115 protein-coding genes and 1 pseudogene (2 of these 116 only partly in view) are annotated in these 111,973 nt (G+C 70.5%); 33 read left to right on the top strand and 83 right to left on the bottom strand.

Features of this window, described 5'->3' with window-relative positions; translation table 11 throughout:
* The 3 genes in view from AB0K11_RS17240 to thyX are tightly spaced (at most 25 nt apart) and all read right to left on the bottom strand, a layout consistent with a single transcriptional unit that may run on beyond the window.
* On the bottom strand, positions 1-1,255 hold the 5' portion of the coding sequence (locus AB0K11_RS17240) for a ribonuclease J (RefSeq protein ID WP_364979028.1). Its footprint begins 425 nt before the window's first position; 1,255 of the gene's 1,680 nt are visible here — the first part of the coding sequence; the start codon lies at positions 1,253-1,255; the stop codon falls past the left edge of the window.
* A gap of 22 nt (positions 1,256-1,277) precedes the next feature.
* The gene (gene dapA, locus AB0K11_RS17235; RefSeq protein WP_364979025.1) at positions 1,278-2,180 is read right to left on the bottom strand and encodes a 4-hydroxy-tetrahydrodipicolinate synthase; all 903 of its coding nucleotides are present in this window, start codon (positions 2,178-2,180) and stop codon (positions 1,278-1,280) included.
* A 25-nt stretch (positions 2,181-2,205) separates the two neighbouring features.
* Positions 2,206-2,970 carry an FAD-dependent thymidylate synthase gene (thyX, locus tag AB0K11_RS17230; RefSeq protein WP_364979022.1) on the bottom strand — a complete coding sequence of 255 codons (765 nt, stop codon included), beginning with the start codon at positions 2,968-2,970 and terminating at the stop codon, positions 2,206-2,208.
* A gap of 75 nt (positions 2,971-3,045) precedes the next feature.
* Between thyX and AB0K11_RS17225 the strand changes: the two genes are divergently transcribed.
* The 4 genes from AB0K11_RS17225 (at position 3,046) to AB0K11_RS17210 (ending at position 4,670) form a co-directional block, all read left to right on the top strand.
* Complete coding sequence (locus tag AB0K11_RS17225; protein WP_364979019.1) at positions 3,046-3,426, top strand: hypothetical protein; 381 nt, start codon at positions 3,046-3,048, stop codon at positions 3,424-3,426.
* Complete coding sequence (locus AB0K11_RS17220) at positions 3,423-3,956, top strand: DUF4926 domain-containing protein (protein WP_364979016.1); 534 nt, start codon at positions 3,423-3,425, stop codon at positions 3,954-3,956. Before AB0K11_RS17225 ends, AB0K11_RS17220 begins: the two co-directional genes overlap by 4 nt.
* Positions 3,953-4,216, top strand: a complete 264-nt coding sequence (locus tag AB0K11_RS17215; RefSeq protein ID WP_364979013.1) for a hypothetical protein — start codon at positions 3,953-3,955, stop codon at positions 4,214-4,216. The genes AB0K11_RS17220 and AB0K11_RS17215 overlap by 4 nt, the downstream gene beginning before the upstream one ends.
* A gap of 76 nt (positions 4,217-4,292) precedes the next feature.
* A complete protein-coding gene (locus AB0K11_RS17210; RefSeq protein ID WP_364979010.1) occupies positions 4,293-4,670 on the top strand; it encodes a DUF6188 family protein in 378 nt (125 codons plus the stop codon).
* A 1-nt stretch (position 4,671) separates the two neighbouring features.
* On the opposite strand, the gene AB0K11_RS17205 is transcribed toward AB0K11_RS17210, so the two are convergent.
* From AB0K11_RS17205 to AB0K11_RS17180, 6 genes are all read right to left on the bottom strand, one after another.
* Positions 4,672-5,901, bottom strand: a complete 1,230-nt coding sequence (locus AB0K11_RS17205) for a crosslink repair DNA glycosylase YcaQ family protein (RefSeq protein WP_364979007.1) — start codon at positions 5,899-5,901, stop codon at positions 4,672-4,674.
* Positions 5,902-5,935: 34 nt separating this feature from the next.
* Positions 5,936-6,664: a dienelactone hydrolase family protein gene (locus AB0K11_RS17200; RefSeq protein ID WP_364979004.1), complete on the bottom strand. Its 729-nt coding sequence runs from the start codon at positions 6,662-6,664 to the stop codon at positions 5,936-5,938.
* Positions 6,665-6,728: 64 nt separating this feature from the next.
* Positions 6,729-7,307, bottom strand: coding sequence for a TetR family transcriptional regulator C-terminal domain-containing protein (locus AB0K11_RS17195; protein ID WP_364979001.1), 579 nt, complete (start codon positions 7,305-7,307; stop codon positions 6,729-6,731).
* Positions 7,308-7,310: 3 nt separating this feature from the next.
* Positions 7,311-8,039, bottom strand: a complete 729-nt coding sequence (locus AB0K11_RS17190; RefSeq protein WP_364978998.1) for a hypothetical protein — start codon at positions 8,037-8,039, stop codon at positions 7,311-7,313.
* A gap of 118 nt (positions 8,040-8,157) precedes the next feature.
* Positions 8,158-8,643, bottom strand: a complete 486-nt coding sequence (locus tag AB0K11_RS17185; RefSeq protein WP_364978995.1) for a dihydrofolate reductase — start codon at positions 8,641-8,643, stop codon at positions 8,158-8,160.
* Complete coding sequence (locus tag AB0K11_RS17180) at positions 8,640-9,440, bottom strand: thymidylate synthase (protein WP_364978992.1); 801 nt, start codon at positions 9,438-9,440, stop codon at positions 8,640-8,642. The genes AB0K11_RS17185 and AB0K11_RS17180 overlap by 4 nt, the downstream gene beginning before the upstream one ends.
* A 43-nt stretch (positions 9,441-9,483) precedes the next feature.
* Here AB0K11_RS17180 and AB0K11_RS17175 point away from each other — a divergent pair, with 43 nt between their 5' ends.
* Both AB0K11_RS17175 and AB0K11_RS17170 read left to right on the top strand, forming a co-directional pair.
* Positions 9,484-10,227: a dienelactone hydrolase family protein gene (locus AB0K11_RS17175; RefSeq protein ID WP_364978989.1), complete on the top strand. Its 744-nt coding sequence runs from the start codon at positions 9,484-9,486 to the stop codon at positions 10,225-10,227.
* Positions 10,224-11,327: a winged helix DNA-binding domain-containing protein gene (locus AB0K11_RS17170; protein WP_364978986.1), complete on the top strand. Its 1,104-nt coding sequence runs from the start codon at positions 10,224-10,226 to the stop codon at positions 11,325-11,327. Before AB0K11_RS17175 ends, AB0K11_RS17170 begins: the two co-directional genes overlap by 4 nt.
* On the opposite strand, the gene AB0K11_RS17165 is transcribed toward AB0K11_RS17170, so the two are convergent.
* The 4 genes from AB0K11_RS17165 to dapB are packed head-to-tail and all read right to left on the bottom strand — an operon-like array spanning position 11,299 to position 13,425.
* Positions 11,299-11,751 (bottom strand): hypothetical protein, encoded by a 453-nt coding sequence (locus AB0K11_RS17165; RefSeq protein WP_364978983.1) that lies wholly within the window; start codon positions 11,749-11,751, stop codon positions 11,299-11,301. The two genes, AB0K11_RS17170 and AB0K11_RS17165, sit on opposite strands and share 29 nt — an antisense overlap.
* A gap of 26 nt (positions 11,752-11,777) precedes the next feature.
* Entirely contained in the window at positions 11,778-12,233 is a 456-nt protein-coding gene (locus AB0K11_RS17160) for an NAD(P)H-dependent oxidoreductase (protein WP_364978980.1), read from the bottom strand.
* Positions 12,230-12,694, bottom strand: coding sequence for a hypothetical protein (locus AB0K11_RS17155; RefSeq protein ID WP_364978977.1), 465 nt, complete (start codon positions 12,692-12,694; stop codon positions 12,230-12,232). Before AB0K11_RS17155 ends, AB0K11_RS17160 begins: the two co-directional genes overlap by 4 nt.
* Entirely contained in the window at positions 12,691-13,425 is a 735-nt protein-coding gene (dapB, locus tag AB0K11_RS17150) for a 4-hydroxy-tetrahydrodipicolinate reductase (protein WP_364978974.1), read from the bottom strand. The genes AB0K11_RS17155 and dapB overlap by 4 nt, the downstream gene beginning before the upstream one ends.
* A 244-nt stretch (positions 13,426-13,669) precedes the next feature.
* On the opposite strand from dapB, the gene AB0K11_RS17145 reads away from it, so the two are divergent.
* Positions 13,670-15,049: an HNH endonuclease signature motif containing protein gene (locus tag AB0K11_RS17145; RefSeq protein WP_364978971.1), complete on the top strand. Its 1,380-nt coding sequence runs from the start codon at positions 13,670-13,672 to the stop codon at positions 15,047-15,049.
* A gap of 18 nt (positions 15,050-15,067) precedes the next feature.
* Here AB0K11_RS17145 and AB0K11_RS17140 read toward each other — a convergent pair whose 3' ends face one another.
* Both AB0K11_RS17140 and AB0K11_RS17135 read right to left on the bottom strand, forming a co-directional pair.
* On the bottom strand, positions 15,068-15,721 hold the full coding sequence (locus tag AB0K11_RS17140; RefSeq protein ID WP_364978969.1) for an MOSC domain-containing protein: 654 nt from the start codon (positions 15,719-15,721) through the stop codon (positions 15,068-15,070).
* Positions 15,722-15,764: 43 nt separating this feature from the next.
* Positions 15,765-16,280, bottom strand: a complete 516-nt coding sequence (locus AB0K11_RS17135; RefSeq protein WP_364978966.1) for an Lrp/AsnC family transcriptional regulator — start codon at positions 16,278-16,280, stop codon at positions 15,765-15,767.
* A gap of 92 nt (positions 16,281-16,372) precedes the next feature.
* On the opposite strand from AB0K11_RS17135, the gene ald reads away from it, so the two are divergent.
* The gene (ald, locus tag AB0K11_RS17130; protein WP_364978963.1) at positions 16,373-17,488 is read left to right on the top strand and encodes an alanine dehydrogenase; all 1,116 of its coding nucleotides are present in this window, start codon (positions 16,373-16,375) and stop codon (positions 17,486-17,488) included.
* Position 17,489: 1 nt separating this feature from the next.
* Here ald and AB0K11_RS17125 read toward each other — a convergent pair whose 3' ends face one another.
* A complete protein-coding gene (locus AB0K11_RS17125; protein WP_364978960.1) occupies positions 17,490-17,879 on the bottom strand; it encodes a YchJ family metal-binding protein in 390 nt (129 codons plus the stop codon).
* Positions 17,880-17,936: 57 nt separating this feature from the next.
* Here AB0K11_RS17125 and AB0K11_RS17120 point away from each other — a divergent pair, with 57 nt between their 5' ends.
* Entirely contained in the window at positions 17,937-18,491 is a 555-nt protein-coding gene (locus AB0K11_RS17120) for a DUF4334 domain-containing protein (protein WP_364978956.1), read from the top strand.
* 12 nt (positions 18,492-18,503) lie between these two features.
* Here the strand turns inward: AB0K11_RS17120 and AB0K11_RS17115 are convergent, their stop codons facing one another.
* From AB0K11_RS17115 to AB0K11_RS17095, 5 genes are all read right to left on the bottom strand, one after another.
* Positions 18,504-19,853 carry a pitrilysin family protein gene (locus AB0K11_RS17115; RefSeq protein WP_364978953.1) on the bottom strand — a complete coding sequence of 450 codons (1,350 nt, stop codon included), beginning with the start codon at positions 19,851-19,853 and terminating at the stop codon, positions 18,504-18,506.
* The gene (locus AB0K11_RS17110) at positions 19,831-22,101 is read right to left on the bottom strand and encodes a polyribonucleotide nucleotidyltransferase (RefSeq protein ID WP_364978951.1); all 2,271 of its coding nucleotides are present in this window, start codon (positions 22,099-22,101) and stop codon (positions 19,831-19,833) included. Before AB0K11_RS17110 ends, AB0K11_RS17115 begins: the two co-directional genes overlap by 23 nt.
* A gap of 309 nt (positions 22,102-22,410) precedes the next feature.
* Positions 22,411-22,890, bottom strand: coding sequence for a hypothetical protein (locus tag AB0K11_RS17105; protein ID WP_364980413.1), 480 nt, complete (start codon positions 22,888-22,890; stop codon positions 22,411-22,413).
* Positions 22,891-22,924: 34 nt separating this feature from the next.
* Positions 22,925-23,194, bottom strand: a complete 270-nt coding sequence (rpsO, locus tag AB0K11_RS17100) for a 30S ribosomal protein S15 (RefSeq protein WP_364978948.1) — start codon at positions 23,192-23,194, stop codon at positions 22,925-22,927.
* A gap of 120 nt (positions 23,195-23,314) precedes the next feature.
* Positions 23,315-24,292 (bottom strand): bifunctional riboflavin kinase/FAD synthetase, encoded by a 978-nt coding sequence (locus tag AB0K11_RS17095; RefSeq protein ID WP_364978945.1) that lies wholly within the window; start codon positions 24,290-24,292, stop codon positions 23,315-23,317.
* A gap of 113 nt (positions 24,293-24,405) precedes the next feature.
* On the opposite strand from AB0K11_RS17095, the gene mntR reads away from it, so the two are divergent.
* Entirely contained in the window at positions 24,406-25,083 is a 678-nt protein-coding gene (gene mntR, locus AB0K11_RS17090) for a manganese-binding transcriptional regulator MntR (protein WP_364980410.1), read from the top strand.
* Between the two features lie 143 nt (positions 25,084-25,226).
* On the opposite strand, the gene AB0K11_RS17085 is transcribed toward mntR, so the two are convergent.
* The 4 genes from AB0K11_RS17085 to AB0K11_RS17070 all read right to left on the bottom strand — a co-directional run bounded on the left by AB0K11_RS17085 (position 25,227) and on the right by AB0K11_RS17070 (position 28,461).
* Positions 25,227-25,814: a TetR/AcrR family transcriptional regulator gene (locus tag AB0K11_RS17085; protein ID WP_364980407.1), complete on the bottom strand. Its 588-nt coding sequence runs from the start codon at positions 25,812-25,814 to the stop codon at positions 25,227-25,229.
* 132 nt (positions 25,815-25,946) lie between these two features.
* On the bottom strand, positions 25,947-26,843 hold the full coding sequence (gene truB / locus AB0K11_RS17080; RefSeq protein ID WP_364978942.1) for a tRNA pseudouridine(55) synthase TruB: 897 nt from the start codon (positions 26,841-26,843) through the stop codon (positions 25,947-25,949).
* Positions 26,840-27,478 (bottom strand): 4'-phosphopantetheinyl transferase, encoded by a 639-nt coding sequence (locus tag AB0K11_RS17075; RefSeq protein ID WP_364980404.1) that lies wholly within the window; start codon positions 27,476-27,478, stop codon positions 26,840-26,842. Before AB0K11_RS17075 ends, truB begins: the two co-directional genes overlap by 4 nt.
* Before the next feature lie 17 nt (positions 27,479-27,495).
* Positions 27,496-28,461, bottom strand: a complete 966-nt coding sequence (locus tag AB0K11_RS17070) for a metallophosphoesterase (protein ID WP_364978940.1) — start codon at positions 28,459-28,461, stop codon at positions 27,496-27,498.
* 140 nt (positions 28,462-28,601) lie between these two features.
* Between AB0K11_RS17070 and AB0K11_RS17065 the strand changes: the two genes are divergently transcribed.
* Positions 28,602-29,183, top strand: coding sequence for a DUF3558 domain-containing protein (locus AB0K11_RS17065; protein WP_364978938.1), 582 nt, complete (start codon positions 28,602-28,604; stop codon positions 29,181-29,183).
* Between the two features lie 53 nt (positions 29,184-29,236).
* Positions 29,237-30,913: a CocE/NonD family hydrolase gene (locus AB0K11_RS17060; protein ID WP_364978935.1), complete on the top strand. Its 1,677-nt coding sequence runs from the start codon at positions 29,237-29,239 to the stop codon at positions 30,911-30,913.
* Here the strand turns inward: AB0K11_RS17060 and AB0K11_RS17055 are convergent.
* Together AB0K11_RS17055 and AB0K11_RS17050 are read right to left on the bottom strand one after the other, a co-directional pair.
* The gene (locus AB0K11_RS17055) at positions 30,902-31,462 is read right to left on the bottom strand and encodes a DUF1802 family protein (protein ID WP_364978932.1); all 561 of its coding nucleotides are present in this window, start codon (positions 31,460-31,462) and stop codon (positions 30,902-30,904) included. The two genes, AB0K11_RS17060 and AB0K11_RS17055, sit on opposite strands and share 12 nt — an antisense overlap.
* Complete coding sequence (locus AB0K11_RS17050; RefSeq protein ID WP_364978930.1) at positions 31,459-31,743, bottom strand: DUF2277 domain-containing protein; 285 nt, start codon at positions 31,741-31,743, stop codon at positions 31,459-31,461. Before AB0K11_RS17050 ends, AB0K11_RS17055 begins: the two co-directional genes overlap by 4 nt.
* A 37-nt stretch (positions 31,744-31,780) precedes the next feature.
* Here AB0K11_RS17050 and AB0K11_RS17045 point away from each other — a divergent pair, with 37 nt between their 5' ends.
* Positions 31,781-32,542 (top strand): enoyl-CoA hydratase, encoded by a 762-nt coding sequence (locus tag AB0K11_RS17045; RefSeq protein WP_364978927.1) that lies wholly within the window; start codon positions 31,781-31,783, stop codon positions 32,540-32,542.
* Between the two features lie 9 nt (positions 32,543-32,551).
* Here the strand turns inward: AB0K11_RS17045 and AB0K11_RS17040 are convergent, their stop codons facing one another.
* The 7 genes from AB0K11_RS17040 to rimP all read right to left on the bottom strand — a co-directional run bounded on the left by AB0K11_RS17040 (position 32,552) and on the right by rimP (position 40,253).
* A complete protein-coding gene (locus AB0K11_RS17040) occupies positions 32,552-33,883 on the bottom strand; it encodes an MATE family efflux transporter (protein ID WP_364980401.1) in 1,332 nt (443 codons plus the stop codon).
* Between the two features lie 16 nt (positions 33,884-33,899).
* On the bottom strand, positions 33,900-34,910 hold the full coding sequence (locus AB0K11_RS17035) for a bifunctional oligoribonuclease/PAP phosphatase NrnA (RefSeq protein ID WP_364978924.1): 1,011 nt from the start codon (positions 34,908-34,910) through the stop codon (positions 33,900-33,902).
* Positions 34,885-35,403, bottom strand: a complete 519-nt coding sequence (gene rbfA, locus AB0K11_RS17030) for a 30S ribosome-binding factor RbfA (RefSeq protein WP_364978921.1) — start codon at positions 35,401-35,403, stop codon at positions 34,885-34,887. The genes AB0K11_RS17035 and rbfA overlap by 26 nt, the downstream gene beginning before the upstream one ends.
* Positions 35,403-38,135 (bottom strand): translation initiation factor IF-2, encoded by a 2,733-nt coding sequence (infB, locus tag AB0K11_RS17025; RefSeq protein ID WP_364978918.1) that lies wholly within the window; start codon positions 38,133-38,135, stop codon positions 35,403-35,405. Before infB ends, rbfA begins: the two co-directional genes overlap by 1 nt.
* Positions 38,136-38,213: 78 nt before the next feature.
* Positions 38,214-38,585 carry a YlxR family protein gene (locus AB0K11_RS17020; protein ID WP_364978915.1) on the bottom strand — a complete coding sequence of 124 codons (372 nt, stop codon included), beginning with the start codon at positions 38,583-38,585 and terminating at the stop codon, positions 38,214-38,216.
* 67 nt (positions 38,586-38,652) lie between these two features.
* Positions 38,653-39,696 (bottom strand): transcription termination factor NusA, encoded by a 1,044-nt coding sequence (gene nusA, locus AB0K11_RS17015; RefSeq protein ID WP_364978912.1) that lies wholly within the window; start codon positions 39,694-39,696, stop codon positions 38,653-38,655.
* Entirely contained in the window at positions 39,693-40,253 is a 561-nt protein-coding gene (rimP, locus tag AB0K11_RS17010) for a ribosome maturation factor RimP (RefSeq protein WP_364978909.1), read from the bottom strand. The genes nusA and rimP overlap by 4 nt, the downstream gene beginning before the upstream one ends.
* 211 nt (positions 40,254-40,464) lie before the next feature.
* On the opposite strand from rimP, the gene AB0K11_RS17005 reads away from it, so the two are divergent.
* Together AB0K11_RS17005 and AB0K11_RS17000 are read left to right on the top strand one after the other, a co-directional pair.
* Positions 40,465-40,980 carry a hypothetical protein gene (locus tag AB0K11_RS17005; protein WP_364978906.1) on the top strand — a complete coding sequence of 172 codons (516 nt, stop codon included), beginning with the start codon at positions 40,465-40,467 and terminating at the stop codon, positions 40,978-40,980.
* Positions 40,977-41,447 carry a ferritin-like domain-containing protein gene (locus tag AB0K11_RS17000; protein WP_364978903.1) on the top strand — a complete coding sequence of 157 codons (471 nt, stop codon included), beginning with the start codon at positions 40,977-40,979 and terminating at the stop codon, positions 41,445-41,447. Before AB0K11_RS17005 ends, AB0K11_RS17000 begins: the two co-directional genes overlap by 4 nt.
* A gap of 6 nt (positions 41,448-41,453) precedes the next feature.
* Here the strand turns inward: AB0K11_RS17000 and AB0K11_RS16995 are convergent, their stop codons facing one another.
* From AB0K11_RS16995 to AB0K11_RS16985, 3 genes are all read right to left on the bottom strand, one after another.
* A complete protein-coding gene (locus AB0K11_RS16995) occupies positions 41,454-43,211 on the bottom strand; it encodes a proline--tRNA ligase (protein ID WP_364978900.1) in 1,758 nt (585 codons plus the stop codon).
* A 24-nt stretch (positions 43,212-43,235) separates the two neighbouring features.
* A complete protein-coding gene (locus tag AB0K11_RS16990; RefSeq protein ID WP_364978897.1) occupies positions 43,236-44,723 on the bottom strand; it encodes an MFS transporter in 1,488 nt (495 codons plus the stop codon).
* Positions 44,724-44,795: 72 nt separating this feature from the next.
* Positions 44,796-45,608: an SDR family oxidoreductase gene (locus tag AB0K11_RS16985; RefSeq protein ID WP_364978894.1), complete on the bottom strand. Its 813-nt coding sequence runs from the start codon at positions 45,606-45,608 to the stop codon at positions 44,796-44,798.
* 131 nt (positions 45,609-45,739) lie between these two features.
* Here AB0K11_RS16985 and AB0K11_RS16980 point away from each other — a divergent pair, with 131 nt between their 5' ends.
* Positions 45,740-46,633 carry a LysR family transcriptional regulator gene (locus tag AB0K11_RS16980; RefSeq protein WP_364980398.1) on the top strand — a complete coding sequence of 298 codons (894 nt, stop codon included), beginning with the start codon at positions 45,740-45,742 and terminating at the stop codon, positions 46,631-46,633.
* On the opposite strand, the gene AB0K11_RS16975 is transcribed toward AB0K11_RS16980, so the two are convergent.
* From AB0K11_RS16975 to mqo, 7 genes are all read right to left on the bottom strand, one after another.
* Positions 46,630-48,207: an MFS transporter gene (locus AB0K11_RS16975; RefSeq protein ID WP_364978891.1), complete on the bottom strand. Its 1,578-nt coding sequence runs from the start codon at positions 48,205-48,207 to the stop codon at positions 46,630-46,632. The genes AB0K11_RS16980 and AB0K11_RS16975 overlap by 4 nt on opposite strands.
* A 33-nt stretch (positions 48,208-48,240) precedes the next feature.
* Positions 48,241-49,437, bottom strand: coding sequence for a uroporphyrinogen-III C-methyltransferase (gene cobA, locus AB0K11_RS16970; protein WP_364978888.1), 1,197 nt, complete (start codon positions 49,435-49,437; stop codon positions 48,241-48,243).
* A 9-nt stretch (positions 49,438-49,446) separates the two neighbouring features.
* The gene (locus AB0K11_RS16965; RefSeq protein WP_364978885.1) at positions 49,447-50,805 is read right to left on the bottom strand and encodes a cobyrinate a,c-diamide synthase; all 1,359 of its coding nucleotides are present in this window, start codon (positions 50,803-50,805) and stop codon (positions 49,447-49,449) included.
* A gap of 118 nt (positions 50,806-50,923) precedes the next feature.
* Complete coding sequence (cobO, locus tag AB0K11_RS16960; protein WP_364978882.1) at positions 50,924-51,538, bottom strand: cob(I)yrinic acid a,c-diamide adenosyltransferase; 615 nt, start codon at positions 51,536-51,538, stop codon at positions 50,924-50,926.
* A 19-nt stretch (positions 51,539-51,557) separates the two neighbouring features.
* Positions 51,558-53,420 carry a magnesium chelatase subunit D family protein gene (locus AB0K11_RS16955; RefSeq protein WP_364978879.1) on the bottom strand — a complete coding sequence of 621 codons (1,863 nt, stop codon included), beginning with the start codon at positions 53,418-53,420 and terminating at the stop codon, positions 51,558-51,560.
* Positions 53,417-53,881, bottom strand: coding sequence for a GNAT family N-acetyltransferase (locus AB0K11_RS16950; protein WP_364978876.1), 465 nt, complete (start codon positions 53,879-53,881; stop codon positions 53,417-53,419). Before AB0K11_RS16950 ends, AB0K11_RS16955 begins: the two co-directional genes overlap by 4 nt.
* Positions 53,882-53,893: 12 nt before the next feature.
* Positions 53,894-55,456, bottom strand: coding sequence for a malate dehydrogenase (quinone) (gene mqo / locus AB0K11_RS16945; protein ID WP_364978873.1), 1,563 nt, complete (start codon positions 55,454-55,456; stop codon positions 53,894-53,896).
* A 136-nt stretch (positions 55,457-55,592) separates the two neighbouring features.
* On the opposite strand from mqo, the gene AB0K11_RS16940 reads away from it, so the two are divergent.
* Positions 55,593-56,621 (top strand): alpha/beta hydrolase, encoded by a 1,029-nt coding sequence (locus AB0K11_RS16940; RefSeq protein ID WP_364978870.1) that lies wholly within the window; start codon positions 55,593-55,595, stop codon positions 56,619-56,621.
* Between the two features lie 5 nt (positions 56,622-56,626).
* Positions 56,627-58,042 carry a mycothione reductase gene (mtr, locus tag AB0K11_RS16935; protein WP_364980395.1) on the top strand — a complete coding sequence of 472 codons (1,416 nt, stop codon included), beginning with the start codon at positions 56,627-56,629 and terminating at the stop codon, positions 58,040-58,042.
* 85 nt (positions 58,043-58,127) lie between these two features.
* Here the strand turns inward: mtr and AB0K11_RS16930 are convergent, their stop codons facing one another.
* From AB0K11_RS16930 to AB0K11_RS16875, 12 genes are all read right to left on the bottom strand, one after another.
* Positions 58,128-58,868, bottom strand: a complete 741-nt coding sequence (locus tag AB0K11_RS16930) for an ABC transporter ATP-binding protein (protein WP_364978867.1) — start codon at positions 58,866-58,868, stop codon at positions 58,128-58,130.
* Positions 58,865-59,638 (bottom strand): cobalt ECF transporter T component CbiQ, encoded by a 774-nt coding sequence (gene cbiQ / locus AB0K11_RS16925; protein ID WP_364978864.1) that lies wholly within the window; start codon positions 59,636-59,638, stop codon positions 58,865-58,867. Before cbiQ ends, AB0K11_RS16930 begins: the two co-directional genes overlap by 4 nt.
* 3 nt (positions 59,639-59,641) lie before the next feature.
* Complete coding sequence (locus tag AB0K11_RS16920; RefSeq protein ID WP_364978861.1) at positions 59,642-59,974, bottom strand: PDGLE domain-containing protein; 333 nt, start codon at positions 59,972-59,974, stop codon at positions 59,642-59,644.
* Positions 59,971-60,669 carry an energy-coupling factor ABC transporter permease gene (locus AB0K11_RS16915; protein ID WP_364978859.1) on the bottom strand — a complete coding sequence of 233 codons (699 nt, stop codon included), beginning with the start codon at positions 60,667-60,669 and terminating at the stop codon, positions 59,971-59,973. Before AB0K11_RS16915 ends, AB0K11_RS16920 begins: the two co-directional genes overlap by 4 nt.
* 55 nt (positions 60,670-60,724) lie before the next feature.
* Positions 60,725-61,567 (bottom strand): class I SAM-dependent methyltransferase, encoded by an 843-nt coding sequence (locus AB0K11_RS16910; protein ID WP_364978856.1) that lies wholly within the window; start codon positions 61,565-61,567, stop codon positions 60,725-60,727.
* Between the two features lie 80 nt (positions 61,568-61,647).
* Positions 61,648-64,506 carry a BTAD domain-containing putative transcriptional regulator gene (locus tag AB0K11_RS16905; RefSeq protein WP_364978853.1) on the bottom strand — a complete coding sequence of 953 codons (2,859 nt, stop codon included), beginning with the start codon at positions 64,504-64,506 and terminating at the stop codon, positions 61,648-61,650.
* Positions 64,507-64,562: 56 nt separating this feature from the next.
* Positions 64,563-64,901, bottom strand: a complete 339-nt coding sequence (locus AB0K11_RS16900) for a metalloregulator ArsR/SmtB family transcription factor (protein WP_364978850.1) — start codon at positions 64,899-64,901, stop codon at positions 64,563-64,565.
* Positions 64,902-64,938: 37 nt separating this feature from the next.
* On the bottom strand, positions 64,939-65,670 hold the full coding sequence (locus AB0K11_RS16895) for a GntR family transcriptional regulator (protein ID WP_364978847.1): 732 nt from the start codon (positions 65,668-65,670) through the stop codon (positions 64,939-64,941).
* Positions 65,671-65,680: 10 nt separating this feature from the next.
* Positions 65,681-66,454 (bottom strand): 3-oxoacyl-ACP reductase, encoded by a 774-nt coding sequence (locus AB0K11_RS16890; RefSeq protein WP_364978844.1) that lies wholly within the window; start codon positions 66,452-66,454, stop codon positions 65,681-65,683.
* A gap of 26 nt (positions 66,455-66,480) precedes the next feature.
* Positions 66,481-67,851 carry an aldehyde dehydrogenase family protein gene (locus tag AB0K11_RS16885; RefSeq protein WP_364978841.1) on the bottom strand — a complete coding sequence of 457 codons (1,371 nt, stop codon included), beginning with the start codon at positions 67,849-67,851 and terminating at the stop codon, positions 66,481-66,483.
* Positions 67,832-68,569, bottom strand: coding sequence for a gamma-glutamyl-gamma-aminobutyrate hydrolase family protein (locus AB0K11_RS16880; protein ID WP_364978838.1), 738 nt, complete (start codon positions 68,567-68,569; stop codon positions 67,832-67,834). Before AB0K11_RS16880 ends, AB0K11_RS16885 begins: the two co-directional genes overlap by 20 nt.
* 34 nt (positions 68,570-68,603) lie before the next feature.
* A complete protein-coding gene (locus tag AB0K11_RS16875) occupies positions 68,604-69,971 on the bottom strand; it encodes a glutamine synthetase family protein (protein ID WP_364978835.1) in 1,368 nt (455 codons plus the stop codon).
* Positions 69,972-70,161: 190 nt separating this feature from the next.
* On the opposite strand from AB0K11_RS16875, the gene AB0K11_RS16870 reads away from it, so the two are divergent.
* The 3 genes from AB0K11_RS16870 to ngg all read left to right on the top strand — a co-directional run bounded on the left by AB0K11_RS16870 (position 70,162) and on the right by ngg (position 75,353).
* Positions 70,162-71,703, top strand: a complete 1,542-nt coding sequence (locus tag AB0K11_RS16870; RefSeq protein ID WP_364978832.1) for an amino acid permease — start codon at positions 70,162-70,164, stop codon at positions 71,701-71,703.
* Between the two features lie 66 nt (positions 71,704-71,769).
* Entirely contained in the window at positions 71,770-73,575 is a 1,806-nt protein-coding gene (locus AB0K11_RS16865; RefSeq protein ID WP_364978829.1) for an N-acetylglutaminylglutamine amidotransferase, read from the top strand.
* Positions 73,576-73,628: 53 nt separating this feature from the next.
* Entirely contained in the window at positions 73,629-75,353 is a 1,725-nt protein-coding gene (gene ngg, locus AB0K11_RS16860) for an N-acetylglutaminylglutamine synthetase (RefSeq protein ID WP_364980392.1), read from the top strand.
* 4 nt (positions 75,354-75,357) lie between these two features.
* Here ngg and AB0K11_RS16855 read toward each other — a convergent pair whose 3' ends face one another.
* The 4 genes from AB0K11_RS16855 to map form a co-directional block, all read right to left on the bottom strand.
* Positions 75,358-75,921 carry an alpha/beta hydrolase gene (locus tag AB0K11_RS16855; RefSeq protein WP_364978826.1) on the bottom strand — a complete coding sequence of 188 codons (564 nt, stop codon included), beginning with the start codon at positions 75,919-75,921 and terminating at the stop codon, positions 75,358-75,360.
* Between the two features lie 61 nt (positions 75,922-75,982).
* Entirely contained in the window at positions 75,983-76,642 is a 660-nt protein-coding gene (locus AB0K11_RS16850; RefSeq protein WP_364978823.1) for a hypothetical protein, read from the bottom strand.
* 19 nt (positions 76,643-76,661) lie between these two features.
* A complete protein-coding gene (locus AB0K11_RS16845; protein WP_364978820.1) occupies positions 76,662-78,167 on the bottom strand; it encodes a cobyric acid synthase in 1,506 nt (501 codons plus the stop codon).
* A gap of 25 nt (positions 78,168-78,192) precedes the next feature.
* Positions 78,193-79,050, bottom strand: a complete 858-nt coding sequence (gene map, locus AB0K11_RS16840; RefSeq protein WP_364978817.1) for a type I methionyl aminopeptidase — start codon at positions 79,048-79,050, stop codon at positions 78,193-78,195.
* A 97-nt stretch (positions 79,051-79,147) separates the two neighbouring features.
* Here map and AB0K11_RS16835 point away from each other — a divergent pair, with 97 nt between their 5' ends.
* Positions 79,148-79,534 (top strand): PaaI family thioesterase, encoded by a 387-nt coding sequence (locus tag AB0K11_RS16835; RefSeq protein WP_364980389.1) that lies wholly within the window; start codon positions 79,148-79,150, stop codon positions 79,532-79,534.
* A gap of 1 nt (position 79,535) precedes the next feature.
* On the opposite strand, the gene AB0K11_RS16830 is transcribed toward AB0K11_RS16835, so the two are convergent.
* A complete protein-coding gene (locus AB0K11_RS16830) occupies positions 79,536-80,123 on the bottom strand; it encodes a DUF1707 domain-containing protein (protein ID WP_364978814.1) in 588 nt (195 codons plus the stop codon).
* A gap of 30 nt (positions 80,124-80,153) precedes the next feature.
* Positions 80,154-81,974: a penicillin-binding transpeptidase domain-containing protein gene (locus AB0K11_RS16825; RefSeq protein WP_364978811.1), complete on the bottom strand. Its 1,821-nt coding sequence runs from the start codon at positions 81,972-81,974 to the stop codon at positions 80,154-80,156.
* 158 nt (positions 81,975-82,132) lie between these two features.
* Between AB0K11_RS16825 and AB0K11_RS16820 the strand changes: the two genes are divergently transcribed.
* Entirely contained in the window at positions 82,133-83,017 is an 885-nt protein-coding gene (locus AB0K11_RS16820; protein WP_364978808.1) for a cyclopropane mycolic acid synthase family methyltransferase, read from the top strand.
* Between the two features lies 1 nt (position 83,018).
* Here AB0K11_RS16820 and AB0K11_RS16815 read toward each other — a convergent pair whose 3' ends face one another.
* The 5 genes from AB0K11_RS16815 to dxr are packed head-to-tail and all read right to left on the bottom strand — an operon-like array spanning position 83,019 to position 88,203.
* Positions 83,019-83,681, bottom strand: a complete 663-nt coding sequence (locus tag AB0K11_RS16815) for a GNAT family N-acetyltransferase (RefSeq protein WP_364978805.1) — start codon at positions 83,679-83,681, stop codon at positions 83,019-83,021.
* Positions 83,682-83,729: 48 nt separating this feature from the next.
* Positions 83,730-84,584, bottom strand: coding sequence for a GNAT family N-acetyltransferase (locus tag AB0K11_RS16810; RefSeq protein ID WP_364978802.1), 855 nt, complete (start codon positions 84,582-84,584; stop codon positions 83,730-83,732).
* A 49-nt stretch (positions 84,585-84,633) separates the two neighbouring features.
* Positions 84,634-85,773 (bottom strand): flavodoxin-dependent (E)-4-hydroxy-3-methylbut-2-enyl-diphosphate synthase, encoded by a 1,140-nt coding sequence (ispG, locus tag AB0K11_RS16805; protein WP_364980386.1) that lies wholly within the window; start codon positions 85,771-85,773, stop codon positions 84,634-84,636.
* A 46-nt stretch (positions 85,774-85,819) separates the two neighbouring features.
* Positions 85,820-87,037, bottom strand: coding sequence for a M50 family metallopeptidase (locus AB0K11_RS16800; protein WP_364978799.1), 1,218 nt, complete (start codon positions 87,035-87,037; stop codon positions 85,820-85,822).
* Positions 87,034-88,203 carry a 1-deoxy-D-xylulose-5-phosphate reductoisomerase gene (gene dxr / locus AB0K11_RS16795; RefSeq protein ID WP_364978797.1) on the bottom strand — a complete coding sequence of 390 codons (1,170 nt, stop codon included), beginning with the start codon at positions 88,201-88,203 and terminating at the stop codon, positions 87,034-87,036. The genes AB0K11_RS16800 and dxr overlap by 4 nt, the downstream gene beginning before the upstream one ends.
* A 176-nt stretch (positions 88,204-88,379) precedes the next feature.
* Here dxr and AB0K11_RS16790 point away from each other — a divergent pair, with 176 nt between their 5' ends.
* Positions 88,380-89,075 (top strand): fasciclin domain-containing protein, encoded by a 696-nt coding sequence (locus tag AB0K11_RS16790; protein ID WP_364978794.1) that lies wholly within the window; start codon positions 88,380-88,382, stop codon positions 89,073-89,075.
* A 190-nt stretch (positions 89,076-89,265) separates the two neighbouring features.
* Positions 89,266-89,859: a fasciclin domain-containing protein gene (locus AB0K11_RS16785; protein ID WP_364978791.1), complete on the top strand. Its 594-nt coding sequence runs from the start codon at positions 89,266-89,268 to the stop codon at positions 89,857-89,859.
* A 112-nt stretch (positions 89,860-89,971) separates the two neighbouring features.
* Here AB0K11_RS16785 and AB0K11_RS16780 read toward each other — a convergent pair whose 3' ends face one another.
* Genes AB0K11_RS16780 through AB0K11_RS16765 form a run of 4 tightly spaced genes read right to left on the bottom strand, consistent with a single transcriptional unit; the run spans position 89,972 to position 93,128 of the window.
* Positions 89,972-90,775, bottom strand: coding sequence for a DUF4097 family beta strand repeat-containing protein (locus AB0K11_RS16780; protein WP_364978788.1), 804 nt, complete (start codon positions 90,773-90,775; stop codon positions 89,972-89,974).
* Between the two features lie 20 nt (positions 90,776-90,795).
* Positions 90,796-91,272: a histidine kinase gene (locus AB0K11_RS16775; protein WP_364978785.1), complete on the bottom strand. Its 477-nt coding sequence runs from the start codon at positions 91,270-91,272 to the stop codon at positions 90,796-90,798.
* A 37-nt stretch (positions 91,273-91,309) separates the two neighbouring features.
* Entirely contained in the window at positions 91,310-92,218 is a 909-nt protein-coding gene (gene puuE, locus AB0K11_RS16770; RefSeq protein WP_364978782.1) for an allantoinase PuuE, read from the bottom strand.
* Between the two features lie 31 nt (positions 92,219-92,249).
* On the bottom strand, positions 92,250-93,128 hold the full coding sequence (locus AB0K11_RS16765) for a TIGR03619 family F420-dependent LLM class oxidoreductase (RefSeq protein ID WP_364978779.1): 879 nt from the start codon (positions 93,126-93,128) through the stop codon (positions 92,250-92,252).
* Between the two features lie 63 nt (positions 93,129-93,191).
* Here AB0K11_RS16765 and AB0K11_RS16760 point away from each other — a divergent pair, with 63 nt between their 5' ends.
* Together AB0K11_RS16760 and AB0K11_RS16755 are read left to right on the top strand one after the other, a co-directional pair.
* The gene (locus AB0K11_RS16760) at positions 93,192-94,541 is read left to right on the top strand and encodes a deoxyribodipyrimidine photo-lyase (protein WP_364978776.1); all 1,350 of its coding nucleotides are present in this window, start codon (positions 93,192-93,194) and stop codon (positions 94,539-94,541) included.
* 102 nt (positions 94,542-94,643) lie between these two features.
* Positions 94,644-94,898: a DUF2631 domain-containing protein gene (locus AB0K11_RS16755; protein WP_364978773.1), complete on the top strand. Its 255-nt coding sequence runs from the start codon at positions 94,644-94,646 to the stop codon at positions 94,896-94,898.
* Between the two features lies 1 nt (position 94,899).
* Here AB0K11_RS16755 and AB0K11_RS16750 read toward each other — a convergent pair whose 3' ends face one another.
* A complete protein-coding gene (locus AB0K11_RS16750) occupies positions 94,900-95,478 on the bottom strand; it encodes a hypothetical protein (RefSeq protein ID WP_364978770.1) in 579 nt (192 codons plus the stop codon).
* 134 nt (positions 95,479-95,612) lie between these two features.
* On the bottom strand, positions 95,613-97,046 hold the full coding sequence (locus AB0K11_RS16745; RefSeq protein WP_364978767.1) for a wax ester/triacylglycerol synthase family O-acyltransferase: 1,434 nt from the start codon (positions 97,044-97,046) through the stop codon (positions 95,613-95,615).
* Between the two features lie 117 nt (positions 97,047-97,163).
* Between AB0K11_RS16745 and AB0K11_RS16740 the strand changes: the two genes are divergently transcribed.
* A complete protein-coding gene (locus tag AB0K11_RS16740) occupies positions 97,164-97,862 on the top strand; it encodes a DUF427 domain-containing protein (protein WP_364978764.1) in 699 nt (232 codons plus the stop codon).
* Here AB0K11_RS16740 and AB0K11_RS16735 read toward each other — a convergent pair.
* On the bottom strand, positions 97,859-98,779 hold the full coding sequence (locus tag AB0K11_RS16735; protein WP_364978761.1) for an LLM class F420-dependent oxidoreductase: 921 nt from the start codon (positions 98,777-98,779) through the stop codon (positions 97,859-97,861). The two genes, AB0K11_RS16740 and AB0K11_RS16735, sit on opposite strands and share 4 nt — an antisense overlap.
* A 107-nt stretch (positions 98,780-98,886) precedes the next feature.
* Here AB0K11_RS16735 and AB0K11_RS16730 point away from each other — a divergent pair, with 107 nt between their 5' ends.
* Positions 98,887-99,819 (top strand): LLM class flavin-dependent oxidoreductase, encoded by a 933-nt coding sequence (locus AB0K11_RS16730; protein WP_364978758.1) that lies wholly within the window; start codon positions 98,887-98,889, stop codon positions 99,817-99,819.
* On the opposite strand, the gene AB0K11_RS16725 is transcribed toward AB0K11_RS16730, so the two are convergent.
* Together AB0K11_RS16725 and AB0K11_RS16720 are read right to left on the bottom strand one after the other, a co-directional pair.
* Positions 99,814-100,992 (bottom strand): acyl-CoA dehydrogenase family protein, encoded by a 1,179-nt coding sequence (locus AB0K11_RS16725; protein ID WP_364978755.1) that lies wholly within the window; start codon positions 100,990-100,992, stop codon positions 99,814-99,816. The two genes, AB0K11_RS16730 and AB0K11_RS16725, sit on opposite strands and share 6 nt — an antisense overlap.
* A 69-nt stretch (positions 100,993-101,061) precedes the next feature.
* The gene (locus AB0K11_RS16720) at positions 101,062-101,640 is read right to left on the bottom strand and encodes a TetR/AcrR family transcriptional regulator (protein WP_364978752.1); all 579 of its coding nucleotides are present in this window, start codon (positions 101,638-101,640) and stop codon (positions 101,062-101,064) included.
* Between the two features lie 91 nt (positions 101,641-101,731).
* On the opposite strand from AB0K11_RS16720, the gene AB0K11_RS16715 reads away from it, so the two are divergent.
* The 3 genes and pseudogenes from AB0K11_RS16715 to AB0K11_RS16705 form a co-directional block, all read left to right on the top strand.
* Positions 101,732-102,517: an SDR family NAD(P)-dependent oxidoreductase gene (locus AB0K11_RS16715; protein WP_364980383.1), complete on the top strand. Its 786-nt coding sequence runs from the start codon at positions 101,732-101,734 to the stop codon at positions 102,515-102,517.
* Between the two features lie 31 nt (positions 102,518-102,548).
* Entirely contained in the window at positions 102,549-103,439 is an 891-nt protein-coding gene (locus AB0K11_RS16710; protein ID WP_364978749.1) for an SDR family NAD(P)-dependent oxidoreductase, read from the top strand.
* 272 nt (positions 103,440-103,711) lie between these two features.
* Positions 103,712-103,840: pseudogene (locus tag AB0K11_RS16705) on the top strand (SRPBCC family protein); the annotation flags it as partial.
* Here AB0K11_RS16705 and AB0K11_RS16700 read toward each other — a convergent pair.
* The 3 genes from AB0K11_RS16700 to AB0K11_RS16690 all read right to left on the bottom strand — a co-directional run bounded on the left by AB0K11_RS16700 (position 103,837) and on the right by AB0K11_RS16690 (position 107,283).
* Positions 103,837-105,402, bottom strand: coding sequence for a GMC family oxidoreductase N-terminal domain-containing protein (locus tag AB0K11_RS16700; RefSeq protein WP_364978746.1), 1,566 nt, complete (start codon positions 105,400-105,402; stop codon positions 103,837-103,839). The pseudogene AB0K11_RS16705 and the gene AB0K11_RS16700 overlap by 4 nt on opposite strands.
* Before the next feature lie 41 nt (positions 105,403-105,443).
* The gene (locus AB0K11_RS16695; protein WP_364978743.1) at positions 105,444-106,286 is read right to left on the bottom strand and encodes an alpha/beta hydrolase; all 843 of its coding nucleotides are present in this window, start codon (positions 106,284-106,286) and stop codon (positions 105,444-105,446) included.
* Between the two features lie 331 nt (positions 106,287-106,617).
* The gene (locus tag AB0K11_RS16690; RefSeq protein WP_364978740.1) at positions 106,618-107,283 is read right to left on the bottom strand and encodes a GntR family transcriptional regulator; all 666 of its coding nucleotides are present in this window, start codon (positions 107,281-107,283) and stop codon (positions 106,618-106,620) included.
* A gap of 79 nt (positions 107,284-107,362) precedes the next feature.
* On the opposite strand from AB0K11_RS16690, the gene AB0K11_RS16685 reads away from it, so the two are divergent.
* A complete protein-coding gene (locus tag AB0K11_RS16685) occupies positions 107,363-108,367 on the top strand; it encodes a 1-aminocyclopropane-1-carboxylate deaminase (protein WP_364978737.1) in 1,005 nt (334 codons plus the stop codon).
* On the opposite strand, the gene AB0K11_RS16680 is transcribed toward AB0K11_RS16685, so the two are convergent.
* The 4 genes in view from AB0K11_RS16680 to AB0K11_RS16665 are tightly spaced (at most 8 nt apart) and all read right to left on the bottom strand, a layout consistent with a single transcriptional unit that may run on beyond the window.
* Positions 108,349-109,305, bottom strand: coding sequence for an alpha/beta hydrolase (locus tag AB0K11_RS16680; RefSeq protein ID WP_364978734.1), 957 nt, complete (start codon positions 109,303-109,305; stop codon positions 108,349-108,351). The genes AB0K11_RS16685 and AB0K11_RS16680 overlap by 19 nt on opposite strands.
* Before the next feature lie 5 nt (positions 109,306-109,310).
* Positions 109,311-110,807: an NAD(P)-binding protein gene (locus AB0K11_RS16675; RefSeq protein ID WP_364978731.1), complete on the bottom strand. Its 1,497-nt coding sequence runs from the start codon at positions 110,805-110,807 to the stop codon at positions 109,311-109,313.
* An 8-nt stretch (positions 110,808-110,815) separates the two neighbouring features.
* Complete coding sequence (locus AB0K11_RS16670) at positions 110,816-111,547, bottom strand: SDR family oxidoreductase (RefSeq protein ID WP_364978728.1); 732 nt, start codon at positions 111,545-111,547, stop codon at positions 110,816-110,818.
* On the bottom strand, positions 111,544-111,973 hold the 3' portion of the coding sequence (locus AB0K11_RS16665) for an aldolase/citrate lyase family protein (RefSeq protein ID WP_364978725.1). It continues 353 nt past the right edge of the window; 430 of the gene's 783 nt are visible here — the last part of the coding sequence; its start codon lies beyond the right edge, outside the window — the gene reads right to left on this strand; its stop codon occupies positions 111,544-111,546. Before AB0K11_RS16665 ends, AB0K11_RS16670 begins: the two co-directional genes overlap by 4 nt.

The following is a 111,973-nucleotide window of genomic DNA, read 5'->3' as shown; positions in this document are numbered from 1 at the left end:
CCTCCGGCACGCCGCTCGTCGTCGCCAGCTTCGCATTGGCCCGCAGGTGCCGCCAGGTGCCGTGCACCGGCATCACGTTGCGCGGTCGCACGCCGTTGTAGAGGAACATGAGCTCGCCGGCGTAGGCGTGACCCGTGACGTGCACGCGCGCCTGGGCATTGGTGACCACCCGGGCGCCGATCTTCGCCAGCGCGTCGATGACCCCGTAGACGGCTTCCTCGTTGCCGGGGATGAGCGACGACGACAGGATGATCAGGTCACCGTCTGTGAGGGTGATGCTGCGATGCTCGCCGCGTGACATCCGGGACAGCGCGGCCATCGGTTCGCCCTGGGTACCGGTGGTGATCAGCACCACCCGGTCCGGCGGCATCATCTCGGCGGCGCCGATGTCGAGCACGTCGTCGGTGCCGACGTTCAGGTATCCGAGTTCCCGCGCGATGCCCATGTTGCGCACCATCGACCGGCCGACGAACGACACCCGACGGCCCAGTGCCACCGCGGCGTCGATGATCTGCTGCACGCGGTCGACGTTCGAGGCGAAGCACGCGACGATCACCCGCCCCTCGGCACCGCGGATCAGCCGGTGCATCGTGGGGCCGATCTCGCTCTCCGACGGGCTGACGCCCGGGTGTTCGGCGTTGGTCGAATCGCACAGGAACAGGTCGACACCGGCGTCGCCCAGCCGCGACATCCCCGGCAGGTCGGTCGGCACGCCGTCGAGCGGCATCTGGTCCAGCTTGATGTCACCGGTGTGCAGGACGGTTCCGGCGCCGGTGTGCAGCGCCACCGCCAGGCACCCGGGGATGGAGTGGTTGACGGTGAAGTACTGGCATTCGAAGACGCCGTGGGTGCTGCGCCCGCCCGCCTGGACCTCCACGAACTTCGGCTTGAGGCGGTGTTCGCGGCACTTCTCCGCCACCAGCGCCAGCGTGAACTTCGAACCCACCACCGGGATGTCCGGACGCAGCTTGAGCAGGAACGGGATGGCGCCGATGTGATCCTCGTGCGCGTGGGTGAGCACCAGGGCCTCGACGTCGTCGAGCCGTCCCTCGACGTGCCGCAGGTCCGGCAGGATGAGATCGACGCCGGGCTCGTCGTGGGTGGGGAAGAGCACCCCGCAGTCGATGATCAGCAGCCGGCCGAGGTGCTCGAAGACCGTCATGTTGCGGCCGATCTCGCTGATGCCGCCGAGTGCGGTGACCCGCAGGCCACCCGGTGCCAGTGGACGCGGTGGCGTCAGCTCGGGAGTCTCCATCACCGTGCCGTCCGGGCGGTGGTCATTTCAGTACCGCCGCAGCGCGCATGTCCCGGGCCAGTTCCTCGACCTCGGCGGGGGTCGCCGCGAGCTGCGGCAGCCGCGGATCACCGGTCTCGAAGCCCTGCAGGCGCAGCCCCTCCTTCGACATGGTGACCCCTCCCAGGCGGGCCTGGGCGTCCGCCAGCGGCGCCAGGGTGCCGTTGATCTTGCGTGCGGTCGCGACGTCACCGGAGTGGAACGCGGACAGCATGTCGCGGATCTGCCCGGCGGCCAGGTGGCCCCATACGCTGACGACCCCGACGGCACCCACGGCCAGCCACGGCAGGTTCAGCGCATCGTCGCCCGAGTAGTAGGCCAGGCCGGTCTCGGCGATGATCCGCCCGCCGCCGTGCAGATCACCCTTGGCGTCCTTGATCGCTACGACGTTCGGGTGTTCGGCCAGCGTGCGCATGGTCGGCCATTCGATGGGGATGACCGAGCGCGGTGGGATGTCGTAGAGGATCAGCGGCAGCGGGGTCGCGTCGGCGATCGCGGTGAAGTGCGCGAGCAGGCCGGACTGCGAGGGCCGCGAGTAGTACGGCGTCACCACCAGCAGCCCGTGGGCGCCCTCCGCATGGCAGGCCCTGGCCAGGTTCATGCTGTGGGCGGTGTCGTACGTGCCCGCGCCGGCGATCACCCGGGCCCGGTCTCCGACGGCTTCGAGCACGGCGCTCAGGAGCGTCAGCTTCTCGCCGTCGGTGGTGGTGGGCGACTCGCCGGTGGTCCCGGAGAGCACCAGCCCGTCGCAGCCCGCGTCGACCAGGTGGGTGGCCAACCGGGCGGCGGTGGCGGTGTCCAGGGAGCCGTCCGGCTTGAACGGGGTGACCATCGCGGTCAGCACGGTGCCCAGTCGGGCCGTCACGTCGAATCCGCCGGTGCTCACGGACACCAAGATTACCCGCTGGTGTTCACGCTTCCGTAGCCAGCGGCGAGGTGGCCACCTCGGTGCCGTCGGCGAGCGTCGCGATGTCGAAGTCGCCGAACACCGCGGGGGCGACGTCGACGAGCTGGCGCAGGCACGCGATGGCGAGCCTGCGGATCTCGACGTCGGCGTGCTCGCTGGCCCGCATCGCGATGAAGTGCCGCCAGGCGCGGTAGTTGCCGGTGACGACGATGCGGGTCTCGGTCGCGTTGGGCAGCACCGCACGGGCGGCCTGGCGGGCCTGCTTGCGGCGCAGCACGGCCGACCGGTCACCGGACTGGTCGCCGATGAGCTTGCCTTCCAGCCGGGCCAGCAACTCGGTGTAGGTGGCCCGGTTGGCGTCGGCGGCCTCGGTGAAGATCCGGACCAGCTCCGGGTCATCCTCCATGCCGGGCGGGATCACCACCTGCGAATCATGTTCGGGGACATACCGCTGTGACAGCTGCGAATAGGAGAAATGGCGGTGCCGGATCAGCTCGTGGGTGCACGACCGGGAGATGCCGCTGATGTAGAACGACACCGAGGCGTGCTCCAGCACCGAGAAGTGCCCGACGTCGATGATGTGCCGCAGGTAGGTGGCGTTGGTGGCGGTGCGGGGATTGGGCTTGGACCAGCTCTGGTAACACGCCCGGCCGGCGAACTCGACCAGCGCCTCGCCGCCGTCGGCGTCCGTGCTCCACGGGACGTCCGGCGGCGCCACGAAGTCGGTCTTCGCGATCAGTTGCACGCGCAGCGGCGCGGTCTCGGCCACGCGCTCACCTTAGTGCGACGGCCGCCGGATTCGTGACCGGTGGCCCGCCGGAGCCGCCTTACGCTGGACGGACCGATGACCGACTACGCCGAGCTGCCCGGATTGCGTGACCTCTACCTCGAGGACAGCTATGTGCTGGCCATCGTCGAAAGGGCCGGACGACTGACGTTCTCGATGTCGGCCGTTCTCACCCCCGAGCATCCCGCGTACCGCGATCCGCTTCCCGGGGAGCAGTACTGCTACGCCGACGGTGCGCTGGTGTTCTCGGACGTGGCGCACATCGATTGGCTGCAGCGCTCGACGCAGCGCTACGTCGACGCGACCGGTGAGATCGATCTGGGCAACATCGACAGCCTGACGTCGGCCGCCGGCGGGTACGAGGTCGCGGGTGACTGGGGACGGGTTCGGATCCGGTGCGCCGGCCCGCCGCGGTTCGTCATGCGGGACGCGCCGTGACGCCGAAGGAGTACGACGTCGTCCGGCTGCGCAGGGCGTTGCCGGAGCACGGTGTCGAGGCCGGCCGCGAGGGGACGGTGGTGATCGATCACGGTCGCGGTCCGTCCGGCGCGCCCGCCTTCGAGGTGGAGTTCTGCGACGGGCTCGAGAGCGTCGTGGTGACGCTCGTCGCCGACGACGTGGACGTCGTGTGGCGGCAGATGTCCGATGACGAGATGGCGGTGATGACGGCCGTCGTCGCGGCCCAGCCCTCGTTCTCCGGGTTGCTCGACGGGCTCGCCGGGGCGTTCGTCCGCCATTCGACCGACTGGATACTCGACATCCGTACCCCGGGTGACTCGCCGAGTGCCGACGTACCGGACGGTCCCCTGCCGGTGCGGGCATTCGTGCCGAATGCGGATGAGTACCGGGGTGAGATCCTCATCTGGGTCCAGGGTGGGCGGCTGTCCGGGCTCGAATACGCCTGGGTGACCGACGAAGTGCCCAGTCGGTGGCCGCGCCCGGACGAGATCGAGGTCATCAGCTGTTGAACGGCGAATTCGAGTTCCTCACCCGCGATCAGGCCGGGTTGCTCGTCGAGATCTTGGCCCGTCGCGCACCCGAACTGGCCGACCGGATCCGCACGGCGCCTACGCTGTCGCGACCGGATGCCGTGGAGTTCGTGAACACCCTCGGCGAGGAGTTGGTCGATCATCTCGACCGGGACTGGGAGCCGACGGAATACGGGCGAACGGTCAGCGAGATCCTCTCTCGCGTCAACGCGGAACAGATCGCGGAATGGCCGCAGTAATGCGATATCCCGAGATGAGACGCGAGGTCGTCAACGCGTTGACGTCATTATCAGATCCACACGACGGACATTCACAATGACGACGGATCTCCGATTGTGCGGCAGAACGGTCACGTCCGTTCACGTCGAGTACACCCTGCAGGTGCGGCTGTCGGACACGTACAACGTGACGGTGGAATCGCCGTTCCGCTTTCACTTGTCGGACCGCAGCGTCGAACTGTCGCCGGAGGCCGACCCGGACAAGGTACGTGCGCGGCTGAGTCGTCTCGTCGGGCACCGCATCGTCGATGCCCGGGTGTCCGAAGCAGGGGCGCTGACGATCGGTTTCGACGACTCGACCCGGCTGACTGTCGAGCCGGACCCAAACTATGAAGCGTGGAACGTCAGCGGTCCGGCCGGCTTTCTAGTTGTGTGTGTGCCCGGCGGCGAACTCGCGATCTGGACCGGCTCCTGACTCATCCCGATACCGGTGCGCGGACAGCGGCGCGTAACGCGCCGGCCAGGTCCCCGCGCTCCCCGATCACCACGTCGGCCAGTCCCAGCCAGTCCGCCATCCGGCGCAGCTCGACGGACAGCGCGGCGGCCACTTCCGCGGGCCGCTCCCCTGGCTCGGTGAACGCCCCTAGCACGTGCAGCGCATCGGCCGCTCGTTCGGCCTTCAGGTCCACCCGGCCCACCAGGCGGCCGTCGAGCAGGAACGGCCACACGTAGTAGCCGAACTGTCTTTTGGGTTGTGGCACATAGATTTCGATGCGGTAGTGGAACCCGAACAGGCGCTCCACCCGCGGCCTGAAGAAGATCAGCGGATCGAACGGGCACAGCAGCGCAGTGCCCCGGTCCCGGCGCGGCACGGTCTGGCCGGATCGCAGATACGCCGGAGCGGCCCACCCGTCGACCTCGACGGCCTCCAGCAGTCCCGCGTCGAGGAGATCGGCGAGCGCCGGCTTGATCTGTCTGGCCGACAGCCGGAAGTAGTCGCGGATGTCGGCCTCGGTGGCCACCCCTAGCGCCGTCGCCGCACGCAGCGCCAGTTCGCGGATCGCCTCGTCGTCGTCGACCTGCCGCGCCAGCACCTCCGGCGGCAGCACCCGCTCGGCCAGGTCGTAGTGCCGGGCGAAGCCCACCCGGGTGGCCGTGGTCAGCACGCCGGAGGACCACAGCGCCTCGGCCACCCACTTGGTCTCGCTGCGGTCCCACCACGGACCCTTGCGGCCCCGCGGCTCCGCCTCCAGGTGGGCCTCGATCTGACCTGCCGTGGACGGACCGAGTTCGGCCACCGCCGCCACGACGTCCTCGGCGAGCTTCGGGTTGTTCCGGACGATCTCGGTGCCCCAGCGGCCGTGGACGTACTCCCGCATCCGCCACCGCATCAGCGGCCAGTCGTCGACGGCCATCAGCGCCGCCTCGTGCGCCCAGTACTCGACCAGCAGCCTGGGCGAGCGCGCACTGTGCCGCCAGGCCGCCGCGTCGAGCACGTCCCGGTCGTACCCGCCGAGACGGCTGAACACAGGCGCGTAGTGCGCGCGCACCGTCACCGATACCGAGTCGAGCTGCAGCACCTGTATCCGGCCGATCAGCCGCCGCAGGTGCGCGCGGGTGACGGGACCCGAGGGTCTCACCTCCGCGAAACCCTGGGCGGACACAGCAACGCGGCGGGCCGCATCGGCCGTCAGCCTCGACACCATCCGGTCATCGTGCCCGACGCCACCGACAGCCCGTCTACGGCACCGGCACTCCCCTGTCGGCGGCCGCCAGGAACGCCGTCGCCTGCGCCCAGGACAGGTGGTCGAGGAACGGGTCGTAGACCGCTCCGTCGACGCCATGCGCGGCGATGTCGGACATGGCGAACGCGTGGTAACCCTGGCCGTACACGGTCATCTGCCAGTCCACGTCGGCGTCGGCCATCTCCCGCTGGAACACCGCCACGTCCTCTGCCGGAACGAAGGGGTCCTTGGCACCGCTGATACTGAGCACTTTCGCGGTGACCTCGCCCGGGCACGCCGGGTTCGCCGTCCGGAGCAGTCCGTGGAAACTGACCGCCGCACGTATCGCGGCGCCGCTGCGGGCCAGCTCGAGCGCGCACTGCCCGCCGAAGCAGAATCCGAGCGCAGACACCCGCGCCGGGTCGACCCCGGCGACGGCGCGTACTACGTCGAAGGCCGCCACCACCCGTGCGCGCAGCAGCTCGGGGTCGGTCTGCAGTTCGACGAAGGACCGGCCCATCTGTTCGCGGTCGAGATCGCGCCCCTTGCCGTACATGTCCGCGGCCAGTGCGACATATCCCAGGGCCGCGAGATCAGCGGCGCGCCGGCAGGCGTCGTCGTCGATCCCGAGGGCGGAGTGCAGGACGAGGACGGCCGGGTGCGGTCCGGGCCCATCCGGAGATGCGAGGTGCCCGTTCAGGCGTAACCCGTCGTGGTCGTATCCGAAATCGTGCAACCGCACCATGCCGCACCCCCGCGTCGAGGGTACGACTCGAGATCGGCGGTAGCCGAAGAATCGGCACCTCGCCCTAACGCACCGACAGGATGCGATCGAAGATCAGCGCGGTCACGTTGTCGACCGGTGTGCTCTCGCCGGAGCTCTTCGCCCGCAGCGCCGCGCCCTCCCACGCGTCGACGATCAGCTCAGCCGCAGCACCGGCGTCGATGTCCGGAGCGAATTCCCCGGACTGCTGCCCGTCGCGGATCGCGGCGGCCAGCACGCTGCGCCATCTCCCCAGCGCAGCGACCGCGGCGGCGGTGACCGCAGGCGCGTCCGCGGGCGCCTCGGCGGCGAAGTTCCCGTACATGCAGCCGCGCCGGTAGCCGTACGCGGCGAGGTCGTCCCTCAGGTGTTCGAGGTGGTTGCGGACGCGTTGCGCTGCAGGCACCCCGAGCTGCTCGAGCAGTGAGAGCCGACGCTGTTCGCCGTACCGGGCGAGCACCTCGAGGGCGAGCGCTTCCTTGCTCGGGAAGTGGTTGTAGAACGATCCTTTCGGCGCGTGTGCGGCTGCCGCGATCGTCGCCACGCCGGTGGCGGTGTACCCACCGGCGTGCAACGCCGCGAAGCCGGCGTCCAGGAGAGCCTCGCGAAGACTGGGCTTGGGCACGGCCTACCTCCAGACGGTCCGCACATCGTCGATGTCGATGGACACCGTGACGGTGTCCTCGACCGGCCTGCCGTCGTCGCCGCGCGGGTGGACGATGCGCGTGACCGGCAGCACGATGCCGTCGAATTCGCGGTAGTCGTCCATGTAGTGCGCCGCGGGGGATCCGCCGGCGATGTCGACCTGGTAGTCGCGCCGGCGCAACAGTCCGTCGGCGTCGACATAGAGAACCTGATCGGAGCTGTGGGTGGCGATGTCGTCGGGATACCGGACGGCCAAACGTCGCCAGGTCTCACCGCGCTCCTGCCAGGTGCCGAGCTCCTCGGTCTGCACGCCGGGAAGGGTCAGGTGATAGGGCTCGGTCAGATATGTCCACATGGCGTATCCCGAGAAGTACGCGAGTTGCGCTGGTGACCAGGGCGTCTCGAGAGTGTGACCCGTGAAGGACGAGCGAGGGTCGCGCAGCACCTCAACCTGCTGGTGCTCCTCGTCATCGTGCTCGATCACCACCTGGCCCGGGGTGAAGTGCGACCGAAATCCCGGCGCCGGCAGCGGTCGGTGCCAGGTGTGCTGCTCCTGCACACGGATGTCGACCGTCGAGTCGTCGAGGATGCCGCCGACGCCCTTCAGCGGCCACAGCACGCCGCCGACGATCTGGTGGATCCCAAGTGTGTCGAGCTGCTGCCACCGGTCGATTCCGCCGTGAGCGGCGAGGACCTCGTCGAGAAGCTTCATTGCAGTCTCCCTTCATCGCTGTGACCGCCAATACGACCGGTCGTCTTACCCAACGCGACGGTGTGGCGCGGCATTCCTACCGTGAGATGCGCTCAGTGCGCGGCCGGGACGGTACGACTCAGGATCGGCGGTAGCTGAAGAACCGGTACCTCAGGCCGGCGGCACTGGTCAGCCACTCCCCCTCGGTCCCCACCCAGTCGCCGTTGAGGACCGGTGCCACCGCGTCGGCGTCCTCCCGCGGCAGGTCGATCTCCACCTCGGTGACCTCGCACCGCGTCGCCAACGGCATCGCGAGCGTGTAGATCTGGGCGCCGCCGATCACCCAGGTGTCGTCGTCTCCGGAGATCGCCTCGTCGAGCTCGCCGACCACGGTGGCGCCGTCGGCGGAGTAGTCCGCCTGCCTGGTGATGACGACGTTCCCGCGTCCCGGCAGTGGACGCACCTTGGCGGGCAGCGACTCCCAGGTCAGCCTGCCCATCACCACGGTGTGACCCATGGTGAGTTCCTTGAATCGGGCCTGGTCCTCGGGCAGCCGCCACGGGATGCCGCCGTCACGGCCGATGATCCCCGAGGTGGACTGCGCCCAGATGAGGCCCAGGGTCATACCGCGACCGGGGCCTTGATGCCCGGGTGCGGGTCGTAGTTCAGGATCGAGATGTCGTCGTAGGTGTAGTCGAAGATCGAGTCGCGGTGCGCCAGCTGTAGCTGCGGGTACGGCCGGGGTTCGCGGCTCAGCTGCAGCGTCACCTGCTCGACGTGGTTGTCGTAGATGTGGCAGTCACCGCCGGTCCAGACGAACTCTCCGACGCCGAGCCCGGCCTGGGCCGCCATCATGTGCGTCAGCAGCGCGTAGCTCGCGATGTTGAACGGCACGCCGAGGAACAGGTCGGCGCTGCGCTGGTAGAGCTGGCACGACAGCCGCCCGTCGGCGACGTAGAACTGGAAGAACGCGTGGCACGGCGGCAGCGCCATCTGCGGGATCTCCCCGACGTTCCAGGCCGAGACGATGATGCGCCGCGAATCCGGGTCGGAACGCAGCAGGTCGAGCGCCGCGGTGATCTGGTCGATGTGCTCACCCGACGGCGTCGGCCACGACCGCCACTGGACACCGTAGACCGGGCCCAGATCGCCTGTCGGCGAAGCCCATTCGTCCCAGATCGTGACGCCGCGCTCCTGCAGCCATCTCACGTTGGAGTCGCCGCGCAGGAACCACAGCAACTCGTAGACGATCGACTTGGTGTGCACCTTCTTGGTGGTGATCAGGGGGAATCCGGCAGTCAGGTCGTAGCGCAGCTGATGGCCGAACAGGCTGCGGGTGCCGGTGCCGGTGCGGTCGGATTTCGGCGTCCCCTCCGAGAGCACCAGACGCAGCAGATCCTCGTACGGCGTCTCGATCGGCACGCCGCCCAGCTTACGTCCACCCCCGGCGAGTAGAAACGAAGCCATGCCGAGTATCAACGCCACGATCGACACACCCGACGGCGCCTGCCCCGTCACGCTGCACACTCCGAACGGCACCGGCCCATGGTCGGGTGTGGTGATGTTCCCCGACGCAGGCGGCGTGCGCCCGACGTTCCAGGAGATGGCCGCCAGGCTGGCCGGCTTCGGCCACGCCGTGCTGCTGCCCGACGTCTACTACCGCGACGGCGACTGGGCTCCGTTCGACATGGGCACGGTGTTCACCGACGAGGCGGAACGCAAGCGGCTCTTCGGCATGATCAGTTCCTTGACGCCTGAGCGGGTCGCCGGCGACGCCAACGCCTTCTTCGACTTCCTCGCCGCTCGCCCCGAGGTGCGCGGCGACCGGTTCGGCGTCTGCGGCTACTGCATGGGCGGGCGCATCTCGGTGACGCTGGCCGGGCTGCTGCCCGACCGCGTCGGCGCGGCCGGTTCCTTCCACGGCGGCGGCCTGGTGGTCGACGGCGACGACGCCAGCCCGCACCTGCTCGCCGACCGGATGACCGCGACGATCTACGTCGCGGGCGCCGAGAACGACAGGTCCTTCACCACCGAGGACGCCGAGACGCTGGAGAAGGCGCTCACCGCGGCCGGCGTCACGCACACCGTGGAGATCTATCCCGCCGGGCACGGATTCGCCGTTCCGGACAACGTGCCCTACGACGAGGAAGCCGCCGAGCGGCACTGGATCGCCCTGCAGGAGCTGTTCGAGAGCGCACTGCCCAGTTGACCCCGCTGTCGGACCGGGCGCTGAACCGGGCCACCCTGGCCCGCCAGCTGCTTCTGCAGCGCTCGTCGATGAGCGCTCTCGACGCCCTCGAACATCTCGTCGGCATGCAGGCCCAGGCCCCGTTCCCGCCCTACTACGGACTCTGGAGTCGGCTCGAGCACTTCACCGCCGACGAGCTGTCCGGGCTGCTGCTCGACCGCCGGGCTGTGCGAATCGTGCTGATGCGCGGCACGATTCACCTCGTGAGTGCGGCCGACGCCCACCGGTTGCGTCCGCTGGTACAGCCTCTGCTGGACCGGATGTTGCGCGCGATGCACGGTGCCGCCCTCGGCGACGTCGACGTGGACGCCGTCGCCGCCACGGCCGCCGAGATCCTGGACATCGAGGCGCTCACACCGGCCGAGTTGGGTGCCCGGCTGGCCGAGCGGTGGCCGGACTGCCCTCTGCGGGCGCTCACCGAGATCGGTCGCAGCCTGGTGCCGCTGGTTCAGGTGCCGCCGCGGGCGCTGTGGCAGCGCAGCGGGCAGGTTCGGTTGACCACTGCGGCGGGCTGGCTCGGCCCGTCGACCGAGACGCTGTCGGTGGACGACCTCGTTCTGCGCTACCTCGGCGCCTTCGGGCCGGCCTCGGTGGCCGACATGCAGACGTGGAGCGGTCTCACCCGGCTCGGCGAGGTGTTCGACCGGCTCTCCGACCGGCTGATCCGGCTGCAGACCGACAGCGGCCGGCGGGTCTACGATCTGCCCGACGCACCACGGCCGGATCCCGACCACCCTGCGCCGGTGCGCCTCGTCGCAGCGTTCGACAACCTGGTGCTCTCGCATGCCGACCGCACGCGGGTGCTCAGCGACGCGCACCGCAAGCGGCTGTTCGCCGGCGGCAACGGCGTGTTCCCCGGCACCGTGCTGGTCGACGGATTCGTTGCGGGCACCTGGGAACTCGAGGGTCGCGCGGCCGCCACCGTGCTGCGAGTGACGCCCTACACCGAGCTCGCGGACGCCGCGTCAGCCGAGATCGAGGCCGAGGGAATTCGGTTGCTGCGCAGCGCTTTCGACGTCGAGGATCCCGTGGTCAGCTTTTCCCTTGACGACGACGCCTGAACACCGCACGCAGCAGGCCGCGCGCGGCGTAGATGCCGGCGGCGATGGACAGGATGATCATCGCGACGAACATCACCAGCCAGTTCGGACGGTCGTGCTTGACGTTCCACCAGATGATCGTGAACAGGACTGCGCAGATGAAGACGAAGATGTCACGCCAGTCGCCCTGATACGACATCGCCGCCGTTCGCATCTCCCGGCTGCGGTCGTTCGCGGCGACCAAGTCCGCGATGCGCTGGTCGATGCTGCGCTTGAGTCCGGCTCGAAGTTCAGGCTGGTCGTCCGGGATCCGCTCGAGCAGGTCGAAGTCCTTGATGATCAGGCCCCGAACGTCGGGTCCCTTGATGTTGCCCGCTACCACGCCGAGCAGGGCGCCTCCCGCCAGCGGCGCCGCACCGAGCGCGAGTTCGGCGATTCCCGGCATGGGTCCTCCTCGTCGTGGGGTGAACGTCAGTTCATCAGGGTGGCTGCCAATGTGCCACCGAGTTCGTACGCGCGTTCGCGAACGCGGGAATCGACCGGCCCGGTGACCTCGAGCACGTCGGCGACCTTGGCCAGCGCCAGACCCGTCGCCAGTTTCTCCACCGCGGCGGCGGCGCCGACGGTGTCGTTGTTGCCGTGCACCCACAACCCGTATGGGCGGCCTGCGACGTGGTCGAGGCTCGGGTAGTACACCGTGTCGAAGAAGTGTTTGAGCGCCCCGGACATGTAGCCGAAGTTGGCGGTGGTGCCGAACAGGTAGCCGTCGGCGTCCAGCATGTCGGGAAGGGTGGCGGCGAGCGCCGGCCGGAGCTCGACGTCGACACCCTCGACGTCCGGGTCGCGTGTGCCCTCGAGCACCGCCTCCAGCAGCTCCCGGGTCGCCGGTGACGGGGTGTGGTGCACGACGAGCAGCGTCCTGCTCACGTCCGCTCCTCCAGTTCGACGGCCTTGCGCATGGTTTCGCGGGCCCGGCTGCGGTCGCCGGCATAGTCGTAGGCCCGGGCCAGTCGGTACCAGCGCACCCAATTGTCCGGCTCGGCTTCCACTTCCGCGCGCACGGTCTGGAACAGCGCGTCGGCCGCGTCACGTTCGATGCGTCCAGACGCCATCCGCGGCAGTGCGTCGACGTCGAGTTCCATCCCGCGCTCGCGTGCCGTCCGGGCCAGCCGCTGGTGCGCCAGGCCGGCACGCAGCGTGCTCACCATGACCCAGATGCCGATCAGCGGCAACGCCAGCAGCGCCACCCCGAGGCCGATGGCCGCCGCCTCGCCAGAAGTGATGAAGGCCATGGCGATGCGGCCGAGCAGGATGAAGTAGACGACGAGCGCCACGCACATGAAGCCGATGAGCACCTGGATGCGCAGCGCGCGCCCGCCTTCGGTCATAGGTCGAGCAGTGGTTCGATGCCGATGGTCAGCCCCGGCCGCTCCGACACCTTCCGCACCGCGAGCAGCACTCCCGGCACGAACGACGTGCGGTCGATGCTGTCGTGACGGATGGTGAGCGTCTCACCCTCGGTGCCGAAGAGCACCTCCTGGTGCGCGACGAGGCCGGCCAGCCGGATCGAGTGCACCGGGACGCCGTCGACGTCGGCGCCGCGGGCACCGTCCAGGCCGGTACTGGTGGCATCGGGGTTGGGCGGCAGGTCTTTTCGCGCTTCGGCGATGAGCCTCGCGGTGCGCGTCGCCGTTCCCGACGGCGCGTCGGCCTTGTGCGGGTGATGCAGTTCGATGACCTCGACGGAGTCGAAGAACCGCGCCGCCTGCTGTGCGAAGTGCATGGACAGCACGGCGCCGATCGCGAAGTTCGGGGCGATGAGCACCGCGGTGTCAGGCTTCGCCGACAGCCAGTCCCGCACCTGGGCCAGCCGCTGGTCAGTGAAGCCCGTGGTCCCCACGACGGCGTGGATGCCGTTGTCGATGAGGAACTTCAGGTTGTCCATCACCACATCGGGGTGGGTGAAGTCGATGACCACGGCGGTGTCGTTGTCGACGAAGAGGCTCAGCGGGTCGCCGGCGTCGACGGCCGCCGAGAGGGTCAGATCGTCGGCCGCCTCGACACCCGACACCATCGCCGCGCCGACCTTGCCCTTCGCACCCAGCACCCCTACTCGCATGCCTGGGAGCCTAGTCGGCGCCTTCATCTGCGCGAGAGTGCCGGGGGCACCGCCCGCTTGCGGGGGCACCTCCCGCGAGCGTTCCGAGGGCACGTTCCGCGAGGGTGCGTGTCTGCTCGTCGACACGCCGTCGCGGGCGGCGTTTCGCGCACGCACGCAAGGTGTCCAAATCCCTTCTGTCACTTCTGCTCCGCCGGCCACATCGCGGCCATTCTTGTCGGATGTTCGAACTAGTGTTCGATACATGGAGAGCTTGTCGGTGCGGATCAAGGCGATGGCCGCCGAGTTCGACGCTCTGCGCGACGAACTGGCCGCAGGCAACGCCTCACCCCGCGAGCTGATCGCCGCTGCCGAAGACTGGGAGGTGTTGCAGCGGCGCCATGCCACGTTCAGCCACGAGCTCCTCACCATCCTCGCGCGTGACGCCGACGCGGCCGACCTGGGTGGCTCCTCCCTCAAAGACCTGCTGGTGCACCGGTTGAGGATCAGCAGCACCGAAGCCGGCCGGCGCATCACCGACGCCGAGCAACTGGGGCCGCGACGGACGCTCACCGGCCAGCCACTGCCACCGCTGTTGGCCAACACCGCCGCCGCCCAGGCCGAGGGCCGCATCGGCGACGAACACATCCAGATCATCTACAGGACGCTGAACAAGAAGCTGCCTTCCTGGGTCGACGGCATCACCCGCGATCAGGCCGAACAGACCCTGGCCTCCATCGCCGCCACCCTGGATCCCGAACAACTCCAGGCCGCCGCCGACCGGCTCGTCATGCTGCTCGACCCCGACGGCCCCGAACCCACCGAACGCCAGGCCCGAAAACGGCACCTCACCCTGGGCCGCCAAGACGCGGATGGCATGAGCCGCCTCACCGGAGTCATCGACCCGCAATGCCGCGCCACCCTGGAACCGCTACTGGCGAAGCTGGCCGCGCCGGGCATGTGCAACCCCGACGACGACACCCCGACCGTCGACGGCGCACCCGATTCCGACGCCGCCCGCCGGGATCTGCGCTCCCCCGGCCAGCGCCGCCACGACGCACTCACCGCGATCGGTCGCACGGTGCTGGCCTCCGGGAAGCTCGGACAACACCACGGGTTGCCGGTCAGCGTCATCGCCTCCACCACAGTGCAGGAATTGCAGCGCGGCGCCGGGGTCGCGGTCACCGGAGGCGGGTCACTGCTGCCGATGGCCGACCTGATCCGGATGGCATCGCACGCCTACCACTACCTGGCAGTGTTCGACGAACACACCCAACTGCCCCTCTACCTCGGCCGCGCCCGGCGCATCGCCTCCGCCGCTCAACGGATCGTGCCGCACGCCATGGATCGCGGGTGCACCCGGCCCGGTTGCACCGTCCCGGGCTACTGGTGCCAGGTCGACCACCTGAACCGGTGGGCCGACGGCGGAGCCACCGACATCACCGACCTCGGCCTGGCATGCGGACCCGACAACCGGATGAAGGAGAAAGGCTGGACCACCCGCCGCATCAACGGACGCGTGCACTGGATTCCACCCGAACATCTCGACACCGGCCAACCCCGGACCAACCGCTACCACCATCCTCAGGAATACCTCGCCGAGCCAACAGCCGACGATGAGGGCGAAAGACCCGGCGCCGCATGACCTGCGGCGTGGTCCGGGTCAGGCCGAGCGCTCTGCGCGGCGACGTGCTTTGCGCTTGATGTCCTCCGGCAGCGCGTCGATGTGCTGCAACCCGTCGAGCAGCGACGGGTCGCTCAACAGCGCGCGGAAGACGGTCTGCACGGTGACGCCGTGGTCGGGCCGGTCAGTCACGGTGATCGAGTCGCCGGCCCGGACATGCCCGGGAGAAATCACCCGAAAGTACGCACCCGGAAGGGCAGCCGCAGTGAACGTCTTGATCAGGCCGGGGATCTCGAGCCACGCGGCGAACGTCTTGCACGGCGTGCGGGGCGACGTGACCTCCAGCACGAGTCCATCCGAACCGACCGTCCAGCGTTCACCGATGACTGCGCTGGTGACGTCGATACCCGAAGTCGTGAGGTTCTCGCCGAACATGCCGCTGCTGATCTGCCGGTCCAGCCGGCCGGACCACTGGTCGAGGTCCTCCTGGGCGTACGCGTACACCGCCTGGTCGTCTCCACCGTGCAGCTTGGAGTTGCCGATGGTGTCGTGGGCCAGGCCGGGACCTTTGGGTCCCGGTGCCCGCACCAGAACCGCGTCGTCGGTGGGCGCCTTGTCGATGCCGGTGGTCGTGGACGGCTTCGCGGGATTCGCCCGTGGACGAGCGACATTGACCGACAGCACCTGTGACATGTCGCCCACATTAAGTGGGAGCCGGCGCGACGGCGCGGCGAGGTCACACCGGCGACGCGCCGCGGAGATGTTCGAAGATCAGCGACGTCTGCGTCCCGGCGACGTCGGCGTCGGCGTTGAGGTTCTCCACCACGAACGAGCGCAGGTCGTCGGTGTCGCGGGCGGCGACGTGCAGGATGAAGTCGTCGCCGCCGGCGAGGAAGTACACATCCATCACCTGCGGGCGCCGCCGGATCTGCTGGATGAAGCTGCGGATCTTGCCTCGGGCGTGCGACTGCAGCGTCACCGCGATCATCGCCTGCAGGGACAGTCCGATGGCGACCGGATCGATGTCGGCGTAGAAGCCGCGGATGACACCGGCCTCCTGCAGCCGTCGCACCCGGCCGTGGCACGTCGACGCGGCGATGCCGACGAGGTCGGCGAGTGCGCTGTTCGACATCCGCGCATCGGCGTGCAACGCGGCCAGGATGCGGCGATCCGTCTCATCGAGCGGCACGGCTCGAACATCCTTCGGCTCGACCGGCTTCGGATACGCACCGATCGTCGGATCGTCGTTCATAGGGCCACTCTAGCGAATCTTTCGCAGACATATTGCGGCCACGTCGAATGTTCTTCACAATTGATGCAGCCCACAACCACCGAGGAGCGATCATGCGTGTCGGAATCCCGACCGAGATCAAGAACAACGAATACCGTGTCGCCATCACCCCCGCCGGGGTGGCGGAACTGACCCGTCGCGGTCACGAGGTGCTGGTCCAGGCCGGCGCCGGCGAGGGCTCGGCGATCGCCGACAACGACTACAAGGCCGTCGGCGCGCAGATCATCGACACCGCCGACGCGGTGTGGGCGGAGGCCGACCTCCTGCTGAAGGTCAAGGAGCCGATCGAGGCGGAGTACGGCCGCATGCGCACGGGCCAGACGCTCTTCACCTATCTGCACCTCGCGGCGTCCAGGCCGTGCACCGACGCGCTGATGGCGTCCGGCACGACGTCCATCGCGTACGAGACCGTGCAGACCGCCGACGGCGCACTCCCACTGTTGGCGCCGATGAGCGAGGTGGCGGGTCGCCTCGCCGCGCAGGTCGGGGCCTACCACCTGATGCGCACCCACGGCGGTCGCGGCGTCCTCATGGGCGGCGTTCCCGGCGTCGCGCCCGCCAATGTCGTGGTGATCGGCGGCGGTATGGCCGGCGACAACGCCGCCGCCGTCGCCAAGGGGATGGGCGCACGCGTCACCGTCTTCGACCTGAACATCAACACGCTGCGCAAGATCGACGCCGAGTACGGCGGCGGTATCGAGACCCGATACTCGTCGAGCCTCGATCTCGAGGACGCGGTCAAGCAGGCCGACCTGGTGATCGGTGCGGTGCTCGTCCCCGGCGCCAGGGCACCCAAGCTCGTCACCAACTCGACTGTGGCGCACATGAAGTCGGGCGCCGTGCTCGTCGACATCGCGATCGACCAGGGCGGCTGCTTCGAGGATTCCCGGCCCACCACCCACGACGACCCGACCTTCGCGGTGCACGACACCGTCTTCTACTGCGTGGCGAACATGCCGGGCGCCGTGCCACGCACCTCGACGTACGCGCTGACCAACGCGACCATGCCCTACGTGCTCAAGCTCGCCGACAAGGGTTGGCAGGCCGCATGTTCCGCCGACGCCGCACTGGCCAAGGGCTTGTCGACGCACGAGGGCGCGCTGCTCAACGAGCACGTCGCCGCAGACCTGGACCTGCCCTTCACCGACCCGGCAAGCATCCTGGCCTGACCTACTCGAACAACGCCCCGTCGACGTAGAACCACCGGCGGGCTCTGACCGCGAAGCGGGACCGCTCATGAAGCGTCCCGCTTCGTCGGTTCTGCACGTAGTGCGCGCGGAACTCCACCTCGCCGTGGTCGTCGTCGGCACCACCGGCGACCACGTCGAGGATGTCGAGGGCGGTCCACTCCAGTGCGGCGTCCGGCGTCAGCGTGTCAGGCCGGGTGCGGGGATGCCATGTCCGCCATATGTAATCGAGGTCGCCGACGGCGTATGCGCTGAACCGCGACCGCATCAGGTACTCCGCCGTCTCGGCGGACCGCTCACCGTGGTGGAGCGGACCACAGCAGCCGCCGTAGGGGGCACCGCTGCCGCACGGACAGGCATCGGTCGGGCGCACGGTCCCCAGTGTGCCGTCCCGGCCCGTCGTTGACACCTGTCAAGTATTGTGGGGCCCATGCAGCTCGCCGACGTCCTGCCCCATCCTCCGACCACTACCGCCGATGCCCTCGCGCTGTACGACGGCTGCCCCGCCGTGCCGACGGAGTCGATGATCGGCACCTGGCATGGCGCCGAACTGCCCACCGGCCACCCGCTCGACGGGATGCTGGCCGCCAGCGGCTGGTGGGGCAAGCAGTTCGTCGACGGCGAGACCGTGCACCCGCTGCTGTTCCCGACGGCCGGCGGCGACGCGCTGTGGCCGCTCAACCCCGTGCTGGCGTTCGGCGGCCTCGGGCTGGCCACCAGAATCCCCGCACTCAAGCGCCAGAACTTCACCAGACCGATCGCGGCGCTCAAGCCCGCGCTGCGTGCGCGCGGACCGAAGGCCCGGCTGCGCACCACCCGCTACCGCGACGTGGACACCGCCACGATGGTCTACGACCAGTTGCCCATCAACGACGTGTTCCGCCGGCTCGACGACGACACCGTGCTCGGCGCGATGGATCTGCGCGGCATCAGGACGCCGTACTTCTTCGTGTTGCGCCGCGACCACTCACTGCAGGTGCGGTAGCGGCCCGACGAATCAGCCGGCCAGCACCCGCAACCGCTCGGGCAGCGTCTTCTCCACATGCGGCCCGAGCACCGCTGCGCCGTACGACCGCTTCAGCAGTTGCGTGGCGACCGCGTTGACCTCGTCGAGCGTCACCGCGTCGATCAGGTCCAGCGTCGCCTCGATGCTGCGGTGCTCGCCGTAGTTCAGCTCGCTGCGCCCGATGCGGTGCATCCGCGACCCGGAGTCCTCCAGACCCAGCACCAGACCGCCGCGCAGCGATCCCTTGGCTATCCGGCACTCCGCCTCGGTGATCCCGTCGCGCGCCACCCCGTCGAGCACGTCGGTGGTCACCCGGACCACCTCGTCGAACCGCTCGGGCAGACAGGCTGCGTACACCGAGAGGGCTCCGCTGTCGGAGAAGGTGTCCACGGTCGAGTACACCGAGTAGGCCAGGCCGCGGGTCTCGCGCACCTGTTGGAACAACCGGGAGCTCAGCCCGCCACCCAGCGCGCTGTTCAGCACGGTCAGTGCCCAGCGGTGATCCCAATGCCTGCCGGGCGTGCGCACTCCCAGCGACAGGTGGGTCTGCTCACCGTCGCGGTCGACGATCTGCAGTGACGGGCGTCCGCCGATCCGGCCGGTGCCCTTACGCGGCGGAATCGCATTGCGGCCGCGCACGAGTCGCTCGCCGAAGTGCTCCCGCGCCAGGCGGACGACCTCGTCGTGGTCGACGTTTCCCGCGACCGCCAGCACCATGCGCTCCGGCACGTAGCGGCGGACGTGAAACGAGTGCAGCTGCGCCCGGGTCATACCCTCGATCGACTCGACGCTGCCGATCACCGGACGGCCCACCGGATGCGAGCCGAACATGGCGGTGAGGAACACGTCGCCGAGGGTGTCCTCCGGATCGTCGTCGCGCATGGCGATCTCTTCGAGCACCACGTCACGCTCGACGTCGACGTCACCGGTCGCACACCGGCCGCGCAGCACCACGTCGGCCACCAGGTCGACGGCCAGGTCCAGATCCGTGTGCAGCACGTGCGCGTAGTAGCAGGTGTGCTCGCGCGCGGTGAACGCGTTCAGCTCACCGCCGACGGCGTCGACGGCCTGGGCGATCTCGACCGCGGACCGCGTCGGCGTCGACTTGAACAGCAGGTGCTCGAGGAAGTGCGCGGCCCCGGCCACGCTGTGGCCCTCGTCGCGGGAGCCGACACCGACCCACAGCCCGACCGACGCCGAATGCACCGACGGGATGAACTCGGTGACCACCCGCAGACCGCCGGGCAGCGTGCTGCGGCGGAACCGCGACTCCGAGGTGGAGTCGCGGTGACCGCGCCGCAGCGCCGCTGCTCCGGACCTAGCTGCTGCTGGTCGCGGCATCGACAGGCGTTGCGCCCGAATCGGCGGTGGCAGTGCCGTTGCCGCCCTCGGCGGCCTCTTCGGCCACCAGGACCAACGAGATCTTGCCGCGGTTGTCGATGTCGGCGATCTCCACGCGGAGCTTGTCACCGACCTTCGCCACGTCCTCGACCTTGTTGATGCGCTTGCCGCGGCCCAGCTTGGAGATGTGGACCAGACCGTCACGACCCGGCAGCAGCGAGACGAACGCGCCGAAATCGGTGGTCTTGACCACGGTTCCGAGGAACCGCTCACCGATCTTGGGCAGCTGCGGGTTGGCGATGGCGTTGATCTTGTCGATCGCGGCCTGCGCGGCCTCGCCGTTGGAGGCGCCGACGAACACGGTGCCGTCGTCCTCGATGGAGATCGACGCGCCGGTCTCCTCGGTGATCGAGTTGATCATCTTGCCCTTGGGCCCGATGACCTCGCCGATCTTGTCGATCGGCACCTTGATCGTGGTGATGCGCGGCGCGTACGGGCTCATCTCGTCGGGCTCGTCGATGGCCTCGGCCATCACCTCGAGGATGGTGATGCGCGCGTCCTTGGCCTGAGCCAGCGCCCCGGCCAGCACCTGCGAGGGGATGCCGTCGAGCTTGGTGTCGAGCTGCAGCGCGGTGACGAAGTCCTTGGTGCCTGCGCACTTGAAGTCCATGTCACCGAACGCGTCCTCGGCGCCCAGGATGTCGGTCAGCGTCACGAAGCGGCGCTCGGTCTTGCCGTCGACCTCCACGTCGTCGGAGACCAGGCCCATCGCGATACCCGCGACCGGGGCCTTCAGCGGCACACCGGCGTTGAGCAGCGACAGGGTGGACGCACACACCGAACCCATCGACGTCGAGCCGTTGGAGCTCAACGCCTCCGACACCTGACGGATCGCGTACGGGAACTCCTCGATGCTCGGCAGTACCGGCATCAGGGCCCGCTCGGCCAGCGCACCGTGGCCGATCTCGCGACGCTTCGGCGAACCGACGCGGCCGGTCTCACCGGTCGAGTACGGCGGGAAGTTGTAGTGGTGCATGTAGCGCTTGGACGTCTCCGGCCCCAGCGAGTCGATCTGCTGGGCCATCTTGACCATGTCCAGCGTGGTGACGCCCAGGATCTGGGTCTCGCCGCGCTCGAACAACGCGCTGCCGTGTGCCCGCGGCACGATGGCCACCTCGGCACTCAGCGCCCGGATGTCGGTGACGCCACGGCCGTCGATGCGGAAGTGGTCGGTCAGGATGCGCTGCCGGACGAGCTTCTTGGTCAGCGACCGGAACGCGGCGCCGATCTCCTTCTCGCGGCCGGCGAACTGGTCGGCGAGCCGGCCGAGCACCTCGACCTTGATCTCGTCGGTGCGGTCGTTGCGCTCTTCCTTGCCGGCGATCGTCAGCGCCTTGGACAGCTCGTCGGTGGCCACCGCGGCCACCGCGTCGAACACATCGTCCTGGTACTCCGGGAACAGCGGGTATTCCGCCGTCTCCTTGCCCGCACTCCCGGCCAGCTCCTGCTGGGCGGTGCACAGTGCCGCGATGAACGGCTTGGCGGCCTCGAGGCCCTCGGCCACGACACTCTCGGTCGGCGCACCCGCTCCGCCGGCGACCAGGTCGATCACGTTGTCGGTGGCCTCGGCCTCGACCATCATGATCGCGACATCATCGTCGGTCTTACGGCCGGCGACGACCATGTCGAACACCGCCCGCTCGAGCTGCTCGACGGTCGGGAACGCGACCCACTGGCCGTCGATCAGAGCGACGCGCACGCCGCCGACGGGGCCGGCGAAGGGCAGTCCGGAGATCTGCGTGGACGCCGAGGCGGCGTTGATCGCCAGCACGTCGTACAGGTCCTTGGGATCGAGGCTCATCACGGTGACGACGACCTGGATCTCGTTGCGCAGGCCGGAGACGAACGTCGGCCGCAGCGGGCGGTCGATCAGCCGGCAGGTGAGGATCGCGTCGGTGGACGGGCGGCCCTCACGGCGGAAGAACGACCCCGGGATGCGGCCCGCGGCGTACATCCGCTCCTCGACGTCGATCGTCAAGGGGAAGAAGTCGAAGTGGTCCTTGGGGTTCTTGCTGGCTGTCGTGGCCGACAGCAGCATGGTCTCGTCGTCGAGGTAGGCGACGACGGAACCCGCGGCCTGCTGGGCCAGCCGGCCCGCCTCGAAGCGGATGGTGCGGGTGCCGAAGCTCCCGTTGTCGATCACGGCGGTGGACTCGAACACGCCGTCTTCAATTTCAACTACAGACATAGGCGTCCGTATGGCCTCTCTGAACATCATTCAGCTGTTTCGCGTGGTCACCGTCGGACATGCCGGGCAGCCGTGACGGCGCCGGAGAACCACCAGCCTTGATGCGGCTACGGCCGTCGATCGAAGCTGCCGGATTCCTATCCGGCAGCCACTACCGAAGACCGTGCCATCAGGCGGGTCCCGATATGACACGCGGGGACGGCTTTCGCGGAACTGCGAAACCGCACCCGTTGTCCGCGGGTGAACGAAATCCGCGCGAACAGATCCATGGTACAACCCGGCAGGTCCGGACCCTAAAAAGCGGGTGGATCAGGACACGTCCTCGACGCACACGGTGAACCGGCGCTCGTCATAGGCGTAGCCGACGCCGGTGGTGCACTGGTCGACGTTGGCGACCTCGTCGAGGATCTGGGTGGCCCGCTGCCGGTGCGGCATCGTGCCGTCGTAGCAGTCCACCCGCACCGGGTCCCGCGAGTTCTCCGGGTCGATGCTCATGCAGTCGCCGACCACCCAGTCGATGTCCATGCACACCGTCTGGCCGCCGTCGCGGAACGCGCCGCGCATCGAGTAATACGAGTCGACGTCGGTGGGGCACTGCTCGCTGTCACCGGCCTCGCCGGAAAGCACAGCGACCACCTTGAAGTTCGACTCCGGGGTGCCGCACTCGACCTTCGTCGCCTCCGGACGGTCGAGGGTGCCGCCCATCCTCAGGCAGTCTCCCACCCCCATGTCGGCCGCGGCGGCCGACGAGCAGCCCGTCAGCCCCGCGGTCGCGAACAGCGCGGCCATGACGACCGCGCGCAGGGTCCGCACGTGAGCGGCGTCAGCGACGCAGGCCCAGCCGGTCGATCAGCGCGCGGTAGCGCTGCACGTCGATCTGCGCCACGTACTTCAGCAGCCGGCGACGACGGCCGACCAGCAGCAGCAGACCGCGCCGCGAGTGGTGGTCGTGCTTGTGCTGCTTGAGGTGCTCGGTCAGGTCGGCGATGCGCTTGGTCAGCAGTGCCACCTGCGCCTCGGGCGAACCGGTGTCGGTCGCGTGCAGGCCGTAGGAGCCCAGGATCTCTTTTTTCTGATCGGCGGTGAGCGCCACGAATTCACTCCATCTATTTCAGTCCGCGAACTGCGGGAGCCGGTCGGCTCCGAAAGGCACGGCCACCGCGAACTGCAGCAACGTGCCGGGTCGGCGCGAAGTCTAACAGCGCCGGGGCGTTCAGAAGGAATCGCGCAGGATGCTGCGGGCCCGTTCGGTGTCCCCGCCCATCGCGACGATCAGGTCGTCGACCGATGCGAACTTCTCCTGGCCGCGGATCCGGGCGACGAAGTCGACCGCGACGTGCTGGCCGTACAGGTCGGCGGTGTTGTCCAGGACGAACGCCTCGACCGTGCGGGTGCGCCCGGAGAACGTCGGGTTGGTGCCGACCGACACGGCGGCCTGGTACCGCTCGCCGGGCACGACGGTGCCCATCACCGGTCCGCGACCCAGCACGGTGAACCAGGCGGCGTAGACGCCGTCGGCCGGTATCGCCGAGTACATCGGCGGTGCGACGTTCGCCGTCGGATAGCCGAGGTCCTTGCCCCGGCCGTCGCCGCGCACCACCACACCCTCGACACGGTGCGGGCGTCCCAGTGCCTCGGCGGCGGCGACCACGTCGCCGGCGTCGACGCAGGACCGGATGTAGGTCGAGGAGAACGTCACCGACTGCTCGCGGTGGTGTTCGGCGACCAGCGACAGGCTCTCGACGGCGAACCCGAACCGTTCGCCTGCCCTGCGCAGCAGCTCGACGTTGCCCGCGGCCTTCTTGCCGAAGGTGAAGTTCTCCCCCACCACCACCTCGACGACGTGCAGGTTCTCCACCAGCAGCTCGTGGATGTAGCGCTCCGGGGTGAGTTTCATGAAGTCGGAGGTGAACGGCATGACCAGGAAGACGTCGATGCCCATCTCCTCGACCAGTTCGGCGCGCCGGGTCAGCGTGGTGAGTTGCGCGGGGTGGCTGCCCGGGAAGACGACCTCCATCGGGTGCGGGTCGAACGTCATCAGCACCGTGGGCACACCACGCGAGCGGCCGGCCTTCACGGCGTGGTTGATCAGTTCGGCATGCCCGCGGTGCACGCCGTCGAACACTCCGATGGTGACGACACATCGGCCCCAGTCGGTCGGGATTTCGTCCTGACCACGCCAGCGCAGCACACCGCCAGCCTACGGCCCGGGCCGCGCCGTGGGCGCGCTGGATGCCCGGATCAGGTGACGATTGCCTAAACTTGCTAGTTGTGAGTCCGGACAGCAACCCACCTGAGCTGACGATGGTTGCCCAGGACTATCTCAAGGTCATCTGGACGGCCCAGGAATGGTCGCTGGAGAAGGTGAGCACCAAGATGCTCGCCGAGCGGCTCGGTGTTTCGGCGAGCACCGCGTCGGAGTCCATCCGCAAGCTGGCCGACCAGGGGTTCGTCCACCACGAGAAGTACGGCGCGGTGACGCTCACCGACGCAGGCCGCCGCGCCGCGCTGGCGATGGTGCGCCGCCACCGGCTGATGGAGACCTTCCTGGTCCGCGAACTGGGGTACGGCTGGGACGAGGTGCACGACGAGGCCGAGATCCTCGAGCACGCGGTCTCAGACCGGATGCTCGACCGGATCGACGCCAAGCTCGGCCATCCCACCCGCGATCCGCACGGCGACCCGATTCCGGCCGCAGACGGTCAGGTGCCCACGCCCCCGGCCCGGCAGCTCTCGGTGTGCCAGGACGGCGACGCAGGCACCGTGGCCCGTATCTCCGACGCCGACCCGGAGATGCTGCGGTACTTCGACACCGTGGGTATCACCCTCGATTCGCGGGTGCGGGTACTCGCGCGCCGCGACTTCGCCGGGATGATCTCGGTGGCCGTGGAAAGCCCTGCGACGCCGGATGATTCGGAGACCACCAGTACCACCGTGGACCTCGGAAGCCCGGCCGCCGAAGCGATCTGGGTCGTGGCGTAGACACGGCAACGGCCGTGCGAAGCCCCATTGTTACGTCGGGGGCGCCACCGAAGTGACGCCCCCGACGCTCAGGCGGCTCCTCCCCCTGACGCCGCCGTGAATAAAGATACATTCCATTCGGAATGCAAACAACTCGGGGCGGCTCAGGCCGGTGGCTGCGCCTCGTCGAGTGCGGATCCGATGTCGCGGCGCAGCCGCGTCGCCGCCCGGTCCCAGCGCCGCCGCAGCCTGGCCGGGTCGCTGTCGGCGAAGCTGCCGACGAAGATCCCCCGCAGCGCGTCCATCGCGGTGTAGACGGCGTCCCGCAGTTCCTTCTGCGCGGCGGCCCGCTCCGGCAGCACCTGGGCGATCGCCGCCAGCACCGCACCGTTGACCACGGGCTCGACCCGCTGCACCTGCTCGGCCAGCACCGGGTCGGTCCGCGACGCGATCCACAGCTCGAACGTCGCGACGGTCAACGGCCCCTGGTGGATGTCCCACAGGAACTCGAGGATCGCGGTGGGCAGGTCGTCACTGCGCTCGATGCGGCCGAGCTCGCGGATGGCGGCCTCGGCGCGCTGGTGCGCCAGGTGTTCGATCGCCGCGATGACCAGGTCCTCCTTGGACCGGAAGTGGTGGATCTGAGCTCCGCGCGTCACCCCGGCGACCTCCGCGACGCGGTGGGTGGTGGTGCCGGCGTATCCGTGATCGACCAGGCAGTCGACGGTCGCGTCGAGCAGCCGGAGCCGCATCGCTGCGCTGCGCTCGGCCTGGGTGCGGCGCACCCGGCTGGCTGCGCCGTCGGCCACCGTCACGAGCGCAGCCTACCGACCGCAGCCCGCGCCGGCCGGGGTCTCATTCCTGCGGGTGGCTCAGCCGGTCGGTCACAGCGTCGCGGGCCGCACCACCACAACGCTTCTCGTGCGTTGCCCGTCGTCGGAGAGCAAGGCGATCACCCGGCCGTCGGGCGCCGTCGCGGCGTACACCCCGGCGATCCCCGCAGGTCGCAGTGCACGGCCGTGACGCGCCGACTCGGCCTCCTCGTCGGTCAGGTCGCGGCGCGGGAAGCCCTGCAGGCAGGCCTCGTCGAGCGAGTAGCTCAGCGACGGCTCCTCGGTCAGCGCGTCGAGCGTGCGCGCCTCGTCGAGGCCGAACCGGCCGACGCGGGTGCGTCGCAGCGCCGTGAGGTGGCCGCCCACCCGCAGCGCCGCGCCGACGTCGCGGGCCAGCGCTCGGATGTAGGTGCCGCTGGAACAGTCCACCACCACGTCGACGTCGACGAGGCCGGTGGCGTCGCGCCGGACGGCGATCACGTCGAACCGCGAGACGTGTACCGGGCGGGCCGGTAGTTCGACGGTGCGGCCCTCCCGCACCAGTTTGTAGGCGCGCTCCCCGCCGATCTTGACGGCGCTCACGGACGACGGCACCTGCTCGATGTCGCCGCGCAGCGCGGCCACCGCCGCGCCGATCTGGCCGTCCTCCACCCCCGCCGCCGAGACCGTCTGCAGCAGTTCGCCTTCGGCGTCCTCGGTGGTGGTGGTCTGTCCCAGCCGGATGGTCGCGGCATACGACTTGTCGGCGGCGGTCAGCAGACCCAGGATCTTCGTCGCCCGTTCGATGCCCACCACCAGCACGCCGGTCGCCATCGGGTCGAGGGTTCCTGCGTGGCCGACCTTGCGGGTGCCGAACGCGCGTCGGCAGCGCCCCACCACGTCATGGCTGGTCATTCCCGCCGGCTTGTCCACGACGACGATGCCGGCCGGGGGCGCCGGCCTGCTCACAGGGCGATCGCCGTCAGCGCGATCCCGTCGGCCACCGACCAGCGTCCGGCGAGCGTGCTCAGCGGCGGCCCGAACTCCGCGGCCGGGTCGATCAGGATGCGCGACTGGAATGTGCCCGCGGTGCCGGTGCCGTCGGCCGTGAAGGTGATGTGGGCGTCCTCGAAGCCCAGCCAGCGGTGCGTCAGCGGGTACCACGCCTTGTAGGTTGCCTCCTTGGCGCAGAACAGGATCCGGTCCCAGTGCAACTCGGCAGGCAACGCCGCCAACTCGTGCCGCTCCACCGGCAGGCTGATCGCGTCGAGCACGCCGTCCGGCAGCACGTCGTGCGGTTCGGCGTCGATGCCGAGGGACCGCACCTCCGAGCGCCGACCCACCACGGCGCCGCGGAACCCCTTGCAGTGCGTCAGGCTGCCCACGACCCCCTCGGGCCAGCACGGTTCGCCCTTGTCGCCCTTGAGGATCGGCACCGGCGGCAGGCCGAGCTGCGACATCGCCTGGCGCGCGCAGTACCGCACGGTGACGAACTCGTTGCGGCGCTTGGCCACCGCACGCGCGACCAGCGGCTCCTCCTCCGGCAGCGGCGAGAGCCCGGCGGGGTCGTCGTACAGTTCGGCCGTCGCCACCGCCGCAGGCATGACCGCGGGCAGCAGGCTCACCGGGACCGCCTCGCCTGCACCCGCTCCTGCATCTTGCGTGCGCCGTCCCGCATCTCGGTGGTGATCTCGAAGTGACCGCCGAACTCGTTGAGGTAACCGGGCGCGTACTTCGGGTCGGGCAGGATCTGCCGTAACCAGCGGTAGGGCTTGCGCCGCCGCCACTCCCGCGGATATCCCACCGACACCTCCTCGAACCGGACGTCGTCGTACCAGGTGGTGCGTGGGATGTGCAGGTGCCCGTACACCGAGCACACCGCGTTGTAGCGGGTGTGCCAGTCGGCCGTCGCGGTGGTGCCGCACCACAGCGAGAACTCGGGATAGAACATCGCGTCGCACGGTTCTCGCACCATCGGGAAGTGGTTGACCTGGACGGTCGGCATCATCCAGTCCAGCTCCTCGAGCCGCTTGCGGGTGGCGGTCACCCGCTCCCGGCACCAGGCGTCGCGGGTGGCGTACGGCTCACAGGACAGCAGGAATTCGTCGGTGCCCACGACGTTGCGTTCACGCGCGATGGCCAGTCCCTCGGCCTTCGTGGCGGCCCCCTCGGGCAGGAAGCTGTAGTCGTAGAGCAGGAACATCGGGACGATGGTCGCCGGGCCGCCCTCGGCGGTCCACACCGGATAGGGATGTTCCGGGGTGACGATGCCCATCTCGTCGCACATGGTGACCAGGTAGTCGTAGCGGGCCCGGCCGAAGATCTGCATCGGATCCTTGGTCGTGGTCCACAATTCGTGGTTCCCGGGGACCCAGATGACCTTGGCGAAGCGCTTGCGAAGCAGGTCGAGCGCCCACCGGATCTCGTCGGTGCGTTCGCCGACGTCGCCGGCGACGATCAGCCAGTCGTCCGGCGACGAGGGATACAGCGACTCGGTGATGGGCTTGTTGCCGTTGTGCCCGGTGTGCAGGTCGCTGATCGCCCACAACACCGGCCGCCGGTCTCGCGGCTGCTGGGGAGTGACCACAACCGATCAGCCTACTTGCGCGCCCGCGGTGACCCCCGCCACGGACTAGAACATGTTCTCGTTTACGGTGGCCGTTACGAGCCGTCGAGCCGCCGCGGACCGATACACTCCCGGCAGGGTCGGACCTGAGAGGGGGTGTGATGGTCGCCAGGATGCGCCTGCTCTCGGCGCTCGGTGCGCTGTTCGCGGCGGTGATCGTGGTGTGGCAGACGGCACCGTCGGCCGGCACCGGGGGTGGCGGCGTGGAGCTGCGATCCACCTTCCTGCCGCTGACCGCCTCGACGACGATCAAGTGGCCGGTGGTCGACATCGTCGATCCCAGCCCGTTCGCCCCGTGCACCGACATCCCGCTCGACGTCGTCCAGCGCATCGGGCTGGCCTTCACGCCGCCGCAGCCGGAGGAGGGCCTGCGGTGCAAGTTCGACGCGGGCAACTACCAGATGGCGATCGAACCGCTCGTGTGGCGCACCTACGAGGAGACCATCCCGCCGGATGCCGTCGAACTCGACATCGCCGGTCACCGCGCCGCCCAGTACTGGATCATGAAGCCGACCGACTGGAACAACCGGTGGTGGATCACCTGCATGATCGCGCTCGACACCAGTTACGGCGTGATCCAGCAGTCGGTGTTCTACTCGCCGATCTACTCCGAGCCGGATCCGGACTGCATGCAGACCAACCTGCAGCGCGCCCACGAGCTGGTGCCGTCGTACACGTTCTGAGAGACGGATCGCCCGCGACCTGCGGACCTTCCAGGCTTCTCTAACCTGGCCGCATGACCACCACCGACCAACGGCCCGGCACCTCGACCGGCCCGCTGCGCAGATTCGCCGGCCGTGCCGTCAGCCGGCTGCTGCGACTGCCGCCGCACACCAGCGACTTCCGGGTCGAGCGGGGACTGCGGGTCCCGATGCGCGACGGCGTCGACCTGATCGCCGACCACTACGTGCCCGACACCGATCGGCCCGCGGGCACCCTGCTGGTGCGCGGACCCTATGGCCGCGGCTTCCCGTTCTCGCTGCTGTTCGCGGCCGTGTACGCCGCACGCGGCTACCACGTGCTGGTGCAGAGCGTGCGGGGGACGTTCGGCTCCGGCGGGGACTTCACGCCGATGGTGCACGAGAAGGCCGACGGCGCCGACACCGCCGCCTGGCTGCGCGACCAGCCGTGGTTCACCGGGTCGTTCGCCACCGTCGGCCTGTCCTACCTCGGGTTCACGCAGTGGGCGATGCTCGAGGACCCGCCGCCCGAACTCGCCGCGGCCGTGATCGCCGTCGGGCCGCACGACTTCCGCGCATCGTCGTGGGGCACCGGGTCCTTCTCGCTCAACGACTTCCTCGGCTGGAGTCACATGGTGGCCCACCAGGAGGACCCGGGGCGGGTTGCGGCGCTGATCCGCCAGGTGCGCTCCCGCCGGGAGGTGGCCCGCGCCACCGCGGGGCTGCCGCTGGGCGAGTCGGCGCGCGACCTGCTGGGCAGCGGCGCGCCGTGGTTCGAGTCGTGGCTCGAGCACGAGGATGCCGACGACCCGTTCTGGGCGGCGCTGCGCGCCACCGACGCGCTGGACCGGGTCCAGGTCCCGGTGCTCGTGGTGAGCGGCTGGCAGGACCTGTTCCTCGATCAGTCCCTCGCCCAGTACCGGCATCTGCGCGACCGCGGGGTGCCGTGCGCGCTGACGGTCGGGCCGTGGACCCACTCGCAGCTGATGACCAAGGGCGCCGCCACGGTCGTCGGCGAGACGCTGGACTGGCTCGCAACCCATCTCGGTGGCGCACCGGCGGAGCGGCGCAGCCCGGTGCGGGCCTTCGTCAACGGTCACGGCTGGCTCGACCTCCCCGACTGGCCGCAGGCCATGCCCGAGCACGAGGTGTTCCTGCACCCCGGCCACCGGCTGGCCGGCGCCGCCCCGGATCCGGCCGCCCCGTCGTCGTCGTTCACCTACGACCCCACCGACGCGACGCCGACCGTCGGCGGTCGGCTGCTGTCCCCCGAGGCCGGCTACCGGGACGACTCGGGGCTCGCCCGCCGCGCGGACGTGCTGACCTTCACCGGTGAGCCGCTCGCCGAGGACCTCTACGTCGTCGGCACGCCGGTGATCGAACTGGCGCACTCCTGCGACAACCCGCACAACGACGTGTTCGTCCGCCTCGGCCACGTCGACGAGCGCGGCCGCTCCCGCAACGTCTCGGACGGTTATCTGCGGCCCGGCGGCGTCAGCGGGACGGTGCGCATCGAACTCGACGCGGTGGCGCACCGCTTCCCGGCCGGATCACGGCTGCGGGTGCTCGTCGCGGGTGGCTCGCATCCGCGGTTCGACCGCAACCTGGGCACCGGCGACGCACCGCTGCTCGGGAGCACGGTGGTGCCTGCGACCCACACCGTCCACCACGGCGCAGGTGGCGTGTCGCGACTGGTGCTGCCCGCCGGGCCCCGTCCGCCGTCAACCGACTAGCGCACGCACCCGCCCGGCCAGCTCTGCCAACACGGCCTCGTCAGAGACCGGCGCGCCCCACTGCGGGTCGACCGGCAGCTGCACCCAGCTGGTGCAGCCGCCGTACTCCGGGGCGCGGGTCAGCCGGACCGGCTCGAGGAGCGGACTGACCGCGACCACCAACACGGTCAGCCGGTGCTTCGGCCGGAAGTCCAGGCGATCCGAGCGGATCGAATCGGCGGTCCAGATGTGCAGCGGCGCAAGCTCGTCGATCGCCTCGGGCCTGCTCACCTCGATCGCCTCGACGACGCGGGCGCCGGCCCGCAGCACGACGGCGTCCTCGGTGCTGTCGGCCGCCGCCGGTGCGAGCAGGTCGTGGTGTTCGGGGCGCACCCGTTCGGCGTGGCTGTGCGCGACGGTGGGGAACAGCAGGAAGCGCGACGCGTCCACCCGGAAGCGCTTCTCACCAATCCCGCCCTTGCGCAACAGGATCGACTGCCTACCCGCGAGCATCGCGTGCACCGCGGCGCTCCACTCCTTGAGCGCCGGGCCGGTGGGCGCCTGCGTCACGCCGAGGTCTGTGCGGCCCTGGCGGCGATGCGGGCCCGCACCTCGGGGCGGCGCAGCGGCGGCACGGTCTTCGGCGGCTGCCGCCGCTCCGGCAGCGTCGACAGCAGCCGGGTGGTGGTGGCGGTGACCTCGGCGACCGCCAGTTCGAACGCCTCCTCGTTGGCCGTCGACGGCCGGGTGATGCCGCTGACCTTCCGGACGTACTGGCGCGCCGCGGCCTCGATCTCCTCGTCCGTCGCCCGCGGTTCCAGCCCACGCAGTTCAGTGATGTTTCGGCACATGACAACCACGATAGGCGCGGTCGCTAGCGTCTACCCCATGACCGACGCCGACGACATCCTGCTGATCGACACCACCGACCGGGTGCGCACCCTGACGCTGAACCGGCCGAAGGCCCGCAATGCGCTCTCGACGGCGCTGCGCGGCAAGCTGTTCGGCGCGCTGCGGGACGCCGAGACCGACGACGACGTCGACGTGCTGATCTTCACCGGCGCCGACCCCGTGTTCTGCGCAGGCCTGGATCTCAAGGAGCTCGGCGACCAGACCGAACTGCCCGACATCTCGCCGAAGTGGCCGCACCTGACCAAGCCGGTGATCGGCGCGATCAACGGCGCCGCCGTCACCGGCGGGCTGGAGATGGCGCTGTACTGCGACATCCTGATCGCCTCGGAGCAGGCCCGGTTCGCCGACACCCACGCCCGGGTCGGGCTGATGCCCACCTGGGGGCTGTCGGTCCGGCTGCCGCAGAAGGTCGGCGTGGGGCTGGCCCGCCGGATGAGCCTGACCGGCGACTACCTGTCGGCAGCCGACGCGCTGCGGGCCGGACTGGTCACCCAGGTCGTCGCGCACGACGACCTGCTGCCCACTGCGCGACAGGTGGCGGCCTCGATCGTCGGCAACAACCAGCGCGCGGTGCGGGCGCTGCTGGACTCCTACCACCGCATCGACGAGTCGCAGACCAATGCCGCCCTGTGGATCGAGGCGGACTCGGCGCGCCGCTGGATGGCGACCGCCACCGGCGACGACATCGCCGCCAACCGGGCCGCGGTGTTCGAGCGGGGCCGCGCCCAGGTGCGCTGACCGCCGACGTCAGCGCGTACCCGGCACCAGCCAGCGGCCGGACAGGGCGCGCCACCCGACGAACACCAGTCGCAGCACCATGAACGTGCTCAGCCCCGCCCAGATGCCGAGCAGTCCCCAGCCGAAGGCCAGCGACAGCCAGATCAGCGGCAGGAAGCCCAGCAGCGCCGCGGCAAGCGTGGCGTTGCGCATGAACGTGGCGTCGCCCGCACCGAGCAGCACCCCGTCGATCGCGAACACGATGCCCGCGATCGGCAGCTGCGCGACCAGGAACCACCACGGCACCGCGATCTCGTCGAGCACCGACCGGTCGCCGGTGAACACGCCCGGTAGCACCGACGCGCCCGCGGCGAACACCCCCGCCAGCGCCGCGGCGGCCGCCGTCGAGAACACCGTCACCCGCCATGCCACCGACTTGGCGTGCGCCAGGTGGCCGGCTCCGAGGGCGGCGCCGACCAGCGACTGCGCCGCGATGGCCAGCGAATCCAGCACCAGCGCAAGGAAACTCCACAGCTGCAGTACCACCTGGTGAGCGGCCACCGCGGCGGCACCGAACCGGGCGGCCACCGCGCCTGCGGACACGAAGCACGCCTGGAACGCCAGCGTGCGCAGCACCAGGTCCCGGCCCATCACCACCTGCGCGCGCAGCACCGCCGGCGCGGGCCGCAGCGCGACGCGCTCCACCAGCAGCGCCCACATGAACAGCAGGGCGGCGATCCACTGGCCGACCAGGTTGGCGATCGCCGAGCCCGGCAGGCCCAGTCGCGGCGCGCCGAGCAGGCCGTAGACCAGCACCGGGCACAGCACCGCCGAGACCGCGAAGCCGAACACCACGTAGCGCAGTGGCCGCATGGTGTCCTGCACGCCGCGCATCCAGCCGTTGCCCGCGGCGGCCACCAGGATGGCGGGCACCGCGAGGCTCGCGATCCGCACCCATGGCAGGGCGGCCTCGGCGACCTCGCCGCCACCGGACAGTGCGGACACCAGCGGCACCGCCGCGATCTGCACCGCCGCCACGATCGCCGTGCCGATGGCGAGCGCCAGCCAGGTGGCCTGCACCCCCTCACCGACCGCCGCGGTGCGGTCCCCGGCCCCGAAGAAGCGGGCCGACCGGGCCGTCGTGCCGTAGGACAGGAACGTCAGCTGGGAGCTGAGCACGCCCATGATCAGCGCGCCGATGGCCAGACCGGCGAGGCTGACGGCGCCCAGGCGGCCGATGACGGCCAGGTCGAACAGCAGGTAGACGGGCTCGGCGGCCAACACACCCAGCGCCGGGAACGCCAGTGCCGCGATGCGCCGGGAGGTGACCGGTTCCGGCCGTGCCGCGATCGGCTCGGGCAGTGCGCCGTCGGCTTGCTCAGCCAAGGGCGGAATGCAGCGCCGCGACGACGTCGTCGGCCGATCCGCTGGCGGAGTACCCGGCCGCCAGCCGGTGCCCGCCGCCGCCGAACGAACTGGCCACCGTGGCGAGGTCGAAGGACTTGGCGCGCATCGACACCGACCAGTGCAGCGGTTCGATCTCCTTGAACACCGCCGCCACCTCCGCCTGCGCGGTGGTGCGCACGATGTCGACGATGCTCTCCACCTCTTCGGGCCGCGCGGTGGACCATTCGTCGTGTGCCACAACGGCATACACCAGTCCGCGGCCGCCCGCGGCGTCGGGCACCAGGCGCGCCGACGCCAGCACCCGCGACAGCATCGGCAGCCACGCGAACGGATGGGTGTCCAGTAGCGTGCGGCTGATCGCGGCGTTGTCGACGCCGAGCTCGACCAGCCGGGCCGCCAGCCGGTGCGCGCGGGCACTGGCCCACCGGAACGACCCGGTGTCGGTGGTCAGCCCCGCGTACAGGCAGTGCGCCACCCCGGCGTCGATCGGCTTGCCCCAGGCGTCGAGCAGTTCGGCGACCAGCATGGTGGTCGAGTCCGCGGACGGATCCACGTAATTCGCACTGCCGAACAGCTGATTGGACGCGTGGTGGTCGATCACCAGCACGTCGCGGTCGGGGTCGACGTCGAAGTCGGCCAGGTCGCGCAACGCACCGAGGCGGTTCACGCTCGGGATGTCGACGGTGACCACCAGGTCAGCGTCGCGACGGATCGCGTCCGGCTGGACGAGCAGGTGCCCACCGGGCAGTGACTGCAGCGACTCCGGCAGGTCCTCTGGTGCGGCGAAGCTGACCTGCACGGCCTTGCCCGCCTGTTCGAGGATCAGGGCCAGAGCCAGCCCCGCGCCGATCGTGTCGGCGTCGGGATAGACGTGGCAGACGACGCTGACGCTTCCTGCCGCGGACAGCAGCCCTGCGGCCGTGTGCGCGTCGACGCGCGTGCCCGGCAGCGCGACGTCAGTCGCCTTGTCTGTCGTTGTCACCGGTGTCCTCAACATCGAGTCCGTTGCCTTGCCCGTACTCCGAGTCCCCGCCGGTTTCCTCCGCCCCCGTCACACGGTACGGGTCGGCGTCGCCGGCATGCCTGGCACCCTGCCGAACTCTCGCCAAATCCTCATCTGCGGCGCGCGCCCGCGCCAGCAGCGCCTCCATGTGCGCCGAGGTCTCGGGGACCTTGTCCAGCTCGAAAGCCAGTGTCGGGGTGAAGCGCACCCCGGTGGCAGCGCCGACCTTGCTGCGCAACGTGCCCTTGGCCCGCTCGAGCGCCGCTGCCGCCGCGGCGTAATCCGGTTCGTCCTGCAGCGTCTCGCCGCGCACCGTGTAGAACACGGTGGCGTCGTGCAGGTCACCCGTGACCTTCGTGTCCGTGACGGTCACGAAGGCCAACGGGGGATCCTTGATCTCGAACTCGATCGCCGACGCGACGACGGTGCCGATGCGCTTGGCCAGCCGGCGTGCCCGTGCCGGATCGGCCACTACGTCCTCGCTTTTTCGACGAGTTCGTACGCCTCGATGATGTCGCCTTCCTTGATGTCGGAGTACGTCAGCGTGAGACCGCATTCGTAACCCTCGCGCACCTCGGTGGCGTCGTCCTTCTCGCGCTTGAGCGACGAGATGGTGACGGTCTCGGCGACCACGACGTTGTCGCGCAGCAGGCGGGCCTTGGCGTTGCGCCGCATGACGCCCGACTGGACGAGGCAACCCGCGATGTTGCCGACCTTCGACGACCGGAAGATCGCGCGGATCTCGGCGCGGCCGAGCTCCTTCTCCTCGTAGACCGGCTTGAGCATGCCCTTGAGCGCGGCCTGGATCTCGTCGATGGCCTGGTAGATCACCGAGTAGTAGCGGATCTCGACGCCCTCGCGGTTGGCCAGCTCGGTGGCCTTGCCCTCCGCGCGGACGTTGAAGCCGATGATGATCGCATCCGAGGCCGACGCCAGGTTGACGTTGGTCTCGGTGACGCCACCGACACCGCGGTCGATGACGCGCAGTTCCACCTCGTCGTCGATCTCGATGCCCAGCAGGGCCTCCTCCAGCGCCTCGACGGTGCCGGAGTTGTCGCCCTTGAGGATCAGGTTCAGCTGGCTGGTCTCCTTCAGCGCCGAATCCAGGTCCTCCAGGCTGATCCGCTTGCGCGAGCGTGCCGCCAGCGCGTTGCGCTTGCGGGCGCTGCGCCGGTCGGCGATCTGCCGGGCGATGCGATCCTCGTCGACCACCAGCAGGTTGTCACCGGCACCTGGCACCGACGTGAAGCCGATGACCTGCACCGGCCGCGACGGCAGGGCGTCGTGGATGTCCTCGCCGTGTTCGTCGACCATGCGCCGCACGCGGCCGTAGGCGTCGCCCGCGACGATCGAGTCGCCGACCCGCAGCGTGCCGCGCTGGATCAGCACGGTCGCGACGGGGCCACGGCCACGGTCCAGGTGCGCCTCGATCGCCACTCCCTGGGCTTCCATGTCCGGGTTGGCCCGCAGGTCCAGCGCCGCGTCCGCGGTCAGCAGGACCGCTTCGAGCAGCGCGTCGATGTTGGTGCCCTGCTTGGCCGAGATGTCGACGAACATGGTCTCGCCACCGAAGTCCTCGGCGACCAGGCCGTACTCGGTGAGCTGACCGCGGATCTTGGCCGGGTCGGCGCCCTCCTTGTCGATCTTGTTGACCGCCACCACGATCGGCACGTCGGCCGCTTGCGCGTGATTGATCGCCTCGACTGTCTGCGGCATGACGCCGTCGTCGGCCGCGACCACCAGGATCGCGATGTCGGTGGCCTTCGCACCGCGGGCACGCATGGCGGTGAACGCCTCGTGACCGGGGGTGTCGATGAAGGTGATCGGCCGCTCGGTGCCGTCGTGCTCGACCGTGACCTGGTAGGCGCCGATGTGCTGGGTGATGCCGCCGGCCTCGCCCTCGCGGACCGTGGCGTTGCGGATCGTGTCCAGCAGCCGGGTCTTGCCGTGGTCGACGTGACCCATGACCGTGACCACCGGGGGCCGCTGCTCGAGGTCCTCTTCGCCGCCCTCGTCCTCGCCGTAGGTGAGGTCGAAGGATTCGAGCAGTTCGCGGTCCTCGTCCTCCGGGGACACGACCTGCACGACGTAGTTCATCTCGTTGCCGAGCAGCTCGAGGGTCTCGTCGCCCACCGACTGCGTGGCGGTGACCATCTCACCGAGGTTGAACAGCGCCTGCACCAGCGATGCCGGGTTGGCGTTGATCTTGTCGGCGAAATCGCTCAGCGACGCGCCGCGGGCCAGCCGGATGGTCTCGCCGTTGCCGTGCGGCAACCGCACGCCACCGACGACCGGCGCCTGCATGTTCTCGTATTCGGCGCGTTTCGCCCGCTTCGACTTACGGCCGCGCTTCGGCGCACCGCCGGGACGCCCGAAGGCACCGGCGGCTCCGCCGCGCTGACCTGGACGACCACCGCCGCCACCACCGGGGCGACCGCGGAAACCGCCGCCGGCACCGGCGGGTGCACCGCCGCCACCACCGGCGCCACCGCCGCGGTAGTTACCACCGCCACCGGGAGGGCCACCGGGACGACCGCCGCCGCCGCCGGGGCCACGGCCGCCGGGACCGGGGCGCGCACCGCCCGGACGGGCCGCGCCGGGGCGCGGCGCCGCGGGACGGGGCGGCATGTTGTTGGGCGACATGCCGGGACGCGGCGTGCCGGGCCGGGGGGCACCGGGACGCGGCTGCGGCGGCCGCGGGGCCGGCCGCTCCACCGGCTGCGCCGAGGAGAACGGGTTGTTGCCCACCCGCGGCGTGCGGGGGGCCGGCTTGGGAGCCGGGCCGGGCCGGGGGCCGGGCGTGGCGCCGGGCGCGGGGGCCGGACGCGCGGGTGCGGCGGGGGGTGCCGCGGACGCGGCAGCCGCGGGCGGCGCCACCGGAGCGGCGGGCGCGGGGGGCGGCGGCGGAGCCGGAGCCGGCGCAGGCAGCGGGGTCGGCGCGGCGGGCCTGGGGCCCGGCTTCACCGAAGAGCCTGCCGACGCGGAGGCCGGGCTGGCCACCTTGGCCGGAGCGCCGTTGCCGGCTGCCTTCTGCGGCGCGGACTGGGCGCCGAACGATTCGCGCAGGCGGCGCGCGACGGGTGCTTCGACGGTCGACGACGCCGACTTGACGAACTCGCCCTGGTCTTTCAGTTTTGCGAGGAGTTCCTTGCTGGTGACACCGAGTTCCTTCGCCAACTCGTGTACGCGGGCCTTACCTGCCACTACATCTCCATCTCTAGAGGCGATGGCGGTGGTAGGCGCCGCGCCTCGGGTTAGCTATGACGCATGGTCATCGGGACTTCACGGTGTGCTCATTTTTCTCGCTACCTGTTCTGTCGACCGGGCGTCCGAGTTCCTCGAGATGTCCTCGACGTACTCGGTCACCGCGGTGAGGTCCGGTGAACCGGTGATCCGCAACGCTCGCACGAACGCTCGCCGCCGGATTGCTGCGTGTAGGCATTGCGGGTCGGGATGCAGCCATGCACCCCGCCCAGGCAGATTACCCGCCGTATCGACGATCGCGGCGCACGCGCCGTTCGCGTCGACCGCGACCACTCGGAGCAGTTCGACAGCCAGCTCTCGCTTCCGGCACCCCACACAGGTCCGCACCGGCCCGACCGGTAGGTCGGCGGCGCGCCCCCGTTGGGACACCGGAGTCTCGCGCTGGATCACGGCTGAGTCTACCGCCACGGACCCGTTGCGCCGAAACCGTGGTCCAGGTGTGGGATTCTGCGACCGGTCAGGCGTCGCGCGCCGCGCCGTGTGGCGCATCGCGCCCGGACGGTGCAGGGCCGGTCGGCGCGGCGTCGCTGCGGATGTCGATACGCCAGCCGGTCAGGCGCGCCGCCAGGCGGGCGTTCTGGCCCTCCTTGCCGATCGCCAGCGACAGCTGGTAGTCGGGCACCACCACCCGCGCGGCTCGGGCGCCCTCGTCGATCACCGAGACCGACACCACCTTGGCGGGCGACAGCGCGTTCGCCACGAACCGGGCCGGGTCGTCGTCGTGATCGATGATGTCGATCTTCTCCCCCGACAGTTCGCTCATCACGTTGCGCACCCGCTGGCCCATCGGCCCGATGCACGCGCCCTTGGCGTTGAGGCCCGGTACCCGCGAGGCGACGGCGATCTTCGAGCGGTGGCCGGCCTCGCGGGCCACCGCGACGATCTCCACCGATCCGTCGTTGATCTCCGGCACCTCGAGGGAGAACAGCTTGCGCACCAGGTTCGGGTGGGTGCGCGACAGCGTGATCAGCGGCTCGCGGGCACCGCGCGAGACGCCCACGACGTAGCAGCGCAGCCGGTCGCCGTGTTCGTAGCTCTCGCCGGGCACCTGTTCGGCGGCCGGGATCACCCCTTCTGAGCCCTTGGTCTCGCTGCCCATCCGGACGACGACCAGCCCGCGTGCGTTGGCGCGGGCATCGCGCTGGATCACCCCGCCGACGATGTCGCCCTCGCGGGCGGAGAACTCGCCGTAGTTCTTCTCGTTCTCGGCGTCGCGGAGTCGCTGCAGGATCACCTGCCGTGCGGTCGTCGCGGCGATGCGGCCGAAACCCTCAGGGGTGTCGTCCCATTCGTGCACGACGTTGCCGTCGGCATCGGTCTGGCGGGCGATCACCTTGACCACACCGGTCTTGCGGTCGATGTCGATGTGGGCGTCGGGCTCATGCCCTTCGGTGTGCCGGTAGGCGGTGAGCAACGCCGACTTGATGGTGTCGACCACGACGTCGACCGTGATGCCCTTGTCCGCCTCGATGGCATGCAGGGCCGCCATGTCGATGTTCATTCCACACCCTCCTTCCGTGGTCGTCCTGCCAGCTCCAGCTCACGCGAATTGGGAGGCGAGAACTCTACTTGGACAACAGCTTTCGTGATTCCGTCAAGCGGCAGCTCACGGACCGACAGGGTGTGGCGCCCGCCTTCGCGGACGATCAGGCGGACCAGGCCGTCCGCACTCTCGCCGAGCCGGCCGGTCACCTGTGACCCGTCGGCCAGCGTGACCTCGACCTTGCGGCCCTGCGCGCGGCGGAAGTGCTTCTCGGTGACCAGGGGACGGTCCACCCCGCGCGAGGTGACCTCGAGCACGTAGCCGGCGTCGGCGCCCGGGCCGGTTCCCGGATCGAGACGGTCGAGCAGCTCGGAGGCGGTGCGCGACAGCTCGGCGATCGCGTCGAGGCTCACACCGCCGTCGGCGTCGGCGATCACGGTGATCCGCGGCGGCCGCGTCGCACCGTCGATCACCACGTCCTCGATCTCGTAACCGGCGCGCGCGAACTCGCCGTCGAGAACGGCGATCACCTGCTCCTGCGTCGGTAACCCGGACGATCGTGGGTCGGGCGCCACGGCGAGCTCCTCATCTTGAGTTGTCCGGACACGACTCCCTGGGTTCGGCCCCTTCGAGGCGTCGCCTCGAACCCCCGGAATCGACTATCCACGATACGCCAGGCCGCAGGGCGCACATCGGAAACGGCAGCGCACACGCCCCGCGGAGCTGCCGTCGACCGTCGGGCGCCCGGCTCGTCGGCGTCATCCGCCGGGCAACGGCAATGGCAGGATGTTGCTCGTGCCGAGCGTCAATCCCGTCGTCAGCAGGCGACGCGTGCTGGTGGCCGCGGCCACCCTCGCCCTGCTGGGCGCCGCCTCCTCCGCCTGCGGGACGCCGCCTCCGCCACCCGAGGTCGACGAGTTGATCGCGCAGATCGAGCGGGCGCGCAATGACGGCTCACTGGCCACCAGGGCGGCAGCGGCCGCCCGGCCGCCGGTGGCGCAGGCCCTGACCGAGGTGGCCGCCGAACGCGCCGAGCACGTCCGCGCACTCGAGGACGAGCTGACCCGCATCATCGCGGCCGCGGACGCGCCGACCACCACCACCACCTCGTCGTCGACCCCCGCGGAGCCGGTGAAACCGCCCACCGCCGCCGAGGTGGCCGGTGCGCTGCGGCAGTCCGCCGAGAGTGCGGCAGGCCTGGCGGCCGAGCTGTCCGGCTATCGCGCAGGTCTGCTCGGCTCGATCGCCGCGGCGTGCACGGCCGCCTCGCTGGTGGCCCTCGCGCCCGAGGAGTCGTCGTGACCTCACCCGAGCCGACCATGCCGACGCGGCCGCCGGGACCCGACGCCGGCGCCCTCTACGACGCCGTCGCCACCGAGCACGCCGTCATCTACGGCTACGGCCTGGTGTCCGCGCACTCGACGCCGGAACTCAACGCGTTGGTGTCGGGGTCGATGGCCGAGCATCGCGAACGGCGCGAGGCCGCGATCGCGATGCTCGACGGCCGGTCGGTGGCGGCGCCGCTGCCCGAACCCGGCTACCGGTTGCCGTCGCCGGTGAACAGCCCGACCGACGCCGCCGAGCTGGCTGCGCAGATGGAACGCGACGCCGCGACGGCGTGGCGGGCGGTGCTCGAGCAGGCCACCACCGCCGAGGACCGCACGTTCGCCGTGACGGCGTTGACGCAGTGCGCGGTCAGGATCGCCCGCTGGAACCGGGTGCTCGGTGTCTCGCCGGTGACCGTCGCGTTCCCCGGCGGCAACGAGTAGCGGGCGTCAGCCGGCGATCGCGCCGGATATCTCGGTGGCCGCCGCATCGACGGCGATCTCGCGCGCCTCACCGGTGAACCGGTTGCGCAGCTCGACCGTGCCGTCGGCCCAGCCGCGGCCCACCACCACGATCCACGGCACCCCGAGCAGCTCGGCGTCCTTGAACTTCACCCCGGGCGAGGCCTTCCGGTCGTCGAGCAGCACGTCGACACCCAGGCGGTCGAGGTCGGCGGCCAGCTCGGTCGCGCCGGCGCGGGCGGCCTCGTCCTTGTTCGCGATCACCAGGTGGGCGTCGAACGGCGACACCGACGAGGGCCAGCGCAGACCGATCTCGTCGTGCTGCTGCTCGGCGATCACGGCGACCAGCCGGGACACGCCGATGCCGTAGGAGCCCATCGTCAACCGCACCGGCTTGCCGTCCTCGCCGAGCACGTCGACGGTGAAGGCCTCGGTGTACTTGCGGCCGAGCTGGAAGATGTGGCCGATCTCGATGCCGCGCGCGCTCACCAGCGGACCCGCGCCGTCGGGCGACGGATCGCCGTCGCGGACGTCGGCGGCCTCGATGGTGCCGTCGGCGGTGAAGTCGCGTCCCGCCACCATGCCGACCACGTGCTTGTTCGGTGCGTCGGCGCCGGTGATCCAGGCCGTCCCATCGACGATCCGCGGATCGACCAGGAATCGGACACCGTTGTCCCCCAACGCCTTCGGACCGACATAGCCCTTGACCAGGAACGGGTACCGCGCGAAGTCGGCGTCGTCGAGCAGTGCGTACTCGGCGGGTTCCAGCGCGGCGCCGAGGCGCTTCTCGTCGACCTCGCGATCGCCGGGCACACCGATCGCCAGCAGTTCCCATTCCCCGCCGGGTTCGCGGACCTTGAGCAGCACGTTCTTCAGCGTGTCCGCGGCGGTGACGGTGCGGCCGGCGAAGCCGGGCAGGTCGGCGCTGTTGGCCCAGTCGACGAGCGTGGCGATGGTCGGGGCGTCGGGGGTGTCGTACACCGTCGCCTCGGGCAGTCCGTCGATCGGCAGCGACTCCGGCACCCGGGTGATCACCGCCTCCACGTTGGCGGCGTATCCCGACTCCAGGCAGCGGACGAAGGTGTCCTCGCCGATCTCACTCTCGGCCAGGAACTCCTCGGAGGCGCTGCCGCCCATCGCACCCGAGACCGCCGACACGATGACGTACTGGACGCCGAGGCGGGCGAAGATCCGTTGGTAGGCCTCGCGGTGCGCGTGATACGCCTTCTTCAGTCCGTCGTCGTCGACGTCGAAGCTGTAGGAGTCCTTCATCACGAACTCGCGTCCGCGCAGGATGCCCGCCCGCGGCCTTGCCTCGTCGCGGTACTTGTTCTGGATCTGGTAGAGCCGCAGCGGGAAGTCCTTGTAGGAGCTGTACTCCCCCTTCACGGTCAGCGCGAAGAGTTCCTCGTGGGTGGGGCCGAGCATGTAGTCGTTGCGGCGGCGGTCCTTGAGCCGGAACACGCTGTCGCCGTACTCGGTCCACCGATTCGTCGTCTCGTACGGTGCGCGGGGCACCAGCGCGGGCAGCAGGATCTCCTGACCGCCGATGTGCGCCATCTCGTCGCGGATGATGCCCTCGATCTTGCGCAGCACCCGCAGCCCGAGGGGCAGCCAGCTGTAGAGCCCCGGGCCCACCGGCCGGACGTAGCCGGCGCGGATGAGCAGCTTGTGGCTGGGCACCTCCGCGTCGGCCGGGTCGTCGCGGAGGGTGCGCAGGAACAGCTCGGACATACGGGTGATCACGAGCGACCACCTTAGCTTGACGCCTCAGAGCTCCCCGGCGTCGAACGCCTCGCGGGTGTGCTGGGCCACCGCGATCTGACGTGCCGAGAAGCCGATGAACAGAGCCGCCGCCCCGACCAGGATCGCGATGGCCGCCACCCACAGCAGGGCATATGTGTAGCCCTGGCCGAGCGCGTCGAGTTGCCCGTCCGTCATGTCCTTCACCGAGCCGGTGGTGCCGCCCAGGTACAGCGTGCGCGAGGTCTGCACCGCCTGGATCGCCACCAGCATCAGCGGACCGCCGAGATTGAACACCATCAGCGTGATCGACGAGACCGGACCGATCTCGCGCGGGCCGACCTCGGCGATGGCGCACAGCGGCAGCACCACCGAGATCACCCCGATGCCGAAGCCCGCGAACAGGATCGGCGCGAACAGGTCCGGGAAGTAGGCCACGGTCCGGGTCAGGGTGGAGCCGAACAGCATGGCGCCCAGCACGAAGACACCGGCGCCGATGACCACCCAGCGTGGCGCGATCCTCGGCGCCAGCCGGGCGGCGACCACGTTGCCGACCCCGAAGCCGACGGCGAACGGCAGGAACCCGATGCCCGCCTGCAGCGCCGAGTAGCCCATCACGTCCTGGATGTAGAGGCCCATCATCACCGAGATGGTCAGCATCACGCCGCCGGCGAGGAAGTACGCGGCGAGCGTCGCCACCCGGTTGCGGTTGTCGAACACCGAGAACGGGACGATCGGGTGCGCGGCCTTGCGCTCGACGAGCAGGAACGAGATGAAGAAGACGACCGCGGCGGCGCCCGCGGCGATGACGAACGGGTCGATCCAGCCGCGCGGCGGGCCCTGTGTGAAGACCAGCACCGCTGCCGTGCAGCCGAGCGTGGCCAGCAGCGCCCCCACCACGTCGAGCTTGAGCCGCTCGTGGTGGGTCTCGGTGATCCGGTAGACGGCCACGGCGATCACCGCGATGCCGATCGGCACGTTGATCAGGAACGCCAGCCGCCACGACACGACGGTGAAGGCGCCGCCGAGGATCAGGCCCAGCACCGATCCGGCGGCCTGCATCGCCGCCGACACCGCGAGCGCCCGGTTGCGGGGAGCGCCGATCGCGTAGGTGGTCGCGATCAGCGCCAGCCCCGTCGGCGCCGCCACCGCCGCCCCGGTGCCCTGCACCGCGCGGGCGATCACCAGCGTGAGGCCGTCGGTGGCCAGGCCGCAGACCAGCGACGCGAGGGTGAACACCCCGACGCCCGACAGGAACGCCCGCTTGTGCCCGACCGCGTCGCCGATCCGCCCGCCGAGCAGCAGCAGCCCGCCGAAGGCCAGCACATAGGCGGTGACGACCCAGCTCTTGGCGGCGTCGGACATGTCGAGGTCGGACTGGATGCGCGGCAGCGCGACGATCACGATGGTGCCGTCGAGCGTCGACATCAGCTGCATGCCGGTGATCGCCACGATCGCGACACCGAGCACCGACCTGGTCAGCGGCTGCGACCCGGAGGACCCCTGCGCCGACATGGCTCACGACCCTACCGTGGCGATTTCGGCGCGCCGCCGATGCTCGTGCGACGGTTTCCGCGCCGAAATCGCTCAGAAGTCGGCGGTCGCGGCGTTCTCGCGCTGGGCGGTGACGTCGTCCAGCCGGGCCCGCAACGCCCCGGTGATCAGCGTCCAGGCATCGGAGCCGAGCACCAGGCGGCGCGGCGGGTCGCCGGAGTCGGCGGCACGGATGATGGCCGCGACCGTGCGCTCGGGGTCATCGGTCATCTCCTCGACGGTGGTGGCGGGCGCGTCGGCGGGCCCGCCGCGGTAGGGCTCGCTGAGCGGAACCCGCGCGGCCGCCTCGAAGAAGCCGGTGCGCACCACACCCGGTGCGATCAGCGTGGTGCGGATGCCGAACGGTTCGACCTCGGCGGCGAGGGCGTCGTAGAACCCCTCGATGCCCCACTTGGTGACGTGGTAGAGCGAGAAGGCCGGGAACGTCATGTGCCCGCCCATGCTCGACATCTGCATCAGCAGGCCGCCGCCCTGGGCGCGAAGGTGCGGCAGCACCGCACGGGCGAGCTGGATGGACGCCGTGAGGTTGGTGGCGATCGTCTGGTCGATCTGCTCGTCGGTGAGGTCCTCCGCGACGCCGAACACCCCGTATCCCGCGTTGGAGACGACGACGTCGATGCGGCCGTGCGCGGCGAACGCCTCGGCGACGACCGCACGGACGGCGTCGGTGTCGGTGACGTCGAGCGCCGCCCGCCACAGCCGGTCACCGTGCCGCGCCGCCAGATCGTCGAGCTGTTCGGGTCGCCGCAGCGTCGCCGCGACGGTGTCACCGCGCGCCAATAGCTGCTCGACGAGTTCGCGGCCCATGCCGCGGGACGCGCCCGTGACGAACCAGGTCCTGGTCATGTCGAACTTCCTTCCTTCGGCTTCGCCATGACTCAACCGCGCGGACGCGGCCGATGTATCCATGCGGGCGATCAGCGATCCGACAAGGACCCATACGCTCTGCGCATGCCTAGGGTGGACAAGTGACCGAGATGACGCTCGAGGGGCTGCGGGTGTGTCGCGAGATCGCCCTACTGGGATCGTTCACCGCCGCCGCCCACTCCCTGGGGTACTCGCAGCCCGCGATCTCGCGGCAGGTCGCCGCGATGGAGGACGTGGCGGGCTACCGGTTGTTCTCCCGCGAGGTCCGCGGGGTGAGCCTCACCCCGGCGGGGGCGGTGGTGGTGGAACACGCCGCCCATGTCCTGGGCGCCGCGGCCGCACTGCGCCACGAACTCGACGGCCTCGGCGACCGGTTGGCGGGACGGGTGGCGGTGGGCGCCTTCCCCGCGGCCATGGCCGTGCTGGTGCCGCGGGCCGTTGCGCGGCTGGCGGTCGACCACCCGGGCCTGAGGGTGAGCCTGCGCGAGGCGGCCACTCCGGCGCTGCTGCGCGAGCTGCGCGCGGGCCGGCTGGGTGTCGCCGTCGTCGGCACGGGCGCGGGCCTGCCCGACTACGACGTCGACGGCCTCGCCGCGCGCCGCATCTACGCGGGCGACCTGTGTATCGCGGTGCCCGCCGGGCACCGGCTGGCGTCCGTAGGCCGGGTGGCGGTCCGCGAACTCGCCGACGAGGCGTGGATCGCCGGCACGGGTTCGGCGGGCGATCCGCAGTTCATGGCGTGGCCGACGCTGTCCGATCCGGTGATCCGGCACCGGGTGAGCGGATGGCCGGCGCGACTCGGGCTGGTGGCCGCAGGTCTGGGGATCTGCCTGATGCCGGAGCTGGCGGCGAGGTCGGTGCCCGACGGTGTCACCACCGTGGGCGTCGACGACCCGAACTGGCTGGGCCGCAGCACGGTGGCGCTCACCGCGGTGGACGCCGGTGACGAGGTCGGCGCGGTGGTGGCCGCGCTGCGCTCGGTCGCCGGGGAGATCTCGGGTTAGAGCTCGCCGGCGTCGATCGCGTCCTTGACCTCTTGCGCATGCGCGACCTGCTGGCTGGTGTAGCCGATGAGCAGTGCGGCGCCACCGACCAGGACTGCGACGGCGGCGACCCAGAGCAGGCCGTAGGTGTATCCGGCGTCGAGGGCGGCGAGCTGGGTGGTGTCCATGTTCTTCACCGGGCCGGTGGTGCCACCCAGGTACAGCGTCCGGGAGGTGATGACGGCCTGGATGATCGCGAGCACGATCGGCCCGCCGAGGTTCTGCATCATCAGGGTGATCGCCGAGACCGGACCGATCTGGTCGAACCCGACACCGGCGATGGCCGACAGCATCAGCGCGACGAAGATGATCCCGATGCCGATGCCGCCCACCACGAGCGGGATCACCAGGTTCGGGAAGTACGGGATGCCGCTGTTGAGCGTCGAGCCGTAGACCATCGCGCCGAGCACGAGCACCCCGCCGGCGATCACCAGGACCCGCGGCGGGAAGATCGACACCAGCTGCGAGGAGAGCGCCAGCCCGATGCCCATCGCGATGGCGAACGGGATGAAGCCGATCCCCGCCCGCAGCGGGCTGTAGCCGAGGATGTCCTGGACGTAGAGACCGATCAGCACCGACAGGGTGAACATCACGCCGCCTGCCAGGAAGACCGCCCCGAACGTGGCCAACCGGTTGCGGTCCTTGAAGAGGTCGAACGGGACCACCGGGTTCTCGGCGGTGCGCTCGACGATGATGAACGCGACGAGGCAGATCAGTGCGGCGATGCCCGAGCCGATGGTGATCGGTGAGATCCAGCCCTGTTCGGGACCCATGGAGAAGGCGAGCACCGCGGCCGTGCAGCCCAGCGTCGCCAGGAGCGCGCCGGTGGCGTCGAGCTTGAGCCGCTCCTTGTGGGTCTCCCGCAGCGCCGTGTGGGCCAGGTAGACGATCAGCAGCCCGATCGGGACGTTGACCAGGAACGCCAGCCGCCATGACACCTCGGTCAGCGCGCCGCCGACGACCAGTCCCATGACGGAACCGACACCGGTCATCGCGGCGAACACCGCGGTGGCGGCGTTGCGGGCCGGACCCTTCGCGAACGTCGTCGCGACGAGGGCCAGCGCGGTGGGCGAGGCGATCGCCGCGCCGACGCCCTGCAGCAGTCGCGCGATCACCAGCGTGGCCTCGTCCCAGGCGATCCCGCACAGGACCGAGGCGATGGTGAACAGCGCGACGCCGACGATGAACGTCCGCTTGCGGCCGATGGAGTCGCCGAGGCGCCCACCCAGCAGCATCAGCCCGCCGAACGTGAGCACATAGGCCGTGATGACCCAGCTGCGCCCGGCGTCGGAGAGATTGAGTGAGTCCTGGATCTTGGGGAGCGCGACGATGGCGATGGTGCCGTCCATCGTGGCCATCAGCTGCATGCCGGCGATGGCGATCACCGCGGCGAAGAACCGCCGCGACGGAACCCAGGCCGGAGCCTTGGCGGTACGTGCCTTGGCCGACTTGTCGCCCGACGGCACAGCCCGCCCGGTACCCCCGGCGGCATCGCTGAACATGGCTGCGCGCTCTGCGTCATTGAGAGCCGTCATAACGGGTTACCTTACAGTAATCTTAAGAACCCTTTAACCGCCGAAGGCCGCGACCGGCCCGATCACGATGATCGCGGGAGGTCGGATGCCCTCTTCGCGGATCCGCTGCGGCGCGTCGGCGAGGGTCGCCCGCAAACTCCGTTGCGCCGACGTGGTGCCGTGCTGAACCACCAGGACCGGGGTCTCCGCAGGTCGCCCGCCGTCCAGCAGCGCCTTGGCGAACAGTTCGATGCGTTCCACCGCCATCAGCAACACGATGGTGCCCGAGAGCGCGGCCAGTGCATCCCAATTCACTAACGATTCGGGATGGTCGGGTGCAACATGCCCGCTGACCACCACGAATTCATGCGTGACGTGGCGATGGGTGACCGGGACGCCGGCCAGCGCGGGCACCCCTATGGCACTGGTCACACCGGGCACCACGGTCACCGGAATCCCGGCCTCGGCGCACGCGATCACCTCTTCGTAGCCGCGTGCGAACACGAACGGGTCGCCGCCCTTGAGCCGCACCACGAACTTGCCCGCCCGCGCCCGGTCGACGAGCACCTCGTTGATCGCGTCCTGCGCCATCGCCCGGCCGTAGGGGATCTTGGCGGCGTCGATCACCTCGACGTGCGGGGCCAGCTCGGCGAGCAGCTCCGGCGGCGCCAGCCGGTCGGCGACCACCACGTCGGCCTGGGACAGCAGCCGCCGCCCGCGCACCGTGATCAGCTCGGGGTCGCCGGGCCCGCCGCCGACCAGCGCGACGCCGGCCTGCATCGTCTCGGAGCTGTCCGCGGCGATGAGACCCTGCTGCAGCGCCTCGTGGATCGCCGACCGGATCGCCGCCGATCGGCGGTGCTCGCCGGCGGCCAGCACCCCGACCGCCAGCCCCTCGTACTCGAACGACGCCGGGGTCACCGCCGTCCCGTCCCGGGCCACGTCGGCACGCACGCAGAAGATGCGCCTGCGCTCGGCCTCGGCGACGACGGCGGCGTTGACGCCGGGATCGTCGGTCGCGGCGATCGCGTACCAGGCGCCGTCGAGGTCGCCGTCGCGGAAGTCGCGCAGTTCCAGTGTGATCCCCGTCATGGCCTCCACGGCGGGCGTGGCGGCCCGCGCGATGACGTGCACGTCGGCCTCGTTGGCGATGAGCAGCGGCAGCCGGCGCTGCGCGACGCTCCCGCCCCCGACGACGACGACCTTCTTGCCGGCCAGCCGCAGTCCTACGAGGTAGGCGTTCTCGGTCACCCGCCGAGCTTAGAGCCGCGCCGCGGCGGCCACGAAACGGGTGACCGCCGCCGGCGCCGCGGCCGGATGGGTGTGCAGGTACGACGCGTGCACGTTGCGGTCGAGGGCGCCCTCCTGCGAGGACTGTGCACGGTCGCCGGAGAACCTCCACGCCGGGCTGTAGTCGCCGGTGAACTTCGTTGCGGTGCGGTGGAATTCGTGACCCGTGACGGCATCGCCCACCTGGTACATCACCGACTCACTGGTCGCGAGCGCGCTGCGGTAGCCCAGTGTGAGCCGCGGGGTGAACTCCGCCGAACCCGACAGCACGCCGCACATCGGGTGGCCGTCGAGTTCGTCGACCAGGTAGGTCAGGCCACCGCATTCGGCGTGCACCGGCGCACCGTCGGCCGCCAGCGTCCTGATCTGTTGACGCAGAATGTCATTGGCGGACAGTTCGGCTGCGTGCTGCTCGGGGAAGCCGCCCGGCAGCACCAGCGCGGCGGTCCGCGACGGCAGCGGATCGGTCAGCGGATCGAACTCGACCACCTCCGCCCCCGCGGCCCGCAGCATCTCGGCGTGCTCGGTGTAGCGGAAGTTGAAGGCGTTGCCCGCCGCGACGGCCACCGTGACACCGTTGGCCGCCGGTTCTCCGGTGCCGGGATCCCACGGGGCATCGGTGACACGACTGGTCGCGATCTCGCTGATCCCCATCAGATCCAGATGGCGGCCCACCACCTCGGTCATCGCCTCCACCGCGTCGCGGGCCTGCGCGCCGTGCTCGCCCGCGGTCACCAACCCGAGGTGACGTGACGGCACGGCCAGTGCCTCCGTGCGCGGGATCGCCCCGAACACCGGCAGCCCGACGTACTCGCAGGCCTGCCGCAGCACCTGCTCGTGTCGCGGTGAGCCGACGCGGTTGAGGATCACCCCGGCGATCCGCACGCCCGGGTCGAAGCTGACGAAGCCGTGCAGCAGGGCGGCGACGCTGTGGCTCTGGCCGCGGGCATCGATCACCAGCACCACCGGTGCACCCAGCAGCGCCGCCACCTGTGCGGTGGAGCCGCGGGCGGGCCCGGTGATCGGCTCGTCGCCGATGCGGCCGTCGAACAGACCCATCACACCTTCGACGACGGCGACGTCCGCGCCTGCGCTGCCGTGCCGGTAGAGCGGCCCGATCAGTGACTCGCCGACGAGCACGGGGTCGAGGTTGCGGCCCGGCCTGCGTGCCGCCAGCGCGTGGTAGCCCGGGTCGATGAAGTCCGGCCCCACCTTGAACGGCGCGACGGTGCGGCCCGCCCGGCGCAGCGCACCCATCAAACCCGTTGCGACGGTGGTCTTCCCGCTGCCCGAGGCGGGAGCGGCGATCACCACGGCCGGCACGCTCACGCGCTCACCACTCGCAGGCCCGTCTGTCGCGCCTCGCTGCGCTCACCACTCGCAGGCCCGTCGGTCGCGCCTCGCTGCGCTCACCACTCGCAGGCCCGTCGGTCGCGCCTCGCTGCGCTCACCACTCGATACCCTTCTGGCCCTTGCGGCCCACATCCATCGGGTGCTTGACCTTCGTCATCTCGGTGACCAGGTCGGCGGCGTCGAGCAGCGCCTGCGGCGCGTCGCGGCCGGTGATCACCACGTGCTGATTCCCGGGCCGGTCGGCCAGCGTGGCGACGACCTCGTCGACGTCGACCCACCCCCACTTGAGCGGATAGGTGAACTCGTCGAGCACGTAGAAGTCGTGCCGCTGCTCGGCCAGCCGGCGGGTGATCTCCGCCCACCCGTCAGCTGCGGCCGCCGCGTGGTCGTCGGCACTGCCCGCCTTGCGCGACCACGACCACCCGGAGCCCATCTTGTGCCATTCGACGGGCCCGCCGACGCCGTCGCGGTCGTGCAGGCGGCCCAGTTCGCGGAACGCCGCCTCCTCGCCCACCTTCCACTTCGCGCTCTTGACGAACTGGAACACCGCGATGTCGAAGCCCTGGTTCCACGCCCGCAGCGCCATCCCGAACGCCGCGGTCGACTTGCCCTTGCCCGGACCGGTGTGCACGGCGAGCAGCGGCGCGTTGCGGCGGGCGCGGGTGCTCAGCCCGTCGGCGGGGACGGTCAGCGGGCGGCCCTGGGGCATGGCGGTCCTCCTCGGTGGTTCAGGCCGCGGTGCGGTCGGCCCGGCTGACCACCCGGGTCAGCTCGTCGGCGTGCAGGTGCGCCAGCCGCACCGACGGCGCGCCGAGATGCGCGGCGAGGTCGTCGGCCAGACCCAGTCGCACGAACGACGTCTCACAGTCCACCACGACCGCCGCGGCGCCCTCGGCGACCAGCCGCGCGGCGGCCGCCCGCGCCCTGCCCACGGGGTCCGGGCCGCCGGTCGCCCGGCCGTCGGTGAGGACCACCACGAGCGCGCGGCGGGCCCGGTCGCGGGCCTTCTCCCGAACCACCACGTCGCGGGCGGTCAGCAGTCCCTGCGCGAGCGGGGTCCGGCCGCCGGTGTCGAAGCGGGCCAGCCGCCTGCTGGCGATGTACACCGACGACGTCGGGGGCAGCAGCACCCGCGCCCCGTCGCCGCGGAACGTGATCACCGCGACCTTGTCGCGCCGCTGGTAGGCGTCGCGCAGCAGTGACAGCGTCGCGCCGCCGACCGCGGCCATCCGGTCGCGGGCGGCCATCGACCCCGACGCGTCCACCACGAAGATCACCAGATTGCCCTCGCGGCCCACCCGCACCGCACGCCGCACGTCCTCGGGCCCGGGGCGCGGACGTCCCGCCGTGCGTTGCGAATTCGCGGCGGCCAGCAGGGTGCCGAAGATGTGCACACCGTGGCCCGCGCCGGGTTCGGCGGTCGCCGACACCACGGTGCCGGTCCGGTTCCTGGCCCTCGAACGGCGGCCGGGGGCGCCCTCCCCCACGCCGGGCACGGTCAGTGCCTTGGTGCGGAACACCCCCGACGGCGCCGCATTGGATCGCGTCGGGGGCGACGACTCTCGTTGTGCGCCGGTCAATTCCGCGGATCCGTCGGCCGACGCCCCGCCACCGGGCGGGTCGGGATCGGGCTCGTCGGGTCCGGAGTCGGCGTCGGTGCTCTGCGCACCGGCCTCCTCCATCGCCTCGTCGAGACGCTGCGGATCCAGGCCGGGGTCGTCGAACGGGTCGCGGCGGCGACGGTGCGGCAGCGCCAGTTCGGCGGCCACCCGGATGTCCTCTTCGGCGACCGTTTCGGCGCCCCGCCAGGCGGCGTGCGCGACCGCAGTGCGTGCCACCACCAGGTCGGCGCGCATGCCGTCGACGTCGAACGCCGCACACAGCGCGGCGATGCGGCGTAACTCGCTGTCGGGCAAGACCACCCGGGCGACGAGAGCCCGGGCGCCGGCGATGCGGCGGGCCAGCTCGGCGTCCGCTTCGGCGTGTTCGGCGGAGAAGCCGGCCGGATCGGCCTCATACGCCAGGCGGGCCCGGATGACGTCGGCGCGGACGTCGACGTCGCGGGAGGCGACCACGTCGACGGTGAGCCCGAAACGGTCGAGCAGCTGCGGCCGCAGCTCCCCCTCTTCGGGATTCATCGTGCCGATCAGGACGAACCGGGCGTCGTGCGAGTGCGAGATGCCGTCGCGCTCGACGTGCACCCGGCCCATCGCCGCGGCGTCGAGCAGCACGTCGACCAGATGGTCGTGCAGCAGGTTGACCTCGTCGACGTAGAGCACGCCGCCGTGCGCGCGGGCCAGCAGACCCGGCGAGAACGCATGCTCGCCGTCGCGCAGCACCTTCTGCAGGTCCAGCGATCCGACCACGCGGTCCTCGGTGGCCCCGATCGGCAGCTCGACGAGCCGCGCGCCTGCGTCGACATCCGTGAGGACCCGGGCCAGGGCGCGCACCGCCGTCGACTTGGCGGTGCCCTTCTCCCCGCGGATCAGCACCCCGCCGATCTCCGGGCGCACCGCGCACAGCAGCAGCGCCAGGCGCAGCCGGTCGTGCCCGACGAGTGCGCTGAACGGGTAGCCGGGTTCGGCGCTCACTGCGCCGCCCCGGACGCGGCCCGCAGCATGGGCACGTGCGGGATCCCGTCGTCGAGGAACTCGGCGCCGTCGCGGACGAACCCGTGGCCCCTGTACATCTCCTCGAGGTAGGTCTGCGCGTCGATGCGGCAGGGGTGGTCGCCGACGTCGGCCAGGGCGGCCTGCATCAGCCGGTGGGTGTGGCCGTGGCCGCGGGCGTCGCGCTTGGTGCACACCCGGCCGATGCGGAAGCCCTTCTGCCCGCCGGGATGCTCCTCCATCAACCGCAGCGTCGAGATGACTTCTCCCTCAACGCCTTCGAGCCAGAAGTGCCGGGTCTCGGCGAGCAGGTCGCGGCCGTCCAGCTCCGGGTACGGGCATGCCTGTTCGACGACGAACACCTCGACGCGCAACTTCAGCAGCTCGTAGAGCGTTGCCGCGCTGAGGTCCTTGGCCCAGCTGCGCCGCAGCGCGACAGTCATCCGCGGACCACGTCAGGCAGTGGCCGCGGTGGGTGAATGCTCGGTGCCTGCAGTGTTCTCGTGACCGACGGTGGCCGGTACCCCGCTGGCCGGCCGGTCCAGCTTGAGGACCTTGGTGCCGTGCGCCCACACCTCGTCGAACAGCTTCGGCTCGTTGGACAACTGGACGCCCAGCGACGGTACGATCTCCTGCAGCTTGGGCAACCAGGACGTGTAGCGGTCGCCGAAGCAGCGCTCCATCACGTCGAACATCGCGGGCACCGCCGTCGACGCACCGGGCGAGGCGCCAAGCAGCCCGGCGATGCTGCCGTCGGCCGCCGCGAGAACGGTGGTTCCGAACTCCAGCACGCCGCCGCGGCCCTTGCGGCGGACCACCTGCACGCGCTGACCGGCGATGTCCAGTTCCCAGTCGGAATCGTTTGCGCTGGGCGCGAATTCACGCAGCACCTCGACGCGGTCGGCCTCGCTGAGCCGCAGCTGACCGATCAGGTACTTGACCAGGCCCAACTCGGTCACACCGACGCCCAGCATGGACGCCAGGTTGTTCGGCCGCACCGAGAACGGCAGATCGGTGACCTTGCCCTGCTTGAGGAACTTCGGGGACCAGCCGGCGAACGGACCGAACAGCAGATAGGACTTGCCGTTGATCACGCGGGTGTCCAGGTGCGGCACGGACATCGGCGGGGCGCCCAGCGGCGGCTGGCCGTAGACCTTGGCCTGATGACCGGCGGTCAGGCGCTGGTTGTCGGTACGGAGCCACTGGCCTCCGACGGGGAACCCCCCGAAGCCCTTGGCCTCGGCGATGCCGGCCCGCTGCAGCAGCGGCAGTGCACCACCGCCGGCGCCGACGAAGACGAACTTGGCGTTCAGCTTGCGCTTGGCGCCGGTGCGCCGGTTGGCCACCTTGAGTGTCCAGCTGCCGTCGGACTGCTTGTCGAGGTCGCGGACCTCGTGGCCGAAGTAGGTGGTCATGCCCTGCTTGGCGGCGAAGCCGATGAGCTGGCGCGACAGCGAACCGAAGTCCACGTCGGTGCCGTCCTGCGTCCAGTTCAGCGCGACGGGGTCGGAGAAGTCGCGCTTCTCGGCCATCAGCGGGAGCCGGCGGGTGAACTCGTCGCGGTCGTCGATGAACTCCATCGTGGCGAACAGCGGGTTGGTGACCAGCGCGTCGTACCGCTTGCGCAGGTACTGCACGTTCTTGGCGCCGCTGACGAAGCTGACGTGCGGGATGGGGTTGAGGAAGCTGCGGACGTCGGGCAGCACACCGTTCTCCACGGCGTAGGACCAGAACTGGCGCGACACCTGGAACTGCTCGTTGACGTGCACGGCCTTGGAGATGTCGATTTCGCCGTCGGGCAGTTCGGGGGTGTAGTTCAGCTCGCACAGCGCCGAGTGGCCGGTGCCCGCGTTGTTCCACGGGTCGCTGCTCTCGGCGGCGGCGCCGTCGAGCCGCTCGATCAGGGTGATCGACCAGTCGGGCTCCACCAGCCGGATCAGGGCGGCCAGTGTCGCGCTCATGATGCCCGCGCCGACCAGCACGACGTCGGTCTGGGTGGCTGCCTCTGACTTCGACACTCGGCCCTCACATGCTCACGCGGTCCGTTCGACACGGCTCAGCTGTCAGGTTATCCCGACACCGATGCCCCAAACCGGGCCAGGGCTGTGCAACTCCTCACCCCGGCGCCGGCGCGCGGGCTCTAAGGTGGCTGAGGTGACCGGCTGGGAGCCCGACGTTCTGCCCGGCTACTGGCAGCACACCGTGGCGCTGGGCACCGACCCCGACAGGGAGGGCGAGCTCGTCGCGACCGTGGTCCGCCGCGGCGAGGCCCAGCAGGCCGGACACGCGGTGCTGCTGGTGCACGGGTTCACCGACTACTTCTTCCACACCGAGCTGGCCGACTGGCTGGCTGCCCGCGGCTTCGCGGTCTATGCGCTGGACCTGCACAAATGTGGGCGATCGCGGCAGCAGGGGCAGACCCCGCACTTCACCACCGACCTGAGCCGGTACGACGCCGAACTGGAGCGGGCGTGCGAGATCGTCGCGGCCGAGAGCGGCGGCGCCGACGTCCTGGTGATGGCGCACTCCGCGGGCGGGCTGATCGTCTCGCTGTGGCTGGACCGGCTGCGGCGACGCGGCCGCACCGCGCAGTGCCAGGTGACCGGTCTGGTGCTCAACAGCCCGTGGCTCGATCTGCAGGGCCCGGCGATCCTGCGGTTCGCAGGCACCTCGGCGGCGATGTCGGCGGCGTCGCGGCTGCGCAAGCGCCAGGTGGTGCGCACCCCGGTGCCCGAGGGCGGCTACGGCGCGTCACTGCACCGCGACTACGCCGGCGAATTCGACTACAACCTGGACTGGAAGCCGGTCGGCGGCTTCCCCGTGACCGTCGGCTGGATCCACGCCATCCGCCGCGGGCATGCCCGGCTGCACCGCGGTCTGGACGTCGGGGTGCCCAATCTGATCCTGCGGTCCGACCACAGCGTTCGCGAGGTGCATGACCCGGCGGGCATCGACGCCATCCAGCGCGGCGACGCGGTGCTCGACGTGGGGCAGATCGCGCGATGGGCGGGCTGCATCGGCAACCGGTCGACGGTGGTGCCGGTGGTCGACGCCAAGCACGACGTGTTCCTCTCCCTGGCCGGGCCACGGGCGGTGGCTTACCGTGAACTGGACCGCTGGCTGGACGGTTACCTGACGGACACACGCTCCGACACTCCGTCGACACGAACCCGACAGGAGTGATGGCTGTGGCCGACTTCGACATCGCGATCATCGGCACCGGATCGGGCAACTCCGTGCTCGACGAGCGCTACGTCGGCAAGCGGGTGGCCATCGCGGAGAAGGGGCTGTTCGGCGGCACCTGCCTCAACGTCGGGTGCATCCCCACCAAGATGTTCGTCTACGCCGCGGGCGTCGCCCAGCAGGTGCACGACTCGGCCCGGTTCGGCGTCGACGCCCACGTCGACGCGGTCCGCTGGACCGACATCGTCTCGCGGGTGTTCGGCCGCATCGACCCGCTCGCCAGCGGCGGGGAGCACTATCGCCGGTCGTCGCCCGACGTGGAGGTGTTCGCCAGCCACACCCGCTTCGCCGCAGCCGATCCCGGTGCCGACGGCTACCGGCTGCGCACCGACGACGGCGACGAGTTCACCGCCGACCAGGTGGTGCTCGCCGCGGGCTCGCGGGCGACCGTGCCGCCGGCGATCCTGGACTGCGGCGTGGCCCACCACACCAGCGACAGCATCATGCGCATCTCGGAGCTGCCGGAGCACATCGTCATCGTGGGCGGTGGTTTCGTGGCCGCCGAATTCGCGCACGTCTTCTCGTCGCTGGGCTCGAAGGTGACGATCGTGCTGCGCGGCACGACGATGCTCACCCACTGCGACGACACCGTCTGCGAACGGTTCACCGACATCGCGGGCAAGAAGTGGGAGATCCGCAGCCGCCGCAACATCGTCAGCGGCAGCTCCGACGACTCCGGGGTCACGCTGCACCTCGACGACGGGTCGAACCTGCACGCCGACACCCTGCTCGTCGCCACCGGGCGCATCCCCAACGGCGATCAGCTCGACGCCCACCACGCCGGGGTCAAGGTCGAGGACGGGCTGGTGGTCGTCGACGACTTCCAGCGCACCACGGCGCGCAACGTCTACGCACTCGGTGACATCAGTTCGCCGTATCAGCTCAAGCACGTCGCCAACCACGAGGCCCGGGTGGTCAAGCACAACCTGCTGCAGGACTGGGACGACACCGACAACCTGATGCCCGCCAACCACCGCAACGTGCCGTCGGCGGTGTTCACCGAGCCGCAGATCGCGTCGGTCGGGTTGACCGAGAACGAGGCCCGCGCAGCGGGTCACCGCATCCGATCGAAAGTGCAGGACTACGGCGACGTCGCCTACGGCTGGGCGATGGAGGACTCGACCGGCTTCGCGAAGCTGATCGTCGACGACGACACCGGGTTGCTGCTCGGCGCGCACATCATGGGGCACCAGGCGTCGTCGATCATCCAGCCGCTCATCCAGGCCATGGCGTTCGACCTGCCGGCTCAGGACATGGCCCGCGGCCAGTACTGGATCCACCCCGCGCTGCCGGAGGTCGTCGAGAACGCCCTGCTGGCGCTGTGCGGCGAGCCACCGTGGCCGCCGGCCCGACGGCACTGAGGCGCTTCAGGAACCGCGAGACTGCTGTCAGATCGTGATCGGCTCACCCAGGACAATCTGACCGCAGTCTCGGCGTGACTCGTTTTCAGCGCGTCGGCACCACGAAGCCCCATGGCAGTTCCAGCCGGTGGGCGGCCAGCAGGGCGCTGTCGGCGAGCACCGTGCCGATCGGCCCGTCGGCGACCACGACGCCGCCGTCCATCACCACCGCCCGTTCGCACAGCTGCGCGGCGTAGGGCAGGTCGTGAGTGACGACGAGCATCGTGGAGCCGAGCGTCAGCAGCGTCTCGGCGAGTTCGCGGCGCGCCACCGGGTCGAGGTTGGCCGACGGCTCGTCGAGCACCAGGATCTCGGGCCTGCAGGCCAGCACGGTGGCCAGTGCCGCGCGCCTGCGCTGCCCGGCCGACAGGTGCGACGGGTTGCGGTCGGCGAGCCCGGTCGCCGACACCGTGGCCAGCGCCTCGCGCACCCGGCTGTCCAGCTCGTCGCCGCGGACACCGAAGTTGGCCGGGCCGAACGCCACATCCTGTGCGACCGTCGGCATGAACAGTTGGTCGTCGGGGTCCTGGAAGACCAGACCCACCCGGCGCCGGATGTCGCGGACGGTCTTGCGGCCGACGGTGACCCCGCCGATCGCGACGGAACCGGCCGTGGCCGTCAGCACGCCGTTGAGGTGCAGCATCAAGGTGGTCTTGCCCGCCCCGTTCGGGCCGAGCACCGCGACGCGCTCGCCGGCGGCGACGGTCAGGTCGAGGCCGTTGAGTGCGGCCCTGCCGTCGGGATACACATGGCGCAGACCCTCGATCCGCACTGCCGGCGCGCTCATGTGCTCACCCACGCCGCCGCGCAGACCACCACGGCCGTCACCGCAGGCGCCATCGCGGTGGCCCACAGCGCCGGCCTGGCGCGGGCGGGAGCGCCCACAGCCGCGAGATCGGGTGCCGTGCCGTCGAATCCACGAGACAGCATGGCGACATACACGCGTTCGCCGCGTTCGAAGGACCGCAGGAACAGGGTCCCCACGCCGCGGGCGATGGCACCGGCCTGATGCAGCGTCCGCGGCGAGTCGCCGCGCGAGATCCGCGCCATCCGCATGCGGCCCGCCTCCGCGGTGAGCAGGTCCACGTAACGGATCATCAGCACCAGCACGGAGGTCAGCACGGCCGGAACCCGCAGCCGGCTCAGCGCGGCGGGGAGTTCGGTGGCCTGTGTGGTGGCGGCGAACGTCAGCGCGGCCGCCACGCCGAGCGTGCCCTTGACGACGATGCCCCACGCCGCATAGAGGCCGACGACCGAGAGGTCCATCCCCGCAACGGTGACGCGCGGACCTCCTTCGGTGAACGGCAGCAGGGCCGCGAGGACGACGAAGGGCGCCTCGATCAGCATCCGCGGGAGTATCCAGCGCGCCGGGATGCGGGCGACCGACCAGCACGCCACCACGACAGCGGCATACGCCGCGTACGGCCAGAACATCTCCCGGGGCGTCGCGACCACAGCGAGGACGAACACGACCAGGCAGACGATCTTGACCTCTGCCGGCGTCCGGTGCACGACCGAGTCGCCGTGGCGGTAGAGCGGGTGCGCGCCTGCGCCCATGGGTTAGCGCTTGCTCCTGGCGATGCCCCAGAACGCCACACCCGCCACCGCGAGCGTGACGAGTGCGCCGACGATCCCGGCGATGCCGCCCGTCGCGGAGTGCCCTCCGATCGCGTAATCGGCCAGTGGCGACGACGCCAGCGGATGCTCGGTGGCGTGCTGTGCGATGCAGGCGCCGCTGAGTTCCTCGCCCTCGGCGGTCTGCACCACGTCGCAGCCCTGCAGCGTCGCCGAGTCGAGACCGTCGGGGCTGCCGCTGGCGAAGTAGGACAACCCGCCGGCGATCACCAGCACGGCCGCGGCGAAGACGAACCAGAACACCGGCCGCCGCGTCATGCCGACACCCGCGTGCGGTGGCGCAGCAGATGCACCAGGTCGGGCCGGGCGCCCGCCACGGCCACCACGGTGAGGGCGGTGATCACTCCCTCGCCGATCCCGATCAGCACGTGGGTGGTGAACATGTAGCCGGCGACCGTGCCCAGCGACGCGCCTGCCGCCCCGCCGATCGCGAACTCGATGACGAATCCCATTGCCGCGCATACTGTCCCGATGAGCGCGGCGACGAAGGCGATGCCGCCCAGCGTCCTGGTGGACACCTCGCCGCGGCGACGGGCCAGCGCGTACCCCGCCGCCGCCGTGCCGTAGCCGGCCAGCACACCGATCACCGCCATGTTGGTGATGTTGGTGCCCAGCGCGCTCACCCCGCCGTCGGCGAACAGCAGCGACTGCACCACCAGCACGATCGCGATGCACAGCGCCCCGGTGTACGGGCCGACGAGGATCGCGGCGAGCGCGCCGCCGAGCAGGTGCCCGCTGACACCGGGCAGGATCGGGAAGTTCACCATCTGCACCGCGAAGACGAACGCGGCGACCAGTCCGGCCAGTGGCACGGTGCGCTCGTCGAGTTCGGTGCGGGCCCGCACGACGCAGAATCCGACTGCCGCGAGGGCGATCACGCCGAACAGCAGCGACACCGGCGCACTGACGATGCCGTCGCTCATGTGCATGGCGACGGCGCTGGTGGCGGCCATCCGCTGAGCCTATGACCGCGCACGACATCTGTCCAGATGAACAGATGGACACGTGTCAGCGCTTCGTCGCCGTCGCGATCAGGTACTCGGCCTCCCAGACCGCCCGGTCCCCGTCGCCGCGGTTGGCGCCGACGAGGAACCGCAGGAAGTCCCGGTCCAGCGCATCCACCCGGTCCGGTGCGCCGGCGTTGTACGCATAGGTCGCGATCGTCGGCCCGTAGTGGCGCTTCCAGTACTCGCGGAACTGCGCGGGAGACGTGCAGTGGTCGAGTACGACCGTGGCGCGCTCGAACGTCCACCCGGTGACCCGGTCCCCGAACAGGTTCCGGACGTGGGCCTCGTCGCCCCACATCGGCGGCGAACCGGCACCGGGAGGCGGTGGCGCGGCGTAGGGCTTCATGGTGGCGAACAGCTGCCCGACGAAGCCCGAGGGCGTCCAGTTGATCATGCCGATCCTGCCGCCGGGCCGGAGCACCCTGACGAGTTCACCGGCGGTGGTCTCGTGGTGCGGTGCGAACATCGCCCCGACACAGGACATCACGACGTCGAACGCGCCGTCGGCGAACGGCAGCGCCTCCGCGTCGGCCTCCACCCATTCCAGCTCGACTCCGCGCTCCGCGGCGATCCGCCTGCCCGCGTCGAACAGTTCCGGCGCCAGATCGCCTGCCGTGACCGTCGCTCCCGCGGCCGCCGCGGGGATCGCGGCGTTGCCGGATCCCGCCGCCACGTCGAGCACCCGCTCACCCGGCCGCACCGCGCACGCCCGCACCAGTGCGGGCCCGAGGGACGGGATCAGTTCGGCGGCGACGGCCGGGTAGTCACCCGACGCCCACAGCGCGCGGTGCTTCGCCTTGAGCGCCCGGTCGGCCTCGTCGATCGTCGTGTGTTCAGTGGTCATCGGTCCTCCAGTCCTCGGTGGTGGCTCCACGATCGGCGGCCACGGTTCGGCGGACCTTCGGCGTTCGTTGAATGCGCAGGTCATGGCGTGAGGAGGCGCTGCAGACCGGACCGGGCGAGCGTCATGGTCTCCAGTCCGCCAGGGGCGCCGGGCCGGCCGCCGAACCGGTCGTCACCGGGCCGCGCGCGTCGCAACGCCGCGGTGTCGGCGCCGGCCCGCTCCAGCAGCAGGATGACGTAGCGCAGGCAATACCAGTGCTGCGCCCCGGCGCCGGGTCCGGCCTGGCTCCAGTGGTCGAGCACCTCGAGCAGCTGCCCGGCCGCGGCCGCCGGGTCACCGTGCGCGGCGGTCACGGCCGCGGACTCCATCCGGGCGATGCCCGTCAGCCAGTTGTTCTGCACCGGCGCGGCCAACGCGAACGCCTCGTCCAGCGCCGCCACCGCACCTTCGGGATCCGAGGACTTCAGGCAGCGGCCCAGTGCGCAGTGAGCCATCGCCATGGTGCTGGGGTTCCCTGTGGTCCGAGCGAGGCGGACGGCCTCCTGCGCGGCGGCCAGCCCCGCCTCCGGGACACCGAGGACATCGTGGGCAACCGTGCTGTTGTAGAGGTTCCAGACCATCCTCGGCGCGTCGACGGCGTCGCGCGCAACTGCGCACTCCTCGAGGTAATACGCAAGCGCCGCAGCGGGATCGCCGCAGATCACCGCCACGTCGGCGGGGATGTCACCCGGGTACCCGAGGTAGGAGTGCCCGCGATCGGGCACGTGGCCGTCGGCCAGGGCGGCGAGCGCCAGGGCGTGGGAGAACCGGCCGAGCACCCACGCGCCGCGCGCGGACACCCCGACCGCCGCCGCGAACAGCGGATGGGCGGGGTCGGCGGACTCGATCGCCCGGTCCACCCAGTCCATCGAGGTGTAGCCGACCCGCATGTGCATCAGCTCGGGCAGTGACGCGACGAGGCGCAGCGCTAGGCCGGTGTCACCGTCGGCCATCGCGCGCTCGAACGCCGTGCGCAGGTTGTCGTGGTCGGGAGACGTGAAGGTGGTTCCCGCGGTCGGCGCCATCCGCTCGATCCACGCCTGCTCGTCGGGACCGTGCATCGCCGTCGCGCCGCGCTCGGCCAGCTCGGTGAAGTAGGTCGCATGCCGCGCGGCGTACCGGTCACCGGCGTCGTTCTCGTGAGTAGCATTGCCGCGCAACCGATCCCGCCCGTAGGCCCGCAGCGTCTCCAGCACCGAGTAGCGGGTCCCGGCACCACCGTGGGCGGCGACCACCATCGACTTGTCCACCAGGCCGGTCAGCAGTTCGAGCGTGTCGTCCTCGTCGTCGGCGGGCTCGGCGCAGACCCCGTGCACCGCCTCCAGGTCGAAGCTGCCCGCGAACACCGACAACCGGTCGAACAGGGTCTGCTCCCGCTCGGCGAGCAGACGGTAGGACCAGTCGATGGTCGCCGCGACGCTCTGCTGGCGCGGATGCGCGCCGCGCGCGCCGCCGCTGAGCAGCCGCAGCCGGTCCAGTCGTCGCGCCACGTCCAGGCTGCTCATCGCCCGCAGACGCGCGGCGGCGAGTTCGATGGCCAGCGGCACACCGTCGAGCCGGCGGCAGATCTCGGCCACCGCGCCGATCGGTTCGGTGTCCAGGTCGAAGTCCGGCCGGATCGCCCTGGCCCGGTCCGCGAACAGGGCGGTGGCGTCGCCCTCGGGCAGCGGTTCGACGGGCAGCAGCCGCTCGCCCTCGATGCCGAGGGACTCCCTGCTCGTGGCGAGCACCGCGATCCCGGCACACTCCCGGGTGATGCGGTCGACCAGCTCCGCCGCGGCGGCAAGCACGTGCTCGCAGTTGTCCACGACCAGCAGCAGCCGGCGGGGCCGCAGGTGGTCGACCACGGTCGCGACGGCGGTACCGCTGCCCTGCGGCAGGCCGAGTGCGGCCGCGACGGCCCGGCCCACCGCGGACCCGTCGTCGAGTGGGGCGAGCTCGCAGGTCCGCACGCCGTCGGGGAAGCCGTCGGCGCGGTCGGCGGCCTCCAGCGCCAGCCGGGTCTTGCCCACTCCCCCCACGCCGGTCAGCGTCAACGCGGCCCCGGCCTGCAGCGCGCCGGTGATCGCGGCCAGCTCCCTCGTCCGGCCGATGAACCGGGTCGCCCGGCGGGCGGTGGGGCGGGCGGGCTCCGGCCTGGGGGCGGACGCGGCCTGCGGGGCGGGTGCCGTTGTGCCGGCGAGGATCTCACGGTGCACAGCCTCCAGCGCCGGTCCTGGTTCGACGCCCAGCTCGGCGACCAGCCGCGCCCGCATCCGCCGGTAGGTCTGCAGCGCGGCGGCCTGTCGGCCGCTGCGGGACTGCGCCAGCATCAGCTGTCCGGCGATGCGCTCGTCGAGTGGATGAGCCGTTGCCGCAGCGCTCAATTCGGCGAGCAGCGCGGTGTGGCGGCCGGCGCGCAGCGCGGCGTCGTTGCGGTCGAGCGTGGCCGAGAGCAACTCGGTCTCCAGCGCCGCGCGCACCTCGTTCACCCACGGCGTGTCGAGACCGGCGAACGGCTCACCCGTCCACAGCGCCATGGCGTCGTCGAACGCGGCGAGCGCGTCTCCCGGGTGTTCGGCGGCGCGGGCGGCCCCGACCAGGTTGCGGAACCGGTGCAGGTCGACCGACTCTGGCGCCGCGTTCAGCGTGTAGCCGGCCGTCCCGCGGGCGATGTGCACGGCGTCGGCTCCGGCCAGCGCGTGCCGGAGCCTGGACACATAGGCCGCCAGCGCATTACGGGCCCGGTGCGGCGGTTCGTCCGCCCACACCCGCTCGATGAGCTGGTCGGTCGACACCGGCCGGTTCAGGTCGACCAGCAGACAGGCGAGCACGCAGCGCTGTCGCGCATGACCGATGTCGAGGCCGTCGCCGTCCACGCGGGCCTCGACTTCACCGAGCAACCGGAAATGCACCCCCATCGGGGTACAGCGTCCACCACCGGAGCACCGCGTGCCGGTGGAACACGCGGAGCCGGTCAGTCGTGGCGGGCCCCGATCCAGTGCAGCAGGTCGTGCACCGTCTGGTCTTCGAGGCGGTAGCTGACCGACCGGCCCACCCGCGTCGAGCTGACCCAGCCCTGTTCCCGCAGCACCCGCAGCGCCTGCGACACCGCGTTCTCCGACCGGCCCAGGGCGGCCGCCAGGTCGCTGACGCAGATTCCGGGCGCCCGGTGCAGCCCGAGCAGGATGCCCAGCCGATTCGGATCGGACAGCAGGTCGAAACGCTGCGTCCAGCCCGCGGTGTCGACATCGGCCAGCGCCGAGGTCGCCCGCTCGACGTGCACGTGCTCGCCGGCTCGGATCACAGATCTCAATGTAGCGCCCGACGGGCCCCGGTGAGCGCCGCCTGCGTCAGTCGAGGAAGCCGTGCAGCAGCGTGGCCGAGCCGGCGACGTGGACGCACATGGCGTCGGCCGCGCCGTCGGCGTCCCCGGCCAGGATCGCGATCACGATGGCCTCGTGCTGTTCGTCGGAGTGGGCGATGTTGCGAGCCAGCAGCGGGATCCGGTCCAGCATCGCGTTGAGCCGCATCCTGTTCTCGGCCACCAGCGGCACCAGCGACGGCGAGCCGGCAGCCTCGGCGATCGCGAGGTGCAGCCGCGAGTCGAGCCGCCGGTAGTCATCGGGCGCCGCACCCCGCACGTCGGCCAGCCTCGACCACAGGCCCTCCCGCTCGGCGGCGGTCAGCGTGCGGTGCGCCGCCATCCGGGCGGCGCCCACCTCGAGGATCTCCCGCAGCCGCAGTGCATCGTCGATCTCCGCGCGGCTGGCACCGGCCTGTTCACCGGTGTGCCTGGGCAGTTCGTCGGCCAGGAAGGTACCGCCGTAGCGGCCGCGCCGCGCCACCAGATAGCCGGCGTCGGCCAGTGACCGGATCGCCTCGCGCACGGTGTCGCGGCTGACCCCGAGCCGCGCCGCCAGCTCACGCTCGGGCGGCAGCGACTCCCCCGGTGCGACCACCCCGAGCCGGATCATCTGCAGCAGCCGGCCGACGGTGTCCTCGAAGGCGTTTCCCAGCCGCACCGGCCGCAGCAGGGCATCGCCTGCCTCCGGGGGAACCGGCACGTCCGGGTCGGCCGTCATCGCGGGTGGCTTACAGCGGGGTGACGTAGTGGCCGCTGATGCCGCCGTCGACCAGGAAGCTCGACGCGGTGATGAACGAGGCGTCGTCGCTGGCGAGAAACGCCACCGCCGCGGCGAGTTCCTCCGGCTCGGCGAACCGGCCCACCGGCACGTGCACCAGCCGCCGCGCCGCCCGCTCGGGGTCCTTGGCGAAGAGTTCCTGCAGCAGCGGGGTGTTCACCGGCCCCGGGCACAGCGCGTTGACCCGGATGCCCTGCCGGGCGTACTGGACGCCGAGCTCCCGCGAGATGGCCAGCACGCCACCCTTGGAGGCGGTGTAGGAGATCTGCGACGTCGCCGACCCCATCACCGCCACGAACGACGCGGTGTTGATGATCGACCCCTTCTGCGCGGGGACCATGTGCCGCAGTGCTGCCTTGCAGCAGAAGAACACCGACTTGAGGTTGATGTCCTGCACCCGCTGCCACGCGTCGATGCCGGTGTTCTCGATCAGGTCGTCCTCGGGCGGGCTGATCCCGGCGTTGTTGAACGCGATGTCCACCGAGCCGTGGGTCTCGGCGGCGGTGTCGAACAGCGCGTCGACCGCGGCCTGGTCGGAGACGTCGACGGTGACGAAGGTGCCGTTCAGGTCGTCGGCGACGGACTTGCCCGCGGCCGGGTCGATGTCACCGATCACGATCGTGGCGCCCTCGGCCTTCATCCGCTTGGCGCTCGCCAGCCCGATGCCGCTGGCGCCGCCGGTGATCACGGCGACCTTGCCGGCCAGTCGCTGGGTCAGGTCCATTCGGCTCTCTCCTCTTCGGCTTCTCTTCACGCCTGGTCGACGGCGATGAAGACGTTCTTGGTCTCGGTGAACGACAGCGGCGCATCGGGTCCGAGCTCGCGGCCGAGTCCCGACTGCTTGAACCCGCCGAACGGGGTGGTGTAGCGCACCGAGGAGTGCGAGTTCACCGACAGGTTCCCCGATTCCACCGCGCGGGAGACCCGCAGCGCGCGGGACAGGTTGTCGGTCCAGATCGACCCCGACAGCCCGTAGGGCGTGTCGTTGGCCAGCGTGATCGCGTCGGCCTCGTCGTCGAACGGCAGCACGGTGACCACCGGCCCGAAGATCTCCTCGCGCACGGTGCGGTCCTCGCGCTGCGGGGTGAGCACTGTGGGCGGGAACCACCAGCCGGGCCCCGACGGTGCGGCCCCGCGGAATGCCACCGGTGCGTCGTCGGGCACGTAGGCGGCGACCGAATCCCGGTGTGCCCGCGAGACCAGCGGCCCCATCTCGGTGTCCTCGGCCCGGGGGTCGCCGACCACCAGGCCCTTGACGGCCGGCTCCAGCAGCTCCATGAACCGGTCGTACACGTTGCGCTGCACCAGGATCCGGCTGCGCGCACAGCAGTCCTGGCCGGCGTTGTCGAACACGCCGTACGGCGCGGTGGCCGCGGCCTTCTCCAGGTCGCAGTCGTCGAAGACGATGTTGGCGCTCTTGCCGCCCAGTTCCAGCGTGACGCGCTTGACCTGCGCGGCGGCCCCCGCCATCACACGGGTGCCGACCTCGGTGGACCCGGTGAACACGATCTTGCGCACGTCCGGGTGGGTGACGAACCGCTCGCCCACCACCGAGCCCTTGCCGGGCAGCACCTGGAACAGGCCGTCCGGCAGGCCCGCCTCCAGCGCGAGCTCACCGAGCCGGATGGAGGTGAGCGGCGTCCACTCGGCCGGCTTGAGCACCACGGCGTTCCCCGCCGCCAGCGCGGGTGCGAACCCCCACGCCGCGATGGTCATCGGGAAGTTCCACGGCGTGATCACCCCCACCACGCCGAGCGGCTCGTTGAATGTCACATCCAGTCCACCGGCGACGGGAATCTGCTTGCCGGACAGTCGTTCCGGCGATGCGGAGTAGAACTGCAGCACGTCCCTGACGTGGCCGGCCTCCCAGGTGGCATTGCCGATCGGGTGCCCGGAGTTGGCGACCTCGAGCGCGGCGAGCTCCGGCACGTGAGCGTCCACTGCGGCCGCGAAGGACCGCAGCGCCGCCGCCCGCTCGCCAGGCGCCTGCCGGGCCCACACCCGCTGCGCGGTGACCGCCCGCGCGACGGCCTCGTCCACACCGGCGACGTCGAGGAGTTCGACCGAGCGCAGCACCTCTTCGGTGGCCGGGTTGACGACGTCACTGGTGCTGGTGCTCAAAGGTGTTCCCTTCCTTCGCATGTGCGGCCGCGGCGGCCACCACACCGGCGAACAACCGCAGATCGTCGAGTCGTTCCTCGGGATGCCACTGCACGGCGACCACCCACGCGTCCGGGTGGGCGGTGCGATCCAGCTCCACCGCCTCGATCACCCCGTCGTCGTCGCGGGCGCTGACGATCAGGCCCTCGCCGAGGCGGTCGATGGCCTGGTGGTGGTAACACTGCGCGTCCGAGGTCTTCCCGATCAGGTCCGTCAGCCGGGTGCCCGGTTCGGTCCACACGGCCGATGTGCCGAACACCGCGTTGCCCTTCTGGTGATGGGTGTGGCCGATGACGTCGGGCAGGTGCTGGATCAGGCTTCCGCCGAGGGCCACGTTGAGCACCTGGGCGCCGCGACAGATGCCGAGCACGGGCATGCCCCGCCGCATCGCGCCGTCGACCAGGGCGAATTCCCAGGCGTCGCGGGCGCGGTCGGGCTCGTCGGTGAGCGGATGGGGCCGCTGCCCGTAGCGGGCGGGATCGACGTCCTTGCCGCCGGTCAGGATCAGCCCGTCCAGGCCGTCGAGCACCCGGTCGGCGGCGCCTGCGTCGGTGGGCTGCGGCGGCAGCAGGACGGCCACCCCGCCGGCGAGGTTGACGCCCTGGAAGTAGATGGCGGGCAGGAAGCTCGCCTGCACGTCCCACACCCCGGTCTGCGCCTGCTGCAGGTAGGTGGTCATGCCGAGGACGGGGGCCACAGTGCGTCCGGCGGGGTCAGAGCCGCTCAAAACCACGCACCCGCTCCCAGTCGGTGACCGCGGCGTCGAACGCGGCGAGTTCGACGCGGGCGTTGTTGAGGTAGTGGTCCACCACCTCGTCGCCGAACGCGTCACGCGCCACCTTCGACCCGTCGAACAGCGCCGCGGCCTCGGCCAGCGTGGTGGGCAGCCGCTCGGCCCCGCTGGTGTAGGCGTTGCCCTCCAACGGTTCCGGCAGTTCGAGCTCGTTCTCGATGCCGTAAAGGCCGCCGGCGATCAGCGCCGACACCGCGAGGTACTGGTTGACGTCGCCGCCCGGCGCCCGGCACTCCATCCGCATGCCTGCGCCGTGGCCGACCACCCGCAACGGGCAGGTGCGGTTGTCGATGCCCCACGCGATCGCGGTCGGGGCGAAGCTACCCTCGGCGAACCGCTTGTAGGAGTTGATGTTCGGTGCGTAGAACAGCGTCAGCTCACGCATCGTGGCCAACTGGCCAGCGATGAAGCTGCGGAACATCGGCGACATGCCGAGCGGGTCACCGTCGTCGGCGAACACCGACGCGCCGTCCTCGCCGCGCAGCGAGATGTGGATGTGACAGCTGTTGCCCTCGCGCTCGTCGAACTTCGCCATGAAGGTCAGGCTCTTGCCGTGCTGGTCGGCGATCTCCTTGGCGCCGTTCTTGTAGATCGTGTGGTTGTCACACGTGGTCCGGGCGTGGTCGTAGCGGAAGCCGATCTCCTGCTGGCCGAGGTTGCACTCGCCCTTGACGCCCTCGCAGTACATCCCGGCGCCCTCCATGCCGCGGCGGATGTCGCGCAGCAGCGGCTCCATCCGCGTCGAGGCGAGCATCGCGTAGTCGATGTTGTAGTCGGTGGCCGGCCGCAGGTTGCGGTAGCCCGCGCTCCACGCGTCGCGGAATCCGGTGTCGAACACCATGAACTCGAGTTCGGTCGCGGCGTAGGGCACCAGCCCCATGTCCGCGAGCCGGTCGATCTGGGCGTTGAGGATGCTGCGCGGCGCCTGGATCACCGGATTGCCGTCGGTCCACGAGAGGTCGGCCATCACCAGTGCGGTGCCAGGCAGCCAGGGCAGCAGCCGCAGTGTCGAAAAGTCCGGCGTCATCACCATGTCCCCGTAGCCGGTCTCCCAGCTGGAGATCGCGTAGCCGTCGACGGTGTTGTTGTCGACGTCGACGGCGAGCAGGTAGTTGCAGCACTCGGCGCCGTGGGCGGCGGCGTCCTCGACGAACAGGCGCGCCGACAGCCGTTTGCCGGTGAGCCGGCCCTGCATGTCGCAGAACGCCACGATCACGGTGTCGATGTCGCCGTCGGCGACCGACTGCTCGAGTTCCGCCTGGGACAGCATGCCGGGGTTCGGGCTCATGGGGGACCTTCCTCGAGGACATCCGATCGGCTGACTCAGACCGCCAGATTCAACCATTGAAGCGCACAGCCACCGTTCACACGCCTGCATGTTTACAGGAACGTCACTCCCAAAGGTAGGACATCAGACCATTGCACACCTATTCTTTCGAGCGGCGAACGCCGTCACGCCGATGAAGGAGCGCATGCGCATGGCCGAACCGAAGAGGTCCGAGGACACCATGAAGTCCTCCGGGGTCACCTACAGCCAGGCCGGCGAGGGGTACTTCGAGAAGCGGCAACTCAAGCGGACCGCAGGCTTCTGGGGGATCTGGGGCATCGGCATCGCCGCGGTCATCTCCGGCGACTTCTCCGGCTGGAACTACGGCATCGGCGAGGCCGGCTGGGGCGGCCTGGCGATCGCCTCGGTCGTCATCGTCGTCATGTACTTCGGGATGTTGTTCTCCATCGGTGAGATGTCGGCGGCCATGCCGCACACCGGCGGCGCCTACTCCTTCGCCCGCGCGGCGATGGGGCCGTGGGGCGGCTTCGTCACCGGCTTCGCCGAGACGATCGAGTACGTGTTCACCACGGCTGTGGTGGTGTTCTTCTCCGCCAGCTACGCCAACGCGGTGACCGACGACCTGTTCGGGCTGTCCATGCCCGCCTGGGTGTGGTGGATCATCCTGTACGCGATCTTCATCGCGCTGAACTCCTGGGGCGCCGCACTGTCGTTCAAGTTCGCCCTCGTGGTCGCCGTCATCTCGATCGGCATCCTGGTGCTGTTCGGCGTCCTCGCGGTGATCAACGGCGCCGTGGACTTCGGCAAGCTGTTCGACATCGCGCCCACCGACGCCGCAGGCGCCAGCACCTTCCTGCCGATGGGCTGGATCGCCGTCCTCTACGCACTGCCGTTCGCGATGTGGTTCTTCCTCGGCATCGAGGAGTTGCCGCTGGCCGCCGAGGAGGCCCACGACCCCGCGCGCGACATCCCCAAGGCGGGGATCTGGGGCATGATCACCCTCGTCGGCTGCGGGGCCATCGTGTTTTTCCTCAACCCCGCCGTCACCGGCTCATCGGCGCTCGGCGCGTCCGATGAACCGCTGCTCGACGGCTTCCGGGCGTTCCTGCCCGCCAACCTGGCCGCGGTGCTATCGGCGTTCGCGCTGATCGGCCTGCTGGCCAGCCTGCAGGGCATCATGTACGCCTACGGCCGCAACATGTACTCGCTGAGCCGGGCCGGCTACTACCCGAAGACGTTGTCGCTCACCGGGTCCCGCCAGACGCCGTACGTCGCGCTGCTGGCGGGCGCCGTCATCGGCTACATCGCCCTCGTCGTGGTGAACCTGAACGAGGGCGCAGGCGACGTCGTGCTCAACATCGCGGTGTGGGGCGCGGTGCTGGCCTACGGCCTGCAGATGGTGTCCTTCCTGCTGCTGCGGCGCAAGTTCCCCAACGCGCGGCGGCCGTGGGTGAGCCCGACGGGCCGGGCGGGCGCGATCGTCGCACTGGTGATCGCCGCGGTCACGTTCGTCGGCGTGCTGGTCAACCCGACCTACCGGCCCGCGGTGATCGCGATCGTCGTCTTCTACGTCATCGGCCTGCTGGTGTTCGGCCTCTACGGCCGGCACCGCCTGGTGCTGTCCCCGGAGGAGGAGTACGCCGTGACGGGCGGCCTGCACGGCTTCGACCCGGAGGCCGAGGGCCTGGGCGGGACCATCGAGGACGAGATCCTCAAGGGCCACACCGACTGATGCGATCTGGGTCACGCCGGGTCGCTCACCCGTTAATTTTTCCGCCCTGCGGGTAATGTCACCTGCGTGTGTGGAGCCACCGGCGAGGTACGCCTCGACGGCCGAACCCCTGACTTGGCCGCCGTGTCGAAGATGGCCGAGGCGATGTCGCCGCGCGGCCCGGACGGCGCGGGCGCCTGGTCAGCGGGCAGGGTCGCATTGGGTCACCGTCGCCTGAAGATCATCGACCTCACCGAGGCCGGCGGACAGCCCATGGTCGACTCGGACCTCGGCCTGGCGATCGCCTGGAACGGCTGCATCTACAACTACCCCGAGCTGCGCCGCGAGCTGTCCGACCACGGCTACCGGTTCTTCTCCACCAGCGACACCGAGGTGATGCTGAAGGCCTACCACCGCTGGGGTGACCGGTTCGTCGACCACCTCAAGGGCATGTTCGCGTTCGCGATCGTCGAGCGCGAGTCCGGCCGGGTGCTGCTGGGCCGTGACCGGCTGGGCATCAAACCGCTCTACATCACCGAGGACGCACACCGCATCCGGTTCGCCTCGTCGCTGCCCGCCCTGGTGGCCGGCGGCGGCGTCGACACCCACATCGATCCGGTCGCGCTGCACCACTACCTCACGTTCCATTCGGTGGTGCCGCCGCCGCTGACCATCCTGCGGGGCGTCAAGAAGGTGCCGCCTGCCTCGCTGATCGCGATCGAGCCCGACGGCCGCCGGACCACCACCACGTACTGGTCCCCCGACTTCAGCCGCCAGGACGACCGTGCGGACTGGTCGGAGCAGGACTGGGAGGACGCCGTCCTCGCGTCGCTGCGGCTGGCCGTCGAGCGCAGGCTGGTGGCCGACGTGCCGGTCGGCTGCCTACTGTCCGGCGGTGTGGACTCCAGTTTGATCGTCGGGCTGCTCGCCGAGGCCGGCCAGCATGGGTTGCAGACGTTCTCGATCGGCTTCGAGTCGGTGGGCGGCGTGGCCGGCGACGAGTTCAAGTACTCCGACATCGTCGCCGAACGGTTCGCCACCGACCACCATCAGATCCGGATCGGCACCGAGCGCATGCTGCCTGCGCTCGACGGTGCGATCGGAGCGATGAGCGAGCCGATGGTCAGCCACGACTGCGTGGCGTTCTACCTGCTCAGCCAGGAAGTGGCCAAGCACGTCAAGGTGGTGCAGTCCGGCCAGGGCGCCGATGAGGTGTTCGCCGGTTACCACTGGTACCCGCCGATGGGTGAGCCCGCGGCGAGCGGCCTCGACGGTGCGGTGCAGACCTACCGCGGCGCCTTCTTCGACCGCGACACCGCCGGGGTCGGCGGCCTGGTCACCCCCGGCTTCTTCGCCGACGGCGACCCGAGCCTGCGGTTCGTCGCCGAACACTTCGGCATGCCGGGCGCGGAGTCCGGCGTCGACCGGGCGCTGCGCCTGGACACCACCGTCATGCTGGTCGACGACCCGGTCAAGCGGGTGGACAACATGACCATGGCGTGGGGTCTGGAGGGCCGCGTGCCGTTCCTGGATCACGAGCTCGTCGAGCTGGCGGCTACCTGTCCGCCGGAGTACAAGATCGCCCACGGCGGCAAGGGTGTGCTCAAGCAGGCGGCCCGCAGGGTGATCCCGGCCGACGTGATCGACCGACCCAAGGGCTACTTCCCGGTGCCGGCGCTGACCCACCTCGAGGGCCCCTACCTCGACCTGGTGCGCGACGCGCTCTACGCGCCGGAGGCCAAGGAGCGCGGCCTGTTCCGCCCGGAGGCCGTCGAACGGCTGCTGGCCGACCCCAACGGCAGGCTGACACCGCTGCGCGGCAACGAGCTGTGGCAGATCGGGCTGCTCGAACTGTGGCTGCAACGGCACGGCATCAACGGGGCCGCGGCGTGACCGACACAGATCCACATGTGGTGTCCGCCGGTGATCACACCGAGGCCATCACCATGGGTCTGCACGACGCGTCGCCGCAGCATCTCGTCGACGCGATGGCCGACGACGTCGTTCTCGAACTCGGCTGGGGCCGTTTGATCTTCGGACAGACCTTCGCCGACCCGGAACGGCTGGCGCAGGCCCTGCAGCAGGAGGGGCCGGGGCGTCGCGACATCTGCATCTACGCCAGGGAGTCACACGTCCTCGTCGCGCGGTCGCCCTCGGAGCTCTTCATCGACCCGAGTCACACCTACCGGTTGCGCTTCGCCGAGCGCGAGGTGCCCGACGCCGATCCCCTCGGGTTCACGGTGCGACCGCTCGCCGACGCCGCCGAGGCCGACGCGATGAACCGGGTGTACGTGCGCTGCGGCATGGTGCCCGCACCCGTCGACGTCATCTGGGCCAACCACCGCGACGTCGACGCTGTCGACTACCTGGTGGCGGTCCGCGACGACGACGGATCGGTGATCGGCACCGTCACCGGCGTCGACCACGAACTGCTTTTCGACGACCCCGAGGACGGGTCGAGCCTGTGGACGCTGGCGGTCGACCCCACCACCAGCCTTCCCGGCGTTGGCGCGGCGCTCACCCGGGTGCTGGCGGCGACGTACCGGGACCGCGGCCGCGCCTACATGGACCTGTCGGTGGCCCACGACAACGCCGCGGCGATCGCCCTGTACGAGAAGCTGGGCTTCCAGCGGGTGCCGGTGCTGGCGGTCAAGCGCAAGAACGCGATCAACGAACCGCTGTTCACCCACCCTCCGGAGACGGTCGACGACCTCAACCCCTACGCGCGGATCATCGCCGACGAGGCGATGCGGCGCGGCATCTGGGTGGAGGTGCTCGACGCAGGCGCCGGTGAGATGCGGCTCTCGCACGGCGGGCGCAGCGTGATCACCCGTGAGTCGCTCTCGGAGTTCACCTCCGCGGTGGCGATGAGCCGGTGCGACGACAAGCGCCAGACCCGGCGCATCGTGTCCGAGGCGGGCATCAAGGTGCCCAAGGGCCGGCTCGCCACCTTCGACGCCGAGGACCACGCGTTCCTCACCGAGGTCGGCGACGTCGTGGTCAAGCCCACCCGCGGCGAGCAGGGCAAGGGCATCACCGTCGGTGTCGACGGCCCCGAGGAACTCGACGCCGCCCTGGTGCGGGCCCGCGAGCAGCACCCCGAGGTGCTGATCGAACAGCGCGCCACCGGCGACGACCTGCGCCTGGTGGTGATCGACGGAAAGGTGGTCGCGGCCGCCCTGCGCAAGCCCGCGGAAGTCGTCGGCACGGGCAAGCACACCATCGGCGAACTGATCGAGACGCAGAGCAGGCGGCGGGCCGCCGCGACCGGGGGCGAGTCGCGCATCCCGATCGACGAGGTCACCGAGTCCACCGTCCGCGAGGCCGGCTGGACCTTCGACGACGTGCTGCCCGAGGGCGAGCGGCTGCGGGTGCGCCGTACCGCCAACCTCCATCAGGGCGGCACCATCCACGACGTCACCGCCGAGGTCAACCCCGAGCTGTGCCGGGTGGCGGTCACCGCCGCCGAAGCACTCGGCATCCCGGTGACCGGCATCGACCTCCTGGTGCCCGACGTCACCGACATGGAATACGTGTTCATCGAGGCCAACGAGCGGCCGGGGCTGGCGAATCACGAACCTCAGCCCACCGCAGCGGCTTTCATCGATTTCCTGTTCCCGAACCAGCCGGGACTGCCGCAGGCCTGGACTCCGGACGAGACAACGGCCTAGCAGGTCACCAGGTGCTGGTGCGCAGCACGATCTCGGCGGCGACCTGCGCCGTGGCGTCCTGCGCGTTGCGCCGGCCGAGCAGCTCGACCAGCCGGAACTCGCCGTACACGTAGCGCTGGCTGGCATTCGCCACGGCTCGCGAGGCGGGGGTGCTCACCAGCGCCGTGGTGTTCATCTCGACCGGCGGGCAGTCCTCGTCGCGGACCACTCCGGACAGGTCGGCGACCCGGGGATGCCCCCGGTCGATGACGACCAGCCCGATGAACCGGTCGAGCCTGGTGGCCGCCAGCTCCCACGCCAGCTCGCCACCCACCTTGTCCCCCACCAGCAACGCCCAGCGCACGTCGAGTGCGTCGAGGATGCCGACCACCGCCTTGGGGGTCAGCCGCGGATCGGGGCCGATGATGACGGTGCGCAGCGACGCGGTGTGCAGGCGCGCGCAGACCGCGTCGTAGCTCGCGGGAGAATGATTGGCCGCCCCGAGGACCACCACGGTCGAGCCCTTCTCCGGGCCCGCCACGTCCACCGGGACGGAGAACCCGTCGACGGTGACCATGGATGAGAGCATCCGGCCACGCTACAGGGAGAAGCCGGGTCGCCCGGGCGGAATTACGTTCTTGACCCGACTTTCACTGTGCCGCAGCGCGTTGCGCCTGTCGATCCGCGGTGTCCAGAAACGTCTGCGGCAGCGTGCCTTTGACGGTGATGTCCGGATTTTGCGTCGGGAACGCGATGCCGAAGACGGCCATCGTGCCGACGTTCTCGAAGCTGAAATAGACACTGTTGTCAACGCCGGCGAGCGTCATCGTCTGTTGGTACACCAGCGCTTCGGAGCGAGGTGCAGGCAGCCGTGTGGTGGTCATCGGGATGCCGGGGGTGGCCGGGTCGAAGAACGTCTCGAATTTCGCGCACCGGTCGGCGGTCGCGGCGAGCTGCTCGACGTCCAGCGGCCACGTCAGCACGGTCATCACGATGCGCACGCCGTCCCAGGCGACCACGTACTCGGCCGCACTCCCGGGGCCGCGCTCACCCGATCCGGCGATCACCCTGGTGAGCCCGTCCGAGCAACCGGGCGGGTCGGACAGCATCGCCGGCGGGCCGCTGCGGGCACCGGGTTCGCCGGTCCCGTCGACGATCCGGTCGTACTGCACGCCGGCCGGGAAGTCCGCGGCGGTCAGCAGCGCCCGCTCCAGCCGGGCGCCCGGCCAGGTGGGTGTCCCGGTGACGGTGGTGGCGCATCCGGTGAGCGCGCACGCCGCCGCGAGCAGCGCCCCCCACCGGCCGACCATGAGGCCAGGGTAGGCGAGCTCAGGCGCGCGTGGTGACGAGCGTCGGGCGCGGCGGTGGGCCGTGCGCGACGAGGTCGCAGACGGCGTCCACGTCGAGGTGCGCGGCCAGCAGGTCGGCCATCACGTCGAGTTGGGCGTCGCGCCGCGCGGAGACGTCGGTGTCGTCGGCGACGACGAAGCCCGGCCGGCCCGCCGCTGCGGCCACCTCGGTGAGCCAGCGCCTGCGGAAGGCGTCGTTGTCGAGCAGTCCGTGCCAGTGGGTGCCGTAGACACCGTCGCGGCGCAGCCCGACCGCCTCGCCGGTGCCGGCGTCCGTCCACTCGTCGGCGGAGCTGTCGGCCACCTGGCCGTGGTGGATCTCGTAACCCCGCAGCGGGGCGTCGCGGTGGCGCAGCGTCTTGTCGGCCGCGAACACGATGTCGGCGTCGAGCAGGGCCAGGCCGTCGACCCGTCCGGCCCGCGACTCCACCGCGTCGTCGATGTGGCGGCACAGCATCTGGAAGCCGCCGCAGATCCCGAGCACCGGCCTGCCCGCGCGGGCATATCCGCCGATCGCCTCCGCCAGGCCCCGCTCGCGCAGCCATGTCAGGTCGGCGACCGTGGCCTTGCTGCCCGGCAGCACCACGACGTCCGCGTCGGCCAGGTCGGCGGGCTCGCTGACCCAGCGCACCAGCACCCCGGGCTCGCAGGCCAGCGCCTCGACGTCGGTGGAGTTCGAGATGCGCGGCAGCCGGACCGCGGCGACGGTCAGCGGCTGGGCGCCGCGCGGCGGCATCGGCCGCCCGACCACTCGCCCGGTCAGCACCGACACCGAATCCTCGGTGTCCAGCCAGATCTCGTCGCTGTAGGGCAGCACGCCGTAGGTGGGTCTGCCGGTCAGCTCGGTCAGCCGGTCCAGCCCGGGCGCCAGCAGTGCCGGGTCGCCGCGGAACTTGTTGACCACGAATCCGGCGATCAGCGCCTGATCCTGCGGGTCGAGCACCGCGACCGTGCCGTGGAAGTGGGCCAGCACCCCGCCCCGGTCGATGTCGCCGACCACGACGACGGGCAGCCGGCCGGCGCGGGCCAGCCCCATGTTGGACAGGTCGGTGGCGCGCAGGTTGATCTCGGCCGGGGAGCCGGCGCCCTCGCACAGCACGACGTCGAATTCCTCGCGCAGCGAGGCGAGTTCGTCGGCGATCAGCGCGGCGAGCCGGTCGCGGTGGGCGATGTAGTCCGCGGCGGCCACCGACCCGGCGACCCGGCCGCGCACCACCAGTTGCGACGTGCGGTCGCTGCCGGGCTTGAGGAGTACGGGGTTGAACCGGATGCTGGGCGCCAGTCCTGCGGCGCGGGCTTGCACCGCCTGCGCCCGGCCGATCTCGCCGCCCTCGATGGTGACCGCCGAGTTGTTGGACATGTTCTGCGCCTTGAACGGCGCCACTCGCACGCCCCGGCGGGCCAATAGCCGGCACAGCCCGGCGACGACCATCGACTTGCCTGCGTCGCTGGTGGTGCCGGCGACCAGCAGCGCACCCTTCAGCACGCCGAACGTGCGCTCAGTGCGATTCTCACAGCTGGGTGAGGATCTCGGCGCCGCCGTCGGTGACCACCAGGGTGTGCTCGAACTGCGCGGTCCACTTCTTGTCCCGGGTGGCGACGGTCCAGCCGTCGTCCCAGATCTCGTAGTCCAGGCCGCCGAGGTTGATCATCGGTTCGATGGTGAACGTCATCCCGGGCTCGAGCACGGTGTCCACCGACGGCTGGTCGTAGTGCAGCACCACCAGACCGTTGTGGAAGGTGGTGCCGATGCCGTGGCCGGTGAAGTCGCGAACCACGTTGTAGCCGAACCGGTTCGCGTACGACTCGATCACCCGGCCGACGACCGAGAGTTGACGGCCCGGCTTGACCGCCTTGATGGCCCGCATCGTCGCCTCGTGGGTGCGCTCGACGAGCAGGCGGTGCTCCTCGGCGACGTCGCCGGCCAGGAAGGTCGCATTGGTGTCGCCGTGCACGCCGTCGATGTAGGCGGTGACGTCGATGTTGACGATGTCCCCGTCCTGTACGACGGTCGAATCCGGGATGCCGTGGCAGATGATCTCGTTCAGCGAGGTGCAGCAGGACTTCGGAAATCCCTTGTAGCCCAAGGTGGACGGGTAGGCGCCCTGGTCGACCATGTACTCGTGGGCGATCCGGTCGAGCTCGTCGGTGGTGACGCCGGGTGCGACGGCCTTGCCCGCCTCGGCCAGCGCGCCCGCCGCGATCCGTCCGGCGACGCGCATCTTCTCGATCACCTCGGGGGTCTGCACCCAGGGCTCGCTGCCCTCGTTCACCGTCGGCCGCCAGGCGTACTCGGGGCGGGCGATCGATTTGGGCACCGGCAGCGTCGGAGACAGCTCACCGGGTCGAAGCGCGGTGCGGACAGGCATGACACCCAGGATAGCCAGGAGAACGTCGATCTCCGTTTTGGAGAGTGCTGCTATCTTGTCAGCCATGCTCGACGAGTCGAACCTCACGACGCGGCCGATGGTGACCACGCCCGACCACCTGCTCGGACAGCTGGGGCTGCGGGACGTCGTGGTGGCCGACGAGTTGCTCATCCTGGAGATGGACAACCGGCCCGACCTCGCCAACGTCCGCGGCGCGCTGCAGGGCGGGCTGGTGGCGACGCTGATCGACATCGCCGGGGGGCGGCTCGCCGGCAGGCAGGTCTCGGCCGATCAGGACGTCACCACCGCGGACATGACCGTGCACTTCCTGGCGCCCGTCGTGGCCGGCCCGGCGCGCGCCGAGGCGACCATCGTGCGGGCGGGCAGGCGGATGATCGTCACCGCCGTCGACGTCTCCGACGTCGGCCGTGACCGGCTGGCCGCGCGGGCCACGCTGAGCTTCGCGGTGCTCGACCGCAGATAGGTCAGCGCTCGCCGCGCCGCCACCGCCACCCGGTGCGCGGGCCGCGGATGTCCACCGAGCCGAACACCACCTTGCCGGTGAGCACGACGTGCGGCCTGCCCTCGGCCGGGGCGTCCTTGCGGTGGTCGGTGGCGCTGCCGACGATCACCTCGACGTCGTCGATCGAGGCGCTGGCGCCGTCGGGCAGGCGCAGTTCGAGCCCGCCGGCGCGCAGGTCGAGTTCGATGACCACCATCGGGCCGGCGAAGCGGGCCCGGGTCAGGTCGAGGTTGATCGAGCCCATCCGGCGGTGCAGCGCCAACCGGGTCGGGACGATCCACTCGCCCTGCCGTTTCAGGGATCCGAACACGCCACGCAGTTCGACCCGGTCGGTGGCCGAGGTGACGATGGCGCCCGGCCCGGGCAGGTCGTCGACGAGCGTGTCCAGGTCGGGCCGCAGCCGGGCCTGCGACACCCGCGCGGAGCGCTCCTCGAACTCGCCGATGTCGATCAGGCCCATCGCGACGGCGTTGTGCAGCCGGCGCAGGGTGCCGTTGCGGTCGGCGTCCGAGATGCGCAGTGCGATGGGTTCACCGTTGGGACTGGTCATGTCCTGTCCCAATTTACCGTCGCCGGGACGTCAGGCCAGATAGTCCGGCGGCAGACCGTCGAGCATGCCGCGCAGCATCCGCACCGCGTACTCCGAGCTGCCGCCGCCGACGATCAGCGCGGCGAACGCCATGTCACCGCGGTAGCCGGCGAACCACGAGTGCGAGCCGCCGGCGAACTCGGCCTCACCGGTCTTGCCGCGGACGTCGCCGACGCCCTGCAGGTCCTCGGCGGTGCCGTTGGTCACCACCAGCCGCATCATCGGGCGCAGGCCGTCGACCATCGCCGGCGAGATGGGCGTGCGTTCGCCGTTGATGACGGTCTCGCGGCCCTCGATGAGCCGGGGCACCGGCGTGCGTCCGGCCGCGACGGTGGCGGCGGCCATCGCCATGCCGAACGGGCTGACCAGCACCTTGCCCTGGCCGAAGCCGTCCTCTGTGCGTTCGGCCAGGTTGACCGTCGGCGGCACCGACCCGGACACCGTGGTGATGCCCTCGATTTCGTAGTCCGGCCCGATGCCGTACTGGGCGGCGGCGGTGGTCAGCCCGCGCGGCGGCATCCGGCTGGCCAGTTCGGCGAAGGTGGTGTTGCAGGAACTGGCGAAGGCCCGCGACATCGGGACGGTGCCCAGGTCGAAACCGCCGTAGTTGGGCACGGTGCGGTGGCCGATGTCCATCTTGCCGGGGCAGCCCAGCAGCGTGTTGGGGGTCGCCATGGCCCGGTCGATCGCCGCGCCCGCGGTGACGATCTTGAAGGTCGAGCCGGGCGGGTAGAGGCCCATGGTGGCGATCGGCCCGTCGGCGTCGGCGGCGGCGTTCTGTGCGACGGCCAGGATCTCGCCGGTGGACGGCTTGATGGCCACGATCATCGCCTTCTTGCCGGTGAACTCGACCGCGTTCTGCGCCGCGTTCTGCACGGCCCGGTCCAGGCTGATGGTCACCGACGGCGAGGGGTTGCCCGCCACTTCGTTGAGCACGTCGACGTCCACGCCGTTGTGGTTGACGCTGACCACGCGCCAGCCGGCCTGCCCGTCGAGTTCGTCGACGACGGCCTTGCGCACCTCCTCGACGATTGCGGGGGCGAAGCTGTCGTCGGTCGGCAGCATCGCGGCCTGCGGGGTGACGACGACGCCGGGCACTGCGCCGAGCGCCCCCGCCACCCGGTCGTGGTCGGACTGGCGCAGCGTGATCAGGCTCAGCGGCCCCGGCGACGAGCTGGCCACCTCGGCCAGCCGCTGGGCGTCCATCGTCGGGTCGAACTGCCGCAGCGCGTCGGCCGCGGCGCGCGCGGCGGGCATCAGCGCCCCGCCTGCGGCTCCCGCGTCGAGGGCATAGCTGTAGAGCTGGCCGGGCACCAGCACGTCGCTGCCGCCCCGTTCGTTGACTGCGGCCCGCGGCGGGGCGTCGGCGCGCAGCGCGAGCGTCTGGTTCTCGCCGAGCCGCGGATGCAGTCCGGTGGCGCTCCACCGCACCTGCCAGCGGCCCTCGTCGCGGACCATGTTCAGCCGGCCGTCGTAGGTCCAGGTGCGGTCCTTGGGCAGGTGCCAGGTGTAGCGGTAGGTCACGCTTCCGGTGTCCTCGGCGTAGCGGGCGCTGAGGATCTGGGCGTCCAGCGTGGTGGCCTGCAGACCGGCCCACGCCTCGTTCAGGTCGGCGCGCGCCTCGTCGGGCCGGTCGGCCAGTTCGGCGGCGGCACCGGTGTCGCCGCGGCCCAGCGCCGCGAAGAACTCCTCGGCCGTCGGTTCGGGACCGTTGGGGCGGGGGGTACAGGCGCTCAGCGACGCCGCCGCCGCAACCATCACCAGGGCGGCCAATGCGGACACCCGTGATACTGCTGAGGTTCGAGTTGCCATTGGGGCAGATGTTAAGAACTTTGGCACCGCATGTCGGGGAGGCGCACCGAGACCCGGCCGTGACAATCGCCCCGGCCCTCCGCCGGAGCCGATCCACCGCATTCCGGCGAAGCGCCCGGTGGTGACGGTAAGCGGTGCTGGGCATACCGTGATCGACGATGGCCGACACCGATCCGTCCCCGAATTTCGGCGACGTACAGCACCACTACGACCTGTCCGACGACTTCTTCCGGCTCTTCCTGGATCCCACGCAAACCTACAGCTGCGCGTACTTCGAGCCCCCGGACCTCACGCTGGAACAGGCGCAGCTGGCGAAGATCGACCTGTCGCTGGGCAAATGTGATCTGCGGCGCGGGATGACGCTGCTCGACATCGGTTGCGGGTGGGGCGCCACGATGCTGCGGGCGTTGGAGCGTTACGACGTCAATGTCATCGGGCTGACGCTGAGCGAAAACCAGTACCAGCATGTGCAGGGGCTGCTGGCTTCCCGGCCGAACACCGACTCAGGCAGACACGCCGAGGTGCGGTTGCAAGGATGGGAGGAGTTCCACGATCCGGTGGACCGCATCGTGTCGATCGGCGCGTTCGAACACTTCAAGTACGCCCGCTACCCGATGTTCTTCGAGCGGGCGTACGACGTCCTGCCCGGCGACGGCCGGATGATGCTGCACTCCATCGTCACCATGGGCCGCGACATCTTTCGGATGGGCCGCAAGATCACCCGTGAAGACGTCGACTTCTGGGCCTTCCTCGGCCGGGAGATCTTCCCCGGCGGTGAGCTGCCGCTACCGCAGAGCATCCCCTCCTACGCCGAGGCGGCCGGCTTCGCGGTGCGCAACGTCCAGTCGTTGCAGCCGCATTACGCCCGCACGCTGGACATCTGGGCGGAGACACTGACCGCCCGCCATGACGACGCGGTACGCATCGCCTCGGAGGACACCTACCAGACCTACATCCGGTATCTCACCGGCTGTGCCGACCGGTTTCGTTGGCGCCACGTCGACGTCCGCCAGTACACCCTGACCAAGGCCGCGACGGCCTGACTCACGACCCGGGGGCCGGGGTGCGCACCACCAGCGGGACCGCCGGGAAGAACGCCGCCATCTCCGACCGGGACTTGCGCAGTGCCGCGGTGCCGTAGCCGCGTTTGCGGAACTGCGGGTGGATCCAGACCCGCACGTTGACCTCGCCGCCGGCCAGCTCGCCGAACACCATCCCGACCTTGTCGGAGCCGTCGACCGCCACCAGCCACGCCGCCTCCTCGGCGGCGACCCGCGCCACGGCCGCGGAAATCTCGTCATCCAGATCGCCTGCGGGTCCCCCGGAACCGTCGCCCGCCGCACCGACGTCGGCGGTGCGGGCGGCGAAGATGTCGCCGTCGGCAGTCGCATCGAAGGCCCGCAGTGCCAGCGAGTCCGGCGACGAGGACGCGGACTCGCCCCTGGTGAAGCTCAGCTGGTTGTTGAGGTCCTCCAACTCGGCGGCGATGCGCCGCCGGGACACCTTGGTGAGCCGGTCGAAGGACAGTCCCAGCACTGCCTCGGCACTGGCGGCCGAAGTCTTCAGCAGCGATGCGACCGCCTCGATCGCGGCGTCATGGTCCTCGGAGTCGACGATCGCGTCGAGCACCTCGTGCCTGTGGTCGAGCGCCCGCACCAGGGTGTCGGCGATCTCGCGGCGGGCGACCTTGGGGTCGGATTCGGTCATGACGGCAGCCTAAGGGCTGCGGCCCGCTCCCGGGGAACCGGGCGGCGATCAGTCGAGCAGAACCGTCGCGAAGGTGCCGACCTGTTCAAATCCGATGCGCGCGTACGTCGCCCGCGCGACGGTGTTGAAGCTGTTGACGTAGAGGCTGGCAATCCGCCCGCTGCGCAGCACTGCCGCCGACAGTGCCGCGGTCCCGGTGGTACCCAGCCCACGGCCGCGCCATTCCGGGTGCACCCACACACCCTGGATCTGGCCGACAGTCGGTGACTGCGATCCGACCTCGGCCTTGAACACCACCTCGCCGCGCTCGAACCGCGCCCACGCACGGCCTGCGGCGATCAGACCGGCCACCCGGCGCCGGTAACCGCGGCCGTTGTCACCCATCCGCGGGTCGACGCCGACCTCGCCGATGAACATGTCGATGGCCGCGGCGAGGTACGCGTCGAGTTCCTCCATGCGGGCCGGCCGCACCGCCGAGTCGATCGAGCATTGCGGCGCGGAGTGCAACGCCATCAGCGGCTGGTGCTCGCGCACGTCACGCGCAGGCCCCCAGGCCGTCTCGAGGCGGCGCCACATCGGCAGCACCAGACCGGCCCGGCCCACCAGCGACGAACAGCGCCGAGCCGTGCTCATCGCCTGGTCGGCGAACGCGTTCAGGTCGTCGATCTCACCGCGCAGCGGGATCAGGTTCGGACCGGCGTAACAGAGCGACTCGGCGGCGCCCCGGCGGGTCCACAGCTCACCACCGATGGCACCGGGGTCGACGCCGTGGTCGGCCACCCGGGCCGCGACCATGCAGGACCCGATCGGATCACGGTCGAGCACCTCGAGGACCGTGGCGGCGTCCCGCACCACCGACACCCGTCGCTCGTCGACATGGCGGAACAGCGGCGGTGCCGACATCGCGCGTCTTTCTGTTCGTGCGGTCGTGACCCCGACCACAGGGCCGCCCTCAGCTTACGGTGACAACAGGTGAACCGCTGTCACTTGTCTCGCCGGAGTCCATCTCGGCGGCGATGCGCATCGCCTCTTCGATCAGGGTCTCGACGATCTGCGCCTCGGGCACGGTCTTGATGACCTCGCCGCGAACGAAGATCTGTCCCTTGCCGTTTCCGGATGCGACGCCGAGGTCCGCCTCGCGCGCCTCGCCCGGCCCGTTGACGACGCAGCCCATCACCGCGACCCGAAGCGGTATGTCCATGCCCTCGAGGCCGGCGCTGACCTCGTTGGCCAGCGTGTAGACGTCCACCTGGGCCCGGCCGCACGACGGGCACGACACGATCTCCAGGCCGCGCGGCCGCAGGTTCAGCGACTCGAGGATCTGGTTGCCGACCTTGATCTCCTCGACCGGGGGCGCGGACAGCGAGACGCGGATGGTGTCGCCGATGCCCTTGCTCAGCAGCGCGCCGAACGCGACGGCGGACTTGATGGTGCCCTGGAATGCGGGCCCCGCCTCGGTGACACCGAGGTGCAGCGGGTAGTCGCACTGCGCGGCGAGCTGTTCGTAGGCCGCGACCATGATCACCGGGTCGTTGTGCTTGACGCTGATCTTGATGTCGCCGAAGCCGTGCTCCTCGAACAGCGAGGCCTCCCACAGCGCCGACTCGACCAGCGCCTCGGGGGTGGCCTTGCCGTACTTCTTCATCAACCGCGGATCGAGCGAGCCGGCGTTGACGCCGATGCGGATCGGGATGCCCGCCGCGCCCGCCGCCTTGGCGACCTCCTTGACCCGGCCGTCGAACTCCTTGATGTTGCCCGGGTTGACGCGCACGGCGGCACAGCCGGCGTCGATCGCGGCGAAGATGTACTTGGGCTGGAAGTGGATGTCGGCGATCACCGGGATCTGCGACTTCTTGGCGATGGCGGGCAACGCGTCGGCGTCCTCCTGCCGCGGGCACGCCACCCGCACGATGTCGCAGCCCGACGCCGTCAGTTCGGCGATCTGCTGCAGCGTCGCGTTGATGTCGTGGGTCTTGGTCGTGCACATCGACTGCACGGCGATCGGGTGGTCGCTGCCGACACCGACGTCGCGCACCATCAGCTGACGCGTCTTGCGGCGCGGCGCGAGCACCGGCGCCGGCGGTGCCGGCATGCCCAGGCCTATCGAGGTCACAGCATCTCCGTAGGTTCAGGGCCGGCTACTGCAACCTGATCGGGTTGACGAAGTCGGCGGTCACGGTCAGCAGCATGTAGCCGACCAGCACCACCAAGACTACGTAAGTAGCGGGCATCAGCTTGAGATAGTTCACCGGCGCCGCGGCCACCTTGCCGCGCGCCGACCGGATCATGTTGCGGATCTTCTCGAACACCGCCACCGCGATGTGCCCGCCGTCGAAGGGCAGCAGCGGGATCAGGTTCACCGCGCCGAGGACGAAGTTGAGCTGAGCCAGGAAGAGCCAGAACAACTCCCACACGCCGGCGTCGACGGTGTCACCGCCGATGATGCTGGCGCCGACCACGCTGATCGGGGTTTCGGGGTCGCGTTCGCCACCGCCGATCGAGTCCACCAGCGCGCCGATCTTGGTGGGGATCTTCGCCAGCGACTGGCCGAGCTGGACGGCGAGGTCGCCGGTGAACGCGAAGGTGCCGGGCACCGCGGTCAGCGGGTTGTACTGCGCCCATTGCAGCGGGTCGGGTGCACCGATGCCGACAGCGCCGACTTCCGACGGGGTGTCACTGTCGGTGGTGGTGAAGCGCTCGATGCGGGTGACGTCCACCACGGTGGTGAATTCGCTGCCGTCGCGCTCCACCGTGAACGGCGTCGGCCCGTCGAGGGTCCGGACGGCGGTCACCATCTCCTTGAAGTTCGCCACCGGGGTCTCACCGACCTTGACGACGGTGTCGCCGGGCCGGATACCGGCCAGCGCGGCGGGCCCCGGGCCGGTGCACTCGCCCATCTCGGTCTTCGAGACCTGCGGCGCGACACACACGGTCTCGCCGACGACGGCGGTGGTGGGCGGGTTGAGGTCGGGCAGACCCCAGGTCAGCGCGATGCCGTAGATGATCACCATGCCGAGGACGAAGTTCATGCCGGGGCCGGCGAACAGCACCGCCACCCGCTTCCACACCTTCTGCCGGTACATCGCGTACGGGCGGTCGGCGGGGTCGAGTTCGTCGACCGGGGTCATGCCTGCGATGTCGCAGAAGCCGCCGAGCGGGATGGCCTTGACGCCGTACTCGGTCTCCCCCAGCTTGTTGGGCCTGCGGGTGGACCACAGCGTCGGTCCGAAGCCGACGAAGTACCGGCGCACCTTCATACCGGTGGCGCGCGCCACCCACATGTGGCCGCATTCGTGCAGGGCCACCGAGACCAGAATCGCGAGCGCGAACAGCGCGACGCCAACAACGAACATCATCGGGCGGGCAGTACCTCCTGGGTGAGCACGGAGCGGGCCTTCTCGCGGGCCCATCTCTGCGCCTCGAGTACCTCCTCCACGGTAGCCGGTTCGGCGGCCCACTCGTCGCCGGCGGCCAGCACCTCGCCGACCGTCCGGACGATGGCCGGGAAGGAGATGCGGCCGTCCAGGAACGCCGCGGCGGCCTCCTCGTTGGCCGCGTTGTAGACCGCGGTCAGGCAGCCGCCTGCGGTGCCCGCCGCGCGGGCCAGTCGCACCGCTGGGAACACGTCGTCGTCCAGCGGCAGGAACTCCCAGGTGGTGGCGGTGGAGAAGTCGCATGCGGCGGCGGCCCCGGGCACCCGGTCCGGCCAGCCCAGCGCCAGCGCGATCGGCAGCTTCATGTCGGGCGGGCTGGCCTGCGCCAGGGTCGACCCGTCGGTGAAGGTGGCCATCGAGTGCACGATCGACTGCGGGTGCACGACCACGTCGATGCGGTCGTACGGGATACCGAACAGCAGGTGGGTCTCGATCAGCTCGAGGCCCTTGTTGACCAGCGTCGCCGAGTTCAGAGTGTTCATCGGGCCCATGGACCAGGTGGGGTGCTTGCCGGCCTGTTCGGGGCTCACCGACTCGAGGTCGTCGGCCGACCAGCCGAGGAACGGGCCGCCGGACGCGGTGAGCACCAGCCGGGCGACCTCCCCGGCGGTGCCGCCGCGCAGGCACTGCGCCATCGCCGAGTGCTCGGAGTCGACCGGCACGATCTGGCCGGGCGCGGCCGCGCGCAGCACCAGCGGACCGCCGGCCACCAGCGACTCCTTGTTGGCCAGTGCGAGCCGCGCGCCGGTGGCGAGGGCGGCCAGGGTGGGCTCCAGGCCCAGCGCTCCGACCAGGGCGTTGAGCACCACATCGGCTTCGGTGTCCTGCACCAACCGGGTGACGGCGTCCGGGCCGCTGTGGGTGACGTCATCGATGCGCTCGGCGGCCGCGGGGTCGGTGACAGCGAGCCCGGTGGCGCCGGTCTCGGCCCGCTGGCGGGCCAGCAGGTCGGGGTTGTTGCCGCCGGCGGCCAGCCCGACCACCTCGAACCGGTCCGGATTGGCGGCGATCACCTCGAGCGCCTGGGTGCCGATCGACCCGGTGCTGCCGAGGATCAGCACCCGCTGCCGAGATCCGGATGAGCTCACCGGACTATTGTGCCGCCTCCGGGGAGCCGCCCGGTGCACACCGCGCCCCGATCTTGAATGTGACGCGTTTGTGACGACGGCTGCCGTGGCCCGTCCGTGACGCACACCACCCCGAATCCCCGGTGTCAGATCACCAGGACGGCGGCACCGCCGCGTCCGCGTACCGAGGAGTGGCAGTGGTTTCAACGAAGAGGTACACCGTCCACCGCAAGGCCGTTGCGGCAGCAGGCCTGAGCGCGTTGGCCGTGTTCGGCGCCGCGGCGTGTTCGAGCGAGGAGGCGTCGAGCACCGGCTCTTCGGCGACCAGCGCGGCATCGTCGGCCGCGGAGAGCGCCACGTCGTCCGCCCCGTCGAGCGCGGCGGCCGATCCGGCCGCGAACCTGGTCGGCTCGGGCTGCGCCACCTACGCCGAGCAGGTGCCGTCCGGCCCCGGTTCGGTGACCGGCATGGCCGCCGACCCGGTGACCGTCGCTGCGTCCAACAACCCGATGCTCAAGACGCTGACCCAGGCGCTCTCCGGGCAGCTCAACCCGAACGTGAATCTGGTCGACACGCTCAACGGCGGCGAGTTCACCGTCTTCGCACCGACCGACGACGCGTTCGCCAAGATCGACCCGGCGACCATCGATAAGCTCAAGACCGACTCGGACCTGCTGACCAGCATCCTGACCTACCACGTGGTGCCGGGTCCGGGCGCGGCTCCCGACAAGGTGGCCGGCACACACAAGACCGTGCAGGGCGCCGACGTCACCGTGACCGGTGAGGGCGAGGGCCTGAAGGTCAACGACGCGGGCCTGGTGTGCGGCGGGGTGCAGACCGCGAACGCGACCGTCTACATGATCGACACGGTGCTGATGCCTCCGGCGAACTGAGCGCCGTTCCGTCAGCGACCGTCCCCCGGGCATTCGACGTGCCCGGGGGACGTCGTGCGCCGATTCGACCTTCCGCTGCGCGAAATCTGTTGAGCCCGTTACCCATCCGTGAGCCAATCGGTGCCGAATAGCAGTCGAAGTGACGAGGACGGCGACACCTGTCGCCCCTGACGAAAAGGAGCGCGAGTCGATGAATCTCACGAAGAAGGTTGCCGGAGCAGGTTGTGCAGCGGTGGCCGCGGTCGGTCTGTCACTGAGCGGCGCCGCGGTCGCTACCGCCCAGCCGGCCACCGGCCTGGTGGGGCCGGGTTGCGCCGGCTACGCGCAGCAGGTGCCGACCGGTCCCGGCTCGGTGATGGGGATGGCCCAGGAGCCGGTCGCGACGGCCGCGTCGAACAACCCCATGCTCAAGACCCTGACCCAGGCGGTGTCCGGCCAGCTCAATCCTCAGGTGAATCTGGTCGACACCCTCAACGGCGGCGAGTTCACCGTGTTCGCCCCCACCGATGCGGCGTTCGCCAAGATCGACCCGGCGACCATCGAGAAGCTGAAGACCGACGGGCCGCTGCTCACCAACATCCTGACCTACCACGTCGTCCCGGGCCGGGCCGAGCCCGCGCAGGTGGTCGGCACGCACAAGACGGTGCAGGGCGCCGACGTGACGGTCACCGGTCAGGGCGGCGACCTCAAGGTCAACGACGCCTCGGTGGTGTGCGGCGGCGTGCAGACCGCCAACGCCACCGTCTACATGATCGACACGGTGCTGATGCCGCCGGCGAACTGACGCACCCGGCACTGATCCCGTCCCCCGCCACGTTCCCCCACGTGGCGGGGGGCTCCGTGTCGGTGGGCTCCATGTCGAGAGCTCCGTGTCGAGAGCTCCGATCACGGGGCGTTCAGCGCACCGCGCCGTCGAAGCGGCGCACCAGGATGTCACCGGATCCGGTCCGCGCGTGCACCTCCAGTGTCCGGTCTCCGTCCGAGGGGCCGTCCGACGGCTGCAGGGTGTTGCGGACCGTGCCGGACGCGGTGCTGACGTCGAGCCGGGCAGCGGTGCCGTGCGGCAGGCCGATCTCGACATCGCCGCTGGCGGTGCGTGCTCGCAGCGAGCCGGTCACGGCGGTGGTCACGGTCGTCGGGCCCGAGGCGGTCTGTGCCCGCGCGTTGCCGTGCAATTCCCCGACCGTCAGCCCGCCGCTGGCCGCCTGGAAATTCAGCTCACCGTGCAGGATCTCCACCACGGCGTCCCCCGAGGCGGTCGATATCGATACCGGGCCCGCCACGCTCTTGACGGCGACATCCCCGGAAGCGGTGTCCGCCTTGAGGTTTCCCTCGACGATGTCCAGAGCGACCCTGCCGCTCGCCGACGAGAAGCGGCAGTCGCCGAGCAGGCCGTCGGCGTACACGTCGGCCGATGCCGTCGACGCCTGGAGCCGTGAGCGCGACGGCAGCGCGATGTCGACGTCGACCGCTCCCCTGCCGCCGAGCGCCAGCATCTTGGGGCCGGCGGCGATCTTGAGCCGACCGTTGGCGAAGTCCACCCGCGCGTTCTCGGCGGCCCGTATGTCGGACGCGCGCGACGGATCGCGGGGCCGGATGTCGACAACGGTGTCGTCGCGGTCGCCGGCTGTGAGGCGCACCGACCCGGCGACCACCTCGACGTCGGCGACGATCGGTTCTGGCGTGGGGAACGTGGGCATCGGAATCTCCTCGGGTGGTGTCAGCGGACCCAGCCGCTGAAGGACTTGTCGGTAGACGTGCGGGGTCTGCCCCGCTGCGGGGCGAGCGCGGCGGCCACCGAGCGCACCAGCCAGGCGTTGACCGACACCCCGGTTTCACGGGCCGCCGCGTCCACCCCGGGCCGCATGTTCTCGGGCAGCCGCAGGGTGACGCGCCAGGTGCCGCCCTCGTCGTCCGGATCGGGGCCGGTGGGCGCCGGTGGGGGCTCGGGTGGCTCGGCAGGGGCGACGGTGAAGTCGGGGTCGCGGCCGCGCAGCCGGACGTCGACGGAGCCGGGGGCGAGCTCACGGGTGATCAGCTCGGCCGCCTCCGAGAGTGCCTCCAGCAGCGCCAGGCGCAGGGCCGATTCGAGTGGGGCGGTCAGCCTGTCCGCGAGTACGGCGGCATCCGGCCCGCCGGCGCGGGCGGCCAGGTCGAGCTCGTGGCGCACCGCGTCGACGTAGGGCTGCAGATCCATGACGTCATGGTGACACCATCATGGTGTCAGCGCAATGTCATGTCGGGAACCGGGCCGCCCAGTGCCGCGCGATGTCCACCCGCCGGGTGATCCACACCCGGTCGTGGGCCTGCACGTGATCGAGGAACCGCTCGAGCGCCGCGGTGCGGGCGGGCCTGCCGACCAGGCGACAGTGCAGCCCGATCGACAGCATCTTCGGTGCACCGGCCGCCCCCTCGGCGTAGAGCACGTCGAACGCGTCCCGCAGGTGCGTGAAGAACTCTGTGCCGCTGGGGAATCCGCCGGGCGTGGCGAAGCGCATGTCGTTGGTGTCGAGGGTGTAGGGCACCACGAGGTGCGACCGCCCGGCCACGGTGGTCCAGTACGGCAGGTCGTCGGCGTAGGAGTCGGAGTCGTACAGGAACCCGCCGTGCTCGACCACCAGCCGCCGGGTCTGCGGCGAGTCGCGGCCGGTGTACCAGCCGGCCGGCGGGGCGCCGGTGAGCTCGGTCAGCAGGCGGACCGCGCGGGCCATGTGGTCGCGCTCGACGTCGGGGTCGACGAGCTGATAGCTGATCCAGCGCAGCCCGTGGCAGGCGATCTCGTCGCCGCGGGCGAGGAACGCGGCGACGGCATCGGGATTGCGGGCCAGCGCGTCGGCGACCCCGAACACGGTGAGCGGCAACCCGCGCCGGTCGAACACCCGCAGCACCCGCCACAGCCCGGCCCGGGATCCGTACTCGTAGAGCGACTCCATGCTCATGTGCCGGTTCGGGAAGGGCTGGGCGCCGACGATCTCGGACAGGAACGTCTCCGACGCCGCGTCGCCGTGCAGCACATTGTTCTCGGCGCCCTCCTCGTAGTTGAGGACGAACTGCACGGCGATGTTCGCCCCGCCGGGCCACTGCGGATCGGGTGGGTGCGCGCCGTACCCGACCATGTCCCGCGGATAGCCGTCAGGCGTCATGCCCGGATTGTGGCAGCCGGCGGCGTCCGCGTCAGCGCACCTTGGCGATGATGTCCTCGGCGAACCGCTCGATCGGTCCGCGGAACCGGTCCTCTGGGTGGTCGCCCGCACCGGCGCCGCCGGGGCCGAGCCACGGCGCGCACATCACCGCGGTGATGCCGGCGTCGCGGGCACGGTTGTACAGATCGGCGGTGGGTTGCTCGCGCAACGCCAGCAGCACCTCGAACGGCTCGTCGGCGCGGCCGTACTCACGCCGCAGCGCGGTCAGCCGGTCGACGTAGTGGACCGCGTCGTCCCAGGCGTAGGCGTAGCCGACCCAGCCGTCGCACAGCCGCGCCGCCCGGCGCAGCGCCGCCTCGGACTCACCGCCGCAGAGGATGGGCACCGGCGCGGGCGGGTGCGGTTCGAGCATCAGCTCGGGCACGTCGTAGTGCTCGCCCCGCCAGGACACCCAGCCGCCGCGCCACAGCGCCCGCAGCGCGGGGATCATCTCGTCGAGACGCCTGCCACGGGTCGCGAAATCCTGACCCATCAGCGTGTACTCCTCGCGCATCCAGCCGGCGCCGACGCCGAGCGACACCCGGCCCCGGGAGACCACCGCCGCGGTGGCGACCACCTTGGCGACCTCGATCAGCGGTCGGGCCGGCGCGATGTAGACGGCATTGCTGAACCGCAGATTCGTCGTGACGGCGGCCATCGCGCCGATGAGCACCCAGGAGTCCGGCCACGCGGTCTCGGGCGCCCACATCGGCTTGCCGGTCGGCGAGTCCGGGTACGGCGACGACAGCTCGCGCGGGTAGACCGTGTGGTCGGAGCACACCATCCCGTCGAACCCGGTCTCGTCGAGGATCCGCGCGACGGCGATGGCCTCCGTCGTCTCCAGGAACGTCGCTCCGCTCCAGAACTGCATACGTCATCCTTCCGTCAGTCCCACGGTGTTTCCTGCGCGCCGGTTGGGGGCAGCATCACAGACATGCCGACACTGCTGTGGTTCCGCCGCGACCTTCGGCTGCACGACCTGCCCCCGCTGATCGACGCCGCGCAGTCCGACGGCGAGGTGCTCGCGTGCTACGTGCTCGACCCGCGGCTGGCCCGTTCCTCCGGTCCGCGGCGGCTGCAGTACCTGCATGACGCGCTGCGCGACCTGCGCGACAACCTCGGCGGTCGGCTGCTGGTCACCGAGGGCCGCCCGGAGGAGCGGATTCCCGCGCTGGTCACGGCGATCGGCGCGACGTCGGTGCACGTCTCGGCGGACTTCACGCCGTTCGGCAGGCGCCGCGACGACGCCGTCCGGGAGGCTCTGAACGGCATCGGCGACGGTGTGCCGCTGGAGGCGTCGGGCTCGCCGTACCTCGTGGCGCCCGGCCGGGTCACCAAGGGCGACGGCGAACCGTACAAGGTGTTCACCCCGTTCTTCGCCGCATGGCGCAACCACGGCTGGCGGGCGCCGGCGCGGACCGGGCCGGAATCGGCGCGGTGGATCGATCCGGCCGACGCACCCGGCGGGGTCGACATCCCCGACGACGGGATCGCCCTCGACCTGCCCGCCGGCGAGCGCGCCGCACGCGCGCAGTGGCAGCAGTTCGTGGACACCGCGCTGCGCGGCTACGCCGACGACCGCAACCGGCCCGACCTCGACAACACCAGCCGGATGTCGGCGCACCTGAAGTTCGGCACCATCCATCCGCGTTCGATGGTCGGCGATCTCGGCAGCGGCAAGGGCGCTCAGGCCTACCTGCGCGAGCTCGCGTTCCGCGACTTCTACGCCTCGGTGCTGCACGAGTGGCCGCACAGCGTGTGGTGGAACTGGAACCGCGGATTCGACGCCATCAAGACCGACGAGGGCTCCGACGCCGACAAGGCCTTCGAGGCGTGGAAGAGCGGCCGCACCGGCTTCCCGATCGTCGACGCGGGGATGCGCCAGCTCGCCGAGATCGGCTGGATGCACAACCGGGTGCGGATGATCGTGGCGTCGTTCCTGGTCAAAGACTTGCATCTGCCGTGGCAGTGGGGTGCGCGGTGGTTCCTCGACCAGCTCGTCGACGGCGACATGGCCAACAACCAGCACGGCTGGCAGTGGACCGCGGGCAGCGGCACCGACGCCGCGCCGTACTTCCGGGTGTTCAACCCGACCACCCAGGGCAAGAAGTTCGATCCCGACGGCGTCTACATCCGGCGCTGGGTGCCCGAGCTCGCCGACCTGCCGGGCGACGCGGACGTACACCTCCCCGCCGACCGCAGGCCGGCCGGTTATCCCGAGCCCATCGTCGATCACGCCAGGGAACGCGCCGAGGCGTTGCGCCGGTACGCGGATCTCGGGTGACTCGCCCGCCCGCGGACCGGGCAGTACGACGCTCTGTCGTACGCCCGCGGTGATGTGCCAGAATCATGGGCAGTTGCCCAGCCCGACCGTGAGGAGCACTCCGTGGCCAGCACCGAAGTGGAACGACACACCGGCGTCGACGTCGAAGATGTGCCCTCCGCCGAGTGGGGCTGGAGCAAGGAGAACCACCGCATCATCCACATCGGGCTGCTGCTGGCGGCCGGGTTCCTGCTGACGATGCTGCGCGGCAACCACGTCGGACGCGTCGAGGACTGGTTCGTCATCGGCTTCGCCGCCGTCCTCATCGCCTGGGTGGTGCGGGACTGGTGGCTGCGCCGACGCGGCTGGATCCGCTGAGTCAATCGATCGGCACCAGGTCGGAGTCGATCGGGCGGTAGCCGCCCCGGTGCATCCTCTCGTCGGCCCCGACCGGGGTGTCGACACCCGCCGCCGCCATCGCGTGCGTCTTGAACACCCGCGCCGCGGCGCTCAACCGGTAGCTGACGGCGTCGGCGCCGCCGAAGCGGTCCGGCCAGCGCCCACCCCACATCGCCACCTCGGTTCTGCCGGTGGCCAGCAGGTCCCCCACCGCGCCATGGACGCGTCCGTCGGCCAGCGCCGCCGCCGAGACCGCCAGTCCGGCCGCGTGCTCCGGGTCGGCGACCACCGATTCCAGGGCGTCGCCCAGGTCGAGGACCGTCGCACCGAGGATCTGCATCGGCCGGGTGTCGCGAGCGTCGGCGACCAGGACGTTGACCTGCCAGCCCGCCATAGCGCGGTCGAACAGCCAGCCGCCCGCGAACCGGGCGGCGTCGGTCGCGTCGACCGCCAGCACGTCGAGCCGGTAGCGCAGCAGCCTGCTCGAGGCGCCGTTGTCGCGCACATCCGGGCGGAATCGGCGGAGGTCCCCGTCGGTGCGCGCGGACTGGGTGGTCATGGGCAGCTCCGTTCACTGGTCGACCGGCGCCCTCAGCGTGACATTCGAACGGCATTCTGTAAAGCGTCGTCACGGATCCAGTCAGCTGCCCGCGATGTCGTGACGGCCACCGGCAGGCACGCCCGCCCTGGGCGCTACCCCACAGCCGCGGCGAGCGGCAGCGTGTCCACGGTCGGAGTCAGTGGGCTGGATATGTCGGCGGCAGCGCGGATCTCGCAGAAGGCCCGGCGGATGGCGTCGGTGGCTTCGTGCGGATCGGCCAGGGTGCGGTCGTCGGTGAGCACCGACACGTTGAGCTGGTCGACGTAGCTCCACACGGTGACGTTCATGCCGCTGCCCGCGACCAGCGGACCGACCGAGTAGATCTCGGTGACCGCCGCGCCTTCCACCCGCCCGGGACGCGACGGTCCGCGGACGTTCGAGACGGTCAGGTTCATGATGGTGCTCGACTCCACCCGCCTGCCCTGAAAACGGAACAGCGGCGGAGTGACCTGTGGCGGCAGGTAGTTCAACCACGACGCGACGAGCGTCGGGCCGAGCAGCCGGTGGGTCTCCTTGGCGATCGACGTGGACAGCGCGGTCAGCCGGACCCGCTCGCCGACGTCCTCGACATGGGTCGGCAGCGACGGCGTCAGATAGCTGAACTCGTTGCCCACCAGCCGATCCGGCGACGGGTCGATGCTCACCGGCACACCCGCGATCAGGGGCTGGTCCGCCTTGCCGTCGTAGCGCAGCAACAACTCCCGCAGCGCCCCCGACACCGTCGCCAGCACCACGTCGTTGAGCGTGACGCCCAGCGCCGCCGCGGCCTCCTTCACGTCGGCCAGCGCCAGCGGCGTGGTGGCGAACCGGCGTACCGGCGAGACGACGTGATTGATGAATGTCGGCGGCGGCGCGAAGTTCCGCGCCAGGTCGGGATGGCGGCCGCGTTTCTTCACGTCCCTGCGCACCTCTGCCACCCCCGCCGCCGTCTCGCGCATCAGTCTCGGCAGCCGGCGCACCAGCCGGGCATGGTCGCGGCCTGCGGCGGCGAGCAGGCTGCCCGTCGTCCGCAACTCCGGCGCGCTGGCGGCCACCGTCGTCTCCGGCGGCGCCTCGGGCGCCAGCGCCCTGGCCATCTGGTTGGCCGATGCGGTGCCGTCGGCGAGCACGTGATGCACCTTGTGGATGATCGCGATGCGGTCGCCGGTCAGGCCCTCGGCGAGGTACATCTCCCACAGCGGACGGCTGCGGTCCAGTGGCGTGCTGGCGATCTCGCCGATCAGTTCGTCGAGTTCCCGGCGGCCGCCCGGCGCGCGGACCCGTACCGACCGGACGTGATAGTCGAGGTCTATCTCGGCGTTCTCGCACCACATCGGATGGTGCACCCGCAGCGGGATGTCGACGAGCTGAAGGCGCAGCGGTGTGAGCGCCTGCAGCCGCGGGCCCGCGATGCGGCGGAACATCTCCATGCTGAAGCCGCCGGGCACACCGGACACGTCGAGGATGCCGATCTTCATTGTGTGCATGTGGATTTCGGGCGTCTCGCTGTACAACATGAGCGCGTCAACGCCGTTCAGCCGTCTCACGGGTCCCCCATTCGTCGCCCCACTCCTCCTGTGCCCGCAAACGGCGCGGCCTACACCGCACGCACGTGCGCCCACGCGGCGGCGAGACAGTGCGCCTGCCATCTGTAACCTCGGCGCATGAGCCTCGTCACCGGTCGCGGCCCGCTCAGCGCCGATCCCGCAGGTTGGTTCCACCCGCCGGTCAGCCCCGGCACGGTGTTCGTCGAACCCCATCCTCGCCGCATCCAGGCGATGGCGCAGGGAAAAACCGTGATCGACACGGAGGAGGCCCTGCTGGTGCATCGCGGCGGCCTGCCACTCAGTTACGCCTTCCCCGAGGCGGTGGCGAAGGCGCTGCCACACCATCCGGTCGACGAGGCGCCGGGCTACGTCCATGTCCCGTGGGACGCGGTGGACCGGTGGGTCGAAGAGGGCCGCGAACTCGTGCACTACCCGCCCAATCCGTACCACCGCGTCGACTGCCGCCCCGGCCGGCGCGGTCTACGCGTCAGCGTGGCGGGCACGGTCCTGGTCGACAATGTCGACACGGTCGCCGTGTTCGAGACCGCGCTGGCGCCGGTGCTTTACGTGCACCCGGACCGGGTGCGGATGGACCTGCTGCGGCTCAGCGAGACGACGAGCTACTGCAACTACAAGGGTTGGGCCACCTACTGGTCGGCGGTCACGGCCGACGGAGACGTCGTCGCCGACGTCGCGTGGAGCTATCCCGATCCTCCGCCAGAGTGCCTGCCGATCACCGGCCACCTGAGCTTCGACGGCGCCCGCGCCGACATGCTCGCCGAGTTGCCCGCGACCGGCACCGGCTGCGGGTGTTAGACCCGGTCGATCACCTCGGCACCGAAGCGCTCGACGGCCTCGCAGGCGTGGATCAGGCTGTCGCCGGGGATGCTCACCTGGATCCAGGTGACGCCGGCCGCCGCGAGCTTCTCGACACCGGCGAGGTAGACGTCGGCGTCGAAGTCGGCTGACCCCGGGTCGCCGCCTTCGCGGTTGTTGAACGCCACGTCGAGCGTGGCAGGGTCGCGGTCGGCAGCTTCCGCCCGCCGGCGCAGGTCCTCGACGGCGGATTCCAGCGCGCCGACGGAGTCGAGTGCCGCGGTGCGCGCGGTCTGGGCCAGTTGGGCGGGCGCCGCGAACGGGCACCAGCCGTCGCCGTAGCGCACCACCCGGTCGCGCGCCGACGCGGTGTTCCCGCCGATCCAGATGGGCGGGTGTGGCCGCGTCACCGGCCGCGGGTGGGCGGTGATGCCCTTGGCGGTGAAGCCGCTGCCCTCGATGCTCAGGTCGTCCGACGTCCATGCCGCGCGGATGGTCGCCAGCGCCTCCTCGAACAGGGTGGTGCGATTGTCGTAGTCCACGCCGAGCGCGGCGAACTCGCGCTTGAGGTAGCCGACGCCGACCGCGAGCGTGAAGCGTCCGCCGGACAGCAGGTCGAGCGTCGCGCCGGCCTTGGCCACCACGAACGGATTCCGGTAGGGCAGCACGACGATGTTGGGTACCAGCCGCAGCGTGGTGGTGTGCGCCGCGGCGAAGCCCATCGCCACGAACGGGTCCAGCGCGTCGTGGCCGCCGGCCTCCAGCCAGCGCTGCGTCGGCGCGGGGTGGTCGGTGAAGCCGAACCCACTGAAGCCGGCCGCCTCGGCGGCCACCGCGACCTTCGCCACCCCGGCCCCGGTCACCAGCTCCGGGTTGTACGGGTGGGTGTGCATCGGGTGCGTGATCGCGAAGTGCATCGTCGGCCTTTCCGGACACGTCGAGTCGGCTGCGTTGTGGCGGGCGTCCTCAGGAGAATACGATTCTCGCTGATGAATAACGAGAGTTTCACTCCGGCCGGCCGGTCATGACCGACCTCGACATCGGGGTCTACGTGCCGCAGATCGGCTTCTCCTACGCCGACGTGCTGCACCGCGCGCAGCGCTGCGAGCAGGCGGGAATCGGCACGCTGTGGCTCTACGACCACCTATACGGGCCCGGCGCTCCGGACTACCCGTCGCTGGAGGCGTGGACACTGGCAACGGCGCTGCTCAGCCGCACCGAGCGGCTACGGGTCGGACACATGGTGCTGTGCAACCAGTTTCGTCACCCGGCGGTACTGGCCAAGATGGCCACCACGCTCGACCAGATCTCGGCCGGCCGGCTGCAGCTCGGCATCGGAAGCGGCTCCATCGCCGACGAGCACGAGCGCACCGGATTGCCGTGGGGCACGTTCGCGGAGCGCTCGCAACGCCTGGGCGAGACGCTCGAGATCCTGCATCAGGCCTTCGCCGACGAGCGCATCGACTTCAGCGGCGAGCACTACACCGTCCGGGACATGCCGGTGAAGCCAGGGCCGGTGCAGCGCCCGCGGCCGCCGATCGTGGTCGGCGGGGTGGGCGAGCGCTACACCCTGCCGCTGGTCGCCCGCTACGCCGACGTCTGGAACGTGCCGACGTACGCGCTCGGGGACCTCGAGCGCAAGGTCGAGGCGTTGCGGTCCGCCTGCGCCGACGTCGGCCGCGACCCGGCGTCGATCGTCATGTCGGTCGAGGCGGTGATGGCGCTCGCCCCCGATGACGCCGCCCTGCCCGAGGTTCGGGCGTTGGCCGAGAAACGGTTCGGCGGGCCAGGTTTCGGTCTGCACGACGGCGGTCTGGTGGGTACCGCACCCGCCATCGTCGACCGGCTGCACGCGTTGCGGGAGCTGGGCTTCACGCAGATCGTGCTGTTCACTCACGACCGTGCGTCCGACGCGACGCTGGACCTGCTGGCCGACTCGGTGATCGCCGCGCTATGACGTGCGGGCCGGCGAGTAGTTCGGCCGGCCGAGTCCGAGCGCCTGCTGCGCGATCATGTTGCGGAACACCTCGAGGGTGCCGCCGTAGATGCCGGTGGGGCCGGCCAGCCGGAAGATGTACTCCGCTCCCCCGTTCTCCGCGGTGTCCGCCGGTAGCGCGCCCGCCGCGCCCAGCACGTCCATCAGGTCGGGCGAGATGTCGCGCATGGTCTGTGCGATTGCCACCCGCCCGTACATCTGCGGCGTGCTCATCGCCGCCTCGAGCCGGGCGATCGCCCGCCCCAGCCGGTGGCACACCGAGCCGTCATCGGTGAGACGGCGCCCATCGGCGCCGGGTTCGGAGACCGCCGCGGCGACGGCGTCGACCGCCTCGGCCGTCACCAGCAGGTGTTCGGACATCGTCGCCAGCTTCGACAGCCCCTCGGCGTCACGTTCGACGGTGCCGTGTTCGGCGTGCAGGGCGTCGCGCAGCACCGTCCAGCCGCCGTTGACGTCGCCGACCCGATATCGGTCGGACACCCGGACGTCGCTGTAGAAGGTGATGTTGGTGCGGTCACCGTCGACGGTCCGCAGCGCCTGGATCTCCACGCCCGCCGAGTCCAGCGGCACCAGGAACATCGTCAGGCTCTTGTGCTTGGCCGCGCCGGGATCGGTGTTGGTGATCAGGAAGACGTAGTGCGCGTTATGCGCGTTGGACGTGAACATCTTCGCGCCGTTGATGATCCAGCCGTCACCGTCGCGGACCGCACGGGTCTTGCAGGTGGCCACGTCCGAACCGCCCTCGGGTTCGGTGTAGCCGAGGCACAGCCGCTGGTGGCCGGACAGCACCTTCGGCAGCACGTCGTCGCGTAACTCCGCCGATCCGAACCGGACGACGCTGTGGGCGACCATCGCCGTCGTGGGCCAGTGGAACCACGGGGTGTGGGCGCGGCCGATCTCGACTTCCCAGATCCGGCGCTGCACCGCGGTGAAACCGCCGTCGCTCGCCGCGTTGAAGTCGCGGGCGAGGTAGCCCGCGTCTCCGAGCGCGAGATGCACGGCCTCGTCGAAGTTCTCACCGGTCCGCCGGTCGCGGGCGATCACGTCGTCGGTCACCACGACGGCCAGGAACGCCCGCAGCTCGGCCTGGAACGCGGCATCGTCGTCGGACAGCTCCACCCGCGAGAAGTCCATGGTCAGCTCCCTCGGGCCGTGGCGTGACAAACCTAGGCGCAAGTGTAAGGGGTCGGTCCACGTCGCATCTCAACCCAGGTCGGTGTCGATGATGGCGTCGAACACCGCCTCGAGAAGGTCCTCGAGCCGATCGGCCTGTCGGCCGTTCAGCCCGCGGACGCCGATGACACGCCGCATCAGGAGCACTCCGCTGATCACGGACAGCACCACGTCGCTGCGCATGCGGCGCCCCGGCTCGGGCAGTTGTCCGGCGAGCCGTTTCCCCACATGGCGCTCGATGGCGTCGCGAACGATCTCGGCGCAGCGGGGATTCGAGGCCGACCGCAACAGGATGAAGAACGGTTCGAGGCCTTCGGCACCCGGCTCGGAATGAGCGACCAACGCCGTGGCGGTGCTTCGGGCCAGGTCGTCGGCATTGTCGGCGATGAACACCGGCGGTGCGAACGAGACGTCGACCGCCTCTGCGAACAACTGCTCCTTGGTGCCGAAGTACCTGTTCACCATCATCGCGGTGACCCCGGCATCACGGGCGATCTCGCGGACGCCGACACCGTCGTATCCCGCCTTCGCGAAATGCCGGATCGCCGAGAGCAGGATCGCCTCTCGGGTCGCGGCGGCGTCACGGGATCGGGTTGGACCAGTCGGCATCCCTCAACGTTAGGGAATTGAACCGGCCAAGTCTACGTATGTATACATACGAAGAAGTCTACGACTGTAGAGAAGGAGAATCGTCGTGGATATGGGATTGACGGGAAAGCGGGCCCTGATCACCGGCTCGAGTGCGGGCCTGGGCCGGGCCGCTGCCGAAATGCTGGCAGCAGAGGGCGCTTCGGTGATCGTGCACGGCCGTGACCCGGACCGCACACACGCGGTCGCCGAACGCATCCGCGCGGACGGAGGGGATGCCACCGCCGTCCTGGGTGACCTGGCGTCCGCCGCCGACGCGACGTCCGTGGCGGGGGCAGCGGGCGACGTCGACATCCTGGTCAACAACGCGGGCCGCTACGACGGACTCGCCTGGCGGGATCTCAGCGATGACCAGTGGGCGCACATCTATCAGGTCAACGTCGTCTCCGGGGTGCGAATGATCGGCCACCTCGTGCCGGGTATGCGCACGCGCGGATGGGGCCGCGTCATCCAGATCGGTGGCGGGTTGGCGATACAACCGGCCGCCACGCACCCCCACTACAGCGCCACCCTGGCCGCGCGACACAACCTCACGGTCTCGCTCGCCCGAGAACTCGCGGGAACCGGGGTCACCGCCAACATCGTGGCGCCGGGGGCGATCCTCACCGACCCGGCGCGAGAGCTGACACTCGAGGCGGCCGAGGAAGCCGGCTGGGGTCCCGACTGGGACGACGTGGAACGTGCGGCGTCGAAGTCCTGGTTTCCGAACGACATCGGACGATTCGGCCGGCCCGAGGAGGTCGCCGCGGCCGTCACCTTTCTCGCCAGTGAGCGCGCCGCCTACATCAGCGGTGCCGACATCCGCGTCGACGGCGGCACCGTCCGTGCCATCTCGTGATTCGACGCAATCGACAACAAAGGAAATCGACATGACCACATCACCGCTCGTCTTCCTCATCTCGGGTGCCTCCTGCGGACTGGGGCGTGCCATCACCCACGCCGCATTGGCTGCGGGACACCGCGTCGTCGCCGGTGTTCGCACCGCCTCGGCCCTCGACGACCTCGTGAACGAGTACCCCGACACCCTGGCCGTCGTCCGACTCGACGTCACCGACGACGATGACGTCCGCACGGCGACGACGACGGCCGTCGAGCGATTCGGCCGGCTCGACGTCCTGGTCAACAATGCCGGCTACGCCAACATGGGCGCGATCGAGGACGTCGACTTCGAGGACTTCCGAACCCAGATCGACACGAACTTCTTCGGGGTGGTGCGCCTGACTCGAGCTGCGTTGCCGATCATGCGCACTCAGCGCAGCGGCCACATCGTGCAGATCTCCTCGGTGGGCGGCCGACTCGTCCGCCCCGGCCTGGCCGCCTACCAGTCGGCCAAGTGGGCGGTCACCGGGTTCTCCGGCGTGCTCGCTCAGGAGGTGGCCCCGCTCGGCATCAAGGTCACGGTGCTGGAGCCCGGCGGCATGCGGACCGACTGGGCGGGCTCCTCCATGCATGTGGACACCATCCGCGACGAGTACGCGTCGACCGTCGGTGCCGCTGCCGCCGTGAGCAGTTCGACGCACCTCGGCGCCAGTGACCCGGTCAAGGTCGCCGCGCTGGTGTTGCAGATCGTCAACATGGCCCAACCGCCCGCCCGCCTTCTGGTGGGCCCGGACGCCTACCGATACGCCACCGCCGCCGGACGGGAACTCCTTGCGGCCGACGAGCACTCGAAGGCGCTCAGCATCTCCACCGCCGCCGACGACATCACGGCCGACCAGGCGGACCCCCTGGGCCACGACAACCGCCATGGGCGGGCGTGATGACCGAACTGCGCATCTACACCCTGGCCGACGCAGCCGCACTACACCGCTACACCACGATCTTCTGGCCCCGCCACATCCACACCCTGCGCAGACACGGCATCGTCGTTCACGGTGTCTGGATCGACACCGCCGCGGACCGTTACCGGGTCGTGGCGCTCGTCGGCTATCCGCCGGGCGAAGACCCGACCCGACGTGCAGAGGGTTACCGGGCCAGTCGAGACTTCGCCGAGGATCATGCCGACTTCGACGTCTCGTCGATCATCTCCGAGCAGACGGTGACACTCGAACCGATCACGGCGTCGCCACTGCGATGACTGTCGGACAACTTCTTTCGCATCGTCAACCCGGCTCACATCGACGCCTACCCCGCGGCCGTGGCGCGGGAGCTCGGCGGTTAGCCCGCGCGTAGGACGAGGTCGGGCGATCGGCCCCGGATCAGGTCGGCGGCCTTCTCGGCGATCATGATCGTCGCGGCGTTGGTGTTGACCGACGGGATCTTCGGCATCACCGAGGCGTCGGCCACCCGCAGCCCGGTCAGGCCGTGCACCCGCAGGTCCGGGTCCACCACCGCGTCGGGCCCGATGCCCATCGCGCAGCTGCCGACGGGGTGGTAGTAGGTGCTGGTGGCGTCAGACACGTAGGCGCGCAACGCCGTCGCATCGCAGACTCCCGGCCCTGGCAGCACCTCGCGGGCCCGCCACGGCGCGAACGCCGCGCCCGCGGCGATCTCGCGCGCCACCTCGACCCCGTGCATCAGCCGGCGCACGTCGGACTCCGCGGCGAGGTAGTTGGGGTCGATCAGCGGTGCAGCAGCCGGATCCGCACTCGCGAGCCGGATGGAGCCGCGGGCGTCGGGCACCGTGGCGACGGCGAAGGTGTAGCTGTTCGCCGGGGCGGCCAGGTGCGGCGGGTGGAACGGCACGTGGATGAACATCAGCTGCATGTCCGGTCCGCCGAGGGACGGGTCGCTGCGCCACAGCATCGACGTCTCGGCGTGATTGGTCCGGCCGGCGGGAATCGGCCGCGCCGCCTCGTACACGACCGGGCACAACGGGTGGTCGTGCAGATTGCGGCCGACCCCGGGCAGGTCGTGCACAACGCCGACGCCGACGGCCTCGAGTTCGGCCGCAGGGCCGACGCCGGACAGCAGCAGCAGCCGCGGAGTGTCCACCGCGCCGGAACTGATCACCACCTCGACGTCGGCGTGCGCGGTGAGCCGACGGCCGCGGCGCACGAAATCGACGCCGGTACAACGACGGCCGTCGAAGCGCAGTCCGAGCGCGCGTGACGCGGTGGCGACGGTCAGATTCGACCTGCTCCGCACCGGGTGCAGGTACGCCGCCGCGGTGCTCTGCCGGGCACCGCCGGTGATCGAGAGGTCGTGCCAGCCCGCACCTTCGGCGTCGGCCCCGTTCATGTCGTCGGTGAGTGGGAACCCCGCGGCCGCCGCACCGTCGACGAACACCTGTGACAGCGGGTTGGCGTCCGCGGCCGCGGCGGGCGCCGGCCACATCGGCCCGTCGGTCCCGCGGTGACGCGGATCCCGGCCGCCGACGGTCTCCATCCGCCGGAAGTAGGGCAGCACGGATGCGTGGTCCCAGCCCGCGCATCCGGCCGCCGCCCAGCTGTCGAACTCGCTCGGGTGTCCCCGCAGAAACACCATCGCGTTGATGCTGCCGCTGCCGCCGAGTGTGTGCCCGCGCGGCCAATTGTGTTCCCGCCCCGCGGTGCCCGCCTGCGCGACAGTGCGGTACGCGTAATCGACGTCGGTGCCCCACAACGTCGGCCACGCGGGCGGCGCGGCGATGTCGGGCCTGGTGTCGGCCGAACCGGATTCGAGCAGCAGCACCCGGGCGGCCGGGTCTTCGCAGAGCCGGGCGGCGATCACGCACCCGGCGGACCCGCCGCCGATCACCACGTAGTCGAAGTGCTCGTCGCCGTTACCGCGTGCGACGTCCATCGAATTCCTCTCGTCTGTGCTCGGCGGGCCGGTGTAGGCGATCAGCGGGTGGTCTCGTTCGCGGCCTGCTCGATCAGGTCGGCAACGGCGTCGGGTCGGGAGACGGTGACGGCGTGGGACGCCTCGATGTCCACGTTGTGCGCTTTCGCGCGCTCTCCCATGAACCGCATGGAGTCGGCGGGAATGGCGAGGTCCTTGGTGGTCACCATGTTCCAGGACGGGATCGTCTTCCACGCCGCCGCCGTGGCGGGCTCCTCCAGCGCGGCCGTGGTGATGGGCCGTTGGGTGGCCGCCATCCGGACGGCGACGTCCTGCGGGACGTCGGCGGCGAAGACCCGCTGGAATTCGTCCTGCTTGATGTAGCTGTCGACGCCGGTGCCGCCGCCGAGCCCGGGGACGGGCACGGTGTGCAGGGCGGGGCCGAGCTCACCGCCCGGGTACATCGCGGCCAGCTGGCCGGTGCTCTCCCCGGGTTCCAGCAGGAAGCTGGCGACGAACACCAGCGCCTTGACGTTCGGGCTGCCGTCGGCGGCCTCGCTCATCACCGAGCCGCCGTAGGAGTGGCCGGCCAGCACCACGGGTCCGGAGACGCTGTCCAGCACGCTGCGGACGTACTGCGCGTCGGAGCGCAGGCCACGTAACGGGTTGGCGGCGGCGATGACCGGATAGCCGGCGCCCTCGAGGATGTCGATCACACCATTCCAGCTCGACGAGTCGGCGAAGGCGCCGTGCACGAGCACCACCGTGGGCTTGTCCCCCGCCGGGGACTGCTCGGCCGCCGTGGTCTCGGCCGCGCGTCGCTCGTCTGATGGGCTGCCGCAACCCGCAGCCAGGGTCGCCAGCGCCACCGCTGCGGTCATCGTGGTGAAGAACGTCCGGATCATCAATCTCTCCTCACGTGACGACGCTCGGCCGCCGTCGGTTGATATGCAATATATTGCGTTTCGGAGGGCACTCTGTCAACCGTCGTGTCGTCGCGGTGCGGGACTTCCGAAGTCCGGCTCACGATCCGACCGGGAAATCAGCTCCGCGAGAGAGCGTTTCGAGTGCACGGATCTCGGCACTGGGCGAGTACGCGACCCGTCACGAGATCAGCGTCGAAGCTCCGCTGCGGGAGTACTACGAATGTTTTTCCTGGGACACCGCGGACTCCGCGCCGGGGTCGCCGGGCTGGGTGCCGTCCCGTCCGATCATCGCGCCGCACCGCCGAAGCGCCTAAGCGAGTTCCTGCCGGTCGATCAGGAGTGACAGCGTCTCCCAGTTGCGCTGCGTCGCCTCCGCCGCGGCATCGGCGTCGCCCTGGCGACAGAACTCGATGATCCGCTTGTGCTGTGAGATCGATTCCCTTCCGGACAGCGAGGAGAAGCGCAGGAATTCGAGTCGCCGCAGCACCGGGGTCACCTGTTCGAGGACCACCGGGATCGTCCGGTTCTGGCTGGCTTCCACGGCGATCGCGTGGAACTCGTCATCGGCGCGCATGGCGGACTCCGCTTCACCCGCCGAGAATGCGGCGGCGAACTCCTTGTTCGCCTTGACCATTGCGGTGATCTCCCGCTTCCCCATCAGCGGGACGGCGGTGCGCACCGCGAGCGCGTGCATCGTCGCGGCGACGGCCTGCGCATCGAGAAGCGCTTTGCGTTCGATGGAAGCCACGACCGTCGAACGGCCGGGCAAGGTGTGCACCAGCCCCGCCGTCTCCAGCCGGGCGATCGCCTCCCGGATGGGAGTGCGGCTGATCCCCAGCCATGCTTCGAGTTCGGGGTCGCGCAGCTTCTCGCCGGGAGCGAGCGTGCCGTTGACGATCGCGTCCCGCAGCGAAATGTAGGCGTTCTCCCGCAGCAGCGACCTCTTGTGCTTACCGACTTCGTCCGGGACCGGCATGCAATATATCGTATCTCAGGAACCGCGGACGGCGGAGCAGAGGCGTCGCCGGTCGCGACGCCACGTGTGAGGAGAGCGGATGCCCATCGAAGACTTCGAACGCCATCCCCTCACGTTCGGACCCAGTCCCGTTCACCCGATGCCGAGGCTGAGCAGCCACCTGGGCGGCGCACGGATCTGGGCCAAGCGCGAAGACGTCAACTCAGGCTTGGCGTACGGCGGGAACAAGACACGCAAGCTCGAGTACCTGATCCCCGACGCACTGAGGCAGGGAGCCGACACGCTGGTCTCCATCGGCGGCGTCCAGTCGAACCACACCCGCCAGGTGGCCGCGGTCGCGGCGAAGTTGGGACTGAAAGCCGTTCTGGTACAGGAGAGGTGGGTGGACTTGCCGGACGCGGTGGCCGACGAGGTCGGCAACATCCTGCTGTCCCGCATCATGGGCGCCGACGTCCGGCTCGACCCGGCGGGATTCGGGATCGAGTTCAAGGACAGCTGGCGCAGCGCGATCGACGACGTGGAACGTGCGGGCGGGACGCCGTACGCCATCCCGGCCGGCGCGTCCGACCACCCCCTGGGTGGCCTGGGATTCGCGAACTGGGCCTACGAGGTGCAACGGCAGGAAGAGCAGCTGGGGGTGTTCTTCGACACCGTCGTGGTCTGCAGCGTCACCGGTTCCACCCAGGCCGGGATGATCGCCGGCTTCGCGGGCCAGCAGCGGCCGCGCCGGGTGATCGGCATCGACGCGTCGGCGAAAGTGCAGCAGACGCGCGAACAGGTCGAGCGGATCGCGCACAGCACCGCCGAGCTGATCGGGCTGGGACGTGCCCTGCGCGACGACGAGACCACTGTGCTCGAAGGCTGGGCGGGCGACTACTACGGCATCCCGGTTGCCTCGACCGTCGACGCCATCAGGCTGACCGGCCGGCTGGAGGGCGTCATCCTCGATCCGGTGTACGAAGGCAAGTCGATGGCGGCGCTGATCGACCTCGTGACATCTGGTGACATCCCGCCGGAGTCCACGGTGTTGTACGCCCACCTGGGGGGACAGCCCGCGCTCAACGCCTACCGCGGCATCTTCTGACATTCGAACGCGCGCCTCAGCGCATCGCCCTGCAATGCGAACAATCCGGTACTGACCTCCCAGTCGGGAACCAGCGAGTCGAACCCGTGGCAGGTTCCCGGGTAGACGTGCAGCTCGGTCGCCACGCCCGCCCGCAGTAGCCGGGCGGCGTAGTCGATCGCCTCGTCGCGCAGCGGATCGAGTTCCGAGCAGGTGATCAGGGCGGGCGCGAGACCGCTCAGGCCTGCGGTGCGCGCGGGCACCGCGTCCTGCGGCACCGAATAGCCCGCCACGTACCGCCACATCAGGTCCACCGCCGCGCCGTCGAATCCGGGGGTGGTGGCGAACTCCCGCCGCGACGGCGTCATCCGGTCGTCGAGCACCGGCTGGTGCAACAGCTGGAACACCACGGTGGGCGCATCGCCGGCGGCGGCGCGCTGCGCCAGCCCCGCCGCGAGCGCACCGCCGGCACTACTGCCCGCGACCGCCACCCGGTCCGGGTCCAGTTGCAGCGCTGCGGCATTCGTGACGGCCCAGCGAAGTACCGCCAAGGCGTCGGAGTATGCGGCGGGATGCGGATGCTCGGGCGCGAGGCGGTAGTCCACCGACAGCACGGCGCAGCGCCCCCGGCGTGCGAGTTCGACGCACTGCCGGTGGTCGGTGTCGAGGTTGCCCAGCACGAACGCACCGGAGTGCAGGTAGACCACCGCGGGCGCCGGCGGGCCGCCACCCCGATACATGCGTAGCGGAATCGACCGGCCCGAAGCGGCGGGGACCGACTGCTCGCTGATGTCCACCCCGGCGGTGTCGACCGCGCCCGCCGACTCCCGGCGACGTTCGTCGAGCGACGCCCGCACCGATGCCAGCGCGCCGGGCGACAGGTCGGTCCTGACGCCGGCCAGATGCCTCAGCGCGGGGTGCAGGCGCCACGCGAGGCCGGCGTCGCCGTCGGGAGTCACGGCCGTCAGCCTGCGGCGGCAGGGTGCGCACGCACCTCGATGCGGGACTGACCTGCCGGCGCGTCGAAGGTGTAGTCGGAGGGCCTGAACCGGCGGGTCATCCGCCAGAACATCCCCGCGCTGCGCGGCCACTGCGTGACCACCCGGCCGTTGGCGGCGCGGAAGTAGTTGCTGCAGCGGGTGGTCCACACCGTCCCGGCCATCCACCCGTCGATCCGCGCGATGAAGTCGGCCATCGCCTGCGGCCGCACGGCGACGTAGGTCCTGCGGCGCCGGCGCAGGTGGCGCAGCACCCGCACGATGTAGCGGGCCTGAGCTTCCAGCATGAAGATGACGCTGTTGGAGCCCACGTTGGTGTTCGGCCCGTACAGCATGAAGAAGTTCGGGAACCCGGGCACCGCCATGCCCAGATACGCGTAGGCGCCGTCGCGCCACGTCTCGTGCAGCGAGACGCCGCGCTCCCCCACCACGTCGATCTGGCCGAGGTAGTCGGCGGCGGCGTACCCGGTGGCGCACACCACGACGTCGACGTCGAGTTCGGTGCCGTCGGCGGTGACCAGCGACCGCGACCGCAGCGCCCGTGCCGGGCTGGACACCACGCGGACGTGCGGCCGGGTCAGGGTCTGCAGGTAGTCGGTGGCGAACACCAACCGCTTGCAGCCGAACGGGTGCTGCGGTGTGAGCTGCTCGCGCAACCGGTCGTCGCCGACCGTCTTCTCGAGCACCGTCGTCGCGACGTCGCGGAACTCCCGGGTCTTGTCGCTGCCGTGCTCGATCACCGCGATGTTCGACTCGCTGCGAAGCCACAGCCGGGTGCGGTACAGCCGCTTCGCCAACGGGATGTGCGCGAACATCCACCGCTCACGCGGGGTGTAGGGCCGGTCGGGTTTGGGCAGTATCCAGGTCGCGGAGCGCTGCACGGAGTAGACCGACCGCGCCACCTTTGCGACCTCGGGAATCAATTGTGCCGCGGTGGATCCGGTGCCGAGCACGGCGACGTCGCGGCCGGTGAGGTCCACGGAGTGGTCCCACCGTGCCGTGTGCATGACGGTGCCGGCGAACGGTTCCTCCTCGACGAGGTCCGGCATCACCGGCTGGGTGAACAGTCCGATCGCCGAGACGACGACGTCGAAGTCGTGGTGTTCGCCGCTGCCGGTCGTCAGCCGCCACGATCGGCTGTCGGGATTCCAGCGCGCCGAGACGATCTCGGTCTGCAGCCGCAGGTGCGGCCCGAGGCTGTGGCGGCGCGCGCAGTCCTCGAAGTAGGCGAGGATCTCGGGCTGCCCCGACCAGAGCCTCGACCAGTGCGGGTTCAGGTCGAACGAGTAGGAGTACAGGTGCGATTTCACGTCGCAGGCCAGCCCCGGGTAGGTGTTGATGCGCCACGTGCCGCCGACGCCGTCCTCCCGATCGAAGATGGTGAAGTCGCGAAAGCCCGCTTTGCGCAGCAGTATCCCCAGCGCCAGGCCGCCGGGTCCGGCGCCGATGATGCCCACGGACATGCTCGACTTCATCCGATCTGCAGCGTCTGGCCGCCGTCGACGACGAGTTCGGACCCGGTGATGAACGAGGCCTGCTCGGACACCAGGAAGGCCACGGCGTCGGCGATCTCCGCGGGACGGCCCAGCCGGCCGCTGACCGCCCGCGCCACCAGCCGGGCCTGGGTCGCGTCGTCGAGCATCGGCGTCTGCACCGGGCCGGGGAACACCGCGTTCACCCGGATGCCCGCGGGCGCGAGTTCGGCGGCGGCGACCTGCGTCAGCCCGCGCAGCGCCCATTTCGACGAGCCGTAGGCGGCGTGGTTCGGGAAGGCGCGCACCGCCCCGGTGCTGCAGGTGTTGACCACGGCGGCGCCGTCGGCGGCGGTGAGGTGGTCGAGTGCGGCGCGGATGCCGAGGAACGGGCCGAGACAGTTGACCCGCCAACTGCTCTCGAAGCCGGCGGGCGTCTCGTCGGCGATGGCGGCGCGGTGCAGCACGCCGGCGTTGTTGACCAGCGTCGTCAACGCTCCGAACCGGCCGACCACTTCGGTGACCGCGGCATCCCACTCCTCGGCCGAGGTGACGTCGAGCGGTATCGCGAGCACGGTGCCTGCGTCGTACTGCGCGGCGGTGTCCCGGACGGCGTCGCCCAGCACGTCGCACGCCGCGACCAGGAAGCCGTCGGCGTGCAGGCGCCGCACGATCGCCGCACCCTGGCCTCGGGCGGCGCCCGTCACCAGCGCGACGCGCAATCCGCTCACCGGTACCCGCCCTCTGCGCGGCCGGGCTCGTCGGCTGTTCCGGTCGCCTCGGCGAGGTGCGCGACGGCGCCGCGGCGTAGCGCCTGCGATTCCGATGTCAGCGTGATCATCTCGAATCCCATCTGTGCGAACGTCTTTCCCGGTGCACCCGCGCCGGCGTGCACTCCGGAGATCAGGCCGGCTCGCGTGGCCGCCGCCTGGATGCCGGCCATCGCGTCGAGCAGCGCGGGGTGACGGTATGCCTCGGTGACGGGATGTCCGAGCGAGATCGCCAGGTCTGCGGGGCCGACGTAGATCCCGGTCAGGCCGGGCACCGCGCAGATCTCCTCGTGCGCGCCGAGACCGCGCGCCGTCTCGATCATCGCGAACACGCCCGCGCGCTCCTGCAGGGCGGCCGTGTCGACGCCGAGGCTCGCCCGCAACGGG

The sequence above is a fragment of the Mycobacterium sp. NPDC050551 genome (assembly GCF_040674075.1).
Taxonomy (GTDB): domain Bacteria; phylum Actinomycetota; class Actinomycetes; order Mycobacteriales; family Mycobacteriaceae; genus Mycobacterium.
Note: the sequence above shows the minus strand (reverse complement) of the source record. Positions and strands in the feature narration are given on the sequence as shown.

Coding starts and splice junctions, on each gene's coding strand:
- AB0K11_RS16855 (WP_364978826.1), bottom strand. CDS start 75,921: ATGCTCTCATCCATGGTCACCGTCGACGGGTTCTCCGTCCCGGTGGAC.
- dapB (WP_364978974.1), bottom strand. CDS start 13,425: ATGCGAGTAGGGGTGCTGGGTGCGAAGGGCAAGGTCGGCGCGGCGATG.
- AB0K11_RS17110 (WP_364978951.1), bottom strand. CDS start 22,101: ATGTCTGTAGTTGAAATTGAAGACGGCGTGTTCGAGTCCACCGCCGTG.
- AB0K11_RS16780 (WP_364978788.1), bottom strand. CDS start 90,775: ATGCCCACGTTCCCCACGCCAGAACCGATCGTCGCCGACGTCGAGGTG.
- AB0K11_RS16685 (WP_364978737.1), top strand. CDS start 107,363: ATGCCCATCGAAGACTTCGAACGCCATCCCCTCACGTTCGGACCCAGT.
- AB0K11_RS17005 (WP_364978906.1), top strand. CDS start 40,465: ATGTTGCTCGTGCCGAGCGTCAATCCCGTCGTCAGCAGGCGACGCGTG.
- AB0K11_RS16810 (WP_364978802.1), bottom strand. CDS start 84,584: ATGTCGGCACCGCCGCTGTTCCGCCATGTCGACGAGCGACGGGTGTCG.
- AB0K11_RS16980 (WP_364980398.1), top strand. CDS start 45,740: ATGACGCTCGAGGGGCTGCGGGTGTGTCGCGAGATCGCCCTACTGGGA.
- AB0K11_RS17175 (WP_364978989.1), top strand. CDS start 9,484: ATGCCGAGTATCAACGCCACGATCGACACACCCGACGGCGCCTGCCCC.
- AB0K11_RS16890 (WP_364978844.1), bottom strand. CDS start 66,454: ATGGACCTGACCCAGCGACTGGCCGGCAAGGTCGCCGTGATCACCGGC.
- AB0K11_RS16990 (WP_364978897.1), bottom strand. CDS start 44,723: ATGTCGGCGCAGGGGTCCTCCGGGTCGCAGCCGCTGACCAGGTCGGTG.
- AB0K11_RS17105 (WP_364980413.1), bottom strand. CDS start 22,890: ATGGCCGCGCTGTTCGCGACCGCGGGGCTGACGGGCTGCTCGTCGGCC.
- AB0K11_RS16930 (WP_364978867.1), bottom strand. CDS start 58,868: ATGAGCGCGCCGGCAGTGCGGATCGAGGGTCTGCGCCATGTGTATCCC.
- AB0K11_RS17165 (WP_364978983.1), bottom strand. CDS start 11,751: ATGCCGGGAATCGCCGAACTCGCGCTCGGTGCGGCGCCGCTGGCGGGA.
- AB0K11_RS16720 (WP_364978752.1), bottom strand. CDS start 101,640: ATGCCGACTGGTCCAACCCGATCCCGTGACGCCGCCGCGACCCGAGAG.
- cobO (WP_364978882.1), bottom strand. CDS start 51,538: ATGCCCCAGGGCCGCCCGCTGACCGTCCCCGCCGACGGGCTGAGCACC.
- AB0K11_RS16690 (WP_364978740.1), bottom strand. CDS start 107,283: ATGCCGGTCCCGGACGAAGTCGGTAAGCACAAGAGGTCGCTGCTGCGG.
- mntR (WP_364980410.1), top strand. CDS start 24,406: ATGGTTGCCCAGGACTATCTCAAGGTCATCTGGACGGCCCAGGAATGG.
- AB0K11_RS17085 (WP_364980407.1), bottom strand. CDS start 25,814: ATGCGGCTCCGGCTGCTCGACGCGACCGTCGACTGCCTGGTCGATCAC.
- AB0K11_RS16700 (WP_364978746.1), bottom strand. CDS start 105,402: ATGGACGTCGCACGCGGTAACGGCGACGAGCACTTCGACTACGTGGTG.
- AB0K11_RS17225 (WP_364979019.1), top strand. CDS start 3,046: ATGACCGACTACGCCGAGCTGCCCGGATTGCGTGACCTCTACCTCGAG.
- AB0K11_RS16850 (WP_364978823.1), bottom strand. CDS start 76,642: ATGGTCGGCCGGTGGGGGGCGCTGCTCGCGGCGGCGTGCGCGCTCACC.
- AB0K11_RS16915 (WP_364978859.1), bottom strand. CDS start 60,669: ATGGCCGCCACCAGCGCCGTCGCCATGCACATGAGCGACGGCATCGTC.
- AB0K11_RS16760 (WP_364978776.1), top strand. CDS start 93,192: ATGCCGACACTGCTGTGGTTCCGCCGCGACCTTCGGCTGCACGACCTG.
- AB0K11_RS16775 (WP_364978785.1), bottom strand. CDS start 91,272: ATGGATCTGCAGCCCTACGTCGACGCGGTGCGCCACGAGCTCGACCTG.
- AB0K11_RS16950 (WP_364978876.1), bottom strand. CDS start 53,881: ATGACTGTCGCGCTGCGGCGCAGCTGGGCCAAGGACCTCAGCGCGGCA.
- AB0K11_RS16880 (WP_364978838.1), bottom strand. CDS start 68,569: ATGACCACCTACCTGCAGCAGGCGCAGACCGGGGTGTGGGACGTGCAG.
- cbiQ (WP_364978864.1), bottom strand. CDS start 59,638: ATGGGCGCAGGCGCGCACCCGCTCTACCGCCACGGCGACTCGGTCGTG.
- AB0K11_RS16735 (WP_364978761.1), bottom strand. CDS start 98,779: ATGCACTTCGCGATCACGCACCCGATGCACACCCACCCGTACAACCCG.
- AB0K11_RS16765 (WP_364978779.1), bottom strand. CDS start 93,128: ATGCAGTTCTGGAGCGGAGCGACGTTCCTGGAGACGACGGAGGCCATC.
- AB0K11_RS17190 (WP_364978998.1), bottom strand. CDS start 8,039: ATGAAGCTTCTCGACGAGGTCCTCGCCGCTCACGGCGGAATCGACCGG.
- AB0K11_RS17145 (WP_364978971.1), top strand. CDS start 13,670: ATGGAGAGCTTGTCGGTGCGGATCAAGGCGATGGCCGCCGAGTTCGAC.
- AB0K11_RS17115 (WP_364978953.1), bottom strand. CDS start 19,853: ATGCCGCGACCAGCAGCAGCTAGGTCCGGAGCAGCGGCGCTGCGGCGC.
- AB0K11_RS16985 (WP_364978894.1), bottom strand. CDS start 45,608: ATGACCAGGACCTGGTTCGTCACGGGCGCGTCCCGCGGCATGGGCCGC.
- AB0K11_RS16870 (WP_364978832.1), top strand. CDS start 70,162: ATGGCCGAACCGAAGAGGTCCGAGGACACCATGAAGTCCTCCGGGGTC.
- ispG (WP_364980386.1), bottom strand. CDS start 85,773: ATGCCGGCACCGCCGGCGCCGGTGCTCGCGCCGCGCCGCAAGACGCGT.
- ald (WP_364978963.1), top strand. CDS start 16,373: ATGCGTGTCGGAATCCCGACCGAGATCAAGAACAACGAATACCGTGTC.
- AB0K11_RS16730 (WP_364978758.1), top strand. CDS start 98,887: ATGACCGACCTCGACATCGGGGTCTACGTGCCGCAGATCGGCTTCTCC.
- AB0K11_RS16905 (WP_364978853.1), bottom strand. CDS start 64,506: ATGGGGGTGCATTTCCGGTTGCTCGGTGAAGTCGAGGCCCGCGTGGAC.
- AB0K11_RS17205 (WP_364979007.1), bottom strand. CDS start 5,901: ATGGTGTCGAGGCTGACGGCCGATGCGGCCCGCCGCGTTGCTGTGTCC.
- AB0K11_RS16895 (WP_364978847.1), bottom strand. CDS start 65,670: ATGACGGCCGACCCGGACGTGCCGGTTCCCCCGGAGGCAGGCGATGCC.
- AB0K11_RS17140 (WP_364978969.1), bottom strand. CDS start 15,721: ATGTCACAGGTGCTGTCGGTCAATGTCGCTCGTCCACGGGCGAATCCC.
- AB0K11_RS17050 (WP_364978930.1), bottom strand. CDS start 31,743: ATGTGCCGAAACATCACTGAACTGCGTGGGCTGGAACCGCGGGCGACG.
- AB0K11_RS16875 (WP_364978835.1), bottom strand. CDS start 69,971: ATGAGCCCGAACCCCGGCATGCTGTCCCAGGCGGAACTCGAGCAGTCG.
- ngg (WP_364980392.1), top strand. CDS start 73,629: ATGGGTCTGCACGACGCGTCGCCGCAGCATCTCGTCGACGCGATGGCC.
- AB0K11_RS16920 (WP_364978861.1), bottom strand. CDS start 59,974: ATGACGCGGCGGCCGGTGTTCTGGTTCGTCTTCGCCGCGGCCGTGCTG.
- AB0K11_RS16740 (WP_364978764.1), top strand. CDS start 97,164: ATGAGCCTCGTCACCGGTCGCGGCCCGCTCAGCGCCGATCCCGCAGGT.
- AB0K11_RS17135 (WP_364978966.1), bottom strand. CDS start 16,280: ATGAACGACGATCCGACGATCGGTGCGTATCCGAAGCCGGTCGAGCCG.
- AB0K11_RS16815 (WP_364978805.1), bottom strand. CDS start 83,681: ATGACCGAATCCGACCCCAAGGTCGCCCGCCGCGAGATCGCCGACACC.
- AB0K11_RS16675 (WP_364978731.1), bottom strand. CDS start 110,807: ATGTCCGTGGGCATCATCGGCGCCGGACCCGGCGGCCTGGCGCTGGGG.
- AB0K11_RS17200 (WP_364979004.1), bottom strand. CDS start 6,664: ATGGTGCGGTTGCACGATTTCGGATACGACCACGACGGGTTACGCCTG.
- AB0K11_RS16785 (WP_364978791.1), top strand. CDS start 89,266: ATGAATCTCACGAAGAAGGTTGCCGGAGCAGGTTGTGCAGCGGTGGCC.
- AB0K11_RS16800 (WP_364978799.1), bottom strand. CDS start 87,037: ATGATGTTCGTTGTTGGCGTCGCGCTGTTCGCGCTCGCGATTCTGGTC.
- AB0K11_RS16710 (WP_364978749.1), top strand. CDS start 102,549: ATGACCACATCACCGCTCGTCTTCCTCATCTCGGGTGCCTCCTGCGGA.
- AB0K11_RS16975 (WP_364978891.1), bottom strand. CDS start 48,207: ATGACGGCTCTCAATGACGCAGAGCGCGCAGCCATGTTCAGCGATGCC.
- nusA (WP_364978912.1), bottom strand. CDS start 39,696: ATGAACATCGACATGGCGGCCCTGCATGCCATCGAGGCGGACAAGGGC.
- puuE (WP_364978782.1), bottom strand. CDS start 92,218: ATGACGCCTGACGGCTATCCGCGGGACATGGTCGGGTACGGCGCGCAC.
- AB0K11_RS16825 (WP_364978811.1), bottom strand. CDS start 81,974: ATGGCAACTCGAACCTCAGCAGTATCACGGGTGTCCGCATTGGCCGCC.
- AB0K11_RS17045 (WP_364978927.1), top strand. CDS start 31,781: ATGACCGACGCCGACGACATCCTGCTGATCGACACCACCGACCGGGTG.
- AB0K11_RS17155 (WP_364978977.1), bottom strand. CDS start 12,694: ATGACCGAAGGCGGGCGCGCGCTGCGCATCCAGGTGCTCATCGGCTTC.
- AB0K11_RS16830 (WP_364978814.1), bottom strand. CDS start 80,123: ATGACCAGTCCCAACGGTGAACCCATCGCACTGCGCATCTCGGACGCC.
- AB0K11_RS17075 (WP_364980404.1), bottom strand. CDS start 27,478: ATGCCTGCGGCGGTGGCGACGGCCGAACTGTACGACGACCCCGCCGGG.
- AB0K11_RS16910 (WP_364978856.1), bottom strand. CDS start 61,567: ATGACCACTGAACACACGACGATCGACGAGGCCGACCGGGCGCTCAAG.
- AB0K11_RS17210 (WP_364979010.1), top strand. CDS start 4,293: ATGACGACGGATCTCCGATTGTGCGGCAGAACGGTCACGTCCGTTCAC.
- AB0K11_RS16695 (WP_364978743.1), bottom strand. CDS start 106,286: ATGATCCGGACGTTCTTCACCACGATGACCGCAGCGGTGGCGCTGGCG.
- AB0K11_RS16750 (WP_364978770.1), bottom strand. CDS start 95,478: ATGACCACCCAGTCCGCGCGCACCGACGGGGACCTCCGCCGATTCCGC.
- AB0K11_RS16835 (WP_364980389.1), top strand. CDS start 79,148: ATGGTGACCACGCCCGACCACCTGCTCGGACAGCTGGGGCTGCGGGAC.
- AB0K11_RS17065 (WP_364978938.1), top strand. CDS start 28,602: ATGGTCGCCAGGATGCGCCTGCTCTCGGCGCTCGGTGCGCTGTTCGCG.
- AB0K11_RS16820 (WP_364978808.1), top strand. CDS start 82,133: ATGGCCGACACCGATCCGTCCCCGAATTTCGGCGACGTACAGCACCAC.
- map (WP_364978817.1), bottom strand. CDS start 79,050: ATGCCTGTCCGCACCGCGCTTCGACCCGGTGAGCTGTCTCCGACGCTG.
- AB0K11_RS17060 (WP_364978935.1), top strand. CDS start 29,237: ATGACCACCACCGACCAACGGCCCGGCACCTCGACCGGCCCGCTGCGC.
- AB0K11_RS17120 (WP_364978956.1), top strand. CDS start 17,937: ATGCAGCTCGCCGACGTCCTGCCCCATCCTCCGACCACTACCGCCGAT.
- AB0K11_RS16725 (WP_364978755.1), bottom strand. CDS start 100,992: ATGGACTTCTCGCGGGTGGAGCTGTCCGACGACGATGCCGCGTTCCAG.
- AB0K11_RS17185 (WP_364978995.1), bottom strand. CDS start 8,643: ATGACCCTGGGCCTCATCTGGGCGCAGTCCACCTCGGGGATCATCGGC.
- AB0K11_RS16715 (WP_364980383.1), top strand. CDS start 101,732: ATGGGATTGACGGGAAAGCGGGCCCTGATCACCGGCTCGAGTGCGGGC.